This is a genomic window from Streptomyces sp. CAU 1734 (genome assembly GCF_039888735.1).
GTDB lineage: Bacteria > Actinomycetota > Actinomycetes > Streptomycetales > Streptomycetaceae > Streptomyces.
Genome location: NZ_JBDQQP010000004.1, coordinates 341,699 through 432,936 on the forward strand (window position 1 = coordinate 341,699; position 91,238 = coordinate 432,936).

The window sequence follows — 91,238 nt, forward strand, 5'->3', positions numbered from 1 at the left end:
ATCCTCGTGGACGGCCTCCATGCCCCAGTGACGGCCCCGGCCGGGCGCGTCCGACGCGCGGGCCAGCGGCGAGCCGATCATCACCGAGTCGGCGCCGCAGGCGATCGCCTTCGGGAGGTCGCCGGACCAGCCCACGCCACCGTCGGCGATGACATGCACATAGCGGCCACCGGACTCGTCCATGTAGTCGCGGCGGGCCGCGGCCACATCGGCCACCGCCGTGGCCATCGGCACCTGGATGCCCAGCACATTGCGGGTGGTGTGCGCGGCGCCGCCGCCGAAGCCGACGAGAACACCCGCGGCGCCGGTGCGCATCAGGTGGAGCGCCGCCGTGTAGGTGGCACAACCGCCGACGATGACCGGCACATCCAGTTCATAGATGAACTGCTTGAGGTTGAGCGGCTCGGCCGCGCCGGAGACATGCTCGGCGGAGACCGTGGTGCCGCGGATGACGAAGATGTCCACCCCGGCGTCCACCACGGCCTTGGAGAACTGCGCGGTGCGCTGCGGGGAGAGGGCGGCGGCCGTCACCACACCCGAGTCGCGCACCTCCTTGATCCGCTGCCCGATCAGCTCTTCCTTGATCGGGGCCTCGTAGATCTCCTGGAGACGGCGGGTCGCGGTGTCGACCGGCAGCTCCGAGATCTCGTCCAGCAGCGGCTGCGGGTCCTCGTACCGGGTCCACAGGCCCTCAAGGTTGAGAACCCCGAGACCGCCCATCTCACCGATCCGGATCGCGGTCTGCGGAGAGACCACGGAATCCATGGGGGCGGCCAGGAAGGGCAGGTCAAAGCGGTAGGCGTCGATCTGCCAGGCGATCGAGACCTCCTTCGGGTCCCGTGTGCGCCTGCTCGGTACGACGGCGATGTCGTCGAACGCATACGCCCTGCGACCGCGCTTGCCGCGCCCGATCTCGATCTCAGTCACCTTGTGTGGCCTTTCCCTCTACGTCTGCGTCTACCAGTATCCCCGACGCATACGAGAGGGGCGGTGCCGGAATACCCGGTACCGCCCCTGCACGCGCGGGCAGCTGCTCTCCGATGCGGTTTCCGCGACCTGTACCGGCCGTTTTCCCGCCGCCGGGACCGCTCGCCCCGGCTCGATCCGTCCGCCGCGGCCGCTCCCCGCACCCCGGCGATCCGTCCGCCGGGGTCTCCCGTGAGGGACACCCCGGCCGGCGGAGCCCTACTTCCTGCTGTAGTTCGGTGCCTCGACGGTCATCTGGATGTCGTGCGGGTGGCTCTCCTTGAGCCCCGCCGAGGTGATCCGGACGAACCGGCCGTTGTCCTGGAGCTCCGGGACGGTCTGGCCGCCGACGTAGAACATCGACTGGCGCAGCCCGCCCACCAGCTGGTGGACGACGGCGGAGAGCGGACCGCGGTACGGCACCTGACCCTCGATGCCCTCCGGCACCAGCTTCTCGTCGGAGGCGACACCCTCCTGGAAGTAACGGTCCTTGGAGAAGGACCGCTGCTCGCCGCGGGACTGCATGGCACCCAGCGAGCCCATGCCGCGGTAGGACTTGAACTGCTTGCCGTTGATGAAGAGCAGCTCGCCCGGCGACTCCTCACAGCCCGCGAGCAGCGAGCCGAGCATCACCGTGTCGGCGCCGGCGACCAGGGCCTTGGCGATGTCGCCGGAGTACTGGAGACCGCCGTCGCCGATCACCGGAACGCCGGCCGCCTTGGCGGCGAGGGACGCCTCGTAGATCGCCGTGACCTGCGGTACGCCGATACCGGCGACCACTCGGGTGGTACAGATCGAGCCCGGGCCGACACCGACCTTGATGCCGTCCACACCGGCGTCGATCAGCGCCTGGGCGCCGTCACGGGTGGCGATGTTGCCGCCGATGACATCCACCCGGGAGGAGTTCGACTTGATCTTGGCGACCATGTCGCCGACCAGCCGGGAGTGGCCGTGGGCGGTGTCCACGACGATGAAGTCGACACCCGCCTCGACCAGCGCCTGGGCCCGCTCGAAGGCGTCGCCCGCGACACCGACGGCGGCGCCGACCAGCAGGCGGCCGTCCTTGTCCTTGGCGGCCATGGGGTACTTCTCGGCCTTGACGAAGTCCTTGACCGTGATGAGGCCCTTGAGCACGCCGGCCTCGTCGACCAGCGGAAGCTTCTCGATCTTGTGACGGCGCAGCAGCTCCATGGCGTCCACGCCGGAGATCCCGACCTTGCCCGTGACCAGCGGCATCGGGGTCATGACCTCGCGCACCTGACGGCTGCGGTCCGACTCGAAGGCCATGTCACGGTTGGTGACGATGCCGAGCAGCTTGCCGTTCCGGTCGGTGACCGGGACACCGCTGATGCGGAACTTCGCGCAGAGCTCGTCCGCCTCGCCGAGGGTGGCGTCGGGGTGCACCGTGATCGGGTCGGTGACCATGCCGGACTCGGACCGCTTGACCAGGTCGACCTGGTTGGCCTGGTCGGCGATGGAGAGATTGCGGTGCAGTACGCCCACGCCGCCCTGCCGGGCCATGGCGATCGCCATGCGGGCCTCGGTCACCTTGTCCATCGCCGCCGAGAGCAGCGGGATGTTCACCCGGACATTCTTGGAAATGTACGAGGAGGTGTCGATCTGGTCGGGCGCCATGTCCGAGGCACCCGGCAGCAGCAGCACATCGTCGTAGGTCAGCCCGAGTGTCGCGAATTTCTCGGGCACTCCGTCGACGTTGGTCATGACACCTTCCCCAAATGGCCTTGATCGGTGCGGATGTCCATGCTAACGGCCCGGGAAGCCCACTCATTCCACGATCAAGATCGTCCGGCAGGTTTGTGCGTTGGTACAGGTGCCATGCCAAGAGGCGTGCGAGGTCAGCGGTTCCCGCGACAACCCATGGGACTGGTGGGATTCAGGAGTGCGAGCGGGCCGTCCGCACCTCCGGCATCGCGCACCGGACGACCGGACCGGCCGGCGGCCGGTGCCGGTCGGGCGCTGTCCGGCACTGGTCGGGCGCTGTCCGGCACCGGTCGGGCGCTGTCCGGCACCGGTCGGGCGCTGTCCGGCACCGGTCGTGTGCTGTCCGGCTCACTGCTCCGCGAGAGCGCGGAGCCGGCTGAGGGCCCGGTGCTGGGCGACCCGGACCGCGCCCGGGGACATGCCCAGCATCTGCCCTGTCTCCTCCGCGGTCAGACCGACCGCGACGCGCAGGACCAGGAGCTCGCGCTGGTTCTCCGGGAGATTGGCCAGAAGCTTCTTCGCCCACTCCGCGTCATCGCTGAGCAGGGCGCGCTCCTCCGGCCCGAGGGAATCGTCGGGCCGCTCCGGCATCTCGTCGGAGGGCACGGCCGTCGATCCGGGGTGCCGCATGGCGGCCCGCTGGAGGTCGGCGACCTTGTGCGAGGCGATGGCGAAGACGAACGCCTCGAAGGGTCTGCCCGTGTCCCGGTACCGGGGCAGGGCCATCAGCACCGCGACACAGACCTCCTGGGCAAGGTCCTCCACGAAGTGGCGAGCATCACCGGGCAGCCGGTTGAGCCGGGTGCGGCAGTAGCGCAGCGCCAGTGGATGAACATGTGCGAGCAGGTCGTGCGTGGCTTGCTGGTCTCCATCGACAGCACGGTGAACGAGCGCGCCAATCACCGTGGTCTGGTCGTCACGCATCGGTCCATGGTGCCTTGGTGGCCGCTGATCCGTGGCACCGTGTCCCATGTTGTGCACCGAAGCGTTATGAGCAGGTGCGCCGGAACTCATCGCCTGCGCCCTCCCCTTCCGCTCGCCGGACTCGTCCCCGAGGAACTCCACACCTCAAGGATGCGGCATCGCGAGGGAAACGGACGCCTTCGGGCGCCGGTCTCCCCGCCCACCGTACGGCGAGCGGGGTCCATCGCATCCCCCGGGCACCCCCTGAGAAGGCCCGGGATCTGTCTAGCGGACCAGGCCCCAGCGGAATCCGAGCGCGACGGCGTGCGCCCGGTCCGAGGCTCCCAGCTTCTTGAAAAGCCGGCGGGCATGCGTCTTGACCGTGTCCTCGGAGAGGAAGAGCTCGCGCCCGATCTCGGCATTGGAGCGGCCGTGACTCATGCCTTCCAGCACTTGGATCTCGCGTGCGGTGAGTGTCGGCGCGGCACCCATTTCCGCAGATCGCAGCCGCCTGGGGGCGAGCCGCCAGGTCGGGTCCGCGAGCGCCTGCGTCACGGTGGCGCGCAGCTCGGCACGCGAGGCGTCCTTGTGCAGGTATCCCCGGGCCCCGGCGGCGACCGCGAGTGCGACCCCGTCGAGATCCTCGGCGACCGTGAGCATGATGATCCGGGCGCCGGGGTCAGCGGACAGTAGTCGTCGGACCGTCTCCACACCGCCCAGACCGGGCATGCGCACGTCCATCAGAATCAGATCCGAGCGGTCGGCGCCCCAGCGGCGGAGGACTTCCTCGCCGTTGGCCGCGGTCGTCACGCGCTCGACGCCGGGCACGGTCGCAACCGCGCGGCGGAGCGCCTCTCGGGCAAGCGGGGAGTCGTCGCAGACGAGGACGGATGTCATGGCCGCCCTCCGCAGCTGATGCGCGTCACCTTGAGCCTCCAGGCTGGGTACGTTTCGTCACCTGTGCGGTTGAACGCACTCGGGCATGTGCCCGAGCACTTGTTCCGTCAACCGCCTCCGCACTACCAACGATGGTCACTCGAAAGAGTTACGGGTCGGCTCACACTCTTCGACACTCCCCGTGAGGGGCCGTGTACGCCGGTGAACGACACGGCGAAACGGTTACCCATTAAAGCAATATGCCCCATTCGGCCGCTTTTCTTCCCTTTGGGCAGTGTCTGTGGCTAGATTCGCAGTGAGTCATATTTACATCTATTTACACAGTAGATGTACGGTCGTGGGGCAAGTGCGGGTGCCGGAGGCGGCTCGCGTCCCCCGCCCGCGCGCGACCTGACCGATCCACTCAGCACGGTTTCAAGGGGCAAGCGCCATGGCAGATTTCTCCCGCCTTCCCGGACCCAACGCCGACTTGTGGGACTGGCAGCTCCTAGCGGCCTGCCGCGGGGTGGACAGTTCTCTCTTCTTCCATCCCGAGGGCGAACGGGGCGCGGCTCGGAGCGCGCGCGAGAACTCGGCGAAAGAGGTGTGCATGAGGTGCCCGGTCCGCGCGGAGTGCGCGGCACACGCACTGGCCGTACGGGAGCCGTACGGCGTGTGGGGCGGACTGACGGAGGACGAGCGCGAGGAGCTGATGGGCCGCGCCCGGCACCGGCTGGTCCCGGCGAACAGCGCCACCGGGGCGGGCCAGGGCTGAATCCGGACCCGCGCCGCTTCAGCAGAAACGTTCCTGCACTTCTGTGCCCCCTGGGCCCTCCTCGGCTCCCACGCGCGCTTCCGGGGTGCTCCCGGGCTCGTCCGGCGCGTTCACGAGCGCGACGCGGCGCGTGGGTGCGCCCGCGCGGGCATGTTCGCGGGGCGATGCGTTCGCCGGGCCGGTGCGCTCTCGCGGCACGGCACAGCACGGGACGGCACGGTCGCCGGGGCGGTGCGTTCACCGAGCGGCACTGGCGCCGGGCGGTATGGGCGGGCGCGGGAGGGGGCGGGTCAGCGGGCGGTCGAGGACGCCCGGGTCAGCTGGTCCAGGGTGGCGGCGACGGCCGGGACCTGGGAGAGGTCCGGGAGGGTCAGAGCCACGATCTCGCGGGAGACCGGGGGGTCGACCGTGACCATGCGGGTGCCCTTGGGGCGCACGGACTCCAGGGCCAGCTCGGGCAGGACGGCCACCCCGAGGCCCGCCCCGACCAGGCCGATCACGGCGGGGTAGTCATCCGTGGCGAAGTCGATGCGCGGGGTGAAGCCGGCCTCCTCGCAGACATCGACCAGCTGACGGCGGCAGCGCGGACAGCCCGCGATCCAGGGCTCGTCGGCGAATTCACCGATGGCCACGGTGCCGGCGGCGGCGAGGCGGTGGCCCTCGGGGACCAGCCCCACCAGACGGTCGGTGAGCAGCGGGCGGACCACCAGGTCCTCCCATTCGGTCTCCGGATCCCCCGAACCCGCGTAGCGGAAGGCGAGCGCCACATCGCAGTCGCCCTCCCGCAGCATCTCCACCGAGCGGGGCGGTTCGGCCTCGACCAGGGAGACCCGGGTGCCCGGGTGCGCGGCGCGCAGGGCCGCGAGCGCGGTGGGGACGAGAGTGGAGCTGCCGCTGGGAAAGGAGACGAGCCGCACCCGGCCGGCGCGGAGCCCGGCGATGGCCGCGATCTCCTCCTCGGCCGCGGTGAGCCCGGCGAGGATGCCCGAGGCATGGCGGACGAGCACCTCACCGGCCTGGGTCAGCCGCATCTCGCGGCCGGTGCGGATGAGGAGGGGGGTGCCCGCCGAGGTCTCCAGGGCCTTCATCTGCTGACTGACGGCCGGCTGGGTGCAGCCCAGGGAGCGGGCCGCCGCGGAGAAGGAGCCGGTGGCGGCCACCGCGCGCAGCACTCGGAGATGACGGGCTTCGATCACTCCACAAATATAAGGCTTCCTTGGGTTAATCGGAAATATCCATCTGGATCATTTGAGTCGGGAGGGGGTGGCGGCCCGATGCCGGGCGGCTGGGTCCGGATGCCGGACGCTTCGGAAATCGCGGGCCGAGTGGGCCGAACGGGTGATGGTCTCCCGGGGCGGGCGCCTCGCGCCGGGATGCGGCCCCGGAGCGTCCGTCCGGGGGCGGGGTGATGGGTGTAAGGGGAAATCCCTCCGGATAAAGGCGAGTTGTCTCCGGGCCGGATCGGGGTGATCCCCGATGGTGGCCGGGAGCGGTGTCGGAGAAGCTCATTGCATGTCCCGGCCCCATCGGGTGATGGGGGCTCCGCACGGGACGGGGTCCGGACGGAGCGGGGTGTTTCACGGCGAGGGGAGGAGTTGAGGCGGGTACGGCCGTGCGCTGTACGGGGACGAGTGGCACTAACGTGCCGCCTATGACGACTGCACTGATCACGGGCGCGACCGCGGGCATCGGCGCCGCGTTCGCGCGACGGCTCGCCGCCGAGGGGCACAACCTGGTGCTGGTGGCCCGCGACACCAGAAGGCTGCAGGAGCACGCCACCGAGCTGCACGACCGGCACGGCATCGAGGCGGAGGTGCTCACGGCGGATCTGTCGCGGGAGAGCGGTATCTCGGCGGTGGAGAAGCGGCTGGCCGACCGGAAGAATCCGGTGGATCTGCTGGTCAACAACGCGGGCTTCGGCAACAAGGGGCGCTTCCTGGAAGTCTCCATGGCCGATGAGCTGACGATGCTGAAGGTGCACTGCGAGGCAGTGCTCCGGCTGACCGCTGCCGCCGCGGAGACGATGCGGGAGCGCGGCCGGGGCGGTGTGGTCAATGTGGCGTCGGTGGCGGCCTTCGTGCCTCGCGGGACCTATGGGGCGTCCAAGGCGTGGGTGGTCCAGTTCACCCAGGGCGTGGCTCGGGACCTGGCCGGTACGGGAGTGCGGCTGATGGCGCTCTGCCCCGGCTTCGTCCGTACCGAGTTCCATCAGCGGGCGGGGATGGGGACCGGCAATATCCCCGGGTGGATGTGGCTGGACGCGGACAAGCTGGTGGAGGCGGCGCTGGCGGATCTGGCGCGGGGCCGGACGGTCTCGGTCCCGGACCCCCGGTACAAGGCGCTGATGGGGCTGGTGAAGCTGGCACCCCGGGGGGTGCTGGGCGGGGTCACCTCCCGGACGGGGCGCAAGTACGGACCCCAGTAGGCGAGTACGGCCCGACGGGCAGGCGCGGCGGCGGGCCGGGATCCGAATGGGCCGGCGGCCGACGAGCGGTGGCCGTGGACGGTGAGCGACGGCGGGGTGCGCGGTGGCCGTGAGCGGTGGACGGCGAGTGGCGGCCGGCCGGCAGCAGCCTGGGCAGTCGGACGGTGGGCGGCGGCCGGTGTGGCCGTGGACGGTGAGCGGTGGCGGTGGACGGAAGGGGCGGTGGGGGCATGAGGGGTGCTGGTTTCATCACGGGGCGAGTCGGCGGCGAGCGGCCCGGGGTGCTGCTCGCGATGGGGCCGGGCGTCGCGGAGCGGTTGTTCGGGGAGCGGCACCGGGAGCGGCTCACGTCTCTGGCGCGGACCGATCCCCTGCTGGTCGCTCATGACCTGTCCGATCCGGAGCCCGCCGTGCGGAGCGCGCTGGCCGGCGCCGAGGTGCTGCTGACCTGCTGGGGCGCTCCCCCGCTGACGGCGGAGGTGCTGGACCGGGCTCCCCGGCTGCGGGCGGTGGTGCATGCGGCCGGATCCGTGAAGCACCACATCACCGATGCCTGCTGGGCGCGCGGGGTCAGGGTGTCGTCGGCCGCGGCGGGAAACGCGCTGCCGGTGGCGGAGTTCACGCTGGCCGCCATCCTCTTCGCGGGGAAGCGGGTGCTGCGGTCGGCCGGGCGCTACCGGGAGCTGCGCTCCGCTCACGACTGGGCCGGTGAGCTGGCGGACGGCGGCAATTACCGCCGCACGGTGGGCATTGTCGGGGCGTCGCGCATCGGCCGCCGGGTGATCGAGCTGCTGCGCCCGTTCGATCTGGATGTGCTGCTCCACGACCCGTATGTGACCGAAGCGGACGCGGCCGGGCTGGGGGTGGTGCCGGTGGGGCTGGACGAGCTGTGCGGCCGGAGCGACATCGTCTCGGTGCACGCCCCGGAGCTGGCGGAGACCCGCCGGATGATCGACGAGCGCCGGCTCGCGCTGCTGCCGGACGGCGCGACGCTGATCAACACCTCGCGCGGTTCGCTGATCGACGAGGACGCGCTGCTGGCGGAGCTGGTGACCGGGCGGATCGATGCCGTTCTGGATGTGACGGACCCCGAGGTCCCGGCAGCCGATTCACCGCTCTACACACTGCCGAATGTGCTGCTGACCCCGCATGTCGCGGGTTCGCTCGGCAGTGAGCTGCACCGGCTGGCGGATCTGGCTCTGGACGAGCTGGAGCGTTATGGGCAGGGGCTGCCGTTCACCGATCCGGTCTCGGCGGATGATCTGCGGCGCTCGGCCTGAGGATCCGCCGGCGGACGGACGAACAGGCGGGCGAACGGGCGGGCGGACAGGCCGGGGCCGGGCAGAGTCCGGAGAGACGGAGTCCGAAGGGACGGAGTCCGGGCGGAACAGCGGAATCCGGGCCGGGCCGGAAGGCGTCGCGCGGGACCGGAGCGGTACGGGCGCGCCGGGGACCCGGAGCGGGACGGGATGGCACCGGGCCCGGTGCTCCCGCGAGGGGAGTACCGGGCCCGGTGTGGCTGAGCGGGGTGCGTCAGTGGGAGTGGCCGTGGCCGTGCCCGGCGTCGCCCTCGTCCTCCGCCGGCTTCTCGACGACCAGGGTCTCGGTCGTGAGGAGCAGGGAGGCGATGGAGGCGGCGTTCTCCAGCGCGGAGCGGGTGACCTTGACCGGGTCGATGACGCCGGCCTTGACCAGGTCTCCGTACTCGCCGGTGGCGGCGTTGTAGCCCTGGCCCTTCTCCAGCTCGGCGACCTTGGAGACGATCACGTAGCCCTCGAGGCCGGCGTTCTCCGCGATCCAGCGCAGCGGCTCGACGGCGGCGCGGCGGACGACGGCGACACCGGTGGCCTCGTCGCCCTCCTTGCCGAGGTTGCCCTCCAGCACCTTGACGGCGTGGACCAGAGCGGAGCCACCACCGGAGACGATGCCCTCCTCGACCGCGGCGCGGGTCGCGGAGATGGCGTCCTCCAGACGGTGCTTCTTCTCCTTGAGCTCCACCTCGGTGGCGGCACCGACACGGATCACGCAGACGCCGCCGGCGAGCTTCGCGAGGCGCTCCTGGAGCTTCTCGCGGTCCCAGTCGGAGTCGGTGCTCTCGATCTCGGCCTTGATCTGGGCAACACGGCCCGCGACGTCGCCGGAGTTGCCCCCGCCGTCGACGATGGTGGTGTCGTCCTTGGTGATCGTCACGCGGCGGGCGCTGCCCAGCACGTCCAGACCGGCCTGGTCGAGCTTGAGGCCGACCTCTTCGGCGATGACCGTGGCGCCGGTGAGGACGGCCAGGTCCTGCAGCATCGCCTTGCGGCGGTCACCGAAGCCGGGCGCCTTGACGGCGACGGCGTTGAACGTGCCGCGGATCTTGTTGACGACCAGGGTCGACAGGGCCTCGCCCTCGACATCCTCGGCGATGACCAGCAGCGGCTTGGAGCCACCCGCCTGGATGACCTTCTCCAGCAGCGGCAGCAGGTCCTGGATGGAGGAGATCTTGCCCTGGTTGATCAGGATGTACGGGTCGTCGAGGACGGCCTCCATACGCTCCTGGTCGGTCACCATGTACGGGGACAGGTAACCCTTGTCGAAGGCCATGCCCTCGGTGAAGTCGAGCTCCAGGCCGAAGGTGTTGGACTCCTCGACGGTGATGACACCGTCCTTGCCCACCTTGTCCATCGCCTCGCCGACGAGCTCGCCGACCTGCTGGTCCTGCGCGGAGAGCGCGGCCACGGCAGCGATGTCGGACTTGTCCTCGATCGGACGGGCGGTCGCGAGAAGCTCATCGGACACGGCCTTGACCGCGGCGTCGATGCCCTTCTTCAGCGAGGACGGGGAGGCGCCGGCGGCGACATTGCGCAGGCCCTCGCGGACCAGCGCCTGGGCCAGCACGGTGGCGGTGGTGGTGCCGTCACCCGCGATGTCGTTGGTCTTGGTCGCCACCTCCTTCACGAGCTGGGCGCCGAGGTTCTCGTACGGGTCGTCGAGCTCGACCTCGCGGGCGATCGTGACACCGTCGTTGGTGATGGTCGGGGCGCCGAACTTCTTGTCGATGACGACATTGCGGCCCTTGGGGCCGATCGTCACCTTCACCGTGTCGGCAAGCTTGTTGACGCCGCGCTCGAGGGCGCGACGGGCGTCCTCGTCGAACTTCAGGATCTTCGCCATGGAGCGTTTCAGTCCTCTTCAGTGAATATGAACGACGCCCCCAGCGCCCGGATATGACTGTCAGCGGGGGCCAGGGGCGCAGTTCAAAAACAAACGGGGTGCGGAGGCTCCGGGGCGAACCCCGGAATCCGACCTACTTCTCGATGATCGCGAGCACGTCGCGGGCCGAGAGGACGAGGTACTCCTCGCCGTTGTACTTCACCTCGGTGCCGCCGTACTTGCTGTAGAGAACGACATCGCCGGTCTGTACGTCGAGCGGCAGACGGTCGCCGTTCTCGAAGCGACCCGGACCAACAGCGAGGACGACGCCCTCCTGGGGCTTCTCCTTCGCGGTGTCCGGAATGACCAGGCCGGAGGCCGTGGTCTGCTCGGCGTCGAGCGGCTGGACCACAATGCGGTCCTCGAGCGGCTTGATGGCAACCTTGGAGCTGGCGGTCGTCACGATCCGACCTCCCCCTTCGGAGATCTCACGGGGTTAACTGTCTGGGTGGCGACCAGGTGGATCCGTCGTCGCGGGTGCCGGACCTGCCTGTCGCTGCGTTGGCACTCTCCTGTGGGGAGTGCCAGAGCCGAGACTATGACCGCGATTAGCACTCGGTCAAGCGGAGTGCCAATGCGGTGCCTCTCATGGCGGGATTTCAGCACCCCTCAGGGGCGTGCCGCGAAGGCCCGCACGCCCCTCCCGCGCGCCTTCGCTCCCGCCATTCGCCACCGCCCGCACCCGTCCCGGCCTGCGGAAATACAGTCAGGCCCGCCGGGGCGCGGTCAGACGTAGTCCTCCAGCCTGGCGATCGCGTACCCCTTCTCGGTCACCACCTTCATGACCTGCCGGATCATGTCGGGCATGGTCCCCTCCCAGTCCCCCGGACCCCGGAAATGGGTGAGGATGATGTCGCCGGGGTGAAGATCCTTGTCCCACTCGCGCCATTCCATCCGGTCGGGGAACCCCTCGGCGGCCCACAGCGGCACCGCCCGCACCCCGCACGCCTTCGCGGCGACGAGCGTGTCGCGGTTGTAGTTGCCGTACGGCGGCCGGAAGAGCTGCGGGCGCTTCCCGTACAGCCGCTCCAGATTCTCCTGCTGCCCGCAGATCTCCTTCTTCTGCTCCGCATAGGAGAGGCCGGGCATGTAGCGGTGATTGAGGGTGTGGTTGTGCAGGGTGACGCCCCGGTCGCGCATCTCGCGGAAGTAGCCGTAGTTGTCGTTGATCACGTAGTCGCTGAGGAAGGAGCTGTACGGGATCTGGAGGTCGGACATCATCCTCAGCAGCTCGGGGTCCTTCTCGGAGCCGTCGTCGATGGTCAGGAAGACGACGTTCTCCTCCACCGGCACCGTGGTGAAGACGGGGGGCAGCTCGTCGCCGTCCTCCACCTCGAATCCGTCCCGGGTGGTGATCTCCGGCTTCTCGGCGGGCGGCTCCGGCGCGGGCAGCGGGACCTTGTCGAGCCGCCACTTGCGGGCGGCGACCGCCCGGGCCGCCTGCTGCCGCTTGACCCGCTCCGCGAACGGGAGCCGCTCGGCCGCCCGCCCCGGCGCCCCCGGCTCCGCCTTGCCGGCGGCCCCCGCGGCGGCCTTCCCCGCCGCCTCGCTCCGTTCGGCGGCGCGCCCGGCGGCCTCGCGGCCGTCCGGCTTCTCCGCCGCGCAGGCCGACCCCAGGAAGGCCATCAGCAGGGCCGCCGCGAGCACCAGCCGCCGCTGCCGGAGCACCCGCCCGCGCCCGCGTCCCGGCTCCCCGGAGGCCCGCGGGGGTTCCGGAGCCGCGTCCGGGACCGGTGACTCAACCTGTCCGCATTTTTCTTTTTGTCTGTTTAGCTGCATGGCGCCGGATCCTGTCAGCCGGGGTCCCCCCGACCCCGCCGACACCGCCGCCGCGGCGGGCTCCATCCCCCGCCTGGCCCACAACACCCCCGTCACCTGGCCCACAATGTCCAGGTGAACGACCTCTCCCTCCTCCTCACCCCCGAGGGCCGGGCCCTGCTCGCCGCCCTGCGCGACTTCGAACCCGCCCGGGAGCTGGCCATCGCCACCCGGCTGCGCCGCGAGCACCCCGCCGAGCTGGTCTCGGCGGCGCTCGGGCAGGCACGGCTGCGGCAGCGCGCGGTGGCGAAGTTCGGCGCGGAGGACGCGTACCGGATGTACTTCACCCCGAACGGCGTGGAGCAGGCGACGCGCACCTCCGTCGCCGGGTACCGCGCCGGGCGGTTCGCCGCGCTGGGTGTGCGGAGTGCGGCCGATCTCTGCTGCGGCATCGGCGGCGACGCCATCGCGCTCGCCCGCGCCGGTGTCCGGGTGCTGGCCGTCGACCGCGATCCGCTGACCGCGGCCACCGCCCGCGCCAATGCCGAGGCCCTCGGCCTGGCGGAGCTGATCGAGGTCCGCTGCGCGGATGTGACGGAGATCGACACCGCGCCGTACGACGCGGTCTTCGTGGACCCGGCCCGGCGCGGCGGCCGGGGCAGGGTCTTCGACCCGGAGGCGTACTCCCCGCCCCTCTCCTGGGCGGTGGAGGCGGCCCGGGCCCGTCCGTACGCGGCGCTGAAGATCGCCCCCGGCATCCCGCACGAGCTGGTCCCGGACGACTTCACCGCGGAGTGGATCTCCGACCACGGCGATGTGAAGGAGGCCGTGCTCTGGCGCGCGGGAGCGGCGGCCGAGCACACGACCGCGACCCTGCTGCCGGGTCCGCACACCCTGGCCGGGCGCGGGCTGCCCAATCCGCCGGTCCGCCCGGTCGGCCGCTATCTGTACGAGCCGGACGGCGCGGTCATCCGCGCGCATCTGGTCGCGGAGATCGCGCAGGAGCTGAACGGCGGCCTGATCGACGAGACCATCGCGTACATCACCTCCGACGAGCTGCGGCGGGTGCCGTACGCCACGGCGTACGAGATCACCGATGTACTCCCCTTCGGGCTGAAGAAGCTCAAGGCGCTGTTGCGCGACCGCGGGGTCGGCTCGCTGACCGTGAAGAAGCGCGGTTCGGCGGTGGAGCCGGAGGAGTTGCGACGCCGGGTGAAGCCGCAGGGGCCCCATGCCGCGACGGTCTTTCTGACCAGGGTGTCCGGTGCGCCGGTGATGCTGATCGGGGGCCCGGCGCCGACCGCGGAGTGATGCCGGCGGGCGGCTCGACCCGCACGCCGGCGCTCCACTCGTGCGCCGGCGCTCCGCGCTCTAGTCGTACGCGGCCGCTCTGGCGAGCAGCAGTTCGCGTTCGCGCGCGTTAGAGGTCAGCGCCGCGGCGCGGGTGAACTCCGCCCGCGCCTCCGCCGTGCGCCCCAGCCGGGCCAGCAGATCGCCCCGTACGCTCGGCAGCAGGTGGTACTCCTTCAGCGCGGGCTCCGCCGCCAGCGCGTCGACCAGCGCCAGGGCCGCCGCCGGGCCGTCCGCCATCGAGACGGCGACCGCGCGGTTCAGCTCCACCACCGGGGACGGGGCCTGCGCGGCGAGTTGCCCGTACAGAGTGGCGATGGTCCGCCAGTCGGTGTCCTCGTAACGGACCGCCCGTGCGTGACAGGCCGCGATGGCCGCCTGGAGGACATACGGGCCCGGCGCGCCCTCCGCCGTTCCCGCGCGGGCGAGGGCGGCGAAGCCCCGGCGGATCGCGCTCTGGTTCCAGCGGGTGCGCCGCTGGTCGGCGAGGAGCACCGGCTCGCCGTCCGGGCCGGTCCGGGCGGCGGTCCGGGACGCCTGGATCTCCAGCAGCGCGGTCAGCCCGTGCACCTCCGGCTCCCCGGGCATCAGCCCGGTCAGCACCCGGGCGAGCCGCAGCGCGTCCTCGCAGAGCGCGGGGCGCAGCCAGTCGTCGCCGGAGGTCGCCGAGTACCCCTCGTTGAAGATCAGATAGACGACCTCCAGGACCGAGGCGAGACGGGCCGCGCGATCCGCCCCGTACGGCACCTCGAAGGGCACCGCCGCCTTCGCGAGGGTGCGTTTGGCCCGGACGACGCGCTGGGCGACGGCCGGTTCGGCGGCCAGGAAGGCGCGGGCGATCTCCCCCGTCGTCAGACCGCCGAGCAGCCGCAGGGTGAGGGCGATCCGGGCCCGGGTGGAGAGCACCGGATGGCAGGCGGTGAAGATCAGCCGGAGCAGGTCGTCGTCGATGCCGTCCGGCTCCGGCGGCGCGGGCGGCGGGATGTCCTCCAGGGTCCGCCCGACCTCGGCCAGTTTGCGGGCGTATGTCTCCTTCCGGCGCACCAGGTCGATGGCCCGGTGCTTGGCGGTGGCCATGAGCCAGGCGCCCGGATTATCCGGTACGCCCGACTCCGGCCACTGCTCCAGCGCGGCGACCAGAGCGTCCTGCGCGATCTCCTCGGCGATGCCGACGTCCCGCACGATCCGGGTGACGCCGGCGATGATCCGCGCCGACTCGATCCTGAACACCGCTTCCACCGCACCTGCCGCCGCTGCCGTCACCGGCCCATCAGAGCAGGGCCGGCGAGGCGCGGGCAAACACCGCGGCGCCCGGTGGATCAGCCCTCGGCGATCTCCCGGACCTCCAGGGTCAGGGTCCAGTAGTCCTCATGGACCTCCAGGAAACGCCGACCCCACTCCAGGGCCTCGGCCTTGTCCTTCGCCTGGATGATCGAGTACCCGCCGATGACCTCCTTGCTCTCGGTGAAGGGCCCGTCGGTGTAGCCGATCCGGCCGCCGGACCAGGTGATCCGGGTCGACTCCGAGGTCGGGGCGAGTCCGGCGGTGTCGAGCATGACGCCGGCCTTGGTGATCTCCTCCAGCAGCGCGCCCATGCGCTCCTGGAGCTCCGGGCTGGGGCCGTCGACGGGCGGGTTCTGCTCTTCGATCCTGATCAGCGACAGAAAGCGGGGCATGACCACTCCTCGGGTGTACGAACCGGATGTGCGATTCGGATGTGCGATGCGGATGTGCGGGAAGCGGGGCCGTTCCCCGCCTCCCTCTCACCCTTGCGTCGAACGGGCGGCAGGCGGATCGACATCCCCGCCGGAATTTCCGGGAATTTTTTTCCCGGCCGTCCGACGGCCGGCGGACCGGGCCGTCAGACGCGGTGCCCGGCGCCCGGTTCGGCGGCCGGCCCGGCGTCCGGTCCGCCCGCCCCCACCGGCCCCTGCGGCCCGCCCGCCCCGGTCTCGGCAGCCGCCTCCGGCACCCCGCCCCCGGCGGTGCGCTCACGGCCCGGCATCAGCGCCAGCGCCACCAGCACCCCCACCGCGAGCAGCCCGGCGCCGACCCAGTACGTCGCCCGGAACCCGTCCGCCAGCGGACCGGCCCCGGGCCGGTCCGCGGTCACCGAGGCGGCGACCGTCACCAGGACGCCGAGACCCAGCGAGCCGCCGATCTGACGGGAGCTCGTGAGCAGCCCGGACGCCATTCCCGCCTCCCCGCCGGGAACCCCCGTGGTCGCCGCCGTACCGAGCGGCACGAAGCACAGACCGATCCCGAGACTGCCGAGCAGCGACGGCCCCAGAATCGACACCGCGAAGGATCCCCCCGGCGTCGCGGTGACCGCGAAGAGTGCCATTCCGGCCGTCGCGAGGACTCCGCCCGCCGTCAGAAGGGTGCGTACGCCGAGGGTGGCCAGGAGCTTGGCCGCGATCACCGAACCGGCCACGACCCCCACACAGAACGGCAGAAACGCCAGGCCGGTGCCGGTGGCGCCGTAGCCCAGCACCTGCTGCATGTAGAGCGAGCAGAAGTAGAAGGCCGCGAACTGCGACGCGGCGAGGAGCAGTGAGATGAGGTTGGCGCCGAGCACGGAGCGCTGGGCGAGGAGCCCGAGCCGCAGCAGCGGCTGCCGGGTCCGCAGCTCCACCAGGACGAAGGCCGCCAGCAGCAGCGCCGAGGCGCCGAGCGTCAGTACGGTGACGGGCGCGCCCCACCCGGCGGACTCCGTGCGGACCACGCCGAGGACCAGCAGGGTCATGCTCGCGGTGATCAGCAGCGCGCCCGCGATGTCGAGCCGGGGCGCGGTCCCCTTCGCCGGGGCGCCGGGCAGCGCCGCGCGCCCGGTGGCGGCCAGGGCGAAGAGCACGATGGGCACATTGACCAGCATCACCGCGCGCCAGCCCGCCGCGTCGGTGAGCACCCCGCCCGCCAGTACGCCGAAGGCGCCGCCCGCCGCGCCCGCCATGCCCCACAGACCGAGTGCCCGGGAGCGCCCGGGGCCCGCCGGGTAGGTGAAGGTGATCAGCGCGAAGGCGACCGGCGCGAGCGCGGCGGCCCCGGCCCCCTGCACCGCGCGGGCGGCGATCAGCGCTCCGGGGGAGTCGACGACTCCGCCCGCCAGGCCGGCCAGCCCGAAGAGGACGAGCCCCCAGGTGAGGACCCGGCGCCCGCCGGCGATGTCGGTGAGCCGGCCGCCGAGCATCAGCAGACCGCCGAAGGCGAGCGCGTACGCGCCCACCACCCATTGCAGGCCGTCGGGGGTGAAACCGAGATCCGCCCGCATGTCGGGCAGCGCCACATTGACCACGGACATGTCCAGCGCCACCAGGAACTGCACGGTGAGCACGGCTGCCAGCACCCAGCGCGCGCTCGGCGCACGGTCGTTCATCCTGTTCCCCAATCCCCGGCCCATCACCTCGGTCCCCTGAAAATGAGACATTACTATACGCGTACGGAAAGTCGGGGAGGGCCGATCCCGGGCGGGCGGGAGAGAATGCCCGGATGACTGATCCGGCAAGGAAACGAACAGAGGGGAAGCGAACAGTGGGCCGTCCGCGCAGACTCGATCCCGAGATGATCGTCGCCACCGCGCGCCGCATCATCGAGGAGGAGGGGGTGGACGCGCTCTCCATGCGCCGGGTGGCCAAAGAGGTCGGCAGTACGCCGATGGCGCTCTACCACTACGTCCGGGACAAGGACGAGCTGCTGCTGCTCACCCTCGCGGGCACGTCGACGGCGCTCCCGCGCCCGGAGCTGCCCGCCGATCCGCGCGCCCGGCTGATCGCGGTCTCCCTCCACATGCACGAGCTGCTGCGGCGGACGCCCTGGGTGCTGAAGGTGCTGGCGCTCGGCGACATGACCGACCGGCAGGCGCTGTGGATGGCCGAGGAGATCATCGACTCGGCGCTGGCCTGCGGGATGAACACCCGTCAGTCGGTGCAGACGTACCGGACCATCTGGAACTTCGTCTACGGGGACGCGGTCTTCCGCGCCGCGGCGGAGCGGCGGGCGGCGGAACCCGAGCGCCGATGGCACTTCCCGGAGATGCTCACCCGGCCGGACGGCGCATCGGCGGCGGCGGAGCTGCCGCGGCTGGCCGAGCTCGCCCCCCACTGGGACGAGCTGCGGGAGTACGACCTGGCGGAACAGCTGACGGCGATCGTGGACGGACTGCTGAGCCGCGCGGGACACGGCGGTACGGGGCCGGGCTGACCGGCCGGCCCGTCAGCCCTCCCGGCCCTCGGTGCCCAGCGAATCGAAACGCCAGCGGTGCACCGGCCGGGTGATCAGATCGGCGGCGGGCTCGGGCAGTTCGGGCGGTTCGGGTGACTCCGGGCCGGCCGCGTCCGCCGTCTCCCACCAGGTGATGACGAGTACCCGGTCCTCACCCGCCCGGAAGGTCTCCCGGCGCAGCGGCTCCCGGGCGAGCTCCCGGGAGCGGGCCCACTCCAGCAGCTCGGCGCCCCGGCCGCGTACCGCCCGGGCCTCCCACATCAGCGCGACGGCGGTCGTCATGAGTACAGATTGTCCTTGCTGATCTCATGCACATGATCGTGGTCATGGCCGTGACCGTGGCTGTGGCCGTGTGTGTGCCCGGGGACATGGGGATCGGTCACCGGCAGCGAGGAGTCCGCGGAGAGCTCCAGATCCGACGGCGGCCGGTTGCGCGCCACCATCTCGGCTCCGAGGGCGGCCACCATCGCGCCGTTGTCCGTGCAGAGCCCCGGCCGCGGTACCCGCAGCCGGATCCCGGCCCGCTCGCAGCGCTCCTGCGCCAGCGCGCGCAGCCGGGAGTTGGCGGCCACCCCGCCGCCGATCATCAGATGGTCGACGCCTTCGTCCACACAGGCCCGTACCGCCTTGCGGGTCAGCACATCGACCACCGCCTCCTGGAAGGAGGCCGCCACGTCCCGCACCGGCACCGGCTCCCCCGCCGCCCGCTTCGCCTCGATCCAGCGGGCCACCGAGGTCTTCAGCCCGGAGAAGGAGAAGTCGTACGCCGGGTCCCGCGATCCGGACAGCCCGCGCGGGAAGTTGATCGCCTTCGGGTCGCCCTCCCGCGCCAGCCGGTCGATCACCGGACCGCCGGGGAAGCCGAGGTCGAGCACCCGGGCGATCTTGTCGAACGCCTCACCCGCCGCGTCGTCGATCGTCGCGCCCAGCGGCCGGACATCGCTGGTGATGTCCGGCGCCAGCAGCAGCGAGGAGTGCCCGCCGGAGACCAGCAGCGCCATGGTGGGCTCCGGCAGCTTGCCGTGTTCGAGCTGGTCGACGCAGATGTGCGAGGCGAGGTGGTTCACCCCGTAGAGCGGCTTGCCGAGCGCGTACGCGTACGCCTTGGCCGCCGACACCCCCACCAGCAGCGCGCCCGCGAGCCCGGGGCCGGCCGTGACCGCGATGCCGTCGAGGTCGCGGGCGGAGACCCCGGCCTCCTTCAGCGCCCGCTCAATCGTCGGGACCATCGCCTCCAGATGTGCCCGGGAGGCGATCTCCGGCACCACCCCGCCGAAGCGGGCATGGCTGTCGACACTGGAGGCGACGGCGTCGGCGAGCAGGGTCGTACCGCGCACGACCCCCACCCCGGTCTCGTCGCAGGAGGTCTCGATGCCGAGTACGAGCGGTTCGTCAGCCATCAGTAAACATTCCCTTGCACATGGAGCCGCATGACGAGCGCGTCGACATTGCCCGGCTGGTAGTAGCCGCGGCGGAATCCGATGGGCTCGAAGCCGAAGCGCTCGTACAGCTTCTGAGCCCTGAGGTTGTCCACCCGCACTTCGAGGAGGACCTCGTCGCACTCGAAGGCGGTGGCATGCCGCAGCAGATCGGTGAGAAGGCGGGCGCCCAGACCCGTACCCCACTGTTCCCGGGAGACGGCGATGGTCTGGACGTCGCCGAGGCCGCCGGCCGCCGCGAGGCCCGCGTATCCGACTATCCGGCCGCCGGTCTCGGCGACCGCGTAGCGGCGGGTGGCGCGGGGGCCGCGGGCATGGGCCAGCTCGGACCAGAACATCCCGGCCGACCAGGCGTCGTCGGGGAAGAGCTCGTGTTCGAGGTCGAGCACCGGCCCGAGGTCCCACCAGCGCATCTCGCGCAGCTCGGGCTCCGGGCCGGCCGGGGCGGGGCCCGGCGCGGCGCGCACCACGGGGTCCGGCGCGGCGCTCACTGCGGGGTGACCACCTTGTAGTTCTTCGGAACCTGCGCGTCCGGGCGGCGCAGATAGAGCGGCAGCGGGGGCAGGAACTCCTCGCCCGCGGCCAGTTTCACGGCGGCGAGCGAGGCCAGGGCCCCGGCGGAGACATGCTCCGGCTCCCGGGCGTCCGGGAAGGTCTCGGGGTAGAGCAGGGCGCCCGCGCCGACGGCCGGCAGCCCGGCGACCCGGGCGGTGATGTCGGCGGGCCGGTCCACGGCGGGCCCGTCGAGCCGCTCGCGCGCCGAGGCGTACCTGGCCCAGTAGACCTCCTTGCGGCGCGCGTCGGTCGCCACCACGAAGGGGCCTTCGAGACCGGAGGCGAAGGCGAGACCGTCGAGCGTGCAGAGCCCGTACACCGGTACGCCGAGGGCCGAGCCGAAGGTGGCGGCCGTCACCAGACCGACCCGCAGACCGGTGTACGGGCCGGGGCCGACCCCGGCCACCACGGCGGTGACGGCGTCGATTTTCACCCCGGCCTCGGCGAGGACCCGGTCGACGGCGGGGAGCAGCAGTTCGCCGTGGCGGCGCGCGTCCACCCGGCTGGACTCGGCGACGACGGTGTCGCCGTCGTGGAGGGCTGCGGTGACGGCGGGCGTGGCGGTATCTACGGCGAGCAAGAGCACGCGAACAGCCTACGGCTCCCGCGCCGGGGGCATGGCTCCCGGTCACGGAGCGCGACGACTGCTAACGTCGCCGTAAATCAATAAAACTCCAGAAAGCGCCCGATTGCGGGCACACCGAGAGGCGGAGAGCGGTGGCAGGGAACAGTTCCGGACTGGTGGCCGGGCTGGTGGCGGCGGCATTGACCACCGTCGGCTTCCTGGCCTATCAGGCGTCGGCGAGCGCGCCCGCCGGCCTGGGCGACCCGCGGGCACCTCGTGGCGCGGCGACCGCGGACGCCCGCCAGGGGCCGCGGGATCCCCTGGCACTGCCGCCGGACTCGGGCTCGGGCACCCGTGTGGTGTACGCGCTGGAGGGGCGCCGGGTCTGGCTGGTGGGCGAACGGAACCGGGTCGCCCGGACCTTCGCGGTGATGCCGTCGACGGTGAATCCGCCGCCCGGGGCCTATGTGGTGACCTCGCGTTCGGGGCGGGTCCACGGGTCGGACGGGGTCACGATCGAGCATGTGGTGCGGTTCGCGAGCGTGGACGATGTGGTGGTCGGCTTCAGCGCCGCGCTGGACGGATCGATGGCCAGCCCGGACCCCGAACGCCAGACGGGCGGGGTCCGGATGAAGCGGGCCGACGGCAAGTCGATGTGGCGGTTCGCGACGATCGGCTCGAAGGTGGTCGTCGTCGGATAGGACGCCCCCGCGGATTCACTCGTACGAGGGCACCCCGTCACCGCTACGCGGCGTCCCGGCCGGCTCTTCCGGCCGGCTTCGCCGGGGACTCGGCGCGCGGCGGGGTGGACACGGCGGTCGCCGCGGTGCAGGACGCGAGGAGATCCCGCATCGAGGGAACGGTCGGGGCTGACCGTCGCGGACGCACCGGCTGGGCCGGCTGATGCTCGTGCTCGGACGCCGACATGGTTGCCTCCTGGGTCGCGGGGGCAGGGTTGGTTAGGTAGACCTAACCAGGTGTCCATACATGTGACCACGCACGGCACGCCTTGCGCAACATTTTCCCGACGACTTGTCGGAATATCCACGAGCGGGGTCGCGAAACCGGCCCGCGACGGGGGTACGGGCACGGCGGCGCGACGGGTTACCGGTGAACAGGGCGCGTCACGGCGGGGCTCACACGCCCGAGAGGCCGGCCTCCGCCCAGCGCGCGCCGAATCCGGTGAGGGTCACCTGGCGCCGGTCGTCGTCGGTGTCGCCGGTGACCCGGTCGATCACCACATGGAGCCGGGCGTCCGACAGCTCCTCGACCTTGCCGTCGCCCCACTCGACCACGATCACCGATTCCGGCAGCGAGACATCGAGATCGAGATCCTCCATCTCGTCCAGCCCGCCGCCCAGCCGGTAGGCGTCCACATGAACGAGGGCGGGCCCGCCGGTCAGCGAGGGATGGACGCGGGCGATGACAAAGGTCGGGGAGGTGACCGCGCCGCGTACTCCCAGGCCCTCGCCGAGGCCCCGGGTCAGAGTGGTCTTGCCCGCGCCCAGCTCGCCGGTGAGCATCACCAGATCACCCGGGCGGAGCAGCTTCGCGAGGTTCCGTCCGAGGTCCTGCATCCGTGCGGCGGACTCGACGGCGAGATGAGCGGCGGACGTCTCAGCCGCCGGGCTGTGCGGTGCTTCCATACGGGCCAACGTTAGCCGCTGCCGAGACCGCGCCGGCGCGCACCAGCAGGTCCGCCAGCCGGTCCGTGACCGCCTCCGGATGCTCCAGCATCACCAGATGGCCCGCGTCCGGCACGATGACCAGCTCGGACTCCGGCAGCAGATCGGCGATCACCTCACTGTGCCCGCTGGGGGTGACCAGATCCCGGTCCCCGGCCAGTACCAGCACCGGAACATCCCGGAACACCGGCAGCGCGTCCGCCTTGTCGTGCTCGTCGAACGCGGGATAGAACTCCGCGACCACATCGATGGGGGTGCTCTCGATCATCCGCTCGGCGAACCGGGTCACCGCCGGGTCGACGTCCCTGGAGGAGAAGGAGTACCGCTTGATCATCCCGGCGAAGAGATCGGCCGTGGCCCGGCGGCCCCGCTCCACCAGCTCGGCCTGCGAGCCCAGGGCGCGCAGCACCCCCGGCAGCACCCGGCGCACCGCGTTCACCCCGGCGGCCGGGAGGCCGTAGCTGACCTCGCCGAGCCGCCCGCTCGACGTGCCGATGAAGGCGACCCCGGCCACCCGGTCCCGTACCAGCTCGGGGAATTGGCCGGCGAGCGCCATCACCGTCATCCCGCCCATCGAGTGGCCCACCAGCACCAGCGGGCCCTCCGGGGCCGCCGCGTCGATCACCGCCTTGAGATCACGGCCGAGCTGATCGATCGAGACCGGCACCCGGTCCGGGCCGGACTGCGAGGCGCCGCGCGCCGAACGGCCGTGGCTGCGCTGGTCCCAGTGGACCGTGCGCACCAGGCCGCGCAGGGCCGCGCGCTGAAAGTGCCAGGAGTCCTGATTCAGGCAGTAGCCATGGCTGAAGATCACTGTCACCGGTGCGGGGGCCTTGCGGCCGAAGAGCCTGCGGCGGCGCGGGCCGCCCGCGTCGGGGTCGACGTCGTCGGACTCGTAGTACAGCTCCGTGCCGTCGTCGGCGAGCGCCCGGCCGGGGGTGCCGCGCAGCGCGCCGTACGGCCCCGAGGCGTCCAGGGCCAGCCGGGCGCGCTTGCGCATCCCCCGGCCGACGGTGAGCCGCTCGATCGCGACACCCGCCGCCGCGCCCGCGGCGATCACGCCTATCGCGGCGCCGGCGATGCCCGCGCGGCGCCAGGGGCCGCCCGCGGAGGCGGCGCCCGCCACCGCGGTGACGGCCCGGCCCACCGCCGCGGCCTCCCCCGTACTGGTCTCGCTCACCGTGCCGCTCCTAGTCGTGCGGGTCGTTGTTCAGGTGGAGACGCGGCACCCGGGTACCGATACGGGTGACGATTTCGTACGCGATCGTGTCCGCGGCCTCCGCCCAGTCCTGCGCGGTCGGTTCGCCCCGGGTGCCCGGACCGAAGAGCAGGACCTCGGCACCCTCCTGGATCTTCTGCCCGCCCAGATCCACCACGAACTGATCCATGGCGATCCGTCCGGCGGCCCGGTGCCACTCCCCGCCCACCAGAACGGGGGCGCGGCCGGAGGCATGGCGCGGAATTCCGTCCCCGTACCCGACGGGGATCAGGCCCAGCGTGGTCTCCCCCCGGGTGACGTAGTGGTGTCCGTAACTGACACCATGCCCCGCCGGAACCCGCTTGACCAGGGCGACCGACGCGGCGAGCGTCATCACCGGCCGCAGGCCCAGCTCCTCGGATGTGCCCAGCTCCGGGGAGGGCGACACGCCGTACATCGCGATCCCGGTCCGCACCAGATCGAAATGGGCCTCCGGGAGGGTCAGCGTCGCCGGGGAGTTGGCGATGTGCCGGACCTCCGGTTCCACCCCCTCCTTCTCGGCGTGGGCGACCATCTCGCGGAAGGCGGCGAGCTGGAGCGCGATCGAGGGGTGACCGGGCTCGTCGGCGCAGGCCAGATGGGACCAGAGACCGGTGATCCGTACGGTGCCGGCCGCCTCGGCGGCGAGCGCGGCGGAGACCAGCTCGGGCCAGTCGCCCGGCTGGCAGCCGTTGCGGCCCAGACCGGTGTCCGCCTTGAGCTGGATCCGGGCCGGCCGTCCCGCCTCGCGCGCGGCGGCGGTCACCTCGGCCAGCGCCCACATTCCGCTGACGGACATGTCGAGGTCGGCCTCGATACCGGCGCGCCAGGGGTCGCCGGGGGTCCACAGCCAGCACATGATCCGCCCCGGGATCCCGGCCGCCCGCAGCGCGAGCGCCTCCTGCGGGGTGGCGGTCCCGACCCAGGTCGCCCCGGCCTCCAGCGCGGCGCGCGCGCAGGGGACCGCGCCGTGTCCGTACCCGTCCGACTTCACGACGGCCATCAGGGCGGCGCGGGGGGCGCGGGCGCGGAGCGCCCGGACGTTGGCGCGGAGCGCGCCGAGATCGATCTCGGCGCGGACGCGGGTGGGTGGTGGTGTCTGGCTCATCGAAACCAGTCTCTCAGAGCGGGGTACGGGTGCCCTTCGCGGTGCGGGTGTCTTCCCGGGGCGGCTGCCTCCGGCGGGGCCGAGTCCTGTGCGCCCTTGCCCGGGGTGCGGGTGCCTTTCCGGGGCTCCGCCCCGGACCCGGCGCGGCTGCCTCCGGCGGGGCGGGATCTTGTGCGCCCTTGCCCGGGGTGCAGGTGTCTTTCCGGGGCTCCGCCCCGGACCCGGCGCCTCAAACGCCGGCGGGGCTGAATTTGCTTGCTCTTGTTCGCGGGTGCGGGCGGGTGTGGGGGCGGTGTCGCGTCGTTGCTTGTGTTGTTCAGGGTCCCGGGGTGCGGGTGTCTTTCCGGGGCTCCGCCCCAGGCCCGGCGCCTCAAACGCCGGCGAGGCTGAATTTGCTTGCTGTTGTTCGCGGGTGCGGGCGGGTGTGGGGGCGGTGTCGCGTCGTTGCTTGTGTTGTTCGGATTGCCGGGGGTGCGGGCCTTCAGACGCCTTCGGCGCCTTGCGGTGCCTCGGGGTCTTGTCCAGCCCGGTCGTGTCCGGTGCGCGGGTACGGGGCGGGAGCGCTTGTTCCGTGGCGGCCCGGGGGTCGCCCGATAAGCGGCCCCCGGTCGCAGTCGGGCTTGTTCTGGTGCGGGAGCGCCCGCCCAGCGGCACCCGCCCACTCTGACGCCCCTCACCCACCCACCCCCGGACGACCATTCCGGACCCGGCTTCCCCACCGCAAATCCGCTCCATCAGGACGCGCGGACGGGGAAAACACGGTCATCACGCACTGGGCTTACTCGCGGAAAGGGGGACGCGCAGGAGCGGTACTGGGGCATCAAGCGTGATTTGTGGCGCAAACCCGAGTGATCGAAACAAGACCGGGTGACCGCGCCGTAAATCATGCAGCCCCAGTGCCGAACCGGAGCGGCACCCAACCCGCACACACAAGACCCCCGCCCGGGGATACGGGCAACCCGCACACCCAAGAGCCCCGCCGGCGATTGAGGCGCCGGGCCCGGGGCGGAGCCCCGGACAGGGCGCGGGCGTCACGCGCGGCAGACGTCGCGCCACGCCCCCGCAACCGCCTCCGCCACCTCGTACGCGGTCACCGGCACCCCCTCCCCCGCCACCCCCCTCGCCGCCAGCCCGTGCAGATACGCCGCGGCCGTCGCCGCGTCGCGGGGGGAGAGGCCCGCCGCGAGGAGGGAGCCCGCGAGGCCGGAGAGGACGTCGCCGCTGCCCGCGGTCGCGAGCCAGGGTGTGCCCATGGGGTTGACCCGGACGGCCACGCGCGCGTCCGGCGTGGCGACGAGGGTCGTGGAGCCCTTGAGGAGGACGGTCGCCCCGTACCGGGAGGCGAGTTCGCGCACCGCGGCCAGGCGCGCGGATTCCACCTCCTCGCGGGTGGTGCCGAGCAGCGCGGCGGCTTCTCCGGCGTGCGGGGTGAGGAGGGTCGGCGCGGCCCGCTTCCGTACCGCTTCGGGGGTGAGCGGGCGCAGGCCGTCCGCGTCGGCGAGGACCGGGACGTCGGAGGCGAGGATCTCGCGCACGGCGCCGGTGTCGTCGCCCAGGCCGGGGCCGACCACCCACGCCTGGACGCGGCCGGCCTTCGCGGGCGGGCCGTCGGTGACGAGGGCTTCGGGGAAGCGGGCGATCACGGCGCCGGCCGCGTGGCCGGCGTACCGTACCGCGCCCGCGCCGCCCCGCAGCGCGCCCGCGACCGCGAGCACCGCCGCGCCGGGGTAGCGCGCGGATCCCGCGGCGACGCCGACGACGCCGCGCCGGTATTTGTCGCTCCGGCCGGTCGGTTCGGGGAGCAGCAGGGCGATGTCGGCGTGCTGGGGCGCCTCGGCCTCCGGTACCGAGGGGAGGTGGGGGCCGAGGCCGATGTCGACGAGGCGCACGGTTCCGGCGTACTCGCGCGCCGGGTCGATCAGCAGCGCGGGCTTGTGGGTGCCGAAGGTGACCGTCGCGTCCGCCCGCAGTGCCTCGCCGCGCACCTCGCCGCTGTCCGCCTCGACTCCGCTCGGCAGGTCGACGGCGACGATGACCGCGTCCGAGCCGCGCGCGGCGCGGGCGATGGGCACGGCGTCGGGGCGCAGCCCGCCGGAGCCGCCGATTCCGGTGATGCCGTCGAGGATGAGGTCGGCGCCGGCCAGTACGTCGAAGGGGTCGTCGGCGATCCGGCCGCCGGCGGCGGTGAACGCGGCGAGCCCGCCGGGGTGGGTGCGGTCCGGGGCGAGGAGTACGGCGTGTACGCGGGCGCCGCGCCGGGCGAGGCGGGCGCCGGCGTGGAGCGCGTCGCCGCCGTTGGCGCCGCTGCCGGTGAGCAGGACGACGCGGGCCCCGTAGACCCGGCCGAGGAGTCCGGCACAGGCGGCGGCCAGTCCGGCGGCGGCCCGCTGCATGAGCGCGCCGTCCGGGAGACGGGCCATCAGTTCGTTCTCGGCTGTTCTGACCGTTTCGACGCTGTGAGCGGTGCGCATGGGACCGAGTCTGCCGCAGCGGGTGCCGGGGCGGGGGGAGGCGGCATCGCCGGGCGGGCGGGCGGTCAAGCGTCGCGCACGGGGGTGGAGTTGCCCGCGGGGAGGCGGAACCGTTCGGCCGCTTGACGAACCCTCACACTCAACTTAGGTTTGCCTTACCTAAGTGGACGCCGCAGTGCGTCCGCGCTCTGGAAAGGTGTAAACCCCATGCGTCCTGCCGTCCGTACCCTTTCGCGCGCCTCCGTCGCCGTGCTCGGTGCCGCCGCCCTCACCCTGGGTCTCGCCTCCTCCGCGTCCGCCGCCACCGTCAGCCGCACGATCACCGACGGCACGACCTACACCCTGACCGTGAACGCGCCCAACACGGCCGCCGCGTCCGGTCAGAACGTCAATGTCACCGGCTCCGGCTTCAACCCGAGCCAGGGCATCTACGTGGGGCTCTGCGCGATACCCGCGGGCGTCGATGTGAGCAACCAGGCCACCTGGAACGCCAAGCCCACGCCGTGTCTGGGCGGTCAGGACGAGGCCGGCACCACCGGCGCCTCGCACTGGGTCAACAAGGACTGGTACTGGATGGCCCCGAACAACTCCTCCCCCTACACGGTCGCCGGGGGCAAGGGAAGCTTCAACGTCAACATCCATGTGAAGGCGCAGCTCTCCTCCACCGTGACCTGCGGCCAGGGCGGTGTCACCTGCGCGATCGTCACCCGCGCCGACCACTTCGACTCCAATGACCGCAAGTACGACACCTACATCCCGGTGACCTTCTCCTAGTCATGCCCATACGCACCACAAGACCCATGCGAGGACGACGGGTCGCGGCCTCCGCGCTGTTGCTCGTGGCGGCACTCGCCGTCACGGGCCCGGCGCGGGCGGCCGATCCCGGTGAGGCCGATGGCCCCACCGGGCAGAAGCTGACCGTCTCCGACACCAGGAACCTCGACCCGTCCGGCCAGAAGGTGACCGTGACGGGCTCCGGCTACGCCGTCGACAAGGGCATCTATCTCACCATCTGCGTTCTCAACGGGCCGGGTGAGGCGCCGAGCCCCTGTCTGGGCGGCAGCGACTTCTCGGGTGTGTCGGGATCCGCCTACTGGATCTCCAACAACCCGCCGGACTACGGCAAGCCCATCGTCAAGAAGTTCACCGTCGGCAGTGACGGGAAGGGCGGCTTCTCGCTGGATCTGACCGCCAAGGTGAAGGACAGCAGCGCCGACTGCACCCAGCGCAAGTGCGCGATCGTCACCCGGGCGGACCATACGCACATCAGCGACCGCGAGCAGGACGTGATCGTCCCGATCACCTTCGGCAGCGGCGGCGGCGTGCCCGGCCCGGAGGTTCCGCCGGGCACGGTGCGCCATGACGAGGTGCGCCGGTACTCACCGATCGGCGGACCGTCCGACGCCGAGGCCGACCCGGGCGCCAGGCGGGTGTACGTCAGCAGCGGCGACGGCACGAAGAACTACCTGACCACCTATGACACGGTGACCGGCAGCAGGGTCGGGGAACCGGTCGAACTGCCCGGGCACGCGTCGGCGATGGCTCTGGACGCGGACTCGCACAGCCTGCATCTGGCGCTCTCCAACCGGATCGCGACCTACGACACCGAGACCGGTGCGATCACCGACAACCGGACGCCCGAGACCGCCGGCAACATCCATCTGCTGGCCGTGGATCCCTCGACGGACACCCTGTACGCGGGCAACCAGAACAAGACGGTGACGGTCTGGAACACCAGAACCTGGAAGACGGCCGGCGAACCCGCCACACTGCCCTACCCGCCGTTCGGGCTGGGCGTGGACACCGAAGCCCACACCGCGTACATCACCCATATGGGCGCCGGCCGGGTGGACGGCAAGTTCGTGTTCCACAACGCCCTGAACGAGATCGACGGCGCCACCGGAGAGCTCAGCCGCACACTCGATCTGGGCAAGGTGCCCCAGGGCACCATGGGCGTCGCGATCGATTCCGGGACGCGCACCGGCTATGTGGCCAACATCAACGCCGGCAGCGTCTTCACCGTGGATCTGAAGGAATTCAAGGTCACCGGCAAGCTGGACGTCAGCGGCAATCCGAAGTCGCTGGCCTTCGATCCGGGGACGAGGACGCTCTACGCGGCGCAGACCACGGCCGGCACGGTCGCCGCGGTGGATCCGGCGGAGAACAAGATCATCGCGACGCTGGAGACCGGCTCGCACACGGACTCCCAGCTGGCCCTCGACACCGAGCACCACACGCTGTTCACGGCGACCGCGGATCAGGTCGTCCAGACACAGCGCCATGTCTCACCGGCGGTCACCAGGGCGCCGAAGCCGGTGACGGTCGTGGCCGGGCGGACGGCGGAGTTCACCGCCACCGCCACCGGCACTCCCGCACCGGTCGCCGGCTGGGAGGTCTCGACCGACGAGGGCGTGAGCTGGCAGCCGGTCCCCGGGGAGCTCGGGGAGAAGCTCGCCTTCAAGGCCACGGTGGAGCACGACGGGAACGACTACCGCGCGGTGTTCTCCAACGCCGTCGGCAGCACCCGTACGGTGAGCCGGCAGCTGACCGTCACGGCGCCGACGACCCCGGTCGACCCCGATCCGGGCGGTTCCGACAGCGGCGGTTCCGACAGCGGCGGCGCCTCCGGGGGCGGTGACTCCGCCGGCAGCGGTGGAGCAGGCGGCTCCGCCGGTGGCTCGGCGGGCGGTTCGGATCCCGGGGCCCAGTCCACCGGCGGTACCGGGGGTACCGGCGCCACGGGCGGCGCGAGCGGAGGCACCACCGGCGGGAGCGGAAGTCTCGCCTCCACCGGGTCGGCGATTCTCCCGTTCGCCGCCGGCGCCGCCGCGCTCACCGCGGCGGGCGCGTCCGCGATCATCCTGCGCCGCAGATTCACGGCGTAGGTCCGGGACGACCCGGTCCCCTCCCGATCATCGGCCGGGAGGGGGCCGGGTCATTTCTCTCCCCGCGCCGCCCGTCTCACCCCGTACCACCCGCCGAAATGGCCGAAATAACCGGCGGGGTTCACGGGGCTCAGCCCTCCGCGATCACCACCGCCGAGGCCACCCCCGCGTCATGGCTCAGCGAGATGTGCCACGAGGTCACCCCCAGGGCCGTCGCCCGCGCCGCCACCGTCCCGTACACATTCAGCCGGGGGCGTCCGCTCTCCTCCACCCACACCTCCGCGTCCGTCCAGCGCAGCCCCACCGGTGCGCCGAGCGCCTTGGCCAGCGCCTCCTTCGCGGCGAAACGCGCCGCGAGCGACGCGGCTCCGCGCCGCTCGCCGCTCGGCAGCAGCAGTTCGCTGTCGAGGAAGAGCCGCTTGGCCATCCCCGGTGTGCGCCAGAGCGACGCGGCGAACCGGTCGATCTCGGCGACGTCGATCCCCACCCCAATGATCACTTGCTCACTCCACTGTCACGGATTTGGCGAGATTCCTCGGCTGATCGACCTCATTGCCGCGCGCGGTCGCCAGCTCGCACGCGAAGACCTGCAGGGGCACGGTGGCCACCAGTGGCTGGAGCAGGGTGGGCGTCGCCGGGATCCGGATCAGATGATCCGCGTACGGTACGACCACCTCGTCCCCCTCCTCCGCGATCACGATCGTCCGCGCGCCGCGTGCCCTGATCTCCTGGATGTTCGAGACGATCTTGTCGTGCAGCACCGAGCGCCCGCACGGTGACGGCACCACGACCACCACCGGCAGATCCTCCTCGATCAGCGCGATCGGACCGTGCTTCAGCTCCCCCGCCGCGAACCCCTCGGCATGCATGTACGCCAGTTCCTTCAGCTTCAGCGCCCCCTCCAGCGCCACCGGATGGCCCACATGCCGCCCCAGGAAGAGGACGGTGTTCTTCCCCGCGAGCGAGCGCGCGAGGGCGCGCACCGGCTCCATCGTCGCCAGTACCCGCTCCACGGCGCCGGAGATCCGCGACAGCTCCCGGACCACCGCCCGGATCTCGTCCGCCCACTGGGTGCCGCGCACCTGCCCCAGATAGAGGGCCAGCAGATAGCAGGCCACCAGCTGGGTCAGAAACGCCTTGGTGGAGGCGACGGCGATCTCGGGCCCGGCATGGGTGTAGAGGACGGCGTCCGACTCGCGCGGGATCGTCGATCCGTTCGTATTGCAGATCGCCAGGACCCGGGCTCCCTGCTCCCGGGCGTGCCGCAGCGCCATCAGTGTGTCCATGGTCTCCCCCGACTGGGAGATCGCGACCACCAGGGTGCGCTGGTCCAGGATCGGGTCCCGGTAGCGGAACTCGCTCGCCGTCTCCACCTCGCACGGGATACGGGCCCAGTGCTCAATGGCGTACTTGGCGATCAGCCCGGCGTGGAAGGCGGTGCCGCAGGCGACGACCACGACCTTGCTCGCCTCCCGCAGCTCCTCGACCGGGATCCGGACCTCGTCGAGCGTCAGCGCGCCGTCGGTGCCGATCCGGCCGAGGAGCGTATCGGCCACGGCCCTGGGCTGCTCGGCGATCTCCTTGAGCATGAAGTAGTCATACCCCCCCTTTTCCGCGGCCGAAGCGTCCCAGTCGACGTGATACGGCCGCACATCAGCGGGAGCCCCGTCGAAACCGGTCACCGTGATCCGGTCCCGGCGCAGCTCCACCACCTGGTCCTGACCCAGCTCGATCGCGGAACGCGTATGGGCGATGAACGCGGCCACATCCGAGGCGAGAAAGGACTCACCCTCCCCAACGCCCACCACCAGCGGGGAGTTCCGGCGCGCCCCGACCACCACACCCGGCTCATCGGCATGCACCGCCACCAGGGTGAACGCCCCCGTCAGCCGCCGGGACACCTGGCGCATCGCCTCCGCGAGCTCACCGCAGGAGGAGAACGCCTCGGCCAGCAGATGGGCGACCACCTCGCTGTCCGTCTCCGAGACCGGGGCCTGTCCGCGCAGCGACAGCTCGGCCCGCAGCTCCGCGAAGTTCTCGATGATTCCGTTGTGGACGACCGCGACCCGTCCGGCGTGGTCCAGATGCGGGTGGGCGTTGAGATCGGTCGGCGCGCCATGGGTCGCCCACCGGGTGTGCCCGATGGCGGTCGATCCGCTCGGCAGGGGCCGCTCCGTCAGCTCCTTCTCCAGATTGCGGAGCTTGCCCGCCCGCTTCGCGGCGGCCAGGCCGCCGTCGGAGAGCACGGCCACCCCGGCGGAGTCGTACCCGCGGTACTCCAGCCGCTTCAGTCCCGCGACGACCACATCGAGCGCCGACCGCCCGCCGGCGTAACCCACGATTCCGCACATGTCCGGCAGCCTACGGCGGCGGCCGTGCCCCGCCGTGGACCCCGGGTCCCGCCGTCAGCCGTGTGGCCGGGCCCGCCGCCCCGACCGACTCCCCGACCGACTCCCGGGCCGCCCCGGCCGTCGCCCCGCGTGATCGAGCACACCATCCGCAATCCGCGTCCACCCCCGACAATGTGAAGGTGATCTCCTCACCGTCACAGAGCAGCGCTCCCCGGGACATGCCGCGAGGCACCCACCGCAGGGACGGGCACCCGTCGACCCCCTATGTCGACCTCACCCGGGCCGAGTGGAGCGCCCTGCGCGACAGGACCCCGCTCCCCCTCTCCGCCGAGGAGGTCGAACGGCTGCGCGGGCTCGGCGACGTGATCGATCTGGACGAGGTGCGGGATGTCTATCTCCCCCTCTCCCGGCTGCTCAATCTCTATGTCCGGGCCACCGGCGAGCTGCGCGGCGCGCTCAACACCTTCCTCGGCGACGCGGGCCGCGGACAGGGCGAGCAGCGCGGCACCCCCTTCGTCATAGGGGTCGCGGGTTCCGTCGCCGTCGGCAAGTCCACCGTGGCCCGGCTCCTCCAGGCCCTCCTCGCCCGCTGGCCGGAGCACCCCCGGGTGGAGCTGGTCACCACCGACGGTTTCCTGCACCCGATGAAGGAGCTCCAGGAGCGCGGCCTGATGTCGCGGAAAGGTTTCCCCGAGTCCTACGACCGCCGGGCCCTGATGCGTTTCGTCGCCGACATCAAGGCGGGCAAGGACGAGGTCACCGCCCCCGTCTACTCCCATCTCATCTATGACATCGTCCCCGGCGAACGGCTCACCGTGCGCCGCCCCGACATCCTGATCGTCGAGGGGCTCAATGTCCTCCAGCCCGCGCTCCCCGGCAAGGACGGCCGCACCAGGGTCGGGCTCGCCGACTACTTCGACTTCTCGGTCTATGTGGACGCCCGGCCCGAGGACATCGAGCGCTGGTACCTCAGCCGCTTCGGCCGGCTGCGCGAGACGGCCTTCCAGAACCCGTTCTCGTACTTCCGCAAATACACCCAGGTCTCCGAGGAGGAGGCCATGGAGTACGCCCGTACGATGTGGCGGACCATCAACAAGCCCAACCTGCTGGAGAATGTCGCCCCCACCCGGGGCCGCGCCACGCTCGTCCTGCGCAAGGGGCCGGACCACAAGGTCCAGCGTCTGTCACTGCGCAAGCTCTGAACCGCGCGGGTGCACGGCAGACTCCACCCCCCTTCCGAGGAGACCCCCGGCCGTGCTCCATCTGCGTCTGATCACCCCGGCCGACCGCACCGCCGAGGTGGTCGACCTCGTCGAGCGGACCGTCGGCACCACCCATGTCGCGGTGGTGCCCGGCGCGGCCCGCGATCCGCAGGGCGATCTGGTGATGTGCGATGTCGCGCGGGAGGCCGGCGATCAGCTGATCTCCGGGCTCCGGGAGCTCGGAATCGACGAGTGCGGTTCCATCGCGGTGGAGAACATCGACCTCTCCCTCTCCACCCGCGCCGACCGGGCCGAGAAGGACGCTCCGGGCGAGGCGGCGGACGCGGTGCTCTGGGAGCAGTTGCAGGACGCGACCCACGAGGAGTCCACGCTCTCCGCCACCTATATCGCCTTTCTCTCGCTGGCGACGATGATCGCCGCCTGCGGTGTGGTGCTGGACAACGCGATTCTGATCGTGGGCGCGATGGCGGTGGGTCCGGAATTCGGGCCGCTGGCCGGATTCTGTACGGCGCTGGTGCAGCGCGCCCCGAGACTGGCGTGGCGGTCGTTTCTGGCGCTGATCGCGGGATTCGCCGTCGCCATAGTGGTGACGGTGGGCTTCAGCCATCTGATGGCCTGGATGGAGCTCTTCCACGCGAAGGATCTCGAAGCCGAGCGCCCGAACACCAATTTCATCTACCGGCCGGACGAATTCTCATTCGTGGTGGCGGTCCTGGCGGGCATCGCCGGAATGCTCTCGCTGACCTCGGCGAGGGTGGGCGCCCTGGTCGGAGTGGCGATCTCGGTGACGACGGTGCCGGCGGCGGCGAACGCGGCGGTCGCCTTCTCCTTCCAGGAGTACCGGCAGGCATGGGGCTCCACGGAGCAGCTGCTGCTGAATCTGCTGGGGATCGTGCTCGCGGGAACACTGACACTGATCGTGCAGAAGGGGCTCTGGACGAGATTCCAGGCCCGGCGGATACCGCGGAAGGCCAAGACCGGGGCGTGAGGCCCCCGGTACGGCCCCGGCGGCACCCGGCGCGGCACGGGGACGACGGACGGCGCGATTCCGGGGGCGCGGCGGGCGGGCCGCCGCGTCCCCGGAACCCCGGGCTCAGCCCAGCGCCGACTTCACCGCGTCCGCGAGGCGCTCGGCGACCGAGCGGGCCTGCTCGATGTCGGCGGCCTCGACCATGACCCGGACCAGCGGCTCGGTACCCGACGGACGCAGCAGTACGCGGCCGGTCGCGCCCAGCTCGTGCTCCGCCTCCGCGACCGCCGCGGCCAGGTCGGCCGAGGTGTGGACGCGGGACTTGTCCACATCGGGGACATTGATCAGGATCTGCGGCAGCCGCTCCATCACCCCGGCCAGCTCGGCCAGCGGCCGGCCGGTCGCGGCGATCCGGGCCGCCAGGAGCAGACCGGTGAGGGTGCCGTCCCCGGTGGTCGCGTGGTCGAGGACGATCACATGGCCGGACTGCTCGCCGCCGAGCGCGTAGCCGTGCTCCTTCATCGACTCCAGCACATACCGGTCGCCGACGGCCGTCTGGACCAGCTGGACGCCCTCCCGCTCCATCGCGAGCTTGAAGCCGAGGTTGGACATCACCGTGCCGACCACCGTGTCGCCGCGCAGGGTGCCGGCCTCGCGCATGGCGAGGGCGAGCACGGCGAGGATCTGGTCGCCGTCGACCTCGGCACCCGAGGCGTCGACGGCGAGGCAGCGGTCGGCGTCCCCGTCGTGCGCGATGCCCAGATGGGCGCCGTGCTCGACGACGGCCGCCCTCAGCAGCGCCAGATGGGTGGAACCGCAGCCGTCATTGATGTTGAGGCCGTCCGGGTCGGCGCCGATGGTGACGACCTCGGCCCCGGCACGGGTGAACGCCTCGGGCGAGACCCGGGCGGCGGCGCCGTGCGCCTCGTCCAGGACGACCTTCACGCCGTCGAGACGGTTGGGCAGTACGCCGATGAGGTGCGCGACGTATGTGTCGAAGCCCTCGTCGTACTCCCGGACCCGGCCGACGCCCGCCCCGGTCGGCCGCTCCCACGGCGCCCCGGTGCGGTGCTGCTCGTACACGGTCTCGATGCGGTCCTCCAGCTCGTCGGCGAGCTTGTGGCCGCCGCGGGCGAAGAATTTGACGCCGTTGTCCGGCATGGCGTTGTGGCTGGCGGAGAGCATCACACCGAGGTCGGCGCCGAGCACACCGGTCAGATGAGCCACCGCGGGGGTGGGGAGCACGCCGACGCGCAGCACATCCACGCCGGCGCTGGCGAGACCCGCCACGACCGCGGCCTCCAGGAACTCCCCCGACGCTCGTGGATCACGTCCGACGACGGCGGTGGGCCGGTGCCCCGCAAAGGTTCCCGCCTCGGCGAGCACATGCGCCGCGGCGACCGAGAGGCCGAGCGCAAGCTCTGCCGTCAGGTCCGCGTTGGCGACACCGCGCACGCCGTCCGTGCCGAAGAGTCGTCCCACAGCTGTCCTCCGAAATTGGTCCGTGAAGCTCCGAAAACGCAAGCCTATGAACGCTTCCTGCCCGTGTTGGCCCGAGGTGGTGTTCAACACGCTGCACGGGGCGTGGTAATAGCCTCCGTCCCCCGTGCTGTCCGCGGGAATCCGGCGGGAGGCTTCGCTCCGAAACGCAGGCCGAGCACAGAATCCCGCTCCCCACTGGTACGGAAATCGTATGCACCGTTCCGGCACGGCCGCTGTCACGGCTCGGTACCGGTGGATCTCTGTCCGGTAACTCTCTGTTCAGTGGCTTTCCGCTCAGCGACTTCCGCTCAGTGGATCTCCGCGGAGAATCCGCGCCCCGCCGGAGCGCGGGTCCGTGTCCGGCCTCCCCGCCAACAGAATCCGCCCGGACGGCTCCGTACGACAACTCCGCGCCCGGAATCGGCGCGAAACCATGTCGGAAAGCCCGGGGAAAAGCCGTACGCCCCGGCAAGCACGGAGTGCCGCCGGGGCGTACGTACAGATGCAGAACAGGCAGCGATTAACGCTTGCTGTACTGCGGGGCCTTGCGGGCCTTCTTGAGACCGGCCTTCTTGCGCTCGACCGCGCGGTCGTCGCGGCTCAGGAAGCCGGCCTTCTTCAGCGGGGCGCGGTTGTTGTCCACGTCCGCCTCGTTCAGCGCACGGGCCACACCGAGGCGCAGGGCGCCGGCCTGGCCGGAGACGCCGCCACCCGAGATGCGGGCGACAACGTCGTAACGGTCGTCGAGCTCGAGCACCTTGAAGGGCTCGTTGACTTCCTGCTGGTGCACCTTGTTGGGGAAGTAGTCCTCAAGGGTGCGACCGTTGATCTTCCACTTGCCGGAGCCCGGAACGATCCGGACGCGGGCGATGGCGTTCTTGCGACGGCCCAGGCCGGCGGCCGGCTGCGGGTCGCCGAAGCGGGACGCGAGCGACTCGGTGGTGTACTCGCCGTCGGCGGGCACCTCCGACTCGAAGGTGGTGACCTCGGCGAAGACCTCTTCGGTCTCGACGGTCGTCTCGGGGGTGGTCTCGGCCACGATATTCCTCAGATTTCTTTTCGTCTTAGGGGTGGTGTGGCCGGAACTACTGCGCGACCTGGGTGATCTCGAACGGGACCGGCTGCTGCGCAGCGTGCGGGTGGGTGTCGCCCGCGTAGACCTTCAGCTTCGAGAGCATCTGGCGGCCCAGGGTGTTCTTGGGGATCATGCCCTTGATGGCCTTCTCGACGGCCTTCTCGGGGCTCTTGGCCAGCAGCTCGTCGTAACGGACGGAGCGCAGACCGCCCGGGTAACCGGAGTGGCGGTACGCCATCTTCTGGGTCTTCTTGTTGCCGGACAGGTGAACCTTGTCGGCGTTGATGATGATGACGAAGTCGCCCATGTCCATGTGGGGGGCGTAAATCGGCTTGTGCTTGCCCCGGAGGAGGTTCGCTGCCGTTGTCGCCAGACGGCCCAGGACGATGTCCTGCGCGTCGATGATGTGCCACTGGCGCGTCACATCGCCGGGCTTGGGGCTGTACGTACGCACGGTCGTAGCCTTCGCTTCTTCAGTGAGTGGGACTCCCCGGGCGATGAAGCCCCGGGAGCGGGTCCTGACAAGGCCACCCGGACGACGACGACAGCACTGGCGGCATGTCGGGGACGCAACCCGAGTGCCTGCCGCTGGTCATCGGCCCGGTGAACCGGCGTAAGGGCCCCTCACGTGAGATAGAGCAAGCCAATACGCATAACGAAGCAGAAGCTTACCCGCGCACCGCCGGACGGGTCAAAACGCCGGCCGGCACGGGGCCCGGAGGACCTGCCGGAACAGCGGCGAAACCCGGCGGAACAGCGACGGAACCCGGGTTGGGCGGTGGCGGGAACGGGCCGGCCGAAGTATCGGCCGGCCCGGCGGAAGTATCGGAGCCGGAAGACGAAAGTTGTCACACAGAGCTACTTTCGGCACTGTCGGTAACCGACTTCACATGGCTACTGTCAGTGACATGCAGCGGATGAGTGAGTCCCGGTCACCCGAGAGATCACCCCTGTGGCGCACCGACACCGCGCCACAGGGGCGGACGGCGGCCCCGTCAGCGCGCCCGCTCCACCCGGCGCTCGTCCCAGACCGGCTCGGGCGTCTCCCGTACGACACCGTCGGAGCCGAAGACCAGATAGCGGTCGAAGCTCTTGGCGAACCAGCGGTCGTGGGTCACCGCCAGCACCGTGCCCTCGTACACCTCCAGACCGTCCTGGAGAGCCTCGGCGGACTCCAGGTCCAGGTTGTCGGTGGGCTCGTCCAGGAGCAGCGCCGTCGTCCCCTCCAGCTCCAGCAGCAGAATCTGGAAGCGCGCCTGCTGGCCGCCGGAGAGCTTGTCGAAAGGCAGATCCCCCTGCCGCTCCAGCTCGTACCGGCGCAGTACGGACATGGCGCCGCCCCGGTCCCTGGCGTGCTCGGTCCAGAGGATGTCGACCAGCGTCCGGCCCAGCAGCTCCGGGTGGGCGTGGGTCTGCGCGAAGTGTCCGGGCACCACCCGGGCGCCCAGCTTCCACTCCCCCGTGTGCGCCACCGAGGTGTCCCCCGCCAGCAACCGCAGGAAGTGGGACTTCCCCGAGCCGTTCGACCCGAGGACGGCCACCCGCTCGCCGTAGTAGATCTCCAGATCGAAGGGCTTCATCAGACCGGTCAGCTCCAGACCCTTGCAGGTCAGCGAGCGGACGCCGGTACGGCCACCGCGCAGCCGCATCCGGATCTCCTGCTCGCGCGGCGGCTCCGGCGGCGGGCCCGCGTCCTCGAACTTCTTGAACCGGGTCTGCATCGCCCGGTACCGCGAGGCCATGTCCGGGCTGTTCGCCGCCTGCTGCCGCAGCCGCAGCACCAGCGCCTTCAGCCGGGCGTGCTCCTCCTCCCAGCGCCGCTTCAGCTCCTCGAAGCGGGCGAACCGCTCCTTGCGGGCGGCGTGGTACGTGGCGAATCCGGCCCCGTGCACCCAGACGTCCGACCCCGCCGGGCTGGGCTCCACGCTGACGATCTTCTCCGCCGCCCGGGAGAGCAGCTCCCGGTCGTGCGAGACGAAGAGGACCGTCTTGCGGGTCTCCTTCAGCCGCTCCTCCAGCCACCGCTTGCCCGGCACGTCCAGGTAGTTGTCCGGCTCGTCCAGCAGCAGCACCTCATCGGGGCCGCGCAGCAGCGCCTCCAGCGCCAGCCGCTTCTGCTCGCCGCCGCTGAGGGTCGTCAGCGCGCGCCACTGCGCCTTCTCGTACGGCACCCCGAGCGCGGCCGTGGTGCACATGTCCCAGACGGTCTCGGCCTCGTACCCCCGCGCCTCCGCCCAGTCGCTCAGCGCCTGCGCGTACCGCATCTGGGCCGACTCGTCGTCCACCGTCATGATCAGCCGCTCGGCCTCGTCCACCGCCTCCGCCGCCGCCCGGATCCGGGGCTGGGCCAGCGAGACCAGCAGATCCCGGACCGTGCGCTCGTCACGCACCGATCCGATGAACTGCCGCATCACCCCCAGCCCGCCGCTCACCGACACCGAACCGCCGTGCGGCTGGAGCTCCCCCGAGATCAGCCGCAACAGGGTGGTCTTCCCCGCGCCGTTCGCCCCCACGAGGGCCACCACGGCACCGTCGGCCACCCGGAACGACGCATCGCCCAGCAGCACCCGCCCATCGGGCAGGTAGTACTCCAGATGCGCTGCTTCAAGATGTCCCATGTGCCGATTGTGAGGCCATCCCCGCTCTCACCCAACCGGATTAGGATGCCCGGCATGACTTCTGGGCAGGGGGGGCCTCCGTGGGGGTCCGGCGGAGAGCGGCAGGATCCCTACGGCGCCGGCGGCGGGGACGGGCGGGGCGGGAGCGGACACGGCGCCCCGGGGCCCTACTCCCCCGGCCCGGCGGGCGGCGGCGACGGCCGGGGATCCCATGGCGGTGAGGCCCAGCCGAACCCGTACGCCACCGGGCCCCGGGGCGCCGGACCGGATCCGCATCCGTACGCCACGCCCCCGCGGGCCGCACCGGGCCCCTACGGGCCGCCCGCGCCGTATGCCGCCCCGCTGCCGGGCCATCCCCCGCACGGCCCCGGGAGCGCCCCGCAGGAGCCCTTCGACGCCTTCGGCACGGGCGCCGGCCCCTCCGCGGCGCCCGGCTCCACCCCCGACTGGGCCGCGCTCGCCGACGCCTCCGCCTCCCGGACCCGCCGCAGGCGCCGGCTGCTGATCGGCGGCGGCGTGCTGGCCATCGCCGCGATAGGCGGCCTGGTGGCGACCGCGATCGTCTCCTCGCAGGACAGCGGGCGCCCGGCACAGAACACCTCGGGCAAGCTCCCGGGACCGCAGCCGCTGCCCAGCGACTCCGCCGAGCCGGCCCCCTCCTTCTCCTCGGTCGCCCCGCTGCCGCCGCCGGACCCCGAGGACTTCATCTCCAGCGAGAAGAAGGACACCGCCCCGCTCTCGGTGGACACCCTCTTCCCCGGCGGGAAGCTGACCATGGTGGGACGCGAGTACACCAAGGGCGCGACCGCCCGCACCGGGGACTGCGCCTCGGCCGTCCAGGGCGGGCTCGGGGCCGTCCTCCGGAGCAACGGCTGCGACCAGCTCTTCCGGGCCACCTACCGCAAGGACGGAGTGGCGGTCACGGTCGGCGTCGCCGTCTTCGGCGAGGAGCGCGAGGCCAAGCGGGCGCTCCGGCAGTCGCGGGGCAATGTGGCGCCGCTGGCGGGCGCGGGCGTCCCGGTCTTCTGCAAGGGCGGCCCGGCCTGCCGCTATGTCGCCAACTCCTACGGGCGGTACGCCTACTTCACCACCACCGGCTACACCTCGGCGAAGTCCGTCACCCGGGGCGACACCAAGGCGTTCCGGGCCGGTGACGATCTGGCGGAGTTCACCTTCCGCCAGATCGTGCGGCGCGGGAGCGTGCAGGCGTCAGCAGCAGCCGCCGACCCCGCCGGCTGAGCCGGGCAGCGACCGCTTGTTGCGGGCCTCGCGGTTCCGCGCGGCCAGCAGCTCATCGGCGGGGTAGCCGACCTCCTCCAGGGTGAGGCCGTGCGGGCGCACCACATGGACCGCCGAGTCCCGTACGCCCGCGGCCAGCACCTTCCCGGGCCACTCCACCGGCCGGTGCCCGTCGCCCACGAAGAGCAGCGCCCCGACCAGCGAGCGCACCATGTTGTGGCAGAAGGCGTCGGCGCGCACCGTCGCCGTGATGATCCCGGCGCCGTCCCGCTCCCAGGAGAGCTGCTGGAGGGTGCGGATGGTGGTCGCGCCCTCGCGCTTCTTGCAGTACGCGGCGAAGTCGTGCTCCCCCACCAGCCGCTCGGCGGCGGCGTTCATCGCGGCCACGTCGAGCGGCCAGTCGTGCCAGAGCACATGGCCGCGCAGCAGCGGGTCGACCCCGCCGGGGTGGTCGGTGACCCGGTAGGCGTACCGCCGCCAGACGGCCGAGAAGCGGGCGTTGAACCCCGTCGGGGCCTCGGTCAGCCGCCAGATCCGCACATCGCGGCCGAGCCGCCCCGCGAGCCGCTTCAGCAGCTTCTCGCGGTGCTCGGCCCAGAGTTCCACCGGAAGATCGACATGGGCGACCTGACCGCGCGCATGCACCCCGGCGTCGGTCCGCCCGGCCACGGTCAGCTCATGGGTGCGCGAGGAGCGCGTCACGGTACGGAGCGCGTCCTCGATCTCCCCCTGGACGGTCCGGCGTCCCCCGGCCTGCTTGGCCCAGCCGGAGAAGTCCCTCCCGTCGTAGGAGAGGTCCAGCCGCACCCGGATCAGTCCGGGCCTCACATCGTCGTCGCTCACGGTCACATCACTCACGTATCAGATCCTCCCAGAGCACCACGGACCCCGGGGACGCTCCCCGGACATGCGGAAGGGCCCGCCCCCACGAGGGGAGCGGGCCCGTCCGTCAGCCGCGGACGCCGAGGCGTCCGTGCCGGTCCCCGCGCGGGCGCGGGGGCTCGGCCGGCTCAGGCGTCCTTGGACTCCGAGGAGGCCTCGGCGGCCGGCGCGTCCTCGGCGGGCGCGTCGTCCTTCTTCAGCGCGTCTTCCTTGACCGCGCGCTTGGCGGCGGCCTCGGCCTCGGCGACGGTGGCCTTCTTGGCGATCTCGCCCTCGACCAGCTCGATCACGGCCATCGGAGCGTTGTCACCGCGGCGGGGACCGACCTTGGTGATACGGGTGTAGCCACCCGGGCGCTCGGCGTAGCGAGGAGCGATCTCGGTGAACAGGGCGTGGACGATGCCCTTGTCCGTGATCGTCTGAAGAACCAGGCGACGGTTGTGGATGTCGCCCTTCTTCGCCTTGGTGATCAGGCGCTCGGCGACCGGACGCAGGCGGCGGGCCTTGGCCTCGGTCGTGGTGATGCGGCCGTGCTCGAACAGCTGCTTCGCGAGGTTCGCGAGGAGCAGACGCTCGTGCGCGGCGCTGCCGCCCAGACGGGCACCCTTGGCGGGCTTCGGCATGGTGTTTCTCCTTGTGTGCTGCACCGGCCGTGTCAGGTACCGGTGTCAGTTCCCCTCGGGCGGTTGCCCGAGGGAAGTCCCGGCGGCAGCGCCGCGGCGGGGCTCCGGGAAGATCCCGTGCGCCCCGCCGGGCGACGTGCCGCACAGAGCCGGTGAGCGTGTGATCAGTCCCTCGTCACCCGCTCACCGGCGGCTGCTCAGTACTGCTCGGTCTCGACGAAACCGGCGTCCGCGTCGTCGTCGGCGCCGAAGGCGTCGGCCGCGGCGGTCGGGTCGAATCCGGGCGGGCTGTCCTTGAGCGCCAGGCCCATGCCGGCGAGCTTGGCCTTGACCTCGTCGATGGACTTGGCACCGAAGTTGCGGATGTCGAGCAGGTCCGCCTCGGAGCGGGCCACCAGCTCGCCCACCGAGTGGATGCCCTCGCGCTTGAGGCAGTTGTAGGAGCGGACGGTCAGCTCCAGCTCCTCGATCGGCAGCGCCAGATCGGCGGCGAGCGCGGCGTCCGTCGGGGACGGGCCCATGTCGATGCCCTCGGCGTCGATGTTCAGCTCGCGCGCGAGACCGAAGAGCTCGACCAGGGTCTTGCCCGCGGAGGCCATGGCGTCACGGGGACGCATCGCCTGCTTGGTCTCGACGTCGACGATCAGCTTGTCGAAGTCGGTGCGCTGCTCGACTCGGGTGGCCTCGACCTTGTACGTGACCTTGAGCACCGGGGAGTAGATGGAGTCGACCGGGATACGGCCGATCTCCTGGCCCAGCTGCTTGTTCTGCACGGCGGAGACGTAGCCGCGACCGCGCTCGACGGTCAGCTCCATCTCCAGCTTGCCCTTGCCGTTGAGGGTGGCGAGGACCAGGTCGGGGTTGTGCACCTCGACACCGGCCGGGGGCGCGATGTCGGCGGCGGTGACCAGGCCGGGGCCCTGCTTGCGCAGGTACATCACAACCGGCTCGTCGTGCTCGGAGGAGACGACCAGCTGCTTGATGTTGAGGATGAGGTCGGTGACGTCCTCCTTGACGCCCGGCACGGTGGTGAACTCGTGCAGGACACCGTCGATGCGGATGGACGTGACCGCCGCACCCGGGATCGAGGAGAGGAGGGTACGGCGGAGGGAGTTGCCGAGGGTGTAGCCGAAGCCCGGCTCCAGCGGCTCGATGACGAACCGCGAGCGGTACTCGTCGACTACCTCTTCGGTCAGCGAGGGGCGCTGAGCGATCAGCATGCGGTGATCCTTCAGTCGGGGGCGCCCACTATTTGACGCCCGACATATGTATTTCAAAGGGTACGGGCGGCACGGCCCGAAAGAGCCGTACCGCCCGGACACTCATGGTGGGACAGGACACGAGGTCCGGCCCCGGCACAGACCGTGCGCGAGACGCGACAGCCGGCCGGACGCGAGGTCCGGCACAGGCCGTGCGTCAGACGCGGCGGCGCTTCGGCGGACGGCAGCCGTTGTGCGGGGTGGGGGTGACGTCCTGGATCGAGCCGACCTCGAGGCCGGTGGCCTGGAGGGAGCGGATCGCGGTCTCACGGCCGGAGCCGGGACCCTTGACGAAGACGTCGACCTTGCGCATGCCGTGCTCCTGCGCGCGGCGGGCGGCCGACTCGGCGGCCATCTGCGCGGCGAAGGGGGTGGACTTGCGCGAGCCCTTGAAGCCGACGTGGCCGGCGGAGGCCCAGGAGATCACGTTGCCCGAGGGGTCGGTGATCGAGACGATGGTGTTGTTGAACGTGCTCTTGATGTGCGCGTGGCCGTGAGCGACGTTCTTCTTTTCCTTGCGGCGCACCTTCTTGGCAGCGCCCTGACGACCCTTGGGGGGCATCTATATCTCCTACAGGGAGGTGGTCGGTCCTACAGCGAAGACCGCGGATGGGTGTCCGCTGTGGACTACTTCTTGCCCGGCTTCTTCTTGCCGGCGATGGCGCGACGCGGACCCTTGCGGGTACGGGCGTTCGTGCTGGTGCGCTGACCGTGGACCGGCAGGCCGCGACGGTGGCGCAGACCCTGGTAGCAGCCGATCTCGACCTTGCGGCGGATGTCGGCCTGGATCTCGCGGCGGAGGTCACCCTCGGTGCGGAGGTTGGCGTCCACGTACTCGCGGATCTTGACCAGGTCCTCTTCGGCCAGGTCACGAACGCGGGTGTTCGGGTTCACGCCGGTGGCCGCAAGGATTTCCTTGGACCGGGTGCGCCCGACACCGAAGACGTAGGTGAGTGCGATCTCCACGCGCTTTTCGCGCGGGATGTCGACACCGGAAACGCGTGCCATTCAATGGCTCCTGTGTGTTCGGAGGTCTTCCACAGAACCTGTCCCGACCGCCGACCCCATGGCAATGAGGTGGTACGTCCGGGTCCCCGGCCCCCGCCGGAGGTGTCGCCGGCCCTGGTATGGGCTGGGCGGGTTCTGCGTATGTACGATTTATTCGCGTCGCGCGAAGAACTGCGGGAAGTGCAGGTTGGCGTGCGTCAGCCCTGGCGCTGCTTGTGGCGCAGGTTGTCGCAGATGACCATGACCCGACCGTGACGGCGGATCACCTTGCACTTGTCGCAGATCTTCTTGACGCTCGGCTTGACCTTCATGGGATGTGAGGTTCTCCGGGTCAGTGCCATGACCCCGCCCTGAGACGGACGGGGTACGGCAAGATCTACTTGTATCGGTAGACGATCCGGCCACGCGTCAGGTCGTACGGAGAGAGCTCCACAACGACCCGGTCGTCCGGGAGGATACGGATGTAGTGCATCCGCATCTTGCCGGAGATGTGCGCGAGGACCTTGTGACCGTTCTGAAGCTCCACCTTGAACATCGCGTTCGGGAGGGACTCGATCACGGTGCCCTCGATTTCGATGGCACCTTGCTTCTTGGCCACGCTTCGCCCTTCGAATCGGCTACCTTGATCGACTCTCGTTTCACCGGGTGCGGAATGCAGACACACGGGTACACGAGAGCCGACGCATCAGTCTACGTCAGGCCATCGGAAAAGACGAATCCGGTAAGGATGCCCAACAGCGGTGATCGTTACTCCGCCCGTTCCGGCCGGGCGAATGGTGCACAGGGCATGGAAACCGCCGGGAGGTACCCCGGGGAAGTACCGCCGGAAAACCCCGGAAACCCCGGGAAAGCCGGCGGGGGAAGCGCCATCGCTCCATCACCGCGGGATCCCGGGACCGGCCCGGACGCCCGCGGGCGTCAGCCCAGCGGGTCGGGGGCCGCCGTGATGCCCAGCTCGGCCAGGCGGGCACGGCCGCAGTCGGGCGAGGTGAGGACCAGCGGGCCCTCCTCCGTCACCGCCACCGAGTGCTCCCAGTGGGAGGACCAGGTGCCGTCCGTGGTGATCACGGTCCAGTCGTCGGAGAGCACCTCGGTCTTCGCGGTGCCGAGGGAGACCATGGGCTCGATCGCCAGACAGAAGCCGGGCACCAGCTTCGGGCCCTTGCCGCGCTTGCGGGCGACGTAGTTCAGCAGATGCGGGTCCATGTGCATCTCGGTGCCGATGCCGTGCCCGCCGTAGTCCTCGATGATTCCGTACCGGCCGCCGCCGGGCTTCGGCTGGCGGCGGATGTAGGTCTCGATCGCGCGGGAGATGTCCACCAGCCGGTTGCCGGCCTTCATGGCGGCGATCCCGGCCCACATGGAGTCCTCGGTCACCCGGGAGAGCTCGATCAGCTCCGGAGCGTGGCCGCTGCCCACGAAGACGGTGTACGCGGCGTCGCCGTGCCAGCCGTCGATGATCGCGCCGGCGTCCACCGAGATGATGTCGCCGTCCTTGAGGACGGTCTTGTCGTCGGGGATGCCGTGGACCACGACCTCGTTGACCGAGGTGCAGATGGTCGCGGGGAAGCCGCCGTATCCCAGGAAGTTCGACTTGGCCCCGTGCTCGGCGATCACCTTGCGGGCGACCTCGTCCAAGTCCTTGGTGGTGGCGCCGGGGACGGCGGCCTCACGGGTCGCCGCGTGGATCGCGGCGACGACCAGCCCCGCCTCACGCATCTTCGCGATCTGCTCCGGGGTCTTGATCTGCACCATGGCCTTGCCTTCCACCTCTGACACGTCTGTCACATCGGATCTGTCACATCGGACACGTGTGACATGTTTGCGCCGGTGCCGGGTCCGGCACCCGCACTGGCTCTTCAACAGTACGGCCGCGGTGTCCGGTGGACACCGCGGCCGTACAGAATCCCGCCGAAGGCCCTCAGGCCGCCTTCTAGGACTTCTTCAGAGCGCCCATCGCCCGCTGGGTCACCTCGGTGACCGGACCGAGCGCCGAGATCGTCACCACGAGGCCCTGGCCCCGGTAGTAGTCGATGATCGGCTCGGTCTGGCTGTGGTAGACCTCCAGGCGCTTGCGGACGGTGTCCTCGGAGTCGTCGTCGCGCTGGTAGAGATCTCCGCCGCAGGTGTCGCAGACGCCGTCCTGCTCGGGCGGCGAGTACGTCACATGGAACACATGACTGGAGTCATTGCGGCAGATCCGGCGGCCGGCGATCCGCTTGACCACCTCGTCCTCGGGGACCTCCAGGTCGAGCACCGCGTCGAGCGTCATGCCCTCGGACTTCAGCATCGCGTCGAGTGCCTCGGCCTGCGAGACATTGCGCGGGAAGCCGTCGAGCAGGAAGCCGTTCACGGCGTCCGGCTGGTCCATCCGGTCCTTGGCCATACCGATGGTGACCTCATCGGGCACCAGCTCTCCCGCGTCCATATACGACTTGGCTTTCCGACCGAGGTCGGTGCCCTTGCTGATATTCGCGCGGAACAGATCTCCCGTGGAGATGTGCGGAATGGACAGGTTCTCGGCGAGGTACGCGGCCTGCGTTCCCTTGCCGGCACCGGGTGGTCCGACGAGGACGATTCGCATCAGCGGAGGAACCCTTCGTAATTGCGCTGCTGGAGCTGGCTCTCAATCTGCTTCACGGTCTCCAGACCCACACCCACGATGATGAGGATGCTTGTCCCGCCGAACGGGAAGTTCTGGTTCGCGCCTCCGAAGCCCGCCAACGCCATCGTCGGGACAAGAGCAATCAGACCCAGGTACAGCGAGCCGGGCCACGTGATCCTGTTGAGCACGTAGCTCAGGTACTCGGCAGTAGGACGGCCGGCCCGGATGCCCGGGATGAAGCCACCATACTTTTTCATGTTGTCCGCGACTTCTTCGGGGTTGAAGGAGATCGCCACGTAGAAGAACGCGAAGAACACGATGAGCAGGAAGTAAGCGGTGATGTAGTAGGCGTGGTCGCCCGTGACGAAGTACCGCTCAATCCAAGTCTTCCATCCTGAAGTCCCGCTTGAGAACTGAGCAACGAGCGCGGGAATGTACAGGAGGGAGGAGGCGAAGATGACCGGGATCACACCGGCCTGGTTCACCTTGAGCGGGATGTACGTGGACGTACCGCCGTAGGAACGGCGGCCGATCATGCGCTTCGCGTACTGAACAGGGATACGACGCTGTGCCTGTTCCACGAAGACGACAAGACCCACCATCACGAAGCCGATGAGAATGACGGTGCCGAACTCGATCCAGCCCTTGGCGAGCGTGCCGCTCTCCTTGATGGCCCAGAGCGCGCCCGGGAAGCCGGCGGCGATCGAGATGAACATCAGGATGGACATGCCGTTGCCGATACCGCGGTCGGTGATGAGCTCACCGAGCCACATGGTGGCGGCGGTACCCGCGGTCATGGTGATCACCATGACGACGGTCGTGTAGATGGAACGGTCCGGGACGATTTGGTTGGCGACCTGACAGCCGCTGAACAGCGCACCGCTGCGCGCCGTTGCCACCAGACCGGTGCCCTGGAGGATGGCGAGGGCGACCGTCAGATAACGCGTGTACTGCGTGATCTTCGCGGTGCCGGACTGCCCCTCCTTCTTCAGGGCCTCCAGCCTCGGAATGACCACGGTCAGCAGCTGAAGAATGATGCTCGCCGTGATGTACGGCATGATGCCGAGCGCGAAGATGGTGATCTGCAGCAGCGCACCGCCGCTGAACATATTCACCAAGCCGAACAGGCTGTTGTTGCTCTCCGACGCCGCTTTGACACAGATCTGTACGTTCTGATAGTCGATGCCGGGTACGGGAATGTGAGACCCGATCCGGTACAGAACGATGATGCCGAGCGTGAAGAGCAGCTTCTTGCGCAGGTCGGGCGTCTTGAACGCCCGGGCGAACGCGGTGAGCACGGTGCCTCCTGCGACCCCCGCGCTACTGCGTCAGAGGTGACGGTCTTGAGGATCGACGAATACGTATCAGGCAAATCCGGACACCCCCCATGGCGGCTGAACGTCCGGTGCGGGGTCGGTCCCCGCGTCTATACAACAACAGTGCACGCCACCTTACCGGCGACGGTGCTTTCCTTGGAACGACCAACCGGGGATGCCCCATATGAGAGGGCATCCCCGGTCGGATGGTTCAGCTTTCAGCCACGGAACTCGTCTCAGACAAGCTCGGTGACGGTACCGCCGGCGGCGGTGATCTTCTCCTTGGCGGACCCGGAGACGGCGTCAACCGTCACCGTGAGCGCCACGGAGACCTCGCCCTGGCCGAGAACCTTGACAAGCTGGTTCTTGCGAACCGCGCCCTTGGCGACCAGATCGGCCACCGTGACGTCGCCGCCCTCGGGGTAGAGGGACGCGAGCTTGTCCAGGTTGACGACCTGGTACTCGGTGCGGAAGGGGTTCTTGAAGCCCTTCAGCTTCGGGAGGCGCATGTGGAGGGGCATCTGCCCGCCCTCGAAGCGCTCCGGAACCTGGTAACGAGCCTTGGTGCCCTTGGTACCACGACCGGCCGTCTTGCCCTTGGACGCCTCACCACGACCGACGCGAGTCTTCGCGGTCTTGGCGCCCGGGGCGGGACGGAGGTTGTGGACGCGCAGCGGGTTCTGCTCCGCCATGTCAGTCGACCTCCTCGACCGTCACGAGGTGGCGGACGGTGTGCACCATTCCGCGGAACTCGGGACGATCCTCCTTGACAACCACGTCGTTCAGGCGCTTGAGCCCGAGCGAACGCAGGGTGTCGCGGTGGTTCTGCTTGCTGCCGATGTACGACTTCGTCTGCGTGATCTTGAGCCGGGCCATTACGCACCCGCTCCCGCACGAGCACGGAGCAGGGCCGCGGGGGCCACGTCCTCGAGGGGCAGACCGCGGCGGGCCGCGATCTCCTCGGGACGCTGGAGACCCTTGAGGGCCGCCACGGTCGCGTGCACGATGTTGATCGCGTTGTCGGAGCCGAGCGACTTCGACAGGATGTCGTGAACGCCGGCGCACTCCAGAACGGCGCGCACCGGGCCACCGGCGATAACACCGGTACCGGGGGAAGCAGGCTTCAGCAGGACGACGCCCGCGGCCTTCTCACCCTGGATGGGGTGCGGGATGGTGCCCTGGATACGGGGAACCTTGAAGAATGCCTTCTTGGCCTCTTCAACACCCTTGGCGATCGCGGCCGGCACCTCCTTGGCCTTGCCGTAACCGACACCGACGGTGCCGTCACCATCGCCCACCACGACCAGCGCGGTGAAGCTGAAGCGACGACCACCCTTCACAACCTTGGCGACGCGGTTGATCGCGACAACGCGCTCAACGTACGCGGTCTTCTCGGCGGCAGCTGCGCCGCCGTCACGGCCCTTCCGGTCCCGCCGCTCGCCGCCACCGGCACCGCTTCCGCGGCGCTGGGGTCCAGCCATTGGATTACCTCTCTCTGTTACGTCCGCTAGCTCCGGAACCGGGGCTTAGAACTTCAGCCCGGCTTCGCGGGCGGCGTCGGCCAGAGCGGCAATCCGCCCGGCGTACTGGTTGCCACCACGGTCGAACACGACGGCCTCGACACCGGCGGCCTTGGCGCGCTCGGCGACCAGGGCGCCGACCTGCTGGGCCTGGGCGCTCTTCGCACCCTCGCCACCGCGGATCGAGGTGTCCAGGGTCGACGCCGACGCGAGCGTGTGGCCCGCGATGTCGTCGATGACCTGCGCCACGATGTGGCGGTTGGAACGCGTCACGACCAGGCGCGGACGCTCCGGCGTACCGGAGATGCGCTTGCGGACGCGAATGTGACGGCGCTTGATGGCGGCGCGCTTGTACGCGTCACCCTTGGCGATCTTCACACCGAATGCCATGGCTTACTTACCCGCCTTTCCGACCTTGCGGCGGATGACCTCGCCCGCGTACTTGACGCCCTTGGCCTTGTACGGGTCGGGCTTCCGCAGCTTGCGGATGTTCGCGGCGACCTCGCCGACCTTCTGCTTGTCGATGCCCTCGACCGAGAACTTGGTCGGCGACTCGACCTTGAAGGAGATGCCCTCGGGCGCCTCCACCAGGATCGGGTGGCTGTAACCGAGCTGGAACTCCAGGTTGGAGCCCTTCGCGGCGACGCGGTAACCGACACCGCTGATCTCGAGCGCCTTCGTGTACCCCGCGGTCACGCCGGTGATCATGTTCGCCACCAGCGTGCGGGACAGGCCGTGAAGGGCCTTGTTCTGACGCTCGTCGTTCGGGCGGGTGACGTTGAGAACGCCGTCCTCACCCTTAACGATCTCGATCGGCGCGGCAACGGTGTGGCTCAGGGTGCCCTTGGGACCCTTCACCGCGACCGTGCGGCCATCGATGGTGACGTCCACACCGGCGGGAACCTGGATGGGGAGCTTGCCGATTCGCGACATTGCTATTCCTCCGTTCCCGACTACCAGACGTAGGCGAGGACTTCCCCACCCACGCCCTTCTTCTGTGCCTGCTGGCCGGTCAGGAGGCCGTGCGACGTGGAGATGATCGCCACGCCGAGGCCGCCCAGAACCTTGGGCAGAGAGGTGGACTTCGCGTACACGCGCAGACCCGGCTTCGAGATCCGCTTGATGCCCGCGATGGAGCGCTCACGGTTCGGGCCGAACTTGAGCTCGAGAACGAGGTTCTTGCCGACCTCGGCGTCCTCGACCTTCCAGCCCGTGATGAAGCCCTCCTGCTGGAGGATCTCCGCGATGTGCGACTTGATCTTGCTGTGCGGCATGACGACGGAGTCGTGGTACGCCGAGTTCGCGTTGCGCAGACGCGTCAACATGTCTGCGATGGGATCAGTCATGGTCATGAATTGGCCTTCGGCCTCTCTCGCCGGGGTTTCCTGTATGCGCCATCCCTCTCCCCACACAGGGGCGGGACGGGTGCGGCGCGGGGACCTACGGCGTAGTAAGTCGATCAGGGCGACGGACGCCCAACCCTCCTAGCCTAAGCCATGGAGGAGGGGGCTTCCGCCTGCCCTCTGCTTACCGAGAGCGTCCGGTGGACCCAGTCCTGCTCGGCCGCCCGGTGCGTACCCCGTGAGGGGCACCGGCCGGGCGGCCGGCAGGCGGGACTACCAGGAGCTCTTGGTCACGCCCGGCAGCTCGCCACGGTGAGCCATCTCACGAAGGCACACGCGGCAGAGGCCGAACTTGCGGTACACGGAGTGGGGACGACCGCAACGCTGGCAGCGCGTGTAGCCACGCACGCCGAACTTGGGCTTGCGGGCGGCCTTGGCAATGAGAGCCTTCTTCGCCACGGCTCACGCCTCCTTGAACGGGAAGCCGAGGTGACGAAGGAGCGCGCGGCCCTCAGCGTCGTTGGTCGCCGTGGTGACCACGGTGATGTCCATACCCCGGACGCGGTCGATCTTGTCCTGGTCGATCTCGTGGAACATGACCTGCTCCGTGAGACCGAAGGTGTAGTTGCCACGGCCGTCGAACTGCTTGGGGGACAGGCCGCGGAAGTCGCGGATGCGCGGAAGCGCGAGCGACAGGGTGCGGTCCAGGAACTCCCACATGCGGTCGCCACGGAGGGTGACGTGGGCACCGATCGGCTGGCCCTCACGCAGCTTGAACTGCGCGATGGACTTGCGGGCCTTGGTCACGGCCGGCTTCTGACCGGTGATCGTGGTCAGGTCCTTGATGGCGCCGTCGATCAGCTTCGAGTCACGGGCGGCGTCGCCGACACCCATGTTGACCACGATCTTGACGAGACCGGGAACCTGCATGACGTTCTCGTACGAGAACTCCTCACGCAGCTTGCCCGCGATCTCCTCGCGGTACTTCGTCTTCAGACGCGGAGTGGTGGTGGTAGCCATCAGATGTCCTCACCCGTCCGCTTGGCAACGCGGATCTTGTTGCCCTCGTCGTCGAAGCGGAAACCGACGCGGGTCACGACCTTCTTGCCGTCCTTCTCCACGACGAGCTGAACATTGCTCACGTGAACGGGGGCTTCGGTGGTGATGATCCCGCCGGTCTGCGAACCACGAGCGGTCTGGCCGGCCTTGGTGTGCTTCTTGACCCGGTTGACACCCTCGACCAGGACGCGGTCCTCGCGGGGGAAGGCCTGAATGACCTTGCCCTGCTTGCCCTTGTCCTTACCGGTGATGACCTGAACCAGGTCGCCCTTCTTGATCTTCATGCTTACAGCACCTCCGGCGCGAGCGAGATGATCTTCATGAACTTCTTCTCGCGCAGCTCACGACCCACGGGGCCGAAGATACGGGTGCCGCGAGGGTCGCCGTCGTTCTTCAGAATGACGGCGGCGTTCTCGTCAAAGCGGATGTACGAGCCGTCCTGGCGGCGGCGCTCCTTCACGGTGCGAACGATGACCGCCTTGACGACGTCACCCTTCTTCACGTTGCCACCGGGGATCGCGTCCTTGACGGTGGCGACGATGACGTCACCGATGCCCGCGTAGCGGCGACCCGAGCCACCGAGAACACGGATGCAAAGGATTTCCTTGGCACCAGTGTTGTCGGCAACACGCAGTCGCGACTCCTGCTGGATCACGTCTATCTCCTGTTTGTCTGCCGGTTCCCGGCGGGGACCACCGGGGTGGTCCCCGCCGAGCCTGGCGGAACTGAACTCGAAGGGTTACCCCTTCGAGTAATTACTTGGCCTTCTCGAGGATCTCGATGACGCGCCACCGCTTCGTGGCGGACAGCGGCCGGGTCTCCATCAGGAGGACGCGGTCGCCGACGCCGGCGGCGTTCTGCTCGTCATGGGCCTTGAGCTTGTTCGTACGGCGGATGACCTTGCCGTACAGCGCGTGCTTCACACGGTCCTCGACAGCGACGACGACGGTCTTGTCCATCTTGTCGCTGACGACCAGACCCTCACGGGTCTTGCGGAAACCGCGCGCGGTCTTCTCTTCAGTCACGTTGCTCTCGCTCATCAGGCGCTCTCCACCGTCTCGATGCCCAGCTCGCGCTCACGCATCAGGGTGTAGATCCGCGCGATGTCCTTGCGGACGGCCTTCAGCCGGCCGTGGTTCTCGAGCTGTCCGGTCGCCGCCTGGAAGCGGAGGTTGAACAGCTCTTCCTTGGCCTCGCGGAGCTTACCGAGAAGCTCCTCGCCGCCCAGTTCGCGCAGCTCGGACGCCTTGGTTACGGCCGACATCACGCCTCACCTGCCTCGCGCCGAACGATGCGGCACTTCATCGGAAGCTTGTGAGCGGCTCGGGTGAGCGCCTCACGAGCAATCTTCTCGTTCGGGTAGGACAGCTCGAACATCACCCGACCGGGCTTGACGTTCGCGATCCACCACTCGGGGGAACCCTTACCGGAACCCATGCGGGTCTCGGCGGGCTTCTTGGTCAGCGGGCGGTCCGGGTAGATGTTGATCCAGACCTTGCCGCCACGCTTGATGTGGCGGGTCATCGCGATACGAGCCGCCTCGATCTGGCGGTTGGTCACGTATGCCGGCGTGAGGGCCTGAATGCCGTACTCGCCGAACGCAACCGTCGTACCACCCTTGGCCATACCACTGCGCTTGGGGTGGTGCTGCTTGCGGTGCTTGACCCTACGGGGGATCAGCATTTCGGTCAGGCCTCCGTTCCGGTGCTCTCAGCCGGAGCAGCGGCAGCGGTCTCGGCCTTGGGGGCCTCGGCACCGGTGCTCTGCTGCGGCTTGCGACCGCGACCGCCACGCTCGCCACCGCGGCCACCGCGGCCGGCCGGGCGGTCGTTACCGCCACGGGCCGGACGGTTGCCGGCGCGGGCGGCGGCGTTCTCGGCGCGGACCTCGGCGATGTTCTTGACGTCGCCCTTGTAGATCCAGACCTTCACACCGATGCGGCCGAAGGTCGTCTTGGCCTCGAAGAAGCCGTACTCGACGTTCGCGCGGAGCGTGTGCAGCGGCACACGGCCCTCGCGGTAGAACTCCGAGCGGGACATCTCGGCGCCGCCGAGACGGCCACCACACTGGATCTTGATGCCCTTGGCGCCCGCCTTCATCGCCGACTGCATGCTCTTGCGCATGGCACGGCGGAAGGAGACACGGGAGGACAGCTGCTCGGCGACGGCCTGGGCCACCAGCTGAGCGTCCACCTCGGGGTTCTTGACCTCGAGGATGTTCAGCTGAACCTGCTTGCCGGTCAGCTTCTCCAGCTGGCCGCGGATCTTGTCGGCCTCGGCGCCGCGGCGACCGATGACAATGCCCGGGCGAGCGGTGTGGATGTCCACACGGACGCGGTCACGGGTGCGCTCGATCTCAACCTTCGAGATGCCGGCGCGCTCCATACCGGACGTCAGCATCCGCCGGATGGCGACGTCTTCCTTGACGTAGTCCTTGTACAGCTTGTCGGCGTACCAGCGGGACTTGAAGTCCGTGGTGATACCGAGCCGGAACCCATGCGGGTTAACCTTCTGGCCCATTACCGGGTTCCTTCCTTGCTGCTGACGACCACGGTGATGTGGCTGGTCCGCTTGCGGATCCGGTAGGCACGGCCCTGAGCACGCGGACGGAACCGCTTCAGGGTCGGGCCCTCGTCCACATACGCCTCGCTGATGAACAGCGAGTTGGCGTCGGTGTGCTCGTAGTTGTGCGCGGCGTTGGCAATGGCGCTGTCGAGCACCTTGCCCACCGGCACGCTGGCGGCCTGCGGGGCGAAACGCAGGACCGCCTGAGCCTCCGTGGCATCCATGCCACGGATGAGGTCCACCACGCGGCGGGCCTTCATGGGCGTGACGCGGATGTACCGCGCTTGGGCCCTGGCTTCCATGGTTGTCCCTTCAGTGTCTGACACGTTCGTCATAGTCGTTTCCACCCCGCGTTAGCGGCGCTTCGACTTCCGGTCGTCCTTGACGTGGCCGCGGAAGGTGCGAGTCGGCGAGAACTCGCCGAGCTTGTGGCCGACCATCGACTCGGTGACGAACACCGGGACGTGGGTCTTGCCGTTGTGCACCGCGATCGTGTGGCCCAGCATGGCCGGGACGATCATCGAGCGACGGGACCAGGTCTTGATGACGTTCTTGGTGCCTGCTTCGTTCTGTACGTCCACCTTCTTGATCAGGTGGTCGTCGACGAAGGGCCCCTTCTTGAGACTGCGCGGCATCTAAACCCGCTCCTAGCGCTTCTTGTTCGTCTTGCGGCGGCGGACGATGTACTTGCTGCTCGCCTTCTTGGGAGAACGAGTACGACCCTCCTTCTGACCCCACGGGCTGACCGGGTGGCGACCACCGGAGGTCTTGCCCTCACCACCACCGTGCGGGTGGTCAACCGGGTTCATCGCGACACCGCGGACGGTCGGGCGAACGCCCTTCCAGCGCAGGCGGCCGGCCTTGCCCCAGTTGATGTTCGACTGCTCGGCGTTGCCGACCTCGCCAATCGTGGCGCGGCAGCGGACGTCGACCAGGCGGATCTCACCGGACGGCATACGAAGGTGGGCCATGGTGCCCTCCTTCGCCAGCAGCTGCACGGAGGCACCCGCGGAGCGGGCGAACTTCGCGCCGCCGCCGGGCCGCAGCTCGATGGCGTGGATGGTCGTACCGACCGGGATGTTGCGCAGCGCCAGGTTGTTGCCGGGCTTGATGTCGGCGGTCGGACCGTTCTCGACACGGTCGCCCTGCGACAGGTGACGGGGGGCGATGATGTAGCGCTTCTCGCCGTCCGCGTAGTGCAGGAGCGCGATGCGCGCGGTGCGGTTCGGGTCGTACTCGATGTGAGCGACCTTCGCCGGAACGCCGTCCTTGTCGTGACGACGGAAGTCGATCACTCGGTAGGCGCGCTTGTGGCCACCGCCCTGGTGGCGGACGGTCACACGACCGGTGTTGTTACGGCCGCCCTTGCTGTGCAGGGGGCGGACCAGCGACTTCTCCGGCGTGGACCGCGTGATCTCGACGAAGTCGGCGACGCTGGAGCCACGACGGCCCGGAGTCGTCGGCTTGTACTTGCGGATACCCATTTCTCAGTCCTCGTCCGATATTCGGACCAGGGCCTCCGTTAGGAGGCCTGGCCGAAGATGTCGATACGGTTGCCCTCGGCAAGGGTCACGATGGCGCGCTTGGTGTTGGCGCGCTTGCCGAAACCGGTGCGGGTGCGCTTGCGCTTGCCCTGCCGGTTGATCGTGTTCACCCCGGTGACCTTGACCGAGAAGACCGCTTCCACGGCCTGCTTGATCTGGGTCTTGTTCGCACGCGGGTCGACGATGAACGTGTACTTGTTCTCGTCCAGCAGCGCGTAGCTCTTCTCGGAGACGACCGGCTTGACGAGAATGTCACGCGGGTCCGAGTAGGTCTTGCTGGTGACGAGCGCCGTGGCGTTCTCGTTCTCAGTCATCAGGCGTCGTTCCCTTCGGTCTCGTTGGCCTTGGGGCCAGACACGAAGGACTCGAAGGCGGCCTGAGTGAAGACCACGTCCTCGGAGCGGATCACGTCGTACGTGTTCAGCTGGCCCGGCTCCAGAATGTGCACCTGGGGCAGGTTGCGGGCGGACAGCCACGCGGCCTCGTCGGAGCGCTCGACGATCAGGAGCGTGTTCTTGCGCTCCGAGATCTTGCCGATCAGCGTCCGGACGGACTTGGTGGAGATGCCGCCCTCGACCACGCCGGTGACGACGTGGATGCGGGAGTTGCGGGCCCGGTCGGTGAGGGCACCGCGCAGGGCGGCGGCCTTCATCTTCTTGGGGGTCCGCTGCGAGTAGTCACGCGGCACGGGACCGTGCACGACGCCACCACCGGCGAACTGCGGGGCGCGGGTCGAACCCTGACGGGCGCGGCCGGTGCCCTTCTGGCGGTACGGCTTCTTGCCGCCACCGCGGACCTCGCCACGCGTCTTGACCTTGTGCGTGCCCTGACGGGCGGCGGCCAGCTGCGCGACGACGACCTGGTGGATCAGCGGGATGCTGACCTTGGCGTCGAAGATCTCGGCCGGGAGCTCTACGGTCCCGGTCTTGTCGCCTGCGGGCGACAGAATGTCAATGGTGCTCATAGTCCTCAGGCCCCCTTGGCCGCAGTGCGGACCAGGACCAGGCCGCCGTTGGGACCAGGAACCGCACCCTTGATGAGGAGCAGGCCCTTCTCCGCGTCAACAGCGTGAACGGTCAGGTTCTGGGTGGTGACCCGCTCGTTGCCCATACGGCCCGCCATGCGGAGGCCCTTGAACACACGGCCCGGGGTGGCACAGCCACCGATGGAGCCGGGGGAGCGGTGCTTGCGCTGGGTGCCGTGACCGGCGCCGAGGCCCTTGAAGTTGTGACGCTTCATGACACCGGCGAAGCCCTTGCCCTTGCTCTTGCCCGTGACGTCAACCTTGACGCCGGACTCGAACACAGCGGCGGTGATCTCCTGGCCGAGCGTGTACTCGGCGGCGTCGGAGGTGCGGAGCTCCACCAGGTGGCGGCGGGGGGTCACGTCGGCCTTGGCGAAGTGGCCCTTGAGGGGCTTGTTCACCTTGCGCGGGTCGATCTCGCCGAAGGCGATCTGGACCGACTCGTAGCCGTCGGAGTCATTCGTACGGACCTGGGTAACGACGCAGGGCCCGGCCTTGACGACGGTCACCGGGACGACACGGTTGTTCTCGTCCCAGACCTGGGTCATGCCGAGCTTCTCGCCCAGGACGCCCTTGATCTGCTTTGCCATCTCTTCCGCGCCTCTCAGAGCTTGATCTCGATGTCAACGCCGGCCGGAAGGTCCAGGCGCATCAGCGAGTCAACGGTCTTGGGCGTCGGGTCGAGGATGTCGATCAGGCGCTTGTGCGTGCGCATCTCGAAGTGCTCGCGCGAGTCCTTGTACTTGTGCGGCGACTTGATGACGCAGTACACGTTCTTCTCAGTGGGCAGCGGCACCGGGCCTGCGACCGACGCACCAGTACGCGTCACCGTCTCGACGATCTTCTTCGCCGAAGAGTCGATGACCTCGTGGTCGTAGGCCTTGAGCCGGATGCGGATCTTCTGTCCCGCCATGGCTACTTCGTAGTCCTGTCTGTTGGTGGAAACGCTCTGACGCTTCGGCCGGTACTGCGATCCTTCTCCGACCCACGCGGTCGGGCGTGTCGCACTCCCTCTACGAAGATCTCCCGAAGGATTTCCCAACCAAGGGTGTGCGGGCCCAGCCCGCGTATCGGGGGAGGAACACCCACCGAGCGCCTGGTCGGCACCCCGCTGACACTTCCCGGAAGATTCCCGTACGTCCGCCTCAGCGCTGCCCGGAGGGCAGATGGGGCGACGAGTACTGTGGGACTCGCTTCCGGTCCTCCCGGCGGGAGGCGCGCAGCATCGGCACTCAAACCGAGCAACCCCGATAGTCTGCCACACGCGCCCCGGGCCTGGCCAATCGGGCCGAAGAGAGTACCCCAGGGGATCACTGGCGGGGGCGGGGCGGCGGGCCGGCGCGTGCGGCGGGCCGCGCGGGGGGTCCCCTCGGTCACCATCGGTCACTCGGCGTGACGAGAACTCTCTTCCGGCTCTCCCTGTACGCCCCGCCTGTGCGCCGCCACCCGTGCCCGCTCGATCGCCTCGGGGGTGCGGCCCGGATCCGGGATGCCGGGCCCGTAGGGAGCGGACCACCAGGACGGCACGGACCCGTCCGGGTAGTGCTCGAAGGTGCGGCAGCTGTCGCACCACTCCCAGAGCCGCCCCCGGCCGGCGAATTCGATTCCGTCGTACTTCCTCGGCCGGGCGTTCTCCAGGAGATACCAGCGGTGCAGTCCGGTGTTTCCGCAGACCGGACACGGGGCCGCGACGTCCGGCCCCGTCCAGTCCTGATTGAACGTCCGCCGCCACAGCGGATGCACCTCGGTGTCGGCCTCGCGCCACTCAGGCATCGATATCACCTGTTTCCCTCGATCCAGTCTTGAAGCGCATTTCCCGATCCATAAGGTGTGCCATCGGCCATGGAATCCGCAGTGCCGTGAATTTCACCCTCGAAAGTGCCGTTGCGGAGATAATATCTGGCGTGGCTCAGCTCGTGAGCAATGGTGTTCGCGGCAGTGACGTCGTCCACCACTCCCGACGGGCCCACTCTGATGACGAGTCCGCCCTCCACGGCGCGGGTCACCCCCTCGTTCCCCTGCGGGAGATCGGGGTCGTACACCACGCTGATGTCCCGTCCGGATCCCCGGAGATTGATGCCATATTTCTCGGCGACATCGCGCAGATAGGTGTCCTTGTCGAGCGAGTTGTCGAGCGTGCGCTCGACTTCGCCCTGCCGAATACCTCTGGCCTCTCGCTCCTGCGGGCCGGGATTGGTGCACGGAGCCAGCCCGAGCGGGTCGGACCAGGTGCGAGGGTCGCGAACATATGCGGACGGGTTCGGCGCGGGGGCCAGTCCCAGCGGATCAGGCGAAAGATATCGCCCAACCTCCGGGTCGTAATGACGGTGGAAGTTGTAATGCAGCCCCGATTCCGGATCAAAATACTGACCGGGGAATCGGAGCGGGGTGTACGCGACACTGTCCCTGGCCCAGGCGGTCGTGCCCCAGAGGGTCCTGCGGGACTGCCAGGCGAGGAGGCCGTCCTCGTCGATCAGTTCCGCCGGTGTACCGATCAGGTCCGTGGCGATGGCGAAGAAGCGGTCGTCGATCAGGGACTGAGGTGACCGGGAATCGTAAATACGTTCGGTTTGAGCCACCGGGTGCAGTCCCAGGTGATCCCAGGTCAGGGAGACAGGCCGGGCCGAGAGGTCGACCGTGACCTCCTCGCAGAGCGTTCCGCCGTCCCATGTGAAGATCACCTGGGACGGGTCGGCCCGGCCGCCCCCCGCCGTCTTCCGCTTCGAGATCCTGCGGCCCAGGGGGTCGTACCGATAGCGCCAGGTCGCCCCGTCCGGAGTGGTGACGCCGGTGAGCCGGTCCTCCGCGTCCCACGTATAGCGCCAGGTGTCCGGCTTGCGGGAGAGCCGGGTCTTCTGGCGGAGGGTGACGCGGCCGAGTCCGTCGTGCTCGTAGCGGATGCTCCCGGCGCGGGTGATCACCGTGCCGGTGTAGGCGCGGGGGCCGGTGGCCTCCTGGCCGGGGTGGCCGGCGGGCCAGGTGGCGTTCGTCTGGTTGCCGGCCGCGTCGTAGGCGTATGTCTCGGTCCAGTCGGCGGCATGCACGGCGGTCACACGGCCTGCTGGATCCAGGTCGTAGGTGCGCGGGCCAGTGAGCCGGTCCTCGGTGGCGATGAGGTTGCCGTCGGCTCGGTAGGTGTAGCCGCGGCGCTGGATGCCGCGGTCCCCGTGGCTGATCAGCTGGCCGCTGAGACGGCCGAGCTGATCAAAGGTGTTCTCCAGGGTAAGCGTGTCACCGATGCGCCGGGTGGTCTCCCGGCCGACCGCGTCCCGTTCGAAGGTGAGGGTGCGGCCCGAGGTGGTGAGGCTCGCACGGCGGCCCGCCGCGTCATGGGTCCAGGTGCTGACCGCTCCCGACGGCGTGGTCCGGGAGATCCGGCGGCCGAGGGCGTCATGACCGTACTCCAGGGTGCGGCCGTTGACCGTCTCGGACTTGAGACGGCCGTGCCGGTCGCGGAGGAAGGTGATGGTCGCGTCAGGCCCCACCGCCTCGGCGATCCGGTCGAAGACGTCGTAGGTGAAGGTCGTGACCGCCCCGGACGCGTCCCGCGAGACCACTCGCCCCAGGGCGTCGTGGGCGAACCTCATGGTCCGGCCGAGGGCATCGGTACGCGTGGTGAGGCGCCCCGCCGCGTCGTGTCCGTAATCCAGGGTCCGGCCGTCGAAGTCCGTCTCGGAGACGAGGCGCCCGGCCGCGTCGTACCCGTACCGCCAGCTCAGCCCCTGCGGGTTCCGCACCCGGGAGAGGCGCAGTTCGCTGTCGTGCTCGAACTCGTGGCGGACCCCGTCGGAACCCGTGCGGGCCGTCATCAGGTCGAAGTGGGTGTACTCGAAGCGGGTGACAGCGCCCAGGGCGTCGGTGTGCGTCAGGCAGTTGCCCTCTCCGTCGTAGGTCCATGACTGACGGGAGCCGTCGGCCTCGGTCCGGGCGGCCGAACGCGTCGCGTTCGACGCGGGTCACCGCGCCAAGAGGGTCGGTGGTCTCGACGGCGAGACCCGCGGCGTCCGAGCCGATCCGGCTGGTGTGTCCCAAGGCGTCCGTCACCGAGGTCAGACGGCCCCTTTCGTCGTACCGGAGCAGGGTGGTCGCGCCCGTGGAGTCGGTGACCGAGGTGCGGTTGCCGCGTTCGTCGTACGTCTGGCGGCTCGCCCTGCCGTCCGCGCCCCGCAGGCTCACCACCCGGCCCAGCTCGTCGTACTCCGCCGAGCGCTCCCGCCCGTCCGGGCGGACCACCCGGACGGGGTTGCCCGCGTCGTCGTACGCGTACCGCGTGGTGTGGCCCAGCGGGTCGGTCAGGGAGAGCAGCCGGTTGAAGCGGTCCCGCTCGTAGCGGGTGACCGCGCCCAGGGGGTCGACGGACGCGACGATCTGGTGGGCGTCGTTGACCAGATAGCGGCGGACCGCGCCGCCGGCCGTGGTCGCCGTGGTCGTCCGGAGGCCGGATTCCGGGTCGGTCCCGTACTCCAGGCTCAGGGACATGTGGCCCGCCGTGCCGCTCTCGGCGACACAGCGGTCCCGGTCGTCGTAGGCGTAGTCGTAGCGGCTGTCGTTGGTGTCGGTCCACGAGGTGACCCGGCCGTGGTCGTCGTAGCCGAAGCGCATCGGCAGGCCGGAGGAGTTGGTGACATGGGTGAGATGGCCGTCGGTGTAGCCGTAGCTCAGAATTCGCTGGTCGGAGCCGTCCGGCGCGGCGCCCGCCAGGTGGAGGGCGGTGATCCGGCCCTCGCCGGTGGTGAGCTTGAGGTGGTAGCCGCCGTGGTGGACGATTCCCGTCGGCGCGCCGGTCCCGTCGTTGTACTCGAAGGTGATCCAGTTGCCGTTGCGGTCGTCGATCTGGGCGAGCAGCGCGCTGTCATCCCGCCAGGTGGCGAAGCGGCGGATGTGTCCGGTGTCCGGGTCGGTGACCGTGTAGTCGCCGTCGGCGGTGCGGTCCAGCGGCCAGCGCGGGCCGTGGCTGGGCAGCACAGGAACCCCGGGTGCGGGATGCGGATAGGCCAGCAGCAGCCCGTCCTCGCGGACCAGCACCACACCCTCGGAGTCGATCTCCAGCCGCTGGTCCGCCGTGGAGGACCAGGACGGGCCGAACCATCGTCCGGCCCGGTAGTCGGAAGCGACCCGGCGGCGGAAGACCAGAGGCAGCAGACCCGGCAGCGCGATGTCCGTCTGTGGCAGATACATGATCCCGGTGGCGAGGTCGATCGGGTCGGTGTGATCGCTCTCCACCGAGTCCCCGGTACGGGAGGAGTGCGCCGGGTCGCTCACCCCCTCCCGGCCCTTGCCCGTGCCGGGCACGTCCACGCCGTTCCTCGTCCCCGCCCGGATGCCCCCGCGGATCGCGCCCGCGCCCTTGGCGCCGATGAGCTCGGGGATCAGACGGCCGATGAATTCGCTCGGGTCGCCCTTCGCGGCCTCCCAGGCGTTCTTCAGCGCCCGGTCCGGGTTGGCCACCGTGGAGACCAGGCCCGCCAGGGTCATGTTGACGTTCTTGTAGTACTCGGCGGGGTGGGTCAGGTTGTACGCGTCGAGCGGGTTCACGCTGCGGACGAAGCCGAGCAGCCCGGCGGTGCCCTTGGCGATGCCGCCGAGCAGATGCATGTTCTCGGTGCCGCTCGCGATCATGTGGTCGAACGCGTCCGACTTCAGCCGGTCCAGCCCCTTGGGCTCCTTCGGCGCATGCGCCAGCGCCGAGGCGACCAGGCCCTTCGCGGTCTCGGCCGCCTCGTCGCGCTGGCGGCGGGCCTCCTTCAGGAGCGCCCTGGCCTGTGCCCGCTCCGCCTTGCCCGGATCCGTGAACGGCTCCGGCCTCGGGGGCGGGCTGGGCTCGTCGCGGGCGGCGTTGTAGGCGTCGACCCTCCTGTTGTACGCGTCCGCCGCCTCCTTCGAAGTGGCGTTGCCCTTCTTGTGGAGGGCGATGGCCTCCTTCGCCTGCCCCTGCGCCCAGGTCACCGTCTTGGCGTACGCCTCCAGCGCCTTCGCCGCCGACTCGAACGCGTCCGCCGCCCGCAGCCAGTCCGTGGGGAGTACGGAGAACTTCTCCCGGAAGGCGTTCGCCCCCTCCCCCTTCCACCGGCTGGAGTCGAGCTTCCGCATCCCCTCCCCCACCGCGTCGAACGCCTTCTGGAAGTCCCGCAGGTTCTTCACCGTGCCGGCGATCTTCCCCGGGTTGCCGTGGATCAGTTCCTCGGGGTCATCGGTCTGCCCGAGCTGCTGCTCGTCGATGTCGGCGCCGAGCGATGACGCGGTCTCGTCGCCCCAGTCCTCGACGGAGTCCGCCCAGTCCTCCGCGCCCACCTTGTCCAGCACATCGCCGGTGACATTGGTGACGGCGTCGACACCCTCGCCGACCAGCTCCTTGCCCTTGTCGACCCCGTCCCGCAGCGCGTCGTACCCCGACCCGAGGCCATCGCCGATGGCCTTGCCCAGCCCGCCGAAATCCACCATGCCGATCCCCCCTCAGCCGCCCGCCGCGTGCTCAGTCCTTCGCCCGCTCGACCGCCCCGTCGGAGGGGTCGTAGAACTCCCGCAGCTCGCCGTCCATCAGCCGGGCCGTCTCCGGGTCGACCGAGCCATTGCTCACCATCGAGTCCAGCAGGGCGTCCTGGACGTCGTAACCGGTGTCCTTCCAGGTCTGCCCGACCTCGTCGTGCGCACGGGAGAAGGACTCACCGCTCCAGTCCGGGTTGTCCGTCGGGGACTGGCGGATGATGTCGTCCCACTTCTTCTGTTTGACCTCGTCCTCGCTGAGGTGCGGATTGCCGTTGACGGAGTTCACCGCGATCTTGAGGGTGTCCTTGACGTAGCGTTCCTGCTCCGCGTACGCCCCGGCCGACAGCCCGACGCCCTGCGCGAAGGCGTTCCCGCGCATCGCCAGCGAGCGGACGCCCCACTCCCAGCGTTCGCAGAAGGTCCTGAACTGCTCCGTGAGCCCGTCGTGGCCCAGCTCCAGCCCGGAGAGGGCGAGATCGGAGAACCCCCGGCCGGCCGTCGCCTCGCCGATCATCCCGAGGTCCTTCAGCTCGGCGTGGGCGAGATCGATCCCCTGGGCGATCTGCGCCAGCGCCGCCGGCGGTGCGACCAGATCCGCGTCCTTGCTCATACCGTCTCCCCCGCGTGCGCCGGCTGTTCATGGTCGAGTGCGACCGCGTCCGGGACGATGCCCACGACGGGCGGGAAGAGCATTCCGTCCGCGCTGCCCGCGTCCAGCGCCACCCCGGCCGGGATGCCGAGCGCCGGAATCATCGCGTCGAGCAGCCGCGCGCCGAGGACGGTGCGGTACGTCCACTGTCTGCCGGCCTCCCCGCGCGCGGCGGCGAACCGGGCCAGGGCCTGTTCGTCCGAGAAGGCGCAGATCCAGCGGATGCCGTTCTGGTCGGCCGTCCACAGACTGTCGTGGTCGTCGAAGGGCACGAGGACGGCGGTGCGCCGGAACTCCCCCAATATCACGGCGAAATCCCGCCGGGCGCGGGCCAATTCCTCCTCCGGGGAGGGCCGGCGCGCCTCGGCGGCGGCCGGCGGCGGGGCGGGCTCGTCCTGCCGCTCCGCCTGCGGCGCCGCGGCCATGTCGGCGAGATCGGCCAGCCGCGAGCGCCGTTGCCCCGGTATCGCACCCCCGTTGTCGGTCATACGGCCATGCTGCCACGGCGCCCTCGCGCACGTCGCTCGGCTCAGCCGGGACCCGCGGTGATCAGCTGGCGCTCTTCCCCGTGTCGGGCCAGGCGCTCATCTCGTGCCGCATGGCGTTGATGCGGCGGGACGCCTTGAGGAAGGCGTAGTCGATGCTGCCGTCCACGGGTCTGGCTCTGCGGCTCTCCGTGTCCAGGACCAGCCGCCGCTGGGCGTCGTCGCCGTCGAAGCCGAATAAGTACTCGATCGTTTCGACGGATTCGGACACCTTCCGAAAATAGACGAGTGTAGCCACTGCCTCTCCCCTCCGAACCGGTCGCTGCCGCCCCCCAGTAGCGCCTTCGTGAGCCCCTCTCCCCCTCATCCTTCCCCTGGGGGATGGAGCCGGGGTTGTGCCGGCACACGACACCGGCGCGCCCCGCGCCGATCGCCGTAAGGGCCCGGCCGGCGGAAGGTGGCCGTCACTCCACCCGGACCCGGCTGCCCAGCCCTCTCCTGCGAGCAGGATCGTTTCCCGCGGCGGGAGCGTCAACTGGCACTCATGCCCGCCTCGGGCCAGGCTCCCGTCGCCCGCCGGGTCGCGCTGATCTTCCACCACGCCTTGGTGAAGGCGTGGTCCATCTCCCCGTCCACCGGCCTCGGTCGGCGCTCACCGAGGTCGACCACGAGGCGCCGCCGTGTCTCGTCCCCGTCGAAGCCGAACGTGTACTCGACAGAATCAGCGGATTCGGACACCTTCCGAAAATATACGAGCGACGCCATTACTTACCTCTTCTTTATTGGCCGTTCATCGAAGGACATGACAAACCCTGGTCAACTCCTGCACATCATGATCATCCATTCGTGTTGTCATGTGCCCATGTCATAGTTTTTACGATCTCGGGCGCTCTAGCGTCCGATTCATGGTCACTTCTCAACACGAGGCCGCGCACAAGATTTTCCAGGAGCGGCCCGAGCTGCTGACCCCGGTGTTCGGGGTCCTGAACATCCCCCTGCCGGCCAAGACCTCGGTCGAAGTGCTGACCGGGGACGTCACCGAGATCCGCCCGCTGGAACGGCGCGTGGACAGCGTCCTGCGCGTCGAGACATCCGACGACCGCCGGTTCCTCCTCGCCATCGAGGCCCAGGGCCGCAAGGACCACAGGAAGGAGACGAGTTGGCCGTACTACGTGGCCTACCTCCGGGAGAAGTTCGGCCTCCCCGTGCTCCTGCTGGTGGTCTGCAAGGACCGGGCCACGGCGAAGTGGGCGGCGGGACCGTTCACGACCGGGTTCGACCACTGGACGGCGCTCAGCACCCATCCGCTGGTCCTGGGGCCGGACAACATGCCGGTCATCATCAGCGCCGCCGAGGCCGAACGGAACATGGCGCTCGCCACGCTGGCGGTGCTGACACATAGCAAGGACGAAAACGTCAGCCCCATACTGGAGGCGCTGGCCACGGCCATGGCCTCCGCCGACATGAAGTCCGTCAAATACTTCACGCAACTTATCGAGGTCGGCCTGGGAAGCACTCCGGCCGGGGAGATCTGGAGGAAATTGATGACCGTGAGCAGCTACTTCCCCGGGCGGGGAACACTGGTCGAGGCGATGCTGCTGGAGGGCGAGGCCCAGGGCGAAGCGGGAGGACGCGCGAAGTCCATCCTGCGGGTGCTGGACAAGCGGGGCGTCTCCCTCACCGACGCCGACCGTGAACGGATCAGCGGCTGCACCGATCTCGACGTGCTGGACCAGTGGCTGGACCGGGCCCTTGAGGTCACCGACGCGACCGGCCTCTTCACCGAGACCGACCCACTCGGCGGGAGCGAGGGCTGATGCGTGTCGGTACCTACTTCCCCGGCCGGGGAACGATCGGGGAGAACTGCTACCTCATCGGCTACATCGAGGGCCGGGTGAGGGGCAGTGTCAAGCAGGTCACGAAAGTGGTCGTGGAGGTTCTGGAGAAGCGGCTGATCCGCCTCAGCGATGACGACCGCAAGCGGATCCGCTCCTGCACCGACCTCGAAACAGCCAACGCCTGGCTGGACAGGGCCCTGGAAGCCACCAGCGCCGAGGACTTCTTCAACCCGCCGGCCGAGAAGGCTTTCAACGACTGACGGCCTCCCGTCCCGCCGCCGGCGCTCACCGGCGGCGGGACGATCGGACTGAGCAACCAGGGGAAGCGAGGCCGGCCTCCGGAGACCCACCCATCGACGGGTACGGAGGACACGGAACAGCGAGGCGGTCGCTCACGAGAGGGATCATGTGTCCCCGAGCGCCCAACTCCTGCTTGACTTGGGGTCCCTGGCCTGGCTGGACCGGGCCGATCCAAGTCAACCAACTCGGGGGGCCATGTGACCCGGTCGGATTTACGGGCTCTGTTCCGGTCCAATGACCGCGATGTGAAGGCAGTCGACTTCTTCGCCGACCGGCGGGACGAGTGGCACACGGTGGCGGTGAGTCTCGCGGGTCACGCACAGCGGGTGACCCGTCCCGGATTCGATGTGGAGGATCTGGAGACCGCCCGGCGCAACGTCCTCGTCTTCTACGGGGTCGGCGGAATCGGCAAATCCACACTGTCCCGTGGCATCGCCGAGCATCTCGTCAGCGGCGAGCGCCACCGGAGCGACTGGCCGGTGCTCGGTCCGGAGGCGGGCAGGGTGGTACCCGTCCGTGTCGATCTCTCCCGGGACGCGGGCGGGGACTTCGAGTCGCTGATGCTGGCGCTCCGGCTGGGAGCGGCGGAGCTCGGGCAGCCCATGCCCACTTTCGATCTCGCCTTTCAGCGCTACTGGGACCGCAACCATCCGGGCGAGCCGATCGAGGCGTATCTGCGGCGGCGCACCTGGTTCAGCCGGTTCCCCGGCACGGCGTCGCTGCCGGGACAGATGCAGTCGGCGCTGGCGGATGTCGCGCAGGCGGTGGCACTTCCCGGGACCGCGGGCGCCGTGCTCGGCCAGGGAGTCCAGTCACTGGTACGGGCCCTGCGGGAGCACCGGCATCAGGTGCGGGCGCTGGCGGAGTGCCGCCGCCTGGCCGACCTGCTGGAGGCGGACCCGGATGTGGAAGCGCTGAGCTACTACGCCCACCTGCTGGCCTGGGACCTGAGCAGGATCCCGGCGAAGCGGCAGGGAACACTGCTGGTGTTACTCGACACTTTCGAGGATGTCGGGAACCGCGCCCACCGTGATCTCGAACGCCTGATCCAGCGTGTGGTGTGGCTGATGCCCAATGCCCTGTTCGTGATCACCGGCAGAAACCGACTCCAATGGGACGATCCCAAGCTTGAGGGCCAGCTGGACTGGGCTGGCCGGCAATTCTGGCCCCTGCTCGTCGGCGGCGCGCATGAGGAGCCGCGTCAGCACACGGTGGGATATCTGTCGGCGGAGGACTGCGAAACCTACCTGCGCGAGCGGCTCACCGTCTCCGACCAGCCGCTGATGGGTGACCGGACCCGGCACACGGTGACAGCGAACTCTCACGGACTGCCGCTGTATCTGGACCTCGCCGTCATGCGCTTTCTCGACTTGTACCGGCGCAACGGACGCGCTCCGGAGCCGGATGAGTTCAATCTCGATTTTCCGGCCCTGGTCACCCGGACTTTCCGTGACCTGACTCCGGGCGTACGGCAGGTGCTGCGCGCGGTGAGCCTGCTGGACGCTTTCTCCCTGCGGCTGGCGACCGCCGCAGCCGGCCTCGACCACGACGCTCCTGCCCTGGAGCTGGTGGAACGCCCCTTCGTGGACACCGACCCCGGTGCACCCTGGCCGTACCGAGTGCACGAGCTGGTTCGGGACGCGGTACGGGAGGCCGACTCCACCAGCGAGGACCGCTGGAGCGAGGCGGACTGGCAGCGGGCCGCCCAGCGGGCCTTCGACGCCCTGGAGCATGAGGCGCTCGGAGAGCGTACGCGTCTGGTGGCCGCGCTGCGGCAGGGCATGCGGCTCGCCCGGGATCACGGCCTGGAGCTCGGCTGGCTGGCCGACGCCGCCTTCCGCTATGTCGAGGACTTCGTCTGGGAACCCATCGAGGTTCCGGCCTCCGCCCCGGCGACCGGAGAAGACGGTCCTGCGCCCGGAAGCCCCACTGAGGCCCTGGCCATGGCTCTGTCCGCGATCGCCCGGCGCCAGCGGCAGCACCGGGGGCAGACCGCCGACCAGCTGCGCGCGGTGCTTGAGTCGGGCCGGCTTCCGGAGTCCCTGCGCGAACTGCCGCTGTACTTTCTCGCCGAGTGCGAGCGTGACCTGGGGCGATTCGAACTCTCCCTGGCCGGGATGGAGCAGGTCGTCGCCACGGGAGGACGGCTCACTCCGACTGCGGCCCGCGGCTTGGCCCACCTCGCCCGCCGGATGGGACGCTTCCCCCAGGTGCGCACCGCGGCCGAGAACCTCGGGCCGGAGGGCCGTCGCGATCGGGTACTCGGTGACCTGTGGTGGAGTCAGGGAAGCCCGGCATCGGCATGCTCGTCCTACGCCGCGAGCCGTGACGAGGCGCTGACAGCGGGCCAGCCGGGTGAGGCGGCACTCTCCCAGGCGTGTCTGGCCTTCGCCGCGGCCTTCCAGGACCGTCCGCGTGCCGCCGAGCAGATCGCCCGTGCCGAGGAGATGCTCGCCGGGGTGTCGATTCGCTGGGCGGAGGTCCAGACACAGATCGCCGGGCTGGTGCGGGACGCGGGTGTCGCGGCCGATCTGCCACAGCGTGCCGAAGAGGTGGCCCGCTTGGCCCAGGAATCGGGGCTGACCTCCTCGGTGGCCTATGTACGGTTCGCCGAGTGCTTGCATGCCGTGGTGCTCGACTCACCCGCGCTGTGCGCGGAAGCGAGGTCCGCACTGGGCGAGTGCGTGCGCGGTGAGGAATTCGCGTATCTCATGGAGCTCAGTCATCTCATGGCGGGCGAGGAGACCCCGCCCGACCTGCCGCTTGCGCAGTGGCTGGACGGACAGACACAGGTTCAGGCGCGCTGGGCAGCAATTGTCGATGATCGGCGCCGGGAAGCCGCCGAGACCAGAGGAGAGCAGCCGGGTGGCGAACTACACCACTATTGATCGAATCGACCTGCCCGCGGTCGCCGGGAGCTATGCGCTCGACCGGGCCCGGATCACTCCCCTGGCCGGAGGTGCGGCGAACTCAAGCTTCCATCTGACCAGTTCGTCGGGTGAATTCGTCCTGACCATTCTCGACAACCACGATGTGCGGAGTGCCGAGAGCCTGGCCGCGCACACCCGGGCCATGCTGCGGAACGGTCTGCCCACGAGCGAGGTCGTTCCGGCGGCCGACGGGTCGCTCATCACTCAGTTCGACGGCCGCCCGGTCATCCTCAAGCGGTGGATCGAAGGCACAGTGATACAGCCCCTGCCGCTCGCTCTCCTGCCCGAGGCGGGACGTATCCTCGGCCGGCTGCACTCGCTCTCACCGCAAGATCCCGAGTTCATGGACATTCCCGCAGGAACCCGCAGACTCTCGGAAGAGCACCGGGCAGCCATTCCGCAGTTCGCCGACAAGGCGTTCGCCGAATGGCTCATTGAACGACTCGCTCGTGTGCACCAGTCCGAAACGGAGAGAGCCCGCAGCCTCGCCGTGGTCCACGGCGACCTCTTCGACGACAACGTCATCGTCCGCCAGGATGGCCGGCTGTCCGTCCTGGACTGGGAGACCGTCTCCATCGACGACCCACTTCTCGACCTCGGAATGGCAGCGGTCGGCCTGGCCAAGGTGGACGGCCTGCTCGTGGCCGATCGTCTCAATGCCCTGGTCGCCGGCTACCAGGAGGTTGTGCCGCTGTCGGAGACGGACGCCGCCGCACTGCCGGTGGAAATCGAGCATGCGGCGCTGATCATCGCCTTCCACCGGTACCACCGGCACAATGTCCGCTTCCCCAACCCGGACAAGAGCCGGATTCACGAGGAGATGTACGGATTCGTGGAATCCGTGGAGAGGACAGCGCGAGTCACCAGCTGAGCGGAGGATCTCGGCCCGCTCCCAGTGGTCACCGGGGGCGGGCCGAGATCGTCGCCATCAGTGGGTGGACGCGTGGGTGATGAAGGCCGCCCAGGTGTCGGGGGTGAAGCCGAGCCGGGGGCCCCGGGCGTTCTTCGAGTCGCGGACGTGGACCGTGGGGCAGGCGGGGCTGGAGGCGACCTCGACGCAGTCGTTGCCATCGCTGCTGTCGCTGTGGCTGCTCTTCGACCACGCCACCTCGACGCAGTCGTTGCCATCACTGCTGCTGCTGTAGCTGCTCTTGAACCACTCCAGCTCGGGACCGTTCCCGGCAGAGGGCTTGCGAGTCATGTCTCTCCCAGTACTTGCTCGATGAAGGCCAGAGACTCCCGAGGCGAGAGAGCCTGGCCCCGGATGATTCCATACCGAAGCTCGATGATTCGGAGCTGTTTCGGATCAGAGACCGGGCGGCTGTTGAAGTCACCTTCACAGCGCCCCAACGCCGTTCCGTCTTGAAACTTCAGCACCTCCATCAGCCCCTTCATTCCGGCATGGTCCTCACGGTCAGTCGGCATCACCTGGATCTCGACATTCCGCAACTGAGCTACTTCCAGCAGGCGTTCGAGCTGTCGGCGCAACACCATTCTGCCCCCGATCGGCCGCCTCAGCGTCACCTCTTCCTGGATGAAACTCAGCTCCGGAGCAGGCAAGCGATCGAAAATCGAATGGCGGGCCACCCTCGCGGCCACCATTCGCTCGATCTCATCAGGTGAGTAGGCGGGACGCTGTGTGCCGATCAGTGCCCCGGCGTACTCCTCGGATTGCAGCAGTCCATGAATGTTGTGGTTGTTGTACGCCACGAACTCGACCGCTTGCGCCTCCATCCTCGCCAGCTCCCGCACCTTCCTCGGATACCGCGCCTCCGCCATCACCTCCTTCATCGCCGCGATCCGGCCGTTCCCGCCCAGCACCTGGTCCACCATGTCCAAGTACTCCGGCCGCGCGATCCGCGCCCCCCGCTCCACCTTCCGGATCAGGTCCTCGCCGTAGCCGATCCGCTCCGCGAACTCCCCCACCGTCAGGTCCGCGTCCCTGCGCCATGCCCTGAGCTGGGAGCCCGCCATCACCACCGCCGGGGCGATCTCGTCGTCCGGATCAACGTCCCAGCCGGGCTCGTCCGCCCCGCCGGTCACGTCTGTCGTATCGTCCATCCCGCACCCGCTTCCGACGTGTTGACCGTGTTCAACGGCCGCCGTACCCGCCGGTCACGCGATACAGCCGGGACAGCGCGGGACAACGGCGGGACAAACGGAGTGCGTACGGTTCGGACCTCTGGCCGGTTCGCGGATCCCTCACCACCCTGAGTGATGTGACAGAACAACTCACCCAAACCCCCACACCCATGCCCCAGTTCAGCGTCCGGCTCTCCTCGAATCGGCGAGGGGCTCACCTCGCCCGGCTGATCACCGCGCGGCAGATGCGGTCCTGGGGGCTCGACCACCGGGCCGCCGAGCAGATCGTGGCCGAGCTCGCCGCCAATGCCGCCATCCACGGATCCCTTCCCGGGCGGGATTTCCGGCTCACCCTGATCCTCGCCGGGGCCGCGATCCGGATCGAGGTCGCCGATACCCGGGGGGACCGGTTTCCGGGGGTCCGGAAAGAGGCGGAGGGGGAGAGCGGGCGCGGGCTGCTGCTCGTCGAAGCGCTGGCCGGGCGGTGGGGGGTGACCTCCGGGCCCGGGGGCGGGAAGACCGTGTGGGCCGAGTGCGGAGTGTGTCCGGAGGCGCTCTGAGCTTTATTGATTCGATCGCCGCACACACCCGCTCCTAAAGTGGCCCGGCACGCCGTCATCGAGTCCGGGGGCCGATTTCCATGCGGACGCACTATCCACGCACACCGCATCTCCCGTGGTCGCCGGGTGCCGCACCGGACGACATACGCACGGGGGATCTCTCCGGGCTGATCGGCCGTGAGGTCGTCGTCACCGAGAAACTCGACGGCGAGAACACCACGCTGTACGCGGACGGCCTCCACGCCCGTTCGCTGGATTCGGCCCACCATCCGTCCCGGACCCGGGTCAAAGCCCTCCAGGGGCGGATCGGACATCTGATCCCGCCCGGGTGGCGGGTGTGCGGCGAGAACATGTACGCGCGGCATTCGCTGGCGTACGACGCGCTCGCCGGGCACTTCTACGGGTTCTCGGTCTGGGACGACCGGAACAACTGTCTGAGCTGGGACCGGACCGTGGAGTTTCTGCGCGGGGCCGGGATACCCGTGCCCGCCGTGCTGTGGCGCGGGGTGTACGACGAGCGGGCCATCCGCGGGCTGAAGGTCGATCCGGCCCGGCGGGAGGGGTATGTCGTCCGGCCCGCCGACGGCTTTCCGATGGCGGAGTTCGGGGAACGGCTCGCCAAGTGGGTGCGGCCCGGGCACGTACAGACCGATACGCACTGGATGCACTCGGCCGCCGTGCCCAACAGGCTCGGGCCGGCCGCCGCGCTCTGGGACGTGCGGTCGGGGGCGGCGGCGGATCCGGGGGCGCTGGGGGCGTACCTCGGGAGGGAGCTGTCCGGGCCGGTGTACGAGGACGGGCGGCTCGGCGATCTCCGGCTCGCCGGGGTGCTCGCCTCGCTGCTCCACCGGGAGCCCCGCGGGACACTCGCCGGGCGGCTCCGCGCGAAGCTCGGGATGGGGCTCGCGCGGCGGGTGGCCGATCTCGTCGGGGCCGCCGAGGGGCTCCAGCGGCCGTATCCGGACGAGGAGCGGCGGGCCGGGCTGATCCGGCTGTCGTACGCGGCCGATCTGGGGCTGGCGCACGGGGTCGCGCAGGCGGTGGCGGAGACGGACGAGGCCCGGGAGCAGGTGGAGTGGTCGGCGCTGTACGCGGCGGAGATCGGTCCGCCGCCCCTCGGGGATCTGCGCGGCCGGTGCCGGGCCGAGGCGCGGGAGGCGTACGCGCTGGGGCGGATCCGTACGCCGGAGGAGGCCGTGGCCGCGACCTGGCGTTGGCGGGACGGGGACTTTCCGGAGCTGATACAGCTGGTCGGGCCGTCCGGGAGCGGGAAGAGCACCTTCGCCGCCGGGCTCGAGGCCGGTGTCCGCGTCTCGCTCGACGAACTGCGGGAGAGCGCCGGCGACCGGGGGGACCAGCGGGGCAATGCCCGGGTCCTCCGTACGGGACTGGAACGGCTCGACGCCGCGCTGGCCGCCGGCGGGACGGTGGTCTGGGACGCCACCTCGCTCAACCGCCGGCAGCGCGGGCATGTCCAGGCGGTCGCCCGGCGGCGGAATGCCCTGGTCACCCATGCCGTGGTGCTGGTGGACGAGGACGAGCTGACGCGGCGCAATGCCGGGCGGGCGCATGCCGTGCCGGCGGAGGTGCTGGCCTCGCAGCTGCGGCGGTTCTCGCCGCCGTACGCCGGTGAGGCGCACCGCACCTGGTACATCGGGCCCGGCGGGACCATCGAGGACAGCGACAACGACAGCGGGGGCGGGACGCATGCGGACCAGTGAGGAGATTTTCCACCGGGTGCGGTGGGACGCGCGGTTCGACGCGGCGCGGTTCACGCTGGGGGTGGCGCAGCGCGGGGCCGAGCCCAAGCGGGTGCCGCTGGTCTCCTTCGTACCGGGCGGGGAGATTCCCTGGCACCGGGTGCTCTTCATCGAGGCCGACGGCGAGGTGCTCTGGGACCGGTCGGCTGGGATCGACCGGATCGACACGACCGGCGCCGGGCGGGTGCGGGAGGCGCGGCTGCTGTGTGCCCCGTTCTTCGAGCCGAGGGCCGTCCCGGAGGGACCGGCCGGCCCCTCCGCGAGGAGTCCTCGGGTGCTGACCTGGAACACGCTCTGGGACCGGTACGACAGCGACCGCATCGACACCGCCCGGCGGCGGCCCCTGCTGCTGGAGGCGCTGCGGACGGCGGACGCCGATGTGATCGCGCTTCAGGAGGTGGAGCCCGCGCTGCTGGCGATGGTGCGGCGGGCGGCGTGGGTGCGGGAGGCGTACACCGTCGTCCCCGGGACCCGGGATGTGGACCAGTACGGGCTGCTGCTGCTCAGCCGGCTGCCGGTGCGGGAGGCGGGGCTGCATCCGCTGGGGCGGCACAAGGCGGTGCTCGCGGTGGTGGTGGAGACCGCCGACGGGCCGCTGACCCTTGCCACCACCCATCTGAGCAGCGATCACTCGGTGGACGGGGCCGCGCTGCGGGAGGCTCAGCTGGCGGAGATCGCCGGCGGGCTCGGCGGGGACGTCGTCCTGATGGGCGACTTCAACGACCCCGGTGATCTGCCCCAGCGCACGCTGGGACTGGTGGACGCCTGGACCGCCGTGCACGGCGTCGCGGACACGACACCGACCTTCGACCCGGTGCGCAATCCGCTGGCCGCCGTCTCCTCGCTGACCGGGCGGGCCGGGCGGATCGACCGCGTACTGCTGCGCGGTCCGCGCGCCGGACGGGCGGAGCTGCGCGGCGAGGGGGAGTTCATCTCCGATCACTACGGGGTGCTGGTCGAGCTGGGCCGGGAGCCGGTGGAGGAGGTGGTGCTCGCGCTCGGGGCCGAGTTCGCCGAGGGGGTGGTGCATGTCGCCGGGTCCCGGCGGATGGGGTGCGCGCTGCCCGGGGCCGATCTGGATCTGGTGCTCGTGCTGCCGGGCCCGGAGCCCGCGAAGGTGTGTGCCCGGGTGCGCCGCGCGCTGCCGGGCGCCGAGGCGGTGCGGGAGGTGACCGGGGCGCGGGTGCCGGGCGTACGGTTCCGGGCCGGCGCGCTGGCGGTGGATCTGGTGGTGGTGGGCTGTGGCGGCATCCCGGTGGCGGACGCCGTCCGGCGGCGGGATGAGCTGGGCGGGGCCGCCGCTGTCGCGCTGAGCGCGGTGAGCGACGCGGTGGCGGTGCTCGCGTCGGTGGGGGCGGAGCGGGATGCCTTTGTCCGGCTGGCCCGGGAGGTGAAGAGCTGGGCGCGGGCGCGCGGCCTGGATTCCGCTCCGTTCGGCGGGGTGCCGGGGATCGGGTGGGCGGTGCTGGCCGCGCTGACCGTGCGGGAGGCCGAGGGGCGTGCGGGGGGTGAGCTGCTGCGGTACTTCTTCGGCAGATGGGCCGCGTGGGACTGGCGCAATCCGGTGGGCGGCGATGTCCCGGCCCCGACAATGGCCATCATGACGCCGAGTGAGCCGGTGCGTTCATGTACGGAGCAGGTGAGTGCCACCGGGTGTGAACTGCTGGTCCGGGAGTCCTACCGGGCCTGGGAGATAACCGGGTCGGGGCCGGGCCCCTGGCCGGAGCTGCTGATTCCGCCGACGGTCGCCGATCACGCGGCCTGGGCCGTGGTGACCGTGAGACCGGCCGGCGGCGGGGAAATCGAGACATTGGACGGGCGGGTACGGGGACGGATGCGCGCGCTGCTCGCCGCGCTCGCGGAGGCGGGGTCGCCGGACGCGTACGCCTGGCCCCGGCCGCTCCCCCACGGCGGCGGGGGAATCCTCCGGTACGCGATCGGGCTCGGGGCGACGCCGCCGGACGGCACCCGGCTGGCGGAGATCGGCGCGGCCTGGTCGCGGGGGCTGTCCGGGGTGACGCTCGCTCCGGCGGGGCCCGGCGGGATCGTGGCGCTGTGTTGATGGGGTCCCCGGGACGGATGGTGCGCGAGGGGACCCGGATCGTCTACTGGGACTCGGGTGGATCCGGGTCGGATCCACCGGTGGTGCTGCTGCACGGACTGGCCGGGTTCGCGGGCGAGTGGGCGGCGCTGGCGGCTCTGCTCTCCCGGTCCCGCCGGGTGATCGCGCTCGATCAGCGTGGACACGGGGCGAGCGAGCGCCGGCCGGCCGATGTCTCCCGGGCCGCGTACGCCGCCGATGTCATCGCCCTGCTGGACCAGTTGGGGTGTGCGGAGGCGGCCCTGGTGGGGCAGGCACTCGGCGGGCACACCGCGATGCTGACGGCGGCGGCGCACCCCGGCCGGATCACCGCCGTGGTGATGGTGGACGCGGGTGTGCGCGGGACGAACGACGACGGGCCCGAGCACATCCGCCGGTGTCTCGCCGCCTGGCCCATTCCCTTTCCCTCGCCGGAGGTGGCGGCGAAGTTCCTCGGGGGCGGTGTGCGGGGGGAGGTCTGGGCGGCCGGCCTGGAGGAGCGGGAGGACGGCTGGTGGCCCCGGTTCGACTCCGGGGTGATGGTGGAGACCCTGCGGGAGACCGCGCTGCGGAGCTACTGGCCCGAGTGGCGCGGGGTGCGGGCGCCGGTGCTGCTGGTGGTCGGCGAGTGGGGGCTGGTGTCGGGCTCCGAGGGGATGGAGATGATGCGGCGGCGCCCGGAGACGGTGGCGATGAGCGTGCCGGGCAGCGGCTACGACGTCCATCTGGAGCGGCCGGATGTGCTGTGCGCGGTGATCGAGGACTTTCTGCGGGATGCGGCGGTGGCCGAGGCCGAGCGGCGGGCGCACGGCGGGGCGGCGGACGCGCGGCGGGGCGGGGCGGCGGACGGGAAGCCGCCGGGCCCGGGCCCTCGGCGGTGACACCCGGCCGGATGGCGGGGCCCGGTGTGGTGCCGGGGCCTTCCGGCCGGGGCAGCGGAGTGTCCCCCGCCGGAAGGGCCCGGGCCGGTGCCACCGCGAGGTCCGCGATGACACCGGCGCCCCGGAAGCACGACGACCGGACCCGGCGGCCCGGCGGCCCCGCGCCCCGGTGGCTCAGTCGGTGAGCCGGCCGCCGAAGAGGCTCGCGCCGGTCGGCGCGCCGATGGTGGCGGCGCCGAAGGAGACCGAGCCCCGGGCGACGAGCCCGGTGGAATCCGCCCGCAGGATCCAGATCGCGCCCTGCCGGGCATTCTCGCGCGGGGCGCCGATCACCGCCTGGGCGCGGCCCTTCCCCGCGTACTCCCCGAGCGAGACGGCCGCGCCGAAGACGTCGTTCGTCTCGGTGGTGCCGGGCACACCGGCGGTGTACTGCCCGAACTCCTTGGCGCCGGTGCCGCTGACGCCCTTGCGTCCGCCCTTGAGGGCCAGCACCCTGCCGGTGTTCGGCTTGCCGCTGACATGCTCGGCGGGGAGCCCGACGAGCACATCGGGGTAGCCGTCGGCATTGGTGTCCCCGAGGGCGAGGGCGGAACCCATGCTGTCGCCGGACTCGCCGGTGCCCGGCACGCCCGGGGTGTCCTGGTGTATCCAGACCGGCTTGAGCGCGGTGCTCTGCCCCGCCGCGCCGCCGTACGCGATGAGGACGGCGCCGCCCTTCCGCACCGGCCGGTCCCCCTCGTGGGCGTCGACCGGGGTGCCCACGACCACATCGCCGTGGCCGTCGCGGTTCAGGTCGGCGATGCCCACCGAGCCGCCGCCCGCCACGGTCCCGCCCGCCGCGTCCCTGATCTCCACCGGGGTGCCGAATCCCCGCCGGCCGCCGGGCAGCACGACGACGGCGGCGTACTGGCCCCGTCCCACCAGCGCCAGATCGCCCACACCGTCGCCGGTCACATCGCCGATGGCCGGCAGTGCGCCGGGCCCTGTGTTCAGTCCGCTGTCGAATGGGGTGGCTCCGCTCCAGACCCCGGCACGGCTCACCGGGCCGCGGAGCACATGGCCCCCGCCGTACTCGTCGGTCAGCACGATGTCGGCCTTCCGGTCCCCGTCCACATCGCCGACGGCGAGTCCGCCGGAGGCGTCCTGGTCGCCCGGCAGGGATCTGAGCACGGTGGCGTTCTTCGCCAGGCCGCCGGCGCCGCCCCAGTTGACCGCGGTGGTCGTACCGCGATCACCGTCGGCCGGGGGTGAGTCGAGAGTGCTGACGAGGTCCGCGTACCCGTCGCCGTTCAGATCTCCGGTGGCCAGCTCCTCGCCGTACTCGGCCCGGCCGGGCACCGCGAGCCCGCTCCGGTCCGGCCAGGTCAGGATCTGCTTGCGGGACTTCGACAGCCCTCCGGGGCCGCCGTACAGGACGCTGACGGCGCCGTGGAATCCGCGGGCCTCGTCCGCGCCGATCGCGACATCCGGGTAGCCGTCGCCGTTGAAGTCGTCGTGGAGCCGCGCGGGACTCGGGGCGGCGACCGATCCGGCGACCGCTTTCGTGACCGCGGCGGCCTGCACGGCGGCGGGGACGGTGGTCGCGGCGGCGGGGGCCGCGACCGCTCCGGCGACCAGGACGATACCGGTCGCGATGGCGAGACGGTGGCGCGGGAAGGGATGAGGCATATCGCCAACTCCTATGATGCGCGGGCGCATTGAGCGGGAGAGGCGTATGTCCCTCCCGCCGCCTACGACCCGTCTGCGGTACGGATGGTTGTACGGCGGCCGGGGCACGGGGCGAAGGGGCCGGTCCGGCGGCCGGGGCACGGGACAAAGGGGCCGGTCCGGCGGCCGGGCAACCCCGGAGGCCGGAAATCCGTCTGCACAGACGCGAGCGGGCCTGACCAACCCGTTCGCACCCTCGCTTCCCCGGGGGACGCGAAAGGGGCCCCGCACCTGTCGGTGCGGGGCCCCTTCCTCGGAGCTCCTGCGGAGCGGCCGGGTCAGACAGTCAAATTCACTTGACGATCTTGGTGACCTGGCCGGCGCCCACGGTCCGGCCACCCTCACGGATGGCGAACTTCAGGCCCTCTTCCATGGCGACGGGCTGGATGAGGTTCACCGTCATGACGGTGTTGTCACCCGGCATGACCATCTCGGTGCCCTCGGGGAGGGTCACCACGCCGGTCACGTCCGTGGTACGGAAGTAGAACTGCGGGCGGTAGTTGTTGAAGAACGGGGTGTGACGGCCACCCTCGTCCTTCGACAGGATGTAGGCCTGGGCCTCGAACTCGGTGTGCGGCGTGACCGAACCGGGCTTGATGATGACCTGGCCGCGCTCGACGTCCTCGCGCTTGATGCCACGGAGGAGCAGACCGACGTTCTCACCGGCCTGGCCCTCGTCGAGCAGCTTGCGGAACATCTCGATGCCGGTGACCGTGGTGGTGGTCTTCTCGGTCTTGATGCCGACGATGTCGACGGTCTCGTTGACCTTGAGGACACCACGCTCGATACGACCGGTGACGACGGTGCCACGACCGGTGATCGTGAAGACGTCCTCGATCGGCATCAGGAACGGCTTGTCGACGTCACGCTCGGGCTGCGGGATCGACTCGTCGACGGCGGCCATCAGGTTGAGGACGGACTCGCCCCACTCCTTGTCGCCCTCGAGCGCCTTGAGCGCCGAGACCTTGACGACCGGCAGGTCGTCGCCCGGGAACTCGTACTCGGAGAGGAGCTCACGGACCTCGAGCTCGACGAGCTCCAGGATCTCCTCGTCGTCCACCATGTCGGCCTTGTTCAGGGCGACGACGATGTAGGGAACGCCGACCTGGCGGGCCAGGAGGACGTGCTCCTTGGTCTGCGGCATCGGGCCGTCGGTGGCGGCGACCACGAGGATCGCGCCGTCCATCTGGGCCGCACCGGTGATCATGTTCTTGATGTAGTCCGCGTGACCCGGGCAGTCGACGTGCGCGTAGTGACGCGACTCCGTCTGGTACTCGACGTGCGCGATCGAGATGGTGATACCGCGCTGACGCTCCTCAGGAGCCTTGTCGATCTGATCGAAGGCCGAGGCCTCGTTCAGGTCCGGGTACTTGTCGTGCAGCACCTTGGTAATGGCGGCCGTGAGGGTCGTCTTACCGTGGTCGATGTGACCGATGGTGCCGATGTTGACGTGCGGCTTAGTCCGCTCGAACTTCGCCTTCGCCACTGGGGTCCTCCTGGGGAGTGGTTCTGTACGCCTTACTCATCGGCGCCAGGTGATCTTTGCTGGATAACCGGGGCCCGGGGGCATTCCCTCCATAGTCCCCGCATATCCGTGGATACGCAGGTTCGGGATGGAATGCCCCGGCAGGCTCCGGTGATAAGCCTAAAGCGTGTACTCGGGTGAGTTACTCGCCCTTGGCCTTCGCGATGATCTCCTCGGCGACGTTCCTGGGAACCTCGGCGTAGGAGTCGAACTGCATCGAGTAGCTTGCGCGACCCGAGGTCTTGCTGCGGAGGTCTCCGACGTAGCCGAACATCTCCGAGAGCGGAACCAGGCCCTTGACGACCTTGGCACCCGCCCGGTCCTCCATGGCCTGGATCTGGCCACGGCGGGAGTTGATGTCGCCGATGACATCGCCCATGTAGTCCTCGGGCGTGGTCACCTCGACCGACATCATCGGCTCGAGCAGCACGGGGCTGGCCTTGCGCGCGGCCTCCTTGAACGCCTGCGAACCGGCGATCTTGAAGGCGAGCTCGGAGGAGTCGACCTCGTGGTAGCCACCGTCGAGCAGCGTCAGGCGGACGCCGGTCATCTCGTAGCCGGCCAGGATGCCGAACTGCATGGCCTCCTGCGCACCCGCGTCCACCGAGGGGATGTACTCCCGGGGGATGCGGCCACCGGTGACCTTGTTCACGAACTCGTACGCCGCGTCGCCGCCCTCGATGGGCTCGATCGCGATCTGCACCTTCGCGAACTGACCGGTACCACCGGTCTGCTTCTTGTGGGTGTAGTCCACGCGGTCGACGGCCTTGCGGATCGTCTCGCGGTACGCGACCTGCGGCTTGCCGACGTTGGCCTCGACGCGGAACTCGCGCCGCATCCGGTCGACCAGCACCTCGAGGTGAAGCTCGCCCATACCGCCGATGACGGTCTGGCCGGTCTCCTCGTTGGTGTGCACCTGGAAGGAGGGGTCCTCCTCCGCGAGACGCTGGATGGCGACACCCAGCTTCTCCTGGTCACCCTTGGACTTGGGCTCGATCGCGACCTCGATGACCGGCGCCGGGAAGTCCATGGACTCCAGGATCACCGGGTTCTTCTCGTCCGCGAGCGTCTCACCGGTGGTGGTCTGCTTCAGGCCCATGACGGCGACGATGTCACCGGCGCCCACCGACGCGATCTCCTCACGCTTGTTCGCGTGCATACGGTAGATCTTGCCGATGCGCTCCTTGCGGCCCTTCACGGAGTTCAGCACCGCGGTGCCGGACTCCAGACGGCCGGAGTAGATGCGCACGAAGGTGAGCTTGCCGAGGTGCGGGTCGCTCATGATCTTGAACGCCAGCGCCGCGAGCGGCTCGTCGTCCGACGGCTTGCGCTTGACGACCAGCTCGGCGTCCTTGACGTCGTGGCCCTCGATGGCCTCGACGTCCAGGGGCGACGGCAGGTAGCGCACGACCGCGTCGAGCAGGGGCTGGACGCCCTTGTTCTTGAACGCGGTACCGCAGAACACCGGGGTGACCGTGATGTCCTTGGACTTGCCGGAGGCGATGGTGATGCGGCGGATGGCCGCGTACAGCTGCTCCACGGTGGGCTCGACGCCCTCCAGGTACAGCTCCATCAGCTCTTCGTCGTTCTCGGAGACGGTCTCCAGGAGCCGGCCGCGGTACTCCTCGGCGGCTTCCAGGTGGGTGTCCGGGATGTCGACGATGTCGTACATCTCGCCCTTGGTCGCCTCGGCGGACCAGACGAAGGCCTTCATGGTGACGAGGTCGACGACACCCTTGAAGTCCATCTCGGCGCCGATGGGGAGCTGCATCACGATCGGGGTCGCGCCGAGGCGGTCCTTGATCATGTCGACACAGCGGTGGAACTCGGCACCGGTGCGGTCGAGCTTGTTGACGAAGCAGATGCGCGGCACGCCGTAGCGGTCCGCCTGACGCCAGACGGTCTCGGACTGCGGCTCAACACCGGCGACGCCGTCGAACACGGTGACAGCGCCGTCGAGGACGCGGAGCGAACGCTCCACCTCGACGGTGAAGTCGACGTGACCCGGGGTGTCGATGATGTTGATGGTGTGATCGACGTCCTCGAGCGGCCAGTGACAGGTCGTCGCGGCGGACGTGATCGTGATGCCGCGCTCCTGCTCCTGCTCCATCCAGTCCATCGTGGCAGCGCCGTCGTGGACCTCACCGATCTTGTAGCTCACACCGGTGTAAAACAGGATGCGCTCGGTGGTCGTCGTCTTGCCCGCGTCGATGTGGGCCATGATCCCAATGTTGCGGACCTTGGCCAGGTCAAGCGAAGTGGTGGCCATATGGCTCAGTCTTCTCTCGGTCTCGATGGGGTAAGCGACTACCAGCGGTAGTGCGCGAAGGCCTTGTTGGACTCGGCCATCTTGTGCGTGTCCTCACGCTTCTTGACCGAAGCGCCGAGGCCGTTCGAGGCGTCGAGCAGTTCGTTCATGAGGCGCTCGGTCATCGTCTTCTCACGGCGGGCGCGGGAGTAACCCACGATCCAGCGGAGCGACAGGGTGGCGGCACGACCGGGCTTGACCTCGATCGGCACCTGGTAGGTGGCGCCACCGACACGGCGGGACTTGACCTCGAGAGACGGCTTGACGTTCTCGAGGGCGCGCTTCAGCGTGATGACCGGGTCGGCACCGGTCTTCTCGCGAAGACCTTCCATGGCGCCGTAGACGATCCGCTCGGCCGTGGAACGCTTGCCGTTCAGCAGAAGCTTGTTGATGAGCGACGTCACCAGAGGAGAACCGTAGACCGGGTCGATGATGACCGGGCGCTTCGGGGCGGGGCCCTTACGAGGCATTCTTACTTCTCCTTCTTGGCGCCGTAGCGGCTGCGGGCCTGCTTGCGGTTCTTGACACCCTGGGTGTCGAGCGAACCGCGGATGATCTTGTAACGAACACCCGGCAGGTCCTTCACACGGCCACCACGCACGAGCACGATGGAGTGCTCCTGCAGGTTGTGTCCCTCACCCGGGATGTAGGCCGTGACCTCGATACCGGAGGTCAGACGCACACGCGCGACCTTACGGAGCGCCGAGTTCGGCTTCTTCGGGGTGGTCGTGAACACACGCGTGCAGACGCCGCGGCGCTGAGGAGAACCCTCAAGTGCGGGCGTCTTGTTCTTCTCGACCTTGTCCTGCCGGCCCTTCCGGACCAGCTGCTGGATCGTAGGCACTACTTCTCCGGTTTCTGTGTGCCGTTCGTTGAAACTAACCTGGAACATCTCCGACCCACGCGGTCGGGTGTGTCGAGCCTGCGAGAGTCCCGCTGTACCAGCGGGGAGGCGCAGATTGCGGTGGCCGATAAGCGGACTCGCCGTGCGGTTGAGGACACGCACAGGAGCCCAGGCACACCCCAGGCACAAGGTCAGAGCGTACCTACCGCATGGGCTGCGGTCAAAACAAATGGAGTCCACCGGGACACGCCGGAGCTCCGGTGGCGATTCATCCCCTGATCAGGGGTGCTGTGGGAGGCGGGAGGCCGCTCGTGGCCCGATCCGGTCGTTCGGGGTCCATTCCGCGCCCCGCTTGAGTACGTTGCCGGGGATTCCGTCGCTGGGACGATCGGGGGACTGGATGGCGGCAGCGTACACACCCGGAGCGTACTCACCCGGTGACGGCGGCCTCGACGACCGGGTTCCGTTTCTGGCCAGGCTGGAGAGCGAGGACCGGTCGGCGCTGCTGGCGCTCGGGAGCCGGCTCGACTTCGCGCCCCGGGTCGTGGTGCTGCACCAGCACGAGCCGTCGTCGCACGTCCTGATCATCGTGCGCGGCTGGACCAAGGTCACGGCCTCGGCCGCCAGCGGGTACGAGGCCCTGCTGGCGCTGCGCGGGCCCGGCGACATCGTCGGGGAGTCGGCGGCGCTGACCGGGCGGCCGAGGTCGGCGACGGTGACCGCGCTGGAGCAGGTGGCGGCGGTCGCGGTCGAGCGGGGACGTTTCACCGAATTCCTGAGCGGGTCGCCCGCGGTCTCCTTCGCCCTGCTGGGGCTGACCTCGGACCGTACCCGGGCGGCGGACCGGCGCCGGCTGGAGTTCGCGTCGATGAGCGTGCGGGAGAGGTTCGCGTCGCTGCTGCTGGATCTGGCGCGGACGCACGGGCGGCGCACGGAGGCGGGGATCGAGCTGGCGGTGCCGCTGAGCAAGCTGGAGCTGGCCGGGTCGGTGGGGGCCTCGCGGGAGATGGTGCAGCGGCTGCTGAAGGAGTTGCGGGACCGGGGGGCGGTGGCGACGGGGCGGCGGACGATGCTGATCATGCGGCCGGACATTCTGCGCAGGATCGCCAGGTCGGAGAGGGCGCCGGGCGGGGACGGGGCGGGCGGGGGCGGCGGGCCGGGTGGATCCGGCGGGGGTGGGAGCGGGGCGGACGGGACCGGTGAGGTCGGTGGGGCGGGTGGGGCCGGGTAGGCGGCGTGGGGCGGGCCGGGGCGGGCTTCCCCGTCCCCCGGATCCGTTCTGTGCACACGGTCACACTTCGAGTGCGTCATCCGCCCTCACGCCTTCCGCGCCACTGCCGCCAGGATTTCCCCCAACGGCATCTCCACCCCGGAAGGCGACCATGAGCGAGCCCGTGAGCCGGACGATTCTGCTGCTGGACATCGAGAGGTACAGCGACCGGGACGATGTCGAGCAGGCCTATCTGCGGCGGATGCTCTACGACATCACCGATGAGGTCCTGGAGTCCGCCGGTATCGAGGAGACCCAGCGGCTGCGCGCCGACCGGGGCGACTCCGTCATGGAGCTGATCGACGCCAACGCCTCGGTGACCGCCCTGCTGCGGACCCTGCTGACCGCCGTACCGGTGCAGCTGCGCGCGGTGAACCGGATGGCGTCCAGGTCGGCGCAGATCCGGCTGCGGGGGGTGCTGGCCACCGGGTACGTCGCCATCGACCGGCACGCGGGCTGGGTGGGCTCCGATCTGAACCACGCCTGCCGGCTGCTCGACGCCCAGCTGCTGCGGGCGGCGCTGCGCGACCGGGCCGGTGATTTCGCGCTCTGTGTGTCGGAGGGGGTGCACAGCGGAATCGTCCGCCACGACCATCCGGGCGTGCCGCGCTCCGATTTCCACCCGATCACGGTCGACAGCAAGAACGGGCCGCTCCGGGCATGGCTGCACGGGCCGGTGCCGAGCGGCCACCTCTCGGACCACTGTGAGCGGGGGGAGGCTCCGGTACCGGACGTCTCGGGGGCGCGTCCGGTACCGGAAATCCTCGGGAACTCCTCGCCCGGAACCGTGGCGGCGGTGCTCGCCGCCCTCCGGGATTCCCGGGCCGCCGACGAGGCGGCCCTTTCAGCTCCGGCGCCGGCCGGGTCGGGGGACCTGCCGGCGCCGGGGACCCGTCAGGGTCCATTTCTCCCCGCCGGCGGGGCGGCGGGGGCGGCCGTCCACTTCCACGGGGACACGCCGTGTTCCGGCCACAGTCTGATCCCGGACGGCCGGTCCGGCCCCCGGGGCGGGACGGGGGCGGACTCCGGCGGCGGGTATCACGGCGGCGCCGGCCGGGGTGAGTGGCGGTGATCGACACCGACGAGGCGACCGCGGGGGGCGGGGACCGAGCGGAGTGGCGACGGGGGAGCGGCGATCCGGACGTACGCCCTGATCGGCCCCGGACGCCCCCGGCAGACCCTCGCCGCACCGCGCGGCGCGGCCCGCGATCCCGGCACGGGGACCACCGGTGACGACGGCGCACCCGGCGATCCGCTCGCCGGGGAACCGGCCGATTCGGTGGCCCTGCCGCTGCTCTCCGACGCGGACGGCGAGGTCCTGGCGGAGCTGCTGCGCGCCGTCGGCGACGACCGGGGCGCGCACGATCCGGCACTCGGCGGCTTCACCCGTGCCTGTGCCCGTACGGAGGAGAACGAGCGGTGCGGCGGCACCCCTCTCCTCCCGGCCCGTCACGCGCGGGCCGCATCCGACGGCGACCGGGCCGCCCGGGGCATCGCGGAGCTGTGACGGGTCCCGTGCTCGCCGACCGCGCGCTCGACCGACCGCGCGCTCGACCGGGCCGCGCTCGACCGGCTGCGCGAGTGGGTCCTGGCCGCCCATCGGCCGGCCGCAGCCGAGTGGGCGCCGGCCGCGCTGCCGCCCGCGCTGGTCACCACCCGGGCCGAGCACCGCCGGTCGGCCCATCTGCCGCGGACCGTGCCGGCGAGGGCGGCGCACCGCCGCCGCCGTCCGCCGCGAGGCCGCGCACCGTCCTCCCGGACATCCGCTGAACGGCAAGCGGCCGTGACGCGTTGCGCCGGCGGCTCCGGGGAGAGGCACGACATGGCCGGATTCCGCCGGCGCACCGGCCGGGAACCGCCGGGCCCGGGAGCGGTACGCCCCGGGAGCGCCGGCCCTCCCGAGACCTCCGCGCCCTTTCCCGTACCGCCGAGTCCGGCCCGTCCGGCGCCCGCCGGACCGGTGGGCGGCGGACAGCACGGCACCACGGACGACGACCGCCAGGAGGGCGCCCCCGCATGAACAGCACCGACCCGGTCCCGGGATTCACGGTCACCCCGCACCGCCCGGCGGCGGCGGACGCCGGGCCGGCCGAGCGGCTGCTCGCCGAACTGCGCACCGAGATCGCCCAGGCGGACAGCAAGGCGTCCATCCTGGTCGCGGTGCTGGGGATGACGGCGGGTGTGTTCAGCGGGCTGCTGGCCGGGCGCAATTGGTCGCCGGGCGATCTGTCCGGACTGTCGACGGTGATCTGGTGGACCGGTTCCCTCGCCTTCGCCCTGGCGCTCATCGCCCTGCTGCTGGCGGTGCTCCCCCGCTACGGGAGCGCGCGCTGGCGGCCCGGACAGGCACTGACGTACTTCGGCGATGTGCAGCAGGCGGCCCGTACGGGGCAGTTGACGGCGGCCCTCAGCGCGGCGGCGGAGCAGCCGGCCGGCGCCGGGCTGACCACGGCACTCACCGAGACCAGCCGGATAGCGGCGCTGAAGCACCGGTGGATCCGGGCGGGGCTGATCACCTTCAGTTTCGGCACGGTTCTGCTGCCGGCCTCCCTGCTCATCGGCTGACGTCCACTCACCGGACCCTCACCGACGCCCGGTCAGGCGCCCTGTCAGGCGCCGCCCGGTCCGTCCGGTGCGGGCGGCGGCTCACGGCGGTGACGGCGCGGCGCGGTGAGCCGGGGGATGGTCGGGACCTTGGACTTCCGGCTCTTGGGGGCGAGGGCGGCGCGGGAGGCGGGGTCTTCCGGGTCCTCGGCGCCGGTCTCGCCGGCCGGGGTGGCCGTGCCGTCGGCCGGCGGGGCGGGGCGGCCTCGGCCGGTGCGCCGGGCATCGGCGGGGCGCCGTCCGCGACCGGCGGAACGGCGTGGTTCGTCCCGGGCGGCACCGTCCTCTCCGGCGCCGTCCTCCGTCATGCCGTGCTCGGCCCGGGCGCCGTCTCCGCGGGCCCGCCCGTCGCGTCCGTCGTATCCGCCACGCTCGTCGTGTCCGTCGTGTCCGTCGCGAGGAGGCTCCGCCCGGGGAAAATCCTCCGGGGAGAACTTGTCGCGGGGAAAACCGTCCCGGGGGAAATCGCTGCGCGGGAAGCCGTCCCCGGGGAAGTCACCCCGGGGGAAGTCGTCCTGGGGGAAGGGGATGACGGCGGCCTGGCCGGGTGTGCGATCGACGAGCCGGAGACGGCGGGCGGCACCGGCGGCGGCCCGGGCCTCCTCCAGCACCGGTTCGTACTCGGCGGCGGCGTCGCGCCAGCCCTCCGCGTACGCCCGGATCTCGCGCCGGTCGAGCTCCTCGCGCAGGAGTATGGCGACCTCGTCCGGAGGGTGTCCCTCCAGCAGCCGGCCGAGCAGCGCGAGCAGGCCGGGCAGATCGCCGGGAGAGGGCTCGGGGACCGAGCGGGGTGGGGGTGCCGTCGCCGGTATGTGCGCGCCGTGTCCCGTCCCGTCGCCCTCGGCCATCCGTCTCTCTCGCTCGCCTCCGGTCGCCGCCACTTCCCGCCCGCGGATGCCGCGGGTGCCTGGTGACGCCCGGTGGCACCGTCGGCCTTTACCCGGCGCTCACAGCTGTGTGAACGCGGGGGGACGGACCGTGACAGCTTACTGGCAGCGGGTTCGACGGGCAGGGGGCCGTGCCGCGCGGCACCCGGCCGACCGGGTGGCCACGGCGGCGGCGCGGACCGCGACGGGCGGCGCCGGACGCCCCGCACGGGAGCCTGGGGGCTCCGCGCGGGGTGGGTCAGTTCTTGGCGAGCGGGGCGCGGCGGGCCGGCGCGGGCGGCATGAACTGCCCGGCGACCCTGATGAACATCTCCCGCTGGTCCTCCGGGACACCGAGGCCGTCGGCGGCCTCCTCCAGCGTCAGCCGGCGGACCTGCGGAGCCGCCGTCGCCGAGTCGGCGGCCTGCGGCAGCGGCAGATCCTCCTCGGTGAGGCGGCCGGAGCGGATGAGCATGTCGCGCATGGGTACGTCGAGTACGTACGCGAGACGCCGGGTCGTCTCCAGATCGGGCATGCTCTGCCGCTGGAGAAGCCTGGTGATGGCGGCGCGATGGACGCCCGCCTCGTCGGCGAGCCGGGATTTGCCGCCGCCGCGCGGGCTGTCGATGTCGAATCCGCGGCGCCGGATGAGCTCTTCGACCCAGGCGGCGAACTGGTCAAGATCGCTTGCGGTCATGTTGGTCGCCTCCCTCCGAAGCGAATCCCAGACTATCGCGCTTGCACGCACGTAATTACGTGATTCCGCGCGCGCACGGTAGCGAATATGGGCAGGATAACGGTCATCTTGTTGCGCGCGAGCTCGCAACATGTAATGGTGCGGACTCGCAACAACCTCTCCGTCCGCGAGGAGCCGCCGCCATGCGTCCACCCTTCCCCCCGGATCCGCCCGACTGGCGCGCCTCCGCCGCCTGCTCCGGAATGCCTCCGCAGGTCGTCTTCGCTCGCCGGGAAAGGGAGGCCCTACCTGCGCTGAACGCCTGCCGGCGATGCCCGGTGGCACGCCGTTGCGAGGAGACGGTGGCCCCGGCGCGGAGCTTCTTCGACGGCGTGAGCGGCGGCCGGCTCTGGCGCAACGGACGCCGGGTGCGGCTCCGGCACAGTGATGTTGCGCGCCCGCACGCACTGCGTGCGCGGAGCGACGGGGCGCGCACCTGACCCGTACATCCTGCGCAGCCGCGCTACGCCCCCGCTCCAGACACACCACCCACGCGAGCACGGCCCGATCCGCGGACCGGCTCCGGAACACCCAGCAGGCGCGGACGGCGGGAACATCCGCCGCGCCGCACACCGACCCCTCGGAGGCAACCTTGGCCAGCTCCGTCCACGGCGCCGCCCTCTGGATCGACACCCTCGACCGCCAGTTCCCCGAGCTCCTCGCGGAGCTCGCCCCGGGCGGCGGCTCCCCCTCCCCCGGCCGGACCGGGCGCACCCGGGCCACCCACCCCGCGGCCCCGCTGCGGCTCCATGTGTCGGACACCGTCCGGGACATCACCGACGGGGTGGTGGAGCTGGACGAGGCCGTCCACGAGAAGCTCGGCCTCGGCCGGCCGCGCCGGGCGCGCGTACCGCAGCGGCTCGCCCGGATCGCCGGCCTGCTCGACAGCGCCGCCGCCCACCCCGAGCTCATCGACCACATCCGGGACGAGGCCCGCCGGATGGCGGGGCGGTGCGCCCGGGTGCTCGGCGACACCGAGTGCGTGGTCCGTCTCGGGGGCCGCTGCCCCTGGTGCGACTCCGTCTCGCTGCGCGCCTTCCCGGCCCGCCGCGCGGTGCTCTGTGTGAACCCGGGCTGCCGCTGCGCGGACGGCGGCTGCGCCTGCGACACGGATCCGGCGCACCGCCACACCTGGCGGGAGAGCGAGTGGGCGGTGCTCGCCGGCACCGGCGGGGCGGAGATCGCCGCCTCGATGGACGAGGCCGCACAGGCCGGCGAGGGAGTACGGGGATGACCGCGCGGGCACCGCTGATCACCGGCGTACTCGCCGCGGCCGAGGCGGGCGTCGTGCCGGCCACCATCCGCAAATGGGTCCAGCTCGGCCATCTCGCGCCGGCGGGACGGCAGGGGCGTGCCCAGCTCTACCGGCTGGAGGACGTGTTCGCGGCGGAGCGCGCGACCCGGCGCGGGAGCCCGCTCGCCTCCTGACCCGCTCCCCCGCACGACGGAACACGAGAAGAGGCGGTCGCCCCCATCGGGGCGACCG

The 91,238-nt window shown here is 70.4% G+C and carries 98 protein-coding genes and 2 pseudogenes (1 of these 100 cut by a window edge); 26 read left to right on the plus strand and 74 right to left on the minus strand.

Going from position 1 to position 91,238, the window contains the following annotated elements; genetic code table 11:
- The 4 genes from AAFN69_RS09800 to AAFN69_RS09815 all read right to left on the minus strand — a co-directional run.
- On the minus strand, positions 1–927 hold the 5' portion of the coding sequence (locus tag AAFN69_RS09800; RefSeq protein ID WP_347727960.1) for a GuaB3 family IMP dehydrogenase-related protein. The gene continues 198 nt to the left of window position 1, outside the view; only the first 927 of its 1,125 coding nucleotides appear in the window; its start codon is at positions 925–927; the stop codon falls past the left edge of the window.
- 258 nt (positions 928–1,185) lie between these two features.
- The gene (gene guaB, locus AAFN69_RS09805; protein ID WP_347727961.1) at positions 1,186–2,688 is read right to left on the minus strand and encodes an IMP dehydrogenase; all 1,503 of its coding nucleotides are present in this window, start codon (positions 2,686–2,688) and stop codon (positions 1,186–1,188) included.
- A 348-nt stretch (positions 2,689–3,036) separates the two neighbouring features.
- Complete coding sequence (locus AAFN69_RS09810; RefSeq protein ID WP_347727962.1) at positions 3,037–3,612, minus strand: sigma-70 family RNA polymerase sigma factor; 576 nt, start codon at positions 3,610–3,612, stop codon at positions 3,037–3,039.
- Positions 3,613–3,876: 264 nt separating this feature from the next.
- Positions 3,877–4,488 carry a response regulator transcription factor gene (locus AAFN69_RS09815; protein ID WP_003948568.1) on the minus strand — a complete coding sequence of 204 codons (612 nt, stop codon included), beginning with the start codon at positions 4,486–4,488 and terminating at the stop codon, positions 3,877–3,879.
- A gap of 430 nt (positions 4,489–4,918) precedes the next feature.
- Between AAFN69_RS09815 and AAFN69_RS09820 the strand changes: the two genes are divergently transcribed.
- The gene (locus AAFN69_RS09820; RefSeq protein WP_347727963.1) at positions 4,919–5,242 is read left to right on the plus strand and encodes a WhiB family transcriptional regulator; all 324 of its coding nucleotides are present in this window, start codon (positions 4,919–4,921) and stop codon (positions 5,240–5,242) included.
- Between the two features lie 290 nt (positions 5,243–5,532).
- Here the strand turns inward: AAFN69_RS09820 and AAFN69_RS09825 are convergent, their stop codons facing one another.
- On the minus strand, positions 5,533–6,438 hold the full coding sequence (locus tag AAFN69_RS09825; protein WP_347727964.1) for a LysR family transcriptional regulator: 906 nt from the start codon (positions 6,436–6,438) through the stop codon (positions 5,533–5,535).
- A 455-nt stretch (positions 6,439–6,893) separates the two neighbouring features.
- Here AAFN69_RS09825 and AAFN69_RS09830 point away from each other — a divergent pair, with 455 nt between their 5' ends.
- Together AAFN69_RS09830 and AAFN69_RS09835 are read left to right on the plus strand one after the other, a co-directional pair.
- Complete coding sequence (locus tag AAFN69_RS09830; protein ID WP_347727965.1) at positions 6,894–7,667, plus strand: SDR family oxidoreductase; 774 nt, start codon at positions 6,894–6,896, stop codon at positions 7,665–7,667.
- A gap of 230 nt (positions 7,668–7,897) precedes the next feature.
- Positions 7,898–8,947, plus strand: coding sequence for a hydroxyacid dehydrogenase (locus AAFN69_RS09835; RefSeq protein WP_347727966.1), 1,050 nt, complete (start codon positions 7,898–7,900; stop codon positions 8,945–8,947).
- Positions 8,948–9,200: 253 nt separating this feature from the next.
- Here the strand turns inward: AAFN69_RS09835 and groL are convergent, their stop codons facing one another.
- From groL to AAFN69_RS09850, 3 genes are all read right to left on the minus strand, one after another.
- Positions 9,201–10,823, minus strand: coding sequence for a chaperonin GroEL (gene groL, locus AAFN69_RS09840; RefSeq protein ID WP_347727967.1), 1,623 nt, complete (start codon positions 10,821–10,823; stop codon positions 9,201–9,203).
- A gap of 133 nt (positions 10,824–10,956) precedes the next feature.
- Complete coding sequence (gene groES / locus AAFN69_RS09845) at positions 10,957–11,265, minus strand: co-chaperone GroES (protein WP_347727968.1); 309 nt, start codon at positions 11,263–11,265, stop codon at positions 10,957–10,959.
- 323 nt (positions 11,266–11,588) lie between these two features.
- The gene (locus AAFN69_RS09850) at positions 11,589–12,488 is read right to left on the minus strand and encodes a polysaccharide deacetylase family protein (protein WP_347728108.1); all 900 of its coding nucleotides are present in this window, start codon (positions 12,486–12,488) and stop codon (positions 11,589–11,591) included.
- 267 nt (positions 12,489–12,755) lie between these two features.
- Here AAFN69_RS09850 and AAFN69_RS09855 point away from each other — a divergent pair, with 267 nt between their 5' ends.
- Positions 12,756–13,931 carry a methyltransferase domain-containing protein gene (locus AAFN69_RS09855; protein WP_347727969.1) on the plus strand — a complete coding sequence of 392 codons (1,176 nt, stop codon included), beginning with the start codon at positions 12,756–12,758 and terminating at the stop codon, positions 13,929–13,931.
- 60 nt (positions 13,932–13,991) lie between these two features.
- Here AAFN69_RS09855 and AAFN69_RS09860 read toward each other — a convergent pair whose 3' ends face one another.
- From AAFN69_RS09860 to AAFN69_RS09870, 3 genes are all read right to left on the minus strand, one after another.
- Complete coding sequence (locus AAFN69_RS09860; protein WP_347727970.1) at positions 13,992–15,233, minus strand: DUF6596 domain-containing protein; 1,242 nt, start codon at positions 15,231–15,233, stop codon at positions 13,992–13,994.
- Positions 15,234–15,289: 56 nt separating this feature from the next.
- The gene (locus AAFN69_RS09865; RefSeq protein ID WP_347727971.1) at positions 15,290–15,646 is read right to left on the minus strand and encodes a YciI family protein; all 357 of its coding nucleotides are present in this window, start codon (positions 15,644–15,646) and stop codon (positions 15,290–15,292) included.
- A gap of 185 nt (positions 15,647–15,831) precedes the next feature.
- A complete protein-coding gene (locus tag AAFN69_RS09870; protein WP_347727972.1) occupies positions 15,832–17,346 on the minus strand; it encodes an MFS transporter in 1,515 nt (504 codons plus the stop codon).
- A 113-nt stretch (positions 17,347–17,459) separates the two neighbouring features.
- Between AAFN69_RS09870 and AAFN69_RS09875 the strand changes: the two genes are divergently transcribed.
- Positions 17,460–18,170: a helix-turn-helix domain-containing protein gene (locus AAFN69_RS09875; protein ID WP_347727973.1), complete on the plus strand. Its 711-nt coding sequence runs from the start codon at positions 17,460–17,462 to the stop codon at positions 18,168–18,170.
- Between the two features lie 12 nt (positions 18,171–18,182).
- On the opposite strand, the gene AAFN69_RS09880 is transcribed toward AAFN69_RS09875, so the two are convergent.
- The 4 genes from AAFN69_RS09880 to tsaB all read right to left on the minus strand — a co-directional run bounded on the left by AAFN69_RS09880 (position 18,183) and on the right by tsaB (position 20,771).
- Positions 18,183–18,473, minus strand: a complete 291-nt coding sequence (locus tag AAFN69_RS09880) for a hypothetical protein (protein WP_347727974.1) — start codon at positions 18,471–18,473, stop codon at positions 18,183–18,185.
- Complete coding sequence (gene tsaD / locus AAFN69_RS09885) at positions 18,470–19,594, minus strand: tRNA (adenosine(37)-N6)-threonylcarbamoyltransferase complex transferase subunit TsaD (RefSeq protein ID WP_347728109.1); 1,125 nt, start codon at positions 19,592–19,594, stop codon at positions 18,470–18,472. The genes AAFN69_RS09880 and tsaD overlap by 4 nt, the downstream gene beginning before the upstream one ends.
- The gene (rimI, locus tag AAFN69_RS09890; RefSeq protein ID WP_347728110.1) at positions 19,591–20,043 is read right to left on the minus strand and encodes a ribosomal protein S18-alanine N-acetyltransferase; all 453 of its coding nucleotides are present in this window, start codon (positions 20,041–20,043) and stop codon (positions 19,591–19,593) included. Before rimI ends, tsaD begins: the two co-directional genes overlap by 4 nt.
- Positions 20,044–20,117: 74 nt before the next feature.
- Positions 20,118–20,771: a tRNA (adenosine(37)-N6)-threonylcarbamoyltransferase complex dimerization subunit type 1 TsaB gene (gene tsaB / locus AAFN69_RS09895; RefSeq protein WP_347727975.1), complete on the minus strand. Its 654-nt coding sequence runs from the start codon at positions 20,769–20,771 to the stop codon at positions 20,118–20,120.
- A 155-nt stretch (positions 20,772–20,926) separates the two neighbouring features.
- Between tsaB and AAFN69_RS09900 the strand changes: the two genes are divergently transcribed.
- Positions 20,927–21,451: a hypothetical protein gene (locus AAFN69_RS09900; protein WP_347728111.1), complete on the plus strand. Its 525-nt coding sequence runs from the start codon at positions 20,927–20,929 to the stop codon at positions 21,449–21,451.
- A gap of 43 nt (positions 21,452–21,494) precedes the next feature.
- Here AAFN69_RS09900 and AAFN69_RS09905 read toward each other — a convergent pair whose 3' ends face one another.
- The 5 genes from AAFN69_RS09905 to AAFN69_RS09925 form a co-directional block, all read right to left on the minus strand.
- On the minus strand, positions 21,495–21,677 hold the full coding sequence (locus AAFN69_RS09905; RefSeq protein ID WP_347727976.1) for a hypothetical protein: 183 nt from the start codon (positions 21,675–21,677) through the stop codon (positions 21,495–21,497).
- Positions 21,678–21,886: 209 nt separating this feature from the next.
- The gene (gene tsaE, locus AAFN69_RS09910; RefSeq protein WP_347727977.1) at positions 21,887–22,396 is read right to left on the minus strand and encodes a tRNA (adenosine(37)-N6)-threonylcarbamoyltransferase complex ATPase subunit type 1 TsaE; all 510 of its coding nucleotides are present in this window, start codon (positions 22,394–22,396) and stop codon (positions 21,887–21,889) included.
- The gene (locus tag AAFN69_RS09915; protein WP_347728112.1) at positions 22,368–23,582 is read right to left on the minus strand and encodes an alpha/beta hydrolase; all 1,215 of its coding nucleotides are present in this window, start codon (positions 23,580–23,582) and stop codon (positions 22,368–22,370) included. The genes tsaE and AAFN69_RS09915 overlap by 29 nt, the downstream gene beginning before the upstream one ends.
- A 43-nt stretch (positions 23,583–23,625) precedes the next feature.
- Entirely contained in the window at positions 23,626–24,780 is a 1,155-nt protein-coding gene (gene alr / locus AAFN69_RS09920) for an alanine racemase (RefSeq protein WP_347727978.1), read from the minus strand.
- 1,031 nt (positions 24,781–25,811) lie between these two features.
- Positions 25,812–27,251 carry an NAD(P)H-hydrate dehydratase gene (locus tag AAFN69_RS09925; protein WP_347727979.1) on the minus strand — a complete coding sequence of 480 codons (1,440 nt, stop codon included), beginning with the start codon at positions 27,249–27,251 and terminating at the stop codon, positions 25,812–25,814.
- Positions 27,252–27,458: 207 nt separating this feature from the next.
- Here AAFN69_RS09925 and AAFN69_RS09930 point away from each other — a divergent pair, with 207 nt between their 5' ends.
- Together AAFN69_RS09930 and AAFN69_RS09935 are read left to right on the plus strand one after the other, a co-directional pair.
- Positions 27,459–28,025 (plus strand): hypothetical protein, encoded by a 567-nt coding sequence (locus AAFN69_RS09930; protein ID WP_347727980.1) that lies wholly within the window; start codon positions 27,459–27,461, stop codon positions 28,023–28,025.
- Positions 28,026–28,051: 26 nt separating this feature from the next.
- The gene (locus AAFN69_RS09935; RefSeq protein WP_347727981.1) at positions 28,052–30,136 is read left to right on the plus strand and encodes an endoglucanase; all 2,085 of its coding nucleotides are present in this window, start codon (positions 28,052–28,054) and stop codon (positions 30,134–30,136) included.
- A 130-nt stretch (positions 30,137–30,266) separates the two neighbouring features.
- On the opposite strand, the gene AAFN69_RS09940 is transcribed toward AAFN69_RS09935, so the two are convergent.
- Together AAFN69_RS09940 and glmS are read right to left on the minus strand one after the other, a co-directional pair.
- Complete coding sequence (locus tag AAFN69_RS09940; RefSeq protein ID WP_347727982.1) at positions 30,267–30,635, minus strand: holo-ACP synthase; 369 nt, start codon at positions 30,633–30,635, stop codon at positions 30,267–30,269.
- 4 nt (positions 30,636–30,639) lie between these two features.
- Entirely contained in the window at positions 30,640–32,487 is a 1,848-nt protein-coding gene (gene glmS, locus AAFN69_RS09945; protein WP_347727983.1) for a glutamine--fructose-6-phosphate transaminase (isomerizing), read from the minus strand.
- Between the two features lie 218 nt (positions 32,488–32,705).
- Between glmS and coaA the strand changes: the two genes are divergently transcribed.
- Positions 32,706–33,689 (plus strand): type I pantothenate kinase, encoded by a 984-nt coding sequence (gene coaA, locus AAFN69_RS09950; protein WP_347728113.1) that lies wholly within the window; start codon positions 32,706–32,708, stop codon positions 33,687–33,689.
- Positions 33,690–33,741: 52 nt separating this feature from the next.
- Positions 33,742–34,698, plus strand: coding sequence for a DUF389 domain-containing protein (locus AAFN69_RS09955; protein ID WP_347727984.1), 957 nt, complete (start codon positions 33,742–33,744; stop codon positions 34,696–34,698).
- A 105-nt stretch (positions 34,699–34,803) separates the two neighbouring features.
- On the opposite strand, the gene glmM is transcribed toward AAFN69_RS09955, so the two are convergent.
- The 4 genes from glmM to AAFN69_RS09975 all read right to left on the minus strand — a co-directional run bounded on the left by glmM (position 34,804) and on the right by AAFN69_RS09975 (position 39,855).
- Positions 34,804–36,162 (minus strand): phosphoglucosamine mutase, encoded by a 1,359-nt coding sequence (gene glmM, locus AAFN69_RS09960; protein WP_347727985.1) that lies wholly within the window; start codon positions 36,160–36,162, stop codon positions 34,804–34,806.
- A 520-nt stretch (positions 36,163–36,682) separates the two neighbouring features.
- Entirely contained in the window at positions 36,683–37,201 is a 519-nt protein-coding gene (gene rpsI, locus AAFN69_RS09965; RefSeq protein ID WP_347727986.1) for a 30S ribosomal protein S9, read from the minus strand.
- A 46-nt stretch (positions 37,202–37,247) separates the two neighbouring features.
- Positions 37,248–37,691, minus strand: coding sequence for a 50S ribosomal protein L13 (rplM, locus tag AAFN69_RS09970; protein WP_347727987.1), 444 nt, complete (start codon positions 37,689–37,691; stop codon positions 37,248–37,250).
- A 541-nt stretch (positions 37,692–38,232) separates the two neighbouring features.
- Positions 38,233–39,855 (minus strand): ATP-binding cassette domain-containing protein, encoded by a 1,623-nt coding sequence (locus AAFN69_RS09975; RefSeq protein ID WP_347727988.1) that lies wholly within the window; start codon positions 39,853–39,855, stop codon positions 38,233–38,235.
- Between the two features lie 342 nt (positions 39,856–40,197).
- Here AAFN69_RS09975 and AAFN69_RS09980 point away from each other — a divergent pair, with 342 nt between their 5' ends.
- On the plus strand, positions 40,198–41,094 hold the full coding sequence (locus tag AAFN69_RS09980; protein ID WP_347728114.1) for a hypothetical protein: 897 nt from the start codon (positions 40,198–40,200) through the stop codon (positions 41,092–41,094).
- Here AAFN69_RS09980 and truA read toward each other — a convergent pair.
- From truA to AAFN69_RS10175, 39 genes and pseudogenes are all read right to left on the minus strand, one after another.
- Positions 41,065–41,943: a tRNA pseudouridine(38-40) synthase TruA gene (gene truA / locus AAFN69_RS09985; protein ID WP_347728115.1), complete on the minus strand. Its 879-nt coding sequence runs from the start codon at positions 41,941–41,943 to the stop codon at positions 41,065–41,067. The two genes, AAFN69_RS09980 and truA, sit on opposite strands and share 30 nt — an antisense overlap.
- A 161-nt stretch (positions 41,944–42,104) precedes the next feature.
- Positions 42,105–42,599 carry a 50S ribosomal protein L17 gene (rplQ, locus tag AAFN69_RS09990; RefSeq protein WP_347727989.1) on the minus strand — a complete coding sequence of 165 codons (495 nt, stop codon included), beginning with the start codon at positions 42,597–42,599 and terminating at the stop codon, positions 42,105–42,107.
- Positions 42,600–42,796: 197 nt separating this feature from the next.
- The gene (locus AAFN69_RS09995) at positions 42,797–43,819 is read right to left on the minus strand and encodes a DNA-directed RNA polymerase subunit alpha (RefSeq protein ID WP_010473911.1); all 1,023 of its coding nucleotides are present in this window, start codon (positions 43,817–43,819) and stop codon (positions 42,797–42,799) included.
- A 196-nt stretch (positions 43,820–44,015) separates the two neighbouring features.
- Positions 44,016–44,420: a 30S ribosomal protein S11 gene (rpsK, locus tag AAFN69_RS10000; protein ID WP_003956432.1), complete on the minus strand. Its 405-nt coding sequence runs from the start codon at positions 44,418–44,420 to the stop codon at positions 44,016–44,018.
- A gap of 65 nt (positions 44,421–44,485) precedes the next feature.
- Positions 44,486–44,866 (minus strand): 30S ribosomal protein S13, encoded by a 381-nt coding sequence (gene rpsM, locus AAFN69_RS10005; protein WP_347727990.1) that lies wholly within the window; start codon positions 44,864–44,866, stop codon positions 44,486–44,488.
- 197 nt (positions 44,867–45,063) lie between these two features.
- A complete protein-coding gene (gene rpmJ, locus AAFN69_RS10010) occupies positions 45,064–45,177 on the minus strand; it encodes a 50S ribosomal protein L36 (RefSeq protein WP_003956441.1) in 114 nt (37 codons plus the stop codon).
- 65 nt (positions 45,178–45,242) lie between these two features.
- The gene (infA, locus tag AAFN69_RS10015) at positions 45,243–45,464 is read right to left on the minus strand and encodes a translation initiation factor IF-1 (protein ID WP_003956442.1); all 222 of its coding nucleotides are present in this window, start codon (positions 45,462–45,464) and stop codon (positions 45,243–45,245) included.
- A gap of 320 nt (positions 45,465–45,784) precedes the next feature.
- Positions 45,785–46,621 carry a type I methionyl aminopeptidase gene (gene map, locus AAFN69_RS10020; RefSeq protein ID WP_347728116.1) on the minus strand — a complete coding sequence of 279 codons (837 nt, stop codon included), beginning with the start codon at positions 46,619–46,621 and terminating at the stop codon, positions 45,785–45,787.
- Between the two features lie 178 nt (positions 46,622–46,799).
- Entirely contained in the window at positions 46,800–47,450 is a 651-nt protein-coding gene (locus AAFN69_RS10025; protein ID WP_347727991.1) for an adenylate kinase, read from the minus strand.
- The gene (secY, locus tag AAFN69_RS10030) at positions 47,450–48,769 is read right to left on the minus strand and encodes a preprotein translocase subunit SecY (RefSeq protein ID WP_347727992.1); all 1,320 of its coding nucleotides are present in this window, start codon (positions 48,767–48,769) and stop codon (positions 47,450–47,452) included. Before secY ends, AAFN69_RS10025 begins: the two co-directional genes overlap by 1 nt.
- A gap of 254 nt (positions 48,770–49,023) precedes the next feature.
- Positions 49,024–49,479 (minus strand): 50S ribosomal protein L15, encoded by a 456-nt coding sequence (gene rplO / locus AAFN69_RS10035; protein ID WP_347727993.1) that lies wholly within the window; start codon positions 49,477–49,479, stop codon positions 49,024–49,026.
- A gap of 1 nt (position 49,480) precedes the next feature.
- A complete protein-coding gene (gene rpmD, locus AAFN69_RS10040) occupies positions 49,481–49,663 on the minus strand; it encodes a 50S ribosomal protein L30 (RefSeq protein ID WP_005313525.1) in 183 nt (60 codons plus the stop codon).
- Complete coding sequence (gene rpsE, locus AAFN69_RS10045) at positions 49,663–50,268, minus strand: 30S ribosomal protein S5 (protein WP_347727994.1); 606 nt, start codon at positions 50,266–50,268, stop codon at positions 49,663–49,665. Before rpsE ends, rpmD begins: the two co-directional genes overlap by 1 nt.
- 45 nt (positions 50,269–50,313) lie before the next feature.
- Positions 50,314–50,697 (minus strand): 50S ribosomal protein L18, encoded by a 384-nt coding sequence (rplR, locus tag AAFN69_RS10050; protein WP_347727995.1) that lies wholly within the window; start codon positions 50,695–50,697, stop codon positions 50,314–50,316.
- A gap of 3 nt (positions 50,698–50,700) precedes the next feature.
- Positions 50,701–51,240: a 50S ribosomal protein L6 gene (gene rplF, locus AAFN69_RS10055; RefSeq protein WP_347727996.1), complete on the minus strand. Its 540-nt coding sequence runs from the start codon at positions 51,238–51,240 to the stop codon at positions 50,701–50,703.
- 20 nt (positions 51,241–51,260) lie between these two features.
- Positions 51,261–51,659, minus strand: a complete 399-nt coding sequence (gene rpsH, locus AAFN69_RS10060) for a 30S ribosomal protein S8 (RefSeq protein ID WP_307661675.1) — start codon at positions 51,657–51,659, stop codon at positions 51,261–51,263.
- Between the two features lie 264 nt (positions 51,660–51,923).
- On the minus strand, positions 51,924–52,109 hold the full coding sequence (locus AAFN69_RS10065; protein ID WP_003948630.1) for a type Z 30S ribosomal protein S14: 186 nt from the start codon (positions 52,107–52,109) through the stop codon (positions 51,924–51,926).
- Positions 52,110–52,112: 3 nt separating this feature from the next.
- Positions 52,113–52,670, minus strand: a complete 558-nt coding sequence (gene rplE / locus AAFN69_RS10070) for a 50S ribosomal protein L5 (protein WP_347727997.1) — start codon at positions 52,668–52,670, stop codon at positions 52,113–52,115.
- Complete coding sequence (gene rplX / locus AAFN69_RS10075; protein WP_347727998.1) at positions 52,670–52,993, minus strand: 50S ribosomal protein L24; 324 nt, start codon at positions 52,991–52,993, stop codon at positions 52,670–52,672. The genes rplE and rplX overlap by 1 nt, the downstream gene beginning before the upstream one ends.
- Before the next feature lie 2 nt (positions 52,994–52,995).
- On the minus strand, positions 52,996–53,364 hold the full coding sequence (gene rplN / locus AAFN69_RS10080) for a 50S ribosomal protein L14 (RefSeq protein ID WP_003956455.1): 369 nt from the start codon (positions 53,362–53,364) through the stop codon (positions 52,996–52,998).
- Between the two features lie 100 nt (positions 53,365–53,464).
- The gene (gene rpsQ, locus AAFN69_RS10085) at positions 53,465–53,749 is read right to left on the minus strand and encodes a 30S ribosomal protein S17 (RefSeq protein ID WP_347727999.1); all 285 of its coding nucleotides are present in this window, start codon (positions 53,747–53,749) and stop codon (positions 53,465–53,467) included.
- Positions 53,749–53,973 (minus strand): 50S ribosomal protein L29, encoded by a 225-nt coding sequence (gene rpmC / locus AAFN69_RS10090; protein ID WP_347728000.1) that lies wholly within the window; start codon positions 53,971–53,973, stop codon positions 53,749–53,751. The genes rpsQ and rpmC overlap by 1 nt, the downstream gene beginning before the upstream one ends.
- Positions 53,973–54,392 (minus strand): 50S ribosomal protein L16, encoded by a 420-nt coding sequence (gene rplP, locus AAFN69_RS10095; protein ID WP_347728001.1) that lies wholly within the window; start codon positions 54,390–54,392, stop codon positions 53,973–53,975. The genes rpmC and rplP overlap by 1 nt, the downstream gene beginning before the upstream one ends.
- Before the next feature lie 5 nt (positions 54,393–54,397).
- Positions 54,398–55,228 (minus strand): 30S ribosomal protein S3, encoded by an 831-nt coding sequence (rpsC, locus tag AAFN69_RS10100; RefSeq protein WP_347728002.1) that lies wholly within the window; start codon positions 55,226–55,228, stop codon positions 54,398–54,400.
- On the minus strand, positions 55,228–55,575 hold the full coding sequence (gene rplV / locus AAFN69_RS10105) for a 50S ribosomal protein L22 (protein WP_347728117.1): 348 nt from the start codon (positions 55,573–55,575) through the stop codon (positions 55,228–55,230). The genes rpsC and rplV overlap by 1 nt, the downstream gene beginning before the upstream one ends.
- 51 nt (positions 55,576–55,626) lie before the next feature.
- Positions 55,627–55,908, minus strand: coding sequence for a 30S ribosomal protein S19 (gene rpsS / locus AAFN69_RS10110; RefSeq protein ID WP_003956461.1), 282 nt, complete (start codon positions 55,906–55,908; stop codon positions 55,627–55,629).
- Between the two features lie 12 nt (positions 55,909–55,920).
- Entirely contained in the window at positions 55,921–56,757 is an 837-nt protein-coding gene (gene rplB / locus AAFN69_RS10115) for a 50S ribosomal protein L2 (protein WP_347728003.1), read from the minus strand.
- A gap of 38 nt (positions 56,758–56,795) precedes the next feature.
- The gene (gene rplW / locus AAFN69_RS10120; protein ID WP_347728004.1) at positions 56,796–57,131 is read right to left on the minus strand and encodes a 50S ribosomal protein L23; all 336 of its coding nucleotides are present in this window, start codon (positions 57,129–57,131) and stop codon (positions 56,796–56,798) included.
- Positions 57,131–57,781 carry a 50S ribosomal protein L4 gene (gene rplD / locus AAFN69_RS10125; protein ID WP_347728005.1) on the minus strand — a complete coding sequence of 217 codons (651 nt, stop codon included), beginning with the start codon at positions 57,779–57,781 and terminating at the stop codon, positions 57,131–57,133. Before rplD ends, rplW begins: the two co-directional genes overlap by 1 nt.
- A gap of 5 nt (positions 57,782–57,786) precedes the next feature.
- Positions 57,787–58,431 carry a 50S ribosomal protein L3 gene (gene rplC, locus AAFN69_RS10130; RefSeq protein WP_347728006.1) on the minus strand — a complete coding sequence of 215 codons (645 nt, stop codon included), beginning with the start codon at positions 58,429–58,431 and terminating at the stop codon, positions 57,787–57,789.
- Positions 58,432–58,445: 14 nt separating this feature from the next.
- The gene (rpsJ, locus tag AAFN69_RS10135) at positions 58,446–58,754 is read right to left on the minus strand and encodes a 30S ribosomal protein S10 (protein WP_003948644.1); all 309 of its coding nucleotides are present in this window, start codon (positions 58,752–58,754) and stop codon (positions 58,446–58,448) included.
- A 470-nt stretch (positions 58,755–59,224) separates the two neighbouring features.
- Complete coding sequence (locus tag AAFN69_RS10140; RefSeq protein WP_347728007.1) at positions 59,225–59,623, minus strand: hypothetical protein; 399 nt, start codon at positions 59,621–59,623, stop codon at positions 59,225–59,227.
- Entirely contained in the window at positions 59,620–61,428 is a 1,809-nt protein-coding gene (locus AAFN69_RS10145; protein WP_347728008.1) for an RHS repeat-associated core domain-containing protein, read from the minus strand. The genes AAFN69_RS10140 and AAFN69_RS10145 overlap by 4 nt, the downstream gene beginning before the upstream one ends.
- A gap of 1 nt (position 61,429) precedes the next feature.
- Positions 61,430–61,722, minus strand: a pseudogene (locus AAFN69_RS10150) (RHS repeat domain-containing protein); the annotation flags it as partial.
- A 124-nt stretch (positions 61,723–61,846) separates the two neighbouring features.
- Positions 61,847–64,282, minus strand: a pseudogene (locus AAFN69_RS10155) (putative T7SS-secreted protein); the annotation flags it as partial.
- Positions 64,283–64,313: 31 nt separating this feature from the next.
- The gene (locus tag AAFN69_RS10160) at positions 64,314–64,937 is read right to left on the minus strand and encodes a hypothetical protein (protein ID WP_347728009.1); all 624 of its coding nucleotides are present in this window, start codon (positions 64,935–64,937) and stop codon (positions 64,314–64,316) included.
- Positions 64,934–65,464 carry an SseB family protein gene (locus AAFN69_RS10165; protein ID WP_347728010.1) on the minus strand — a complete coding sequence of 177 codons (531 nt, stop codon included), beginning with the start codon at positions 65,462–65,464 and terminating at the stop codon, positions 64,934–64,936. The genes AAFN69_RS10160 and AAFN69_RS10165 overlap by 4 nt, the downstream gene beginning before the upstream one ends.
- Positions 65,465–65,525: 61 nt before the next feature.
- Positions 65,526–65,732: a hypothetical protein gene (locus tag AAFN69_RS10170; protein ID WP_347728011.1), complete on the minus strand. Its 207-nt coding sequence runs from the start codon at positions 65,730–65,732 to the stop codon at positions 65,526–65,528.
- A 260-nt stretch (positions 65,733–65,992) separates the two neighbouring features.
- A complete protein-coding gene (locus tag AAFN69_RS10175) occupies positions 65,993–66,199 on the minus strand; it encodes a hypothetical protein (RefSeq protein WP_347728012.1) in 207 nt (68 codons plus the stop codon).
- A gap of 167 nt (positions 66,200–66,366) precedes the next feature.
- Between AAFN69_RS10175 and AAFN69_RS10180 the strand changes: the two genes are divergently transcribed.
- The 4 genes from AAFN69_RS10180 (at position 66,367) to AAFN69_RS10195 (ending at position 71,400) form a co-directional block, all read left to right on the plus strand.
- Positions 66,367–67,278 (plus strand): hypothetical protein, encoded by a 912-nt coding sequence (locus tag AAFN69_RS10180; protein ID WP_347728013.1) that lies wholly within the window; start codon positions 66,367–66,369, stop codon positions 67,276–67,278.
- A complete protein-coding gene (locus tag AAFN69_RS10185) occupies positions 67,278–67,559 on the plus strand; it encodes a hypothetical protein (RefSeq protein WP_347728014.1) in 282 nt (93 codons plus the stop codon). Before AAFN69_RS10180 ends, AAFN69_RS10185 begins: the two co-directional genes overlap by 1 nt.
- Positions 67,560–67,844: 285 nt before the next feature.
- Positions 67,845–70,487 carry an ATP/GTP-binding protein gene (locus AAFN69_RS10190; protein ID WP_347728015.1) on the plus strand — a complete coding sequence of 881 codons (2,643 nt, stop codon included), beginning with the start codon at positions 67,845–67,847 and terminating at the stop codon, positions 70,485–70,487.
- Entirely contained in the window at positions 70,465–71,400 is a 936-nt protein-coding gene (locus AAFN69_RS10195; protein WP_347728016.1) for a phosphotransferase, read from the plus strand. Before AAFN69_RS10190 ends, AAFN69_RS10195 begins: the two co-directional genes overlap by 23 nt.
- Before the next feature lie 57 nt (positions 71,401–71,457).
- Here the strand turns inward: AAFN69_RS10195 and AAFN69_RS10200 are convergent, their stop codons facing one another.
- Entirely contained in the window at positions 71,458–71,730 is a 273-nt protein-coding gene (locus AAFN69_RS10200) for a DUF397 domain-containing protein (protein ID WP_347728017.1), read from the minus strand.
- On the minus strand, positions 71,727–72,590 hold the full coding sequence (locus AAFN69_RS10205) for a helix-turn-helix transcriptional regulator (RefSeq protein WP_347728018.1): 864 nt from the start codon (positions 72,588–72,590) through the stop codon (positions 71,727–71,729). Before AAFN69_RS10205 ends, AAFN69_RS10200 begins: the two co-directional genes overlap by 4 nt.
- A gap of 191 nt (positions 72,591–72,781) precedes the next feature.
- On the opposite strand from AAFN69_RS10205, the gene AAFN69_RS10210 reads away from it, so the two are divergent.
- From AAFN69_RS10210 to AAFN69_RS10225, 4 genes are all read left to right on the plus strand, one after another.
- On the plus strand, positions 72,782–73,171 hold the full coding sequence (locus AAFN69_RS10210; RefSeq protein WP_347728019.1) for an ATP-binding protein: 390 nt from the start codon (positions 72,782–72,784) through the stop codon (positions 73,169–73,171).
- A gap of 80 nt (positions 73,172–73,251) precedes the next feature.
- Complete coding sequence (locus AAFN69_RS10215; RefSeq protein WP_347728020.1) at positions 73,252–74,892, plus strand: RNA ligase family protein; 1,641 nt, start codon at positions 73,252–73,254, stop codon at positions 74,890–74,892.
- Positions 74,879–76,993 carry an RNA repair domain-containing protein gene (locus AAFN69_RS10220; RefSeq protein ID WP_347728021.1) on the plus strand — a complete coding sequence of 705 codons (2,115 nt, stop codon included), beginning with the start codon at positions 74,879–74,881 and terminating at the stop codon, positions 76,991–76,993. Before AAFN69_RS10215 ends, AAFN69_RS10220 begins: the two co-directional genes overlap by 14 nt.
- Positions 76,993–77,892, plus strand: coding sequence for an alpha/beta hydrolase (locus AAFN69_RS10225; protein WP_347728118.1), 900 nt, complete (start codon positions 76,993–76,995; stop codon positions 77,890–77,892). The genes AAFN69_RS10220 and AAFN69_RS10225 overlap by 1 nt, the downstream gene beginning before the upstream one ends.
- Positions 77,893–78,066: 174 nt before the next feature.
- Here AAFN69_RS10225 and AAFN69_RS10230 read toward each other — a convergent pair whose 3' ends face one another.
- The 5 genes from AAFN69_RS10230 to rpsL form a co-directional block, all read right to left on the minus strand.
- Entirely contained in the window at positions 78,067–79,560 is a 1,494-nt protein-coding gene (locus AAFN69_RS10230) for a VCBS repeat-containing protein (protein WP_347728022.1), read from the minus strand.
- 331 nt (positions 79,561–79,891) lie between these two features.
- Entirely contained in the window at positions 79,892–81,085 is a 1,194-nt protein-coding gene (gene tuf, locus AAFN69_RS10235; RefSeq protein WP_347728023.1) for an elongation factor Tu, read from the minus strand.
- Between the two features lie 181 nt (positions 81,086–81,266).
- Positions 81,267–83,393, minus strand: a complete 2,127-nt coding sequence (gene fusA, locus AAFN69_RS10240; protein ID WP_347728024.1) for an elongation factor G — start codon at positions 83,391–83,393, stop codon at positions 81,267–81,269.
- 38 nt (positions 83,394–83,431) lie between these two features.
- A complete protein-coding gene (gene rpsG / locus AAFN69_RS10245; protein WP_250923417.1) occupies positions 83,432–83,902 on the minus strand; it encodes a 30S ribosomal protein S7 in 471 nt (156 codons plus the stop codon).
- A 2-nt stretch (positions 83,903–83,904) separates the two neighbouring features.
- On the minus strand, positions 83,905–84,276 hold the full coding sequence (gene rpsL / locus AAFN69_RS10250; protein WP_003948652.1) for a 30S ribosomal protein S12: 372 nt from the start codon (positions 84,274–84,276) through the stop codon (positions 83,905–83,907).
- A gap of 400 nt (positions 84,277–84,676) precedes the next feature.
- On the opposite strand from rpsL, the gene AAFN69_RS10255 reads away from it, so the two are divergent.
- The 4 genes from AAFN69_RS10255 to AAFN69_RS10270 all read left to right on the plus strand — a co-directional run bounded on the left by AAFN69_RS10255 (position 84,677) and on the right by AAFN69_RS10270 (position 88,111).
- Entirely contained in the window at positions 84,677–85,507 is an 831-nt protein-coding gene (locus AAFN69_RS10255; protein ID WP_347728025.1) for a Crp/Fnr family transcriptional regulator, read from the plus strand.
- Positions 85,508–85,658: 151 nt separating this feature from the next.
- On the plus strand, positions 85,659–86,618 hold the full coding sequence (locus AAFN69_RS10260) for a hypothetical protein (protein ID WP_347728026.1): 960 nt from the start codon (positions 85,659–85,661) through the stop codon (positions 86,616–86,618).
- A 207-nt stretch (positions 86,619–86,825) separates the two neighbouring features.
- Positions 86,826–87,053 (plus strand): hypothetical protein, encoded by a 228-nt coding sequence (locus tag AAFN69_RS10265; protein ID WP_347728027.1) that lies wholly within the window; start codon positions 86,826–86,828, stop codon positions 87,051–87,053.
- Between the two features lie 509 nt (positions 87,054–87,562).
- Positions 87,563–88,111 carry a Pycsar system effector family protein gene (locus AAFN69_RS10270; RefSeq protein WP_347728028.1) on the plus strand — a complete coding sequence of 183 codons (549 nt, stop codon included), beginning with the start codon at positions 87,563–87,565 and terminating at the stop codon, positions 88,109–88,111.
- 44 nt (positions 88,112–88,155) lie between these two features.
- Here AAFN69_RS10270 and AAFN69_RS10275 read toward each other — a convergent pair whose 3' ends face one another.
- Positions 88,156–88,998 (minus strand): hypothetical protein, encoded by an 843-nt coding sequence (locus AAFN69_RS10275; protein ID WP_347728029.1) that lies wholly within the window; start codon positions 88,996–88,998, stop codon positions 88,156–88,158.
- 277 nt (positions 88,999–89,275) lie between these two features.
- Positions 89,276–89,713: a helix-turn-helix transcriptional regulator gene (locus AAFN69_RS10280; RefSeq protein ID WP_347728030.1), complete on the minus strand. Its 438-nt coding sequence runs from the start codon at positions 89,711–89,713 to the stop codon at positions 89,276–89,278.
- 182 nt (positions 89,714–89,895) lie between these two features.
- Here AAFN69_RS10280 and AAFN69_RS10285 point away from each other — a divergent pair, with 182 nt between their 5' ends.
- The 3 genes from AAFN69_RS10285 to AAFN69_RS10295 all read left to right on the plus strand — a co-directional run bounded on the left by AAFN69_RS10285 (position 89,896) and on the right by AAFN69_RS10295 (position 91,180).
- Positions 89,896–90,192: a WhiB family transcriptional regulator gene (locus tag AAFN69_RS10285; RefSeq protein WP_347728031.1), complete on the plus strand. Its 297-nt coding sequence runs from the start codon at positions 89,896–89,898 to the stop codon at positions 90,190–90,192.
- 152 nt (positions 90,193–90,344) lie between these two features.
- On the plus strand, positions 90,345–90,986 hold the full coding sequence (locus tag AAFN69_RS10290) for a hypothetical protein (protein WP_347728032.1): 642 nt from the start codon (positions 90,345–90,347) through the stop codon (positions 90,984–90,986).
- Complete coding sequence (locus tag AAFN69_RS10295; RefSeq protein WP_347728033.1) at positions 90,983–91,180, plus strand: hypothetical protein; 198 nt, start codon at positions 90,983–90,985, stop codon at positions 91,178–91,180. Before AAFN69_RS10290 ends, AAFN69_RS10295 begins: the two co-directional genes overlap by 4 nt.
- The last annotated feature ends 58 nt before the right edge of the window (positions 91,181–91,238 follow it).

Excerpts from the sequence above, each read along its gene's own strand:
- guaB (WP_347727961.1), bottom strand. The coding sequence starts at position 2,688 with ATGACCAACGTCGACGGAGTGCCCGAGAAATTCGCGACACTCGGGCTG.
- AAFN69_RS09810 (WP_347727962.1), bottom strand. The coding sequence starts at position 3,612 with ATGCGTGACGACCAGACCACGGTGATTGGCGCGCTCGTTCACCGTGCT.
- AAFN69_RS09815 (WP_003948568.1), bottom strand. The coding sequence starts at position 4,488 with ATGACATCCGTCCTCGTCTGCGACGACTCCCCGCTTGCCCGAGAGGCG.
- AAFN69_RS09820 (WP_347727963.1), top strand. The coding sequence starts at position 4,919 with ATGGCAGATTTCTCCCGCCTTCCCGGACCCAACGCCGACTTGTGGGAC.
- AAFN69_RS09830 (WP_347727965.1), top strand. The coding sequence starts at position 6,894 with ATGACGACTGCACTGATCACGGGCGCGACCGCGGGCATCGGCGCCGCG.
- AAFN69_RS09835 (WP_347727966.1), top strand. The coding sequence starts at position 7,898 with ATGAGGGGTGCTGGTTTCATCACGGGGCGAGTCGGCGGCGAGCGGCCC.
- groL (WP_347727967.1), bottom strand. The coding sequence starts at position 10,823 with ATGGCGAAGATCCTGAAGTTCGACGAGGACGCCCGTCGCGCCCTCGAG.
- AAFN69_RS09850 (WP_347728108.1), bottom strand. The coding sequence starts at position 12,488 with ATGGCCTTCCTGGGGTCGGCCTGCGCGGCGGAGAAGCCGGACGGCCGC.
- AAFN69_RS09865 (WP_347727971.1), bottom strand. The coding sequence starts at position 15,646 with ATGCCCCGCTTTCTGTCGCTGATCAGGATCGAAGAGCAGAACCCGCCC.
- AAFN69_RS09870 (WP_347727972.1), bottom strand. The coding sequence starts at position 17,346 with ATGAACGACCGTGCGCCGAGCGCGCGCTGGGTGCTGGCAGCCGTGCTC.
- AAFN69_RS09875 (WP_347727973.1), top strand. The coding sequence starts at position 17,460 with ATGACTGATCCGGCAAGGAAACGAACAGAGGGGAAGCGAACAGTGGGC.
- AAFN69_RS09880 (WP_347727974.1), bottom strand. The coding sequence starts at position 18,473 with ATGACGACCGCCGTCGCGCTGATGTGGGAGGCCCGGGCGGTACGCGGC.
- rimI (WP_347728110.1), bottom strand. The coding sequence starts at position 20,043 with ATGCGCTGGTGGGACCTCGGGCCGGTGCTCGACCTCGAACACGAGCTC.
- AAFN69_RS09905 (WP_347727976.1), bottom strand. The coding sequence starts at position 21,677 with ATGTCGGCGTCCGAGCACGAGCATCAGCCGGCCCAGCCGGTGCGTCCG.
- tsaE (WP_347727977.1), bottom strand. The coding sequence starts at position 22,396 with ATGGAAGCACCGCACAGCCCGGCGGCTGAGACGTCCGCCGCTCATCTC.
- alr (WP_347727978.1), bottom strand. The coding sequence starts at position 24,780 with ATGAGCCAGACACCACCACCCACCCGCGTCCGCGCCGAGATCGATCTC.
- AAFN69_RS09925 (WP_347727979.1), bottom strand. The coding sequence starts at position 27,251 with ATGCGCACCGCTCACAGCGTCGAAACGGTCAGAACAGCCGAGAACGAA.
- AAFN69_RS09930 (WP_347727980.1), top strand. The coding sequence starts at position 27,459 with ATGCGTCCTGCCGTCCGTACCCTTTCGCGCGCCTCCGTCGCCGTGCTC.
- AAFN69_RS09935 (WP_347727981.1), top strand. The coding sequence starts at position 28,052 with ATGCGAGGACGACGGGTCGCGGCCTCCGCGCTGTTGCTCGTGGCGGCA.
- glmS (WP_347727983.1), bottom strand. The coding sequence starts at position 32,487 with ATGTGCGGAATCGTGGGTTACGCCGGCGGGCGGTCGGCGCTCGATGTG.
- coaA (WP_347728113.1), top strand. The coding sequence starts at position 32,706 with ATGCCGCGAGGCACCCACCGCAGGGACGGGCACCCGTCGACCCCCTAT.
- AAFN69_RS09975 (WP_347727988.1), bottom strand. The coding sequence starts at position 39,855 with ATGGGACATCTTGAAGCAGCGCATCTGGAGTACTACCTGCCCGATGGG.
- rplQ (WP_347727989.1), bottom strand. The coding sequence starts at position 42,599 with ATGCCGAAGCCCGCCAAGGGTGCCCGTCTGGGCGGCAGCGCCGCGCAC.
- AAFN69_RS09995 (WP_010473911.1), bottom strand. The coding sequence starts at position 43,819 with ATGCTGATCGCTCAGCGCCCCTCGCTGACCGAAGAGGTAGTCGACGAG.
- rpsK (WP_003956432.1), bottom strand. The coding sequence starts at position 44,420 with ATGCCCCCCAAGGGTCGTCAGGGCGCTGCCAAGAAGGTGCGCCGCAAG.
- rpsM (WP_347727990.1), bottom strand. The coding sequence starts at position 44,866 with ATGGCACGCGTTTCCGGTGTCGACATCCCGCGCGAAAAGCGCGTGGAG.
- rpmJ (WP_003956441.1), bottom strand. The coding sequence starts at position 45,177 with ATGAAGGTCAAGCCGAGCGTCAAGAAGATCTGCGACAAGTGCAAGGTG.
- map (WP_347728116.1), bottom strand. The coding sequence starts at position 46,621 with ATGGTGCAGATCAAGACCCCGGAGCAGATCGCGAAGATGCGTGAGGCG.
- AAFN69_RS10025 (WP_347727991.1), bottom strand. The coding sequence starts at position 47,450 with ATGCGAATCGTCCTCGTCGGACCACCCGGTGCCGGCAAGGGAACGCAG.
- rplO (WP_347727993.1), bottom strand. The coding sequence starts at position 49,479 with ATGGCGGAGCAGAACCCGCTGCGCGTCCACAACCTCCGTCCCGCCCCG.
- rpmD (WP_005313525.1), bottom strand. The coding sequence starts at position 49,663 with ATGGCCCGGCTCAAGATCACGCAGACGAAGTCGTACATCGGCAGCAAG.
- rpsE (WP_347727994.1), bottom strand. The coding sequence starts at position 50,268 with ATGGCTGGACCCCAGCGCCGCGGAAGCGGTGCCGGTGGCGGCGAGCGG.
- rplR (WP_347727995.1), bottom strand. The coding sequence starts at position 50,697 with ATGGCATTCGGTGTGAAGATCGCCAAGGGTGACGCGTACAAGCGCGCC.
- rplF (WP_347727996.1), bottom strand. The coding sequence starts at position 51,240 with ATGTCGCGAATCGGCAAGCTCCCCATCCAGGTTCCCGCCGGTGTGGAC.
- rpsH (WP_307661675.1), bottom strand. The coding sequence starts at position 51,659 with ATGACCATGACTGATCCCATCGCAGACATGTTGACGCGTCTGCGCAAC.
- rplE (WP_347727997.1), bottom strand. The coding sequence starts at position 52,670 with ATGGCTACCACCACCACTCCGCGTCTGAAGACGAAGTACCGCGAGGAG.
- rplX (WP_347727998.1), bottom strand. The coding sequence starts at position 52,993 with ATGAAGATCAAGAAGGGCGACCTGGTTCAGGTCATCACCGGTAAGGAC.
- rpsQ (WP_347727999.1), bottom strand. The coding sequence starts at position 53,749 with ATGAGCGAGAGCAACGTGACTGAAGAGAAGACCGCGCGCGGTTTCCGC.
- rpmC (WP_347728000.1), bottom strand. The coding sequence starts at position 53,973 with ATGTCGGCCGTAACCAAGGCGTCCGAGCTGCGCGAACTGGGCGGCGAG.
- rplP (WP_347728001.1), bottom strand. The coding sequence starts at position 54,392 with ATGCTGATCCCCCGTAGGGTCAAGCACCGCAAGCAGCACCACCCCAAG.
- rpsC (WP_347728002.1), bottom strand. The coding sequence starts at position 55,228 with ATGGGCCAGAAGGTTAACCCGCATGGGTTCCGGCTCGGTATCACCACG.
- rplV (WP_347728117.1), bottom strand. The coding sequence starts at position 55,575 with ATGGAAGCCAGGGCCCAAGCGCGGTACATCCGCGTCACGCCCATGAAG.
- rpsS (WP_003956461.1), bottom strand. The coding sequence starts at position 55,908 with ATGCCGCGCAGTCTCAAGAAGGGGCCCTTCGTCGACGACCACCTGATC.
- rplB (WP_347728003.1), bottom strand. The coding sequence starts at position 56,757 with ATGGGTATCCGCAAGTACAAGCCGACGACTCCGGGCCGTCGTGGCTCC.
- rplW (WP_347728004.1), bottom strand. The coding sequence starts at position 57,131 with ATGACTGAGAACGAGAACGCCACGGCGCTCGTCACCAGCAAGACCTAC.
- rplD (WP_347728005.1), bottom strand. The coding sequence starts at position 57,781 with ATGAGCACCATTGACATTCTGTCGCCCGCAGGCGACAAGACCGGGACC.
- rplC (WP_347728006.1), bottom strand. The coding sequence starts at position 58,431 with ATGGCAAAGCAGATCAAGGGCGTCCTGGGCGAGAAGCTCGGCATGACC.
- rpsJ (WP_003948644.1), bottom strand. The coding sequence starts at position 58,754 with ATGGCGGGACAGAAGATCCGCATCCGGCTCAAGGCCTACGACCACGAG.
- AAFN69_RS10145 (WP_347728008.1), bottom strand. The coding sequence starts at position 61,428 with ATGAGGTTCGCCCACGACGCCCTGGGGCGAGTGGTCTCGCGGGACGCG.
- AAFN69_RS10160 (WP_347728009.1), bottom strand. The coding sequence starts at position 64,937 with ATGAGCAAGGACGCGGATCTGGTCGCACCGCCGGCGGCGCTGGCGCAG.
- AAFN69_RS10165 (WP_347728010.1), bottom strand. The coding sequence starts at position 65,464 with ATGACCGACAACGGGGGTGCGATACCGGGGCAACGGCGCTCGCGGCTG.
- AAFN69_RS10180 (WP_347728013.1), top strand. The coding sequence starts at position 66,367 with ATGGTCACTTCTCAACACGAGGCCGCGCACAAGATTTTCCAGGAGCGG.
- AAFN69_RS10185 (WP_347728014.1), top strand. The coding sequence starts at position 67,278 with ATGCGTGTCGGTACCTACTTCCCCGGCCGGGGAACGATCGGGGAGAAC.
- AAFN69_RS10200 (WP_347728017.1), bottom strand. The coding sequence starts at position 71,730 with ATGACTCGCAAGCCCTCTGCCGGGAACGGTCCCGAGCTGGAGTGGTTC.
- AAFN69_RS10205 (WP_347728018.1), bottom strand. The coding sequence starts at position 72,590 with ATGGACGATACGACAGACGTGACCGGCGGGGCGGACGAGCCCGGCTGG.
- AAFN69_RS10210 (WP_347728019.1), top strand. The coding sequence starts at position 72,782 with ATGCCCCAGTTCAGCGTCCGGCTCTCCTCGAATCGGCGAGGGGCTCAC.
- AAFN69_RS10215 (WP_347728020.1), top strand. The coding sequence starts at position 73,252 with ATGCGGACGCACTATCCACGCACACCGCATCTCCCGTGGTCGCCGGGT.
- AAFN69_RS10220 (WP_347728021.1), top strand. The coding sequence starts at position 74,879 with ATGCGGACCAGTGAGGAGATTTTCCACCGGGTGCGGTGGGACGCGCGG.
- AAFN69_RS10225 (WP_347728118.1), top strand. The coding sequence starts at position 76,993 with ATGGGGTCCCCGGGACGGATGGTGCGCGAGGGGACCCGGATCGTCTAC.
- AAFN69_RS10230 (WP_347728022.1), bottom strand. The coding sequence starts at position 79,560 with ATGCCTCATCCCTTCCCGCGCCACCGTCTCGCCATCGCGACCGGTATC.
- fusA (WP_347728024.1), bottom strand. The coding sequence starts at position 83,393 with ATGGCCACCACTTCGCTTGACCTGGCCAAGGTCCGCAACATTGGGATC.
- rpsG (WP_250923417.1), bottom strand. The coding sequence starts at position 83,902 with ATGCCTCGTAAGGGCCCCGCCCCGAAGCGCCCGGTCATCATCGACCCG.
- AAFN69_RS10255 (WP_347728025.1), top strand. The coding sequence starts at position 84,677 with ATGGCGGCAGCGTACACACCCGGAGCGTACTCACCCGGTGACGGCGGC.
- AAFN69_RS10260 (WP_347728026.1), top strand. The coding sequence starts at position 85,659 with ATGAGCGAGCCCGTGAGCCGGACGATTCTGCTGCTGGACATCGAGAGG.
- AAFN69_RS10270 (WP_347728028.1), top strand. The coding sequence starts at position 87,563 with ATGAACAGCACCGACCCGGTCCCGGGATTCACGGTCACCCCGCACCGC.
- AAFN69_RS10275 (WP_347728029.1), bottom strand. The coding sequence starts at position 88,998 with ATGGCCGAGGGCGACGGGACGGGACACGGCGCGCACATACCGGCGACG.
- AAFN69_RS10280 (WP_347728030.1), bottom strand. The coding sequence starts at position 89,713 with ATGACCGCAAGCGATCTTGACCAGTTCGCCGCCTGGGTCGAAGAGCTC.
- AAFN69_RS10285 (WP_347728031.1), top strand. The coding sequence starts at position 89,896 with ATGCGTCCACCCTTCCCCCCGGATCCGCCCGACTGGCGCGCCTCCGCC.
- AAFN69_RS10295 (WP_347728033.1), top strand. The coding sequence starts at position 90,983 with ATGACCGCGCGGGCACCGCTGATCACCGGCGTACTCGCCGCGGCCGAG.